This is a genomic window from Actinoplanes sp. NPDC051537, assembly GCF_055586105.1.
On record NZ_JBVJIU010000003.1, the window covers coordinates 167,126 to 279,742 of the forward strand.

The window sequence follows — 112,617 nt, forward strand, 5'->3', positions numbered from 1 at the left end:
TCGCGCGCGCCGGCGTCTCCGCGTGCGCTGGCGTCTTTCGGGTGCGTCGCTGTCACTCGCGTGCGCCGCCGTCTTTCGTCGCCGAGTTTGTGCGTGGCGGCCTGTTTCGCTCACCCGCTTGGTTCCGCCGGGCCCGCGAAGTTCGCCCGCTCGCCTGTCGCGCATCCGCCGCCTCGCGCTCGGCCTTCGATCGGCGTCCGCGTTCTCGCGCCGCGGTCTTCGCGCGCGACGAAAGGCAAGTCATGCGAACTAGGTTCCTAGGATGCCTTACGCGGCGCGGCGGTGGACACGGGCCTCGGCGGCGGGACGACCGGTGGGCGGCGCCGGGTGGGCCGCGCCGGGTGGGCCGCGCCGGGTGGGCCGCGCCGGGATGCGCCGTGACCGGACGGCCGGTGGGCGGCGACGGACCGCGCCGGAACGGCGGCGGCTGCGGAACGGCCTGGTGAGCGGTGGCGGGACGGCCGTTTGGGCACCGGCTGGACCCGCCGACTGGGCGGCGCCGGACCGGCGGTGGCGGGACGGCCGTGTGGGTGGCGTCCGGTGGGCGGCGGCGGAACGCGCCTGACCGGCGGCGGGACGGCCTGGTGAGTAGCGCCGGGACGAGTGCCGGTCGTGGTGGGCGGCGGCCGCGGAAGGGTCAGGCGGAGCGGAGCGTCAGCAGCGTGATCTCGCTGGGCGCGAAGATGCGGAACGGCGGCCCCCAGAATCCCGTGCCGCGGCTCGTGTACAGCTGGGTGCCGGGGCCGTGGGAAGAGAGGCCCTGCAAGACCGGCTGGTCGATGCGCACGAGGTAGTGGAACGGCCACATCTGGCCGCCGTGGGTGTGGCCGCTTATCTGCAAGTCGACGTTGTGGGCCACGGCCCCGGCTATCTGGGCGGGCTGGTGGGCCAGCAGCACCACCGGCAGCGACGGGTCGGCGCCCTCCAAGGCTGCCTCGTGGTCGGCGTGGTGGCCGGGGACGCCCGAGCCCGCGGCGGTGCGGTCGTCCACGCCGGCTATCACCAGCGAGGACTCGCCTTTGGTCACCACCAGGTGGCGGTTGTGCAGGGCCTCCCAGCCGAGTGATGCCATGTGCTCGACCCAGCGCTGGGCGCCGCTGAAGTACTCGTGGTTGCCGGTCACGTAGACGCGGGCCATGGTGGCCTCGACGTCGGCCAGGGGAGCGGCCTGGGGGCGGCGCTGGGCCACCTCGCCGTCGGCTATGTCGCCGGTGTGGGCCACCACGTCCGGGTTGAGCGAGTTGATGACCGACGTGACGCCTCGGGACCAGCGGGAACGCTCGATCGGACCGTAGTGGGTGTCGGTGATCAGCACCAGGCGCAGGCCGTCGAGGTCGGCGCCCAGGCGGGGGAGCCGGACATCCAGGCGCCGGACGCGGGGCACGCGCATCGCCTCGGCGTACCCCCAGAGGAGCAGGACCACGGCGATCAGGGTGACCACGACGGTGGCGATGCGGTAGCGAGCGGGGCCGCCCACACCGGCGAGCCACAGGACAAGAGTCAGCACCTGGCCGAGCAGGGACCAGACGAACAGGACCCAGACGACGCCGAGGGTGGTGTCGGCGATCTTGGCCGGTACGTCGTGGTGGTTGCGCCCGTGGCCGGCGAACATCAGGACCGGGAACGCGAGGAAGACGAGCGCGAAGACGATCGTGCCGGTCACGAAGACGGGTGCCGGCCAGTCGTTGCCCGCGGCGATCAGCGTCCACCAGGGCACGCCGAAGAGCAGGAGCAGCACCGCTACCAGGATCGACGTGAAGCGCACGGCACGGGAAGCGCGACGGCGGGGACGAGCCTCCACCGATGATTCACCCACTGACACGAGTGAAGCATGCCACCTAGGTGGGAGCGTTGCCGACGCCGCGGATCAGCGAGGCGGGTATGACCAGGTCGGCGCGGGAGCGGGTGGCGGCGATCACGGCGGCGTTGCGTTCGTCGGTGCCGGTGGCCCAGGCGACGGCGGCGGTCTCCTCCTTGCCGAAACGGACGTGCCGGGCGATCAGGCGGCCGAGGCGGGTGTCCTGGTCGAGGTCGGCGTACCAGACTTCGGAGAGTAATGACCGCACGGAGTTCCAGAGAAGCAGGTAGTTGCCCTCGGTGACGATCAGGCGGGCGTCGCGCTCGATCGGGATGGCGCCGGCGATGGGCTGCTCGATGACCCGTTCGAAGCCGGGGGCGTAGATGATCTCGTCCTCGTCGGCGAGCAGGCGGCGCAGCAGGGCCGCGTAGCCGAGCGCGTCGAACGTCTCGGGCGCGCCCTTGCGGTCGCGCAGGCCCAGCCGGGTGAGCTCGACGTCGGCCAGGTGGAAGCCGTCCATCGGGACGTGCCGGATCCACCTCTCGGCGACCAGTCCGGCCGGCGGCGCGGGGGCGAGGGCGGCGACCAGCTTCTCGGCGATCGTGGTCTTCCCGGCCGCGGGCGGCCCGGCGATGCCGAGGACGGCGCGGCCTCCGCCGGCCACCAGGGCCCGGGCGCGATCGGCGAGGGCCGGGAAGGTCAGCGTCATGGCCGGAGGCTACCCCTGGTGCGACAACCCCAGGCGGAGGCCGGCAACCCCGGCGGGCGAGAGCGGGCGGGAGGTGGCTCGGCTCAACTCATCCCGTACGCCGGCCGGCAGCTCCTCGGCGAGCGTCCGGAGCCGGGGATAGAGGTCGAGCACGTCCCGGTGGGTCAGGGCGCCGACGCCGATGAGCAGGCCGTTGATCGATCCGGCGTCCCGGTCGAGCTCGCGGCACAGCTCGAGGCGCCAGATCGGGTCGTGCACGTGGGTGGCGAACTCGCGGGCGATCCGGTTGCCCGAGGGCGAGGCCATCTCGAGGCGGGCGTGCCGGCCGGAGCGGGCGAGCACGGGCGCGAGCCGGCAGGCGATGCCGAGCATCCGGGCGAGCTCGGGCACGGTCAGCACCTCGAGGCCGAGCGAGCAGGTGGCGCACAGTCGCTGATAGGTGCGGGCGTGGACGACGGAGGCGGGCCGCGGGCAGTCGCCGAGCGGGCCGCAGAGCCGGTCCAGGATGATCTCGGCGAGCGTGCCCTCGTGGTCGAAGCGGCCGACGCCGAAGTACGCGGCGGGGCGGCTGCGGTAATGGGCGAGCGCCGTCCGGGCGCTGACGTAGCCGTCGGACTCGACGCCGATGCGGGGAACGCCGCTCTCGGTGTGCAGTTGGATCAGTCGGAACATCGTCGCTCCCCGGTGGTTGAAGCGCCAACATGTTGCCCGGGGATACGGGGCCGGCGGGAAGACGGTTCAGTCCTCACTGCGAGTGAAGGAAAAAATCCGCCGACGGTGCTGACCAGTAAGCCGGAAGCAGTCGAAGGTTACGGCGTGTAGCGCGTACACACCAGAGGTGAGCATGATCCAAACGGCCGCGAGCACTCCGGCGAGGGACGGGTCGAGCGCGTGCCAGGCCGCGGGGAGGATGGCCGACCCGAGCGTGACGCCGGCCGCGAGTCCCGCCTCGGCGAGCCGGTAAGGATCGATCGACATGGCGGTCAGCCTGCCGCTAGCCGCGACCCCGGCGCCTCTGCCCGCAGCCGGATCTGCGGCTATGACTTTCGGCCGAGGGACAAAACGGAAAATACCTGCTAGGCGCGGTGCCGGCCGGCCTGTGAGGTGGGCTGGTCGGCCCAGTCGACCCGGGGGACCGGCGCGAGGTCGCGCATCGGAACGTACACCCGGGCGTCCACCGCCTCGCCCAGCAGCAGCGCGGCGACCAGCGCGGTGGGCCGTTCGGCCGGGTCCTTGGCGAGGCAGCGCGAGCAGAGGTCGTCCACCTCGGGCGGCATCCCGTCGATCTCCGGCAGCGGGTCGGGGTCGAGGCCGCAGGCGGCCTCGACGAGCTGGGTCGGCGACGCGGCGACCCACGGCAGGCGGCCGGACAGGCACTGGTAGAGCAGGGTGCCGAGGGCGAACATGTCGGTCGCCGGGGTGGCCGGGCTGCCCGCGAACCGTTCCGGCGCCACGTACGCGGGGGTGCCCATCACCGGCCCCTCCGGGTCGGGGTCGGCCGAGCCGACGGCGGCCGCGATGCCGAAGTCGAGGACCTTGGCGCCGGACGGGGTGAGCATGATGTTGCCGGGCTTGATGTCGCGGTGCACCACCTTCTCGGCGTGCGCGGCGGACAGGCCGGCCGCGACCTCGGCGCAGATGCGCACCCCGATCCGCCAGTCGAGCGGGCCGGCGGCCAGGTGCTCGCCGAGGGTGCGGCCCTCGACCAGCTCCATCACGATGTAGGGCTGCTCGGCCGAGGTGCCGAAGTCGTGGACGCCGGCGACGTTGGGGTGCGCCAGGCGGGCCGCGGAACGGGCTTCCGCGCGTACGAGATCGATGGGAATCTCCTGGCCGGGCGCCATGACCTTGACCGCCACCGGCCGGTCGAGCACCTCGTCGTGGCCGCGCCACACCTCGGACATGCCGCCCCGGCCGATCCGCCGGACCAGCTGGTATCGGCCACCGAGGGTCCGCGTTGCCATGAGCCGCCGGTACCCGCCGGAGATCAGGCACAAACGCTGTACTCCAATACTGTATGGCGATACAGTCCGGTCGTGACGCGATACGGACCGATGTACGGCCCCGACTACACCTTCCTCGGCGTGCCCGCCTGCGACTGGCAGGAGCCTTCGACCTATGCGGACGCCGACGTCGTGATCGTCGGCGCGCCGTTCGACGGCGGCACCTCGCACCGGCCGGGCGCCCGGTTCGGCCCGCAGGTGATCCGGGGGACCGACTACCTGCCGCACGACGGCTCGCGGCCGCACATGTCCATGCGGGTCGACGCGCTCACGTCCGATTTGTCGGTTGTGGACGCCGGCGACCTTGAGGTCTTCTCCGGCGAGATCCAGCGGAGCTGCCAGACTATCGAGGACGCCATCGCCTTTATCTCGAAAAATGGGGCTATACCGGTGATTCTGGGTGGGGATCACACGGTGACCTGGCCCGATGTGACGGGGGTGTCGAGGCACCACGGAGCGGGCAAAGTCTCGGTGATCCATTTTGACGCGCACGCCGACACCGGCGACATCGAGTTCGGCTCGCTGTACGGCCACGGCCAGCCCATGCGCCGGCTGATCGAGTCGGGCGCGGTCCGCGGCGACCGGTTCCTCCAGGTCGGACTGCGCGGCTACTGGCCCGGGCCGGACGTGCTCGACTGGATGGCCGACCAGGGCATGAACTCGTTCCACATGAGCGAGATCGTCGACCGCGGCCTCGACGCCGTCCTCGACCGCGCGTTCGAGATCGCCCTCGACGGCTGCGAGGGCGTCTTCCTCAGCGTCGACATCGACGTCTGCGACCCCGGCCACGCCCCCGGCACCGGCACTCCCGAGCCCGGCGGCCTCACCGCCCGCCAGTTGCTCGACGCCGTCTCGCGCATCTGCCACGAGCTGCCCGTGGTCGGCATGGACATCGTCGAGGTGTCGCCGCCGTTCGACCACGCCGAGATCACCGCGATGCTCGGCAACCGGGTCGTGCTCGAGGCGCTCTCCGGCATGGCGCGGCGGCGCAAGGACGGCGACGGCCCGCGCTGGAACCGCGCGACCCCGCTACTGGAGGGGCGCGGCGCGAAGAAGGGCGAGCCGGCCTAGCGCGAGGGCGCGGCGCGAAGAAGGGCGAGCCGGCCTAGCGCGAGGGCGCGCCGCGAAGAAGGGCGAGCCGGCCTAGCGCGAGGGCGCGGCGCGAAGAAGGGCGAGCCGGCCTAGCGCGAGGGCACGCCGCGAAGAAGGACGAGCCGGCCCAGCGCGTCCGACACCAGCGACGGCGCGAACGAGGGATCGCCGAGCGCGGCCGGCAGGGCGAGCCCGTCGATCAGGGCGAGGGCCTGGCGGGCCACGTCCATCGGCGCGGCGTCGGTGCCGAAGCGGCCCGCCGCGACCCCGGCCGTGATGATCGAGGCGAGCAGCACGTGCCAGCGGGTGTAGTCGCCGAGCACCTCGGCCCGCAGCTCGGGATCGCGCAGCGCCCACCGCCACGACTCGACCCAGAGCCGCCACCCGGTGTCGCTGCCGACGGCGCCGGTCAGGTGGGTGGCGATGGCCACGATGCGGTCCCACGGGTCGGGGAGCTCGTCGAGTCGCGCGCCGACCGCGTCGAAGTCGGCCTGCGCCGCGTACCGGAAGACCGCGATGAGCATGTCCTCGCGGCTGCCGAAGTAGTACTGGAGGGTCGAGACCCCGACGCCGGTGGCGGCGGTCACGTCGGTGAAGCGGGTGGCGTCGGCGCCGCGTTCCGCGACGACCGCGCAGGCGGCGGCGAGCACGTCGGCGCGCTTGCGGGCCGCCCGACGCCCACCGGTGCGGGTCACCTCACTCACCGCGCATGTCTATCACGACGAGGGTGTACGACCATTGCCCCATGACGCCGTGGACTGATCGCCTGGCCGAGCTCGTCGCCATCCCCTCCACCGCCGACCGGCCGGCCGCGCTGCGCCGGGCCCTCGACCTGGTCGTCGACGCCGTGGGCGACGGGTTCGCGGTGCGCCGGTTCGAGTCGAACGGCAAGCCGAGCGCCCTGCTGCACGCGCCCGGCCGGACCGGCCCGTTCCCGATCGTCCTCAACGCGCATCTCGACGTGGTGCCCGCGCCGCCGGAGCAGTTCGTCCCGCGCCGGGAGGGAGATCGGCTCTACGGCCGGGGCACCCACGACATGAAGGCCGCGGCGCTGGTGATGGCCGACGTGTTCCGGTCGCGGGGGCCGGATCTGCCGATCGCGCTGCAGCTGGTCACCGACGAGGAGGTGGGCGGCGCCGACGGCACCGGGCACCAGCTCGCCGAGGGCGTCCGGGCCGGCTTCGTGGTGATCGGCGAGCAGAGCGGCCTGCGGGTGGTGACGGAGTCCAAGGGCCTCTGCCACGCCCGGCTGACCACGACCGGCCGGGCCGCGCACGCCGCCTATCCGTGGCTCGGCGACAACGCGCTGGTGACGCTCGTCGGGGCGGTCGGCCGGCTGCTCGCCCGCTACCCGGTGCCGGCCGCCGAGGCGTGGGAGACGACCGTGAACGTGGCCCGGGTCGAGACCCCGAACACCGCGTACAACCAGGTGCCGGCGTCGGCGACGGCCTGGCTCGACATCCGGTACCCGCCCGCGGACCGGGACTTCTCCGGGCGTACGACGTCGGAGATCGCCGCCCACCTGGGCGAGGTGACCGGGGTTTCCGCCGTGGTCGACGCGCTCGGCCCGCCGCACCACGCCGACCCCGGCAGCGCGGCCGTGACCGGCTTGCGGGAGGCGATCCGATCGGTCGGGTATCCCGGCGACCTGTTGCGCAAGCACGGCGCCGCGGACGGGCGGTACTACCACGCGCTCGGCATCGACGCCGTCATCTTCGGGCCCGGCGGCGACGGCCAGCACGGCCCCGACGAGTACGTCGACCTGACGACCCTGCGGCCGTACCACGATGCCCTGGTCGCGTTCCTCGACCGCCGGTGACCGGACGCCTCGGGAAAAATGGCGGAGTGCCGTCCTTGTGAGACGGACCCCGCCACCGACAGTGCGGCCGTTTACCGCGCACACCTTGCGTCGACCCCGACGCTAGGGCACCCGCCTGATGGCGATTTGCCCGCCCCCATGGATCGTGATCGCGCTCTCAAACGGCGCGTTCCTCAGACAGCGCGTTCTCAGACGGGCTCGGTCCGCAGGTTGTGGGCGCCGTCCGCGCGGGTGGCCTCGTAGTAGATGCGGTCCGCGCCGTCCGGCATCGTCACCAGGCTCAGGTAGCGCAGCCCGTACGGCGGGTGCGGGCTGCCGACCGGGTCGCCGCCCTCGGCGGTGAGCGCGCCGAACGTGCCGTCGGGCAGCCGCTTGCCGCGGGCCGTGCCGGTCCGCTCCTCCCAGTTCTCGCCGGCCGTGGCCCGCCCGTCGTACGCCACCGTGATCTCGTCCCCGTCGACCCGCACCGAGGACACCCGCACGCCGCGCGCGTCCCACTCGCCGGGGCGGCCGGCCAGCGCCGTGCCGCGCCAGGTCCAGTGCACGCCGTCGGGGCTGGTCGCGTACTCGGTGGTCATCCGGTCGGCGTCGTCCCAGCTCTCGAGCGGGTGCACGGACGCCCACAGGTGCCAGCCGGACGCGTCGTGGTGCAGCACCGGGTCCTTGACGCCGGCCGTGTCGTCGCCGGGCAGCACCGTGCGGGCCGGCGCGGTCGCGAGGCCCTCCGGCGTGGCCGCCTCGACCAGGTCGACCCGCCAGTGCTTGGTGCCGGGGGTGGCGACGCTCACGTACAGCCGCCACCGGCCGTCGGGCGTGCGCACCAGCGCCGGCCGTTCGAGGGACTCGGCGCCGAACGTCTCCTTGCTCACCTCGGCCACCGGCTCGAAGGTCACGCCGTCCCGGGAGCGGGCCACCACGTTCGCTATCCCGCGCCCCTCGCCGATCGGAAGGCGCAGCCGGTAGGCCAGGTAGACCCACCCGTCCGCGGCGATCGAGCTGGGCGCGCCGGCCCAGGCGCCCGGCTCGTCGCCCGGCGGCTCGACCACCACGACGGACTCGTCCCAGCGAGGCAGCGGCAGCGTGGTGATTCCGGTGGACAAGGCGGCTCCTTGAGTTGATGACTGAGGTGGCTAACGAAACTCAGACCGGCACGTGCCGGTCGACCGACAACCAATCGTCATAGCTCTCCCCGGTCACCTCCTGCAAGAGCGCGATGTCCGCGGCGAACAGCGGGAGCAGCGCCGCGCGCTCCGCGGGCGTGGTCACCGGCCGGTTCCCGCGCTTGCGGTGCAACACCGTGAGCAGCGGGCCGCGGGCGGCCAGCCGCAGCGGCGCCGGGAAGCGGTGACCGAAGCCGCCGCCGGCCCGCAGCAGCGCCCGCAGCAGCCGGTTGACCCCGTTGTCCTCGACCACGTGCCGGTTCACGTTCTCCTTCGGGATCGCGGTCAGCACCCCGGTGGCGACGCCGAGGAACGCGCAGACCCGGTCCAGCGTCGCGGCCGGGTCGTCCTTGAGCTCCCGGTAGCGCAGCAGCAGGACCTGCTCGCGCGGGAAGTGCCGGTAGAGGTGCTCGACCTGCCGGCCGTAGAGGCCGAGGCCGGTGTAATGCCAGAACTGCGCCCAGCCGGCGGCGACCCGGGCCGGCTCGGCCCGGCAGGCGGCCAGGAAGTCGGCCTCCGGCTCGAGACCCGCGTTCCACAGGTGCGTCCAGTTGGAGTGGGCGCGGTCGACCGGGTCGCGCAGCAGCACGACCAGCCGGGCCTGCGGAATCAGCGCCTTGATCCGGGCGTGCGCGTCCAGGTCGTGCAGGTAGAACGGCGTCGCCTCGCCGAGCACGGCGTTCGCCGGCGCGGCCGCGAACAGCGCCTCGTAGTCCTCGCGACGCCAGACGTGCTCCTGGTAGGTCTGCACGTCGCCGGGGCCGCCGTGCCGCGGCGGCGGCCCGTCGGAGAGGAAGAACTTGGGCTCCTTGACCGGCGACAGGTACAGGCCGGGATGGGGGAGGAGCGCGGCGTGCAGGGCCGTCGTCCCGGCCTTGGGCACGCCGGCGATCAGGAAGTCAGGAAGCGGCATGAGGGTCCCTCCTGTCATACACAGGAGAGTTAGCCTACAGGATTAGTAGGCTTTGGCGACCCGGCCCGTCAGGCCCTGGCGACCACCAGCCGGCGCCACCAGCTGGCGCGCCGGAAACGGGGGCAGGCCTCGGGCCCGCAGAGGGCACACTCGGTGCCGCGGCGGTGGTGCTCGTGCGCTCCGTGACCGTGGCCGCAGACGCAGGGTGTCTTCTCGTCGCTCATCGCTTCACCAACGGTAGGGATGGCGAAAAGGATACCCGCGGGGTGGGCGCGCTAACCGTCTCGCACCCCGGCGCTGACGCTGCGTGATGTCGGCATTCGCCACACCCCGCCGTCATAATTTTTCCGACATTTATTTTTTGTCGGACGTGCACCACAGAGACGCAGCGCGTCTGATTTGTCGGCCTATGCCCCGCCGCCGCCGTTTGACCCGCGCCATCCGTTACCGAACGTAACTCACGTGACGAGGGATGACGGCCGAGCCCCGAGCGAAGTCCGCAGGTGGCGCGCCCGAAGACTCCGAAGAGTCACTGGCGGTCGAAAGGCCGTTTGACGCTGCGTAATGGTCGACCTAACGTGGTCTCAGCAGCGAGCGACCGGCGGAACTCCCCCGAAATCCGCACACAAGGTCGCGTCGCCGAGCCCGGGAGGGACCGAACATGGAGCTTTCGCCCCACGCCTTCACCACGCAGCGTGACGCCCGTACGTCACCGACTGTTAGTGTTGTCATCCCGGCGCTCAACGAGGAGCGCAACCTCCCGCACGTGTTCGCCAAGCTGCCGGCGATGGTCACCGAGGTGATCCTGGTCGACGGCGGCTCGGTCGACCGCACCGTCGAGGTCGCCCGCGAACTCCGCCCCGACGTCGTCGTGGTGCAGCAGACCCGCAAGGGCAAGGGCAACGCCCTCGCCTGCGGCTTCGAGGCCTGCACCGGCGACATCATCGTCATGATCGACGCGGACGGCTCGACCGACCCGGCCGAGATCCCGCTCTTCGTGCAGCAGCTGCTCGACGGCGCCGACTTCGTCAAGGGCTCGCGCTTCTCGTCCGGCGGCGACAGCCACGACATCACCCCGCTGCGCAAGCTCGGCAACGACGGGCTCAACCTGGTGGTGAACGTGCTGTTCGGCACCCGCTTCACCGACCTCTGCTACGGCTACAACGCGTTCTGGCGCAGCGTCGTCCCGATGCTCGACCTGCCCGCCACGGCGCTCCCGCAGCCGGCCGGCGGCGGCAAGCTGTGGGGCGACGGCTTCGAGATCGAGACGCTGATCAACATCCGGGCGGCGGCCGACGGCCTCAAGGTCGGCGAGGTCGGCAGCGTCGAGCACGCCCGCATCCACGGCGAGAGCAACCTCAACACCTTCCGCGACGGCTTCCGGGTGCTGCGGACCATCTTCAGCGAGTACGGCCGGATGCGTACCCGCCGCGGGATCGGCCGCCCCGAGGGGGTCGCCGCCCACCGTCGCGTCTCGGCCGAGTCCCGGGGCTACGGCCGCCTGGCCAACCGTCCCGTCGTCCGCGAGTCGGTCGAGCAGGCGCCGGTCAACCGGGCGCGCCGGCAGAGCGCGACCGACCGCAAGCCGGTGCGTGTCGCCGTCGCCATCGAGGACTGAGAGTCAGCACGTGAATCAGACCCCCCTCCCCGCCGTCACGGTCGTCGTCGCGACCGGCCCCGGCGACCGCTGGAGCTCGCTGGTGCGGACCGTCGCGTCGGCCCGATCGCAGACCCACCGCCCGGTCGAGGTGCTCGTGGTCGTCGACCACGACACCGCGTACTACCGGCGGGTGCGGCGCGACCTCGCCGGCGTCACGGTGATGGAGAGCGACCACGCCCCGGGCCTGCCCGGCTGCCGGGACACCGGCGCGTTCCACGCGAGCACCTCGCTCATCGCGTTCCTCGGCGCCGACGTCGTCGCCGACCCCGAGTGGCTGGCCCGGCTGGTCCGGCCCTTCGACGACCCGGCGGTCGTCGGGGCGGGCGCCGGCATCAAGCCCGAGTGGCAGGAGCGGCGGCCCGGGTGGATGCCCGATGAGCTGCTCTGGACGACCGGTGGGGCGTACGACCGCCAGCGGGGAACCGCCGGCCTGATGGTCCGCCGCGCCACCTTCCGCGAGGTCGGCGGCTTCGGCCTGCGCGACGCCGAGCTGCGCACCCGGATGAGCGCCCTGGACGGCGGCCGCTGGCGGCTCGTGCCGGACGCGGTGATCCGCCACGAGGTGCCGGCCCGCGACGCCACCCTCGGCGCGTTCCTGCACCGCTGCTTCCAGGAGGGCCGCGCCGAGCGCGCCGTCCTGCGCTCGATGCCCGGCGCCGTGCTGCGCAACCTGCGCGCCGGCTACCCGCTGCGGGCGGTCGCGGTGCTGGCCGCGGCGGCCGCGGCCGGCTTCGGCGCCGTCGTCGCGTCCCGGCGCGCCGGCGAGGCCTACCCGGCCCGCCGCGCGCTCGAGTCCGTCCGATGAGCCGCCGCTTCCGCGTCCCGGTGCGGCGGCCCCCGATGCTCGCCGCGCCCGTGCTCGCCCCGAACGGCGGCGAGCTCCCGGCCGTCGTGCTCGACCTGGACCTCTCCGACCCGCTGCCCTCGGTCGCCGCGGTGCGGGCCGACGGCCGCCGGGTGCGTCGCGCCTGGGTGCTGGTGCGCCTGTTCACCGAGCCGCTCGGCGCCGCGCTGATCGACGTGCCCGACGCCGGCCTGCGCCCGGCCGAGCTCGGCGCCGCCCTCGACGCCGGCCTCGGCGGCCTGCCGCACCTGCGGCTGGGCGGCCTGCCGCTGCCGATCGACGGCTACACCCCGGCCACCGAGCCCGCCTACCTGGCCGGTCGCCGCGCCGTGCTCGCCGCCGCGCCGCCGATCACCGTGGTGGTCGGCACCCGGGAGCGCCCCGGCTCGCTCGCCCGCTGCCTCGACGCGCTGCTCGCCCAGCAGTATCCGAAGTTCCGCGTCCTGGTCGTCGACAACGCTCCGATCGGCGGCGCGACCGGCGAGGTGACCCGGGCCGCCGCCCGCCGCGGCCCGGTCGAGTACCTGCGCGAGCCGCGGGCCGGGCTGTCGTTCGCCCGCAACGCCGCGGTCCGGTCCGCGCCCGGCGAGATCCTCGCGTTCCTCGACGACGACGAGGTCCCCGACCCGCACTGGCTCGCCGAGATCGCCCGGGCCCTGGACGCCCACCCGTCGGCCGCCGTGGTGCGCGGCACCCGGATTCCCGCCTCGCTCGAGTCGGCGGCCGAGGTCGAGCGCGAACGGCCGGGCGACGCCCTCGTGGCCGGCGGCTCGCTGGCGTTCCGCCCCGGCGTGCTCGAGCGGATCGGGCTGTTCGACACCGCCCTCGGCGCCGGCATGCCGGCCCGCGGCGCGGCCGACCCCGCCGTCCTCACCCGGGTGCTGCTCGGCGGCGGCGAGATCGTGCACGCGCCGGGCGCGGTGACCCGCGGCTCGCGCGCCCGCGCCGACGGCCTCGCCGCGGCCCGGGTCAGCCTGCTGCTGGACGGCCCGGCGATGGCCTGGCGGCTGTTCCGGGCGCTGGGACCGGCCGGCTGGGGGAGGCCGGCCGGTCTCGGCTCGTACCTGAGAGGTCGCCGGATGGCCCGCGCCCAGGAGAAGGTGCTCGGCTAGCCGCTGCGCGGAACCACCACGACGGGGCGCCGGGCCCGGCGGATCAGCCGGGCCGAGACCCCGCCGAGCAGCACCCGGCGGGCCGGGCCATAGCCGCGCGAGCCGCAGAACAGCACGTCGACCTCGTCCAGCTCGGCGAGCGTGTCGACCACGTCGCCGGCGATGATCCGCCAGTCCGCGTCGCACTGCGGCACCGACGCGGCCGCCGCCTCCAGCGAGCGCTCGTACGTCTCCCGGGCCGTCTCCAGGAAGGCCCGCTCGGCGTCCTGCCCGATGAGGAACGGCAGCGACGAGTCGCCCTGCGCCACCACCGTGTAGAGCCGCAGGCGCGCCCCGGTGCGACCGGCCATCCGCGCCCCCTCGGCCAGCGCCGCCCGGCCGTCGGGCGTGTCCACGTACGCCACCCCGACGACGCCGAGCGCACCCGGCGGCGCGCCCAGCTCGGCCGGCGCCACCGCGACCGGGCAGACGCTGCCGGCCAGCAGCCGTTCGGCGGTGCTGCCCGGATAGAGCCGCTCACGCGGCGCGTCGTGGCCCGACCCGACCACGATCAGTGACGCGCCGGTCTCCTCGGCCAGGTCGTGCAGGCCGTGCGCGGCCGACGAGGACGCCACCGAGCGGTACTCGGCGTCCGCGCCCTCGAGGGCCTTGCGCGCCTCGTCGAGCACCCGCTCGGCGGCCCGGTGCCGGTCGGCCACCCATTCGGCGTCGACCCGCCCCGAGCCGAGCGCGGCCGGCGCCGGATGCACGACGGCGACGACCAGCCGCACGCCGAGCGTCTCGGCCGCCCACCGGCCCAGCGCGAGCGCGCCCGCGCCGGGCGCACCCGCGATCACCGGCCCGGCGACGGCGCCGGTCACGGCTCGTCGCCCTCGGACGGGCCGGGCTCCCGCGCCCAGCCGGGCTTGGCGGTCGCGTCGGTGCGCAACCGGGAGTTGCGGTAGCCGTAGAACGCGTAGATCAGCAGGCCGATCGCCAGCCAGACCACGAACCGCACCCAGGTCTCCCAGGGCAGGTCGGACATCAGGTAGACGGCGAACGCCACGCCGATCAGCGGCAGCACCGGCGACCACGGCACCCGGTACGGCCGCGGCATCTCCGGCCGGGTCCGGCGCAGGATGATCACACCGATGTTGACCAGCACGAACGCGAACAGCGTGCCGATGTTGACGAGCTCCACGATGGTGCCGAGCGGGACCAGCGCGGCGAGGATCGAGATCAGCACGCCGAGGCCGAGCGTGAGCATCGCCGGGGTGCCGTACCGCTGGTTGACCGTGGCCAGCTTCTGCGGCATCAGGCCGTCCCGGCACATGGCGAAGAAGATGCGGGTCTGGCCGTAGAAGATGACCAGCACCACGCTGGTGATGGCGACGACCGCGCCGAGCGCCAGGATGCCCGCCGCCCAGCTGATGCCGGCGCCCTGGTCGAGCGCGGCCGCCAGTGGGGCGTCGCTGTCCTTCATCTGGTCGGGGGAGGCGATGCCGAGCGCGCCGACGGCGGTGAGCACGTAGAACACGGTGCAGATCAGCAGCGAGCCGATGATCGCCCAGGGGAGGTCGTGCTCCGGCTTGCGCGCCTCCTCGCTGCCGGTGGAGACCGCGTCGAATCCGATGTACGCGAAGAAGATGATCGCCGCGGCGCTGGTCACCCCGTCCACGCCGGCCGGGGCGAACGGCTTGAAGTTGTGGGTGCTGAAGTTGGCGAACGCCACCACGATGAAGAACATCAGCACGACCAGCTTGATGCCGACCATGATCAGGTTGACCCGGGCGCTCTCGGAGACACCCCGGATCAGCAGGAACGCGATGGCCATCACGACGAAGACGGCGGGCAGGTTGAACACGCCGCCCTCGGACGGGGATTTGGAGATCGCGTCGGGCAGCGTGAAGCCGAACGCGGCGTCGAAGAACGCGTTGAGGTTGCCGCCCCAGCCGACCGCGATGCCGGCGACGGAAACCCCGTACTCGAGGATGAGGTCCCACCCGATGATCCACGCGACGATCTCGCCGAGCGTGGCGTACGTGTACGTGTACGCGCTGCCGGAGACCGGGATCGACGACGCCAGCTCCGCGTAGGACAGCGCCGAGAACACGCAGGCCACCGCCGCCAGCACGAACGAGAGGATGACTGCCGGACCGGCGATGCCGGCCCCCTTGCCGATAACCACGAAGATGCCGGTGCCGATGATGGCGCCCACGCCCATCGCGGTCAGCTGGGTTGCGCCGACCGCCTTCTTGAGCCCGTGCCCCTCTTCGGCCGTCTCACTGATCAGCGACCGCACATCGCGGATCGCGAAGACTCCCGGCCGGCCCGATGTCGTTGCCACAGCCCACCCACCCTTCGGTCGGATTGGTGACTACCGATCTCACCTTGTGCCTGATGTGTGACGGTCCGCAAGTCGAGAGTGGTACGCCTGCGCGGCTCGCGGCCCGCGTTGTACCGTTCAGCCATGGGCGAGGCGGTGATGACGACACGTCGGCAGGCCGACGGCGCCATCGTCGTGGACGTGCGCGGCAGCCTCGACACCGCCACCGTGGACGCGCTGCGCCAGTCCCTGCTCGGCACCCTCCAGCGGGAGCGCCCGGCACTGCTCACGGTCGACCTGACCTACGTCGTCTTCATGGACTCGATGGGCATCGGCGCCCTGGTCAGCGGCCACAACGCGGCCCGCGAGGTGGGGTGCCGGTTCGTGCTGCGCAACCCCAGCGAGTTCGTGCACCGGCAGCTGCGGGTGACCGGCCTGGCCGAGATGTTCGGGCTGCCGCCGTCGACCTCGCCGCAGACTTTCACGCCCTGAGCCGCACTGCTTTCACTCCCTGAGCCGCACTGCTTTCACTCCCTGAGCCGCACTGGGCGCTCCGGGCGGCTAATGTGCGGTCATGGAGCGGGTGGCGGCCGGCGGCGAGTGGCGTGACCTCCCGGTGGCCGCTCCCGACATGGCGGGGCGCATCTGGTCGCCGGCCGGGGCCGGCGAGCGGGCGATGGTGGTCCACGACGGTCCCGAGTACGTCCGCCGCGCCCACCTCCAGCGCTGGGTGGCGGAGGCGATCGGGGCCGGTGCGGTGCCACCGTTCCACCTCGTGCTGGTCGAGGCCGCGGACCGCAACGAGGCGTATTCGGCCTCCGCGGCGTACGCCCGGCATCTGACCGGAAAGCTCCTGCCCGCCCTCGGCCTCGCCACCCCGGTGATCGGCGCCGGCGCCAGCCTCGGCGCCCTCGCCATGCTGCACGCCCAGCGCCGCGCCCCGGAGCTGTTCGCCGGGCTGTTCCTGCAGTCCGGCAGCTTCTTCCAGCACCGCTACGACAAGCAGGAGTCCGGCTTCGCCCGCTACCGGCGGATCCTCCGCTTCGTCTCCCAGGTGCGGCGGTCGTCGCGGGGTCCCGCGGTGCCGGCCGCGGTCACCTGCGGGGCCGACGAGGAGAACCTCGCCAACAACCGCGACATGGCCAAGGCGCTCGGCGAGCAGGGGTACGAGGTGACGTTTGCCGAGGTCCCCGGCGGGCACGACTGGAACGCCTGGCACCACGCCTTCGATCCCCACCTCACCGCCCTGCTGCGGCGGATCTGGTCCTGACCCCTCACACCCCCTCGGAGGACGACGTGGCCGACGTCGAGCACACCATCGGACTGTTGCTGGGCACCGAGGACGACTGGCCGCGGGCCTACGAGTCGCTGCTGCGGCGGCTCGGCGTGGTCACCGGCGCCGACGGGCGGACACACCGGACCCAGTCGGTGCGGGTCACCATCGAGCCGTTCAACCTGCGCTCCAAGCCGAGGCACGACCTGGTCATCGACCGGCTCGCCTACTGGTACTACCACCCGCGCGAGTGGCTCAAGAAGATCGCGCTGATGGACGACGTGTACCTGCTGAACAGCCCGTTCACGTTCCAGTCGATGGAGAAGCACGCGGCCTACTGCGCGATGATGCGGCTCGGGCTCAAGGTGCCGGAGACGGTGCTGGTGCCGTACAAGAACCCCTTGGACAATTCGCGGTACGCGTACACCGCCGCCCGCTACAACCAGGCCTTCGACCTCGACAAGACCGCCGAGCAGGTCGGCTACCCGATGTTCATGAAGCCCTACGACGGCGGGGCCTGGGTCGGCGTCTCCAAGATCCGCAACCCCGACGAGCTGCACGCCGCCTACGACGCGTCCGGCGAGCGGCTCATGCACCTGCAGTCGGCGGTGGAGAACTACGACGTCTTCGCCCGCTCGCTGACCATCGGCCCCGAGACGATGGTGATGAAGTTCCGCCCCGAGCAGCCGATGCACTCCCGCTACGAGGTCGACCACGGGTTCCTGTCGGCCGACGTCGGCCAGGAGGTGGTCACGATCTCCCGGCTGGTCAACGCGTTCTTCCGGTGGGAGTTCAACTCCTGCGAGTCGCTCGTGCGCGGCACCGACGTGTACCCGATCGACTACGCCAACGCCTGCCCCGACGTGGCGATCACCTCGCTGCATTACTACTTCCCGTGGGCGATGGCCGCGCTGGTGCGCTGGACCGTCTACTGCGTGGTGACCGGGCGGCGCCCGCGCCTCGACACCGACACCTCCCGCTATTTCGCGATCGGGGACGACACCTCGCTCTCGTACGACGAGAAGCTCATCGAGTACCGCAGGCTCGCCGACGAGTACTTCGAGACCGACCGTTACCGCGACTTCTGCGACACCCACCTCTCGCACGTCAACGAGATCGTCTACGACTGGGTTGCCTCCGACGAGTTCCGCTCCCTGCTGCGCGAGACCGTCCGCGCCACGTACCCGGTCCACGAGCACGAGAAGTTCCTGGGCCACTTCGGCGGCCTGGTCGACGCCTGGGTCCGCGACAACGCCTAGGCGGGTTTCTGTCGTACCCGCGGCCTAGAGTCGGTCGGGTGCGGATGAGGATCGAGGGGCGGGAGCTGCCGGGTCGCGGGAGCGGCGCGGCAGCCGACGAGCTGCGCCTGCGGAACGTGCACGTGGGCATGCAGCGCAAGGCCGAGGTGGTCTCGCTCTTCTCCGCGGCGGCCGAGTCGGCGACCTGGGAGCTCGACGTGACCGTGCGCGAGGTCGACGGGCTGCTCGACGTCGGCGGCCCCTGGGTGCACGGCCGGCCGGGCGCCCGGTTCCTCTACCTGAGCTGGGGCAACGTCTCCCCGTCCGGGTTCGAGATGTTCCGGCGGGCCAAGCTTCTGTTCGGCGACATCCCGACCGCCGTGCTGCGGGCCGCGTTCGAGGGTGGCGGCGTGCTGGTCGGCGAGCTCGGGCTGACCGACGAGTTCGGCGACCCGAAATGCGCGCGGGTGCGGCCGCCCGACATCGTCTGGGCGCTGCGATGACCGATCTGGTTCTCGGCACCCGGGTGCTGCACGGGTTCGTCGGGCCGGCGGGGGAGCTGTGCCTGTGGGGCGAGTCCGCCGATCGGGCGGCGTTCGCGGTGCCGGCCCCGGCGCTGCCGGACGGGGACGCGTTCACCGCCTCGCTCGTGCTGCCCTCGACCGGCGCGGGCCCGCTGCCGTCGCCGCAGCTCGGGCTGCCGCCGCGGCGGGGACGGCCGCGGCCGCGGAGCTGGGCGGTGCCGGCCGTGGTGGTGCCGTTCGCCGACGACGACCTGGTCGAGGAGTTCGACGGGCGGGTCGGGCACACCGCGCGGTGGCTGGTCGAGCTGTGCGCGTTCGCCGCCGACCTCGTGCGGCGCGGGCGGGTCCTGCCGTCCGTGCTGCCGTCCGGTCCCGTCGCGCGGTGGCGGCCGGTGCTCACCGGGTTCGACGCGCTCGGCCACGACGATCTGCTGCGCCGCATGCCGGGCGCCTGCCGGGCCGCGACCGGCGCGCTGCCCGCCGTCGACGTGCTGGCCACCGCGCTCGGCCGGCTCGTCGACGGGCTGGTGCGCACCCGCCTCGCCGAGGCCGGCGTCGAGATCGGCGACGGGTGGCTGGCCGCGCTGACCGGGGAGCCGGGCGCCCCCGCCGACGGCCGGTGGCCGGGCGGGACGGCGCTGACCGGGACGTCCTCGAGCGGCCGGTGGCCGGGCAGCCGGTGGCCGGGCGGCCGGGCGTTCACGGCCGCGCCGGCGCTCGCCGACGAGCTGGCCGAGCGGCTCGACGGCTGGCACGCGAGCGCCGCCTCGGGTGCGGCCGTGCGGCTCTGCTTCCGGCTCGGCCACCTGCACGAGATCGGCCCCGAGCCGGATGCGACCGACCCCCGGGCCGACGGCGGCGACCGCGACGCGTGGCTGCTCGAGTTCCTGCTTCAGGCCGTCGACGAGCCGAGCGCGCTGGTCACCGCGGCCGACATCTGGCGCGACGAGTACGCGCCGCTGCGCCGCTGGACCCGGCACCCGCAGGAGCGGCTGCTCGGCGGCCTCGGCCGGGCCGCCCGGCTCTACCCCGAGCTCGACGCCGCGCTGCGGGTTCCCCGGCCGGTCGACATGGTGCTCGACACGGCCGAGGCGCACCGGTTCCTCACCCAGGCCGCCGTGCTCGAGGAGGCCGGCTACGGCGTGCTGCTGCCCCGCTGGTGGCGCGAGCGGCAGAGCCTCGGCCTCGCGCTGGAGCTGCGCGGCCGCGACCCGGTCACGCCCGTGCTCCGCGACCAGGCGGCCGACCTCGCCCACCTGGTCGACTACCAGTGGGGGCTGGCGCTGGGCGGGCGGTCGCTGACCGAGTCCGAGCTGACCGACCTGGCCCGCGCGCAGGTGCCGCTGGTCAAGATGCGCGGCCGCTGGGTCTCGCTCGACCCCGAGCACCTCGCGGCCGGCCTGCGGTTCCTCGAGCGTGGCGGCGGCTCGATGACCGCCGGGCACGCGCTGCGCATGATCAAGCTGCTGCCGCCCGAGGAGCTGCCGCTGCCGGTCACGTCGGTCGGCGGCAAGGGCTGGCTCGCCGACCTGCTCTCCGGCGAGCTGGAGCAGCGGCTCGAGCTGCTCGAACCGCCACCCGATCTGGCGGGGGAGCTCCGGCCGTACCAAATCCGTGGTTTCAGTTGGCTGGCTTTCATGGACGCCCTCGACCTGGGCGCCTGCCTGGCCGACGACATGGGCCTCGGGAAGACGGTGCAGCTCCTCGCGCTGCTGCTGCACCGGCGGGCGGGGCCGGCCCTGCTGATCTGCCCGCTCTCGATTCTGGGCAACTGGCAGCGGGAGGCGGCCCGGTTCGCGCCCTCGCTGACGGTCAAGGTGCTGCACGGCGCCGAGCGTCCGTCGGCCGCCTCGCTGACCGGCGCCGACATCGTGCTCACCACCTACGCCACCGCGACCCGCGACGTCGACGACCTCGCCGCGATCTCCTGGGATCGGGTGGTGCTCGACGAGGCGCAACACGTGAAGAACGCGGGCAGCGCGGTGGCCAAGGCCGTCCGGCGCCTCCCGGCCCGCATGCGGATTGCCCTGACCGGTACGCCGGTGGAGAACCGCCTCGCCGAGTTGTGGTCGATTCTGGACTTCCTCAACCCCGGCGTGCTCGCCTCGGCGCACACGTTCCGGGCCCGGTTCGCCGTGCCGATCGAGCGCTACGGCGACGAGGAGGCGGCCTCCCGGCTGCGGCACGCCACCCGGCCGTTCCTGCTGCGCCGGGTCAAGGCCGACCCGGCCGTCATCGACGACCTGCCCGACAAGCGCGGCCTGCGGCACCTGTGCGGGCTCACCACCGAGCAGGCCACGCTGTACCGGGCCGTGCTCGAGGAGATGACCAACCACCTGGCCGAGAGCAGCCACAAGTGGAACAAGGGCATCGTGCTCGCGGCCATGACCAAGCTCAAACAGGCCTGCGTGCATCCCGCGCTGCTGCTCGGCGACGGCTCGCCGCTGGCCGGCCGCTCGGGCAAGCTCGAGCGCCTCGAGGAGATCGTGGACGGCGCGCTGGCCGAGGGGGAGAGCGCGCTGGTGTTCACCCAGTTCGCCAAGTTCGGCGCGATGCTGACGCCGCACCTGGCCGCCCGGTTCGGGGCGCCGGTGCGCTACCTGCACGGCGGCACCTCGCGCGCCGACCGTGACTCGCTGGTCGCGCAGTTCCAGAGCGACGAGCGGCCCGGCATCTTCGTGCTCTCGCTCAAGGCCGGCGGGACGGGGCTCAACCTCACCGCGGCCAACCACGTCGTGCACGTCGACCGCTGGTGGAACCCGGCGACCGAGGCGCAGGCCACCGACCGCGCGTTCCGCATCGGACAGCGGCGCGACGTGCTGGTGCACACGCTGGTCTGCCTCGGCACCCTCGAGGAGCGGATCGACCGGCTGCTCGTCGACAAGGGCGTGCTGGCCGAACGGGTCGTGGGGAACGGCGAGGGCTGGCTGACCGCGCTGGACACGGACTCGTTGCGCGAGCTCGTCCGGCTGGCACCGGAGGCGATCGTTGACTGACTCACTCTCCCTGGAGTTCCTCGGCACGTTCGAGTCGCTGCGGATGGGACCGACCTTCGCCCGCGGCCGGCGCGACGAGCGGGCCGGGCACGTGCGGCAGCTGACCATCTCGGGCAGCCTCGTGGTGGCGCTGGTGCGCGGGCCGGACGACCCGGTGGCGTTCCGGGCGCGGATCGCGCTGCGGTCGTTCGGCGCGTCCGAGTGGGCGCGCGTCGAGCAGGACATGGTGGCCGAGGCACGGTACGCGGCGGACCTGCTCGCGGGCCGGATGCCGGCCGGGATCACGTCGCTGTTCGCCGCGGCCGGGCTGAGCCTGGTGCCGCTGTCGCTCGACGAGGTCGCGATGGACTGCAGCTGCGAGCGGTGGCCGATGCCGTGCGTGCACCTCGCGGCGGCCTGTTACGCGCTGGCCCGCTCGTTCACCGAGGACCCCTTCGGGGTGTTCACCTGGCGCGGACGACCTCGGGACGAGCTGCTCCTCCACCTGCGCGATCTGCGCGCGTCGCGGGTCCCGGAACCGATTCCCCCCGCGCCGGATGTTTCCGACTTGCCCGATCTGGATAAGGAATCCGAGGACCCCGCGGCCTTCTGGGGCGGTGATCCTGCCGTCCTGCCGTCCGCGGTTTCCCGCCCGGGCGCCGTGACCAGGCCGGACGCGCTGCTCGATCAGCTCGATCCGCCCCTGCTGTCCCACGAGGGCCGCCCGATTGTCGACGTGCTGCGTCCCGCGTACCTGGCCCTGCCGGAAAGCTAGGCGAGTCTGTTCTTCCACGATCGGAGTACACGGAGCGGAACCGTCTGGTAACAGTCCGTGCACATGTTCTCCTTGTCAAGGCATAACTTTTTGTCAAGAGAAGGTGTGACATGAACCGATTTACCCGGATTCTGATGATCACTGGCCTCGGGCTGGTGACGGGTGCCACGATCGGTGCCGGTCCGGCGCTCGCCGCGACGAGCGCCGACCAGGGAAAGGCGCAGACGTCGACAACCGCCACCGCGCAGCGGCCGGGTGACCGCGTCGTCGGTTCCTTCCCGAGCTGGCGCAGCTGCGACCGCGCGGGCGAGTGGGGTCAGGACCGCGGCTGGTGGGACGACTACGACTGCTACCGCCTCGGCTTCGGCCGCTACGCGCTGGTCGTCGACTACGACGACTGGAACGGGTGGCCGGGCGGCTGGGGTCACCACTCGGTCGGCCAGTGGTGGCCGGGCAACGGTGGCTTCCACGGCCACGGCGGCATCTTCGGCCACGGCCACGGCGGCATGGGCCACGACAACGGCGACCACGGCGACCACGGCGACCATGGCGACCACGGTGACCACGGTGACCACGGTGACCACGGTGACCACGGCGATCACGGCGATCACGGCGATCACGGTGACCACGGTGACCACGGTGACCACGGCGACCACGGCGACCACGGCGACCACGGCGACCACGGACACGACCACTGACGTCCGTCAATCGCGCGAGCCACATCCCATCCGGGGGTGTGGCTCGTTTCGTCGTATCACCAGTCGACCGGGGCGTAGTCCTTGAGGAAGCAGCCGTACACGTCCTCGCCCCGCTCGCCGCGGACGATCGGGTCGTAGACGCGGGCCGCTCCGTCGACCAGGTCGAGCGGCGCGTGGAAGCCCTCGTCGGCCAGCCGCATCTTGGTCGGGTGCGGCCGCTCGTCGGTGATCCATCCGGTGTCGACGCTGGTCATCAGGATGCCGTCGGCGAACATGTCGACCGCGCTGGTGCGGGTCAGCATGTTCAGCGAGGCCTTGGCCATGTTGGTGTGCGGGTGGCCGGCGCCCTTGTAGCCGCGGGCGAAGATGCCTTCCATGGCCGAGACGTTCACGACGTACCGGCGCGGGAACTTTGATTTCCTCATCGCCCCGCGCAACCGGCTGACCAGGACGAACGGCGCCGTCACGTTGCAGAGCTGCACCTCGAGCAGCTCGAGCGGGTCGACCTCGTGCACCCGGTCGCTCCAGCTGTTGGTCGGCGTCACGTCGGGAACCAGGCCGCCGGCGTCGATCTCGACCGAGCGTGCGGTCAGCGCCATCTCGGTGATCTGCTGCGGGGTGAGCGCCGGGCCGCCGGTCGTGAGCACGGCCGCGGGCGAGGCGCCGGCGGTGCCGAAGAACTCCAGCTCGGGCAGCGGGCCGTCGGGGAGCGGCTCCTTTTCGGCGGCGGCAATGGCGGAATAGGCTCCGGGCGTACGCCGTACCGTCTGCGCCGCGTTGTTGATCAAGATATCCAGCGGCCCGCGGGCCGCCACCGAGTCGGCGAGGCCGACCACCTGGGCCGGGTCGCGCAGGTCGAGCCCGACCACCCGCAGCCGGTGCAGCCAGTCCCCGCTGTCGGGCATCGCCGCGTACCGGCGGACCGCGTCGTGCGGGAAGCGCGTGGTGACGGTGAGGTCGGCGCCGTCCCGCAGCAGCCGCAGCGCGATGTACATGCCGATCTTCGCGCGCCCGCCGGTGAGCAGCGCGCGGCGGCCGGTCAGGTCGGTCCGGGCCTCGCGCTTGGCGTGGTTGAGCGCCGCGCAGCCGGGGCAGAGCTGGTGATAGAACGCGTCGACCAGGGTGTAGCGCTGCTTGCAGACGTAGCAGCCGCGGGCCTGGCGCAGCACGCCGGCCGTGCCCCCGACGATCGTCGTGCGCAGCGGGATGCCCGCCGTCTCGTCGTCGATGCGGCCCGGCGCGCCGGTGGCGGTGGCCTCGGTGACCTCGCGGTCGGCCGACAGGATCGCGTCCCGCCGCTCGCGGCGGCGCTGGAGCTTGACCGTCTTGAACAGGCCCGCGGTCGCGCGCCGGAGGGCGACCGCGTCGGGGTGCTCGGGCGGCAGCTTCTCGGCCTCGGCCAGCACGGACAGGCAGATCGCCAGCCGCTCGGGGTCGATCCCCATGGTGTCGGCGTCGCCCGCCATCTCCGCTTGTCTCCCTAGCTCGTCCCGCCGCTGTCCCGAAGAACTCTACTGAGCCCGTCAGATCGGCAGGTGAAGCCGGGTCCTTCGGATCAGCGGGCGGTGACCCGGGACACCGGGCGGGACATCACCCGGGTGCGGCTGTTGCGCCGGTTGTTCAGGCGCTTGGGCACGACCTCGATGCGGGGCTCGCGCTCGGGGTCGAGCTGGGCCGCCGAGGAGACGACGATGACGCCGGCGAGCCCGTCCTTGAGCATCTGCAGGGCGGCCGCCCAGTCGCCGCAGACCAGGCCGGCCACCTCGTACCGCCGGGCCGCGCAGTAGTCGAGGCAGCGGGCCGCGTTCGCCTCGAACTTGTCCTGCTGCACGAAAATGACAGCGTTCGTCACCGTGACCATCTCCCTCACCCCAGGCCGCCGCGTGGTCGCTAAGCGCGAGCGAGACTCACCTAATCGTGTCCATCGTCACTTGCACATCGGCCGATACGGACAAGTCATGTCCGCGAATCCCGTCCATCGACCCCCTTCAGTCGTATGCGGGCCACCCGACCGGATAATTCCGCCGTACTGTCGGCTATCCGGCTGTCACCCTCCGGTACGGCCGGGAGCCCCGTGACGTATTGACGAGCCTCGTTGTGGCGAGCAGTGTGAGGGCGTTCGCCCATCGTGGAGCTGCCCATGAAGGTCACGGTCGACACCGGTCTGTGCATCGGGTCGGGCACGTGCGCGATGACCGCGCCGGCCGTCTTCGGTCAGGACGAGGAGCAGGCGGTGGTGGTCGTGCTCGACCACGCCCCGCCCGAGACCGAGCGGGCGGCGGTCGAGCTCGCGGTGAAGAGCTGCCCCGCGGCCGTGATCCGGCTCATCGCCTGACGCGTCGCGCTCGGCGTCTCGTCCACACCCGACGCTTTCCATCTTCTCGAAAGAAAACTACAGTCGTCGATATGTTTGGGAGCGCTCCCAAATTCCCCCCATCCCCAGGGAGTACCTATGCGTCGACGCGTTGTCGGGTTCGGCGTCGCGGCCCTCGTGGCCGGCGCCGGCATGATCGTTGGACTGGCCGGCACCGCCACGGCGGCCGCGGCCTGTGCGGTGGACTACACCGCGAACTCGTGGGCCAGCGGCTTCACGGCCGATGTGAAGGTCACCAACTACGGCGCCGCCGTGAGCTCGTGGACGGTGGGGTGGGCGTACGCCGGCGATCAGAAGATCACGAATGCCTGGAACGCCACCGTCAGCCAGAGCGGCGCGGCCGTGCAGGCGAGCAACGTGGCCTGGAACGGCAGCCTCGCGAGCGGCGCGTCCACGTCGTTCGGGTTCCAGGGCACCTACTCGGGCACCAACGCGAAACCGGTGGCGTTCACGCTGAACGGGGTCGCCTGCGGGCCCGACGTCACGCCGACGACCTCGTCCCCGTCCACCCTCCCGACCACGCCGCCGACCACGCCGCCCACCAGCCCTTCGAACCCCCCGGCCCAGGGCTGCGTCGCCACCGCGATCTGTGACGGCTTCGAGAACCAGGCCGGCGCCACCCCGGGCGGGAACTGGGCCACCACGTACCCGGACTGCTCGGGCGCGGGCACCGCCGCGATCGACAAGACCATGGCCCACAGCGGTTCCACCTCGCTGCGGGTGAACGGGGCCGAGGGCTACTGCAACCACGTGTTCGTGCGCAACACCGCGATCCTCGGCACGACCAGCAGCGTCTGGTACGTGCGGTACTGGGTGCGGCACACCACCGCCCTGCCGGCCGCGCACGTGGCCGCCGTCGCGATGCAGGACGCCAACGACGGCAACAAGGACCTGCGGTTCGGCGGGCAGAACGGGGCGCTCCAGTTCAACCGGGCCTCCGACGACGCGACGCTGCCCGAGCAGAGCCCGGCCGGGGTCGCGCTCTCCGCGCCGCTGCCGGTGAACGCGTGGAACTGCGTCGAGTTCAAGGTCGACGGCGGCAACGGCACGATCGAGACCTGGCTGAACGGCACCAGCGTGCCCGGCCTGCTCGAGGACGGCACGCCGACGCACGACATCGACAGCCAGTGGCTCAACCGCACGTGGCGGCCCAAGCTCACCGACCTGCGGCTGGGCTGGGAGAGCTACGGCTCGGGCGCCGACACCCTCTGGTACGACGACGTGGCGGTGAGCGCGATGCGCAACGGCTGCTGAGTCCGGTTGCCCGCGGGGGCCCGGGAAACCACGATGGGGCTATGCGGATCGTGCATCTCGGGCTCGGGAACTTCTTCCGTGCGCACCAGGCCTGGTACACGGCGGCGACCCCGGACGCCGGGGAGTGGCCGATCGCGGCTTTCACCGGGCGGTCGGCGGGCGCGGCCGACACGCTGAACGCCCAGCACGGGCGGTACACGCTGCTCGTGCGCGGGCCCGAGCGGGACGATGCCGAGATCATCGGGGCGATCGACCACGCGTACCCGGCCGATGACCATCACGCGTGGCGGGAGCACCTGGCGTCACCGCGCACCGCCGTGCTGACGCTGACCGTGACCGAGGCGGCCTATCTGCGCGGCGCCGGTGGCGGCCTGGACGAGAGCCGGGCCGCCGCCGACGTCGCCGCCTGGCTGCGCGGCGATCCGGCGCGGACCGTGCCGGGGCGGATCATGGCGGGGCTGGCCGAGCGGCGCATCTCGGGCGGTGGTCCGATCGCGATCGTGCCCTGCGACAACCTGCCGTCGAACGGCGAGGCGGCGGCCCGGGTGGTCCTCGACTTCGCGTCGCTGGCCGAGCCCGCGCTGGTGCCGTGGATCCGGGACCACGTGTCGTTCGTGACGACGATGGTCGACCGGATCACGCCGCGCACCACGCCCGAGGACGTGCGCACGGCGGCCGGGCTGACCGGTTTCGACGATGCGATGCCGGTGGTGACCGAGCCCTACACGGAATGGGTTCTGAGCGGCGTCTTCCCGGCGGGCCGGCCGGGCTGGGAGGCCGGGGGAGCGCGGTTCGTCTCCGACGTCACCGCGCACGAGCACCGGAAACTATTGCTGCTCAACGGCGGGCACAGCCTTCTCGCGTACGCCGGAAGCCCCCGCGGCCATGAGACGGTGGCCGACGCCGTCGCCGACCCCGAGTGCCGCGCCTGGCTCGATCAATGGTGGGACGAGGCCGGCCGCTATGTGCCGCTGCCGGCGGCCGAGCTGGCCGAGTACCGCGAGGCGCTGGTCACCCGCTTCTCCAACGCGCGCATCCGGCACAAGCTCGCGCAGATCGCGGCGGACGGCTCGCAGAAGGTGCCGATCCGGGTGCTGCCGGTGCTCCGGGGCGAGGTCCGGGCGGGTCGCGTCCCGCCGGGGGCCGTGCGCATCGTGGCCGGGTGGATCGATCATCTGCGCGGCGCCGGCGTGCCGGTCGACGACGCGGGCGCTGGGCCATTTCAGGAGCGGGCTTCCGACGTACGGGATGTGCTTGCTCTTCTCGCTCCCGACCTGGCCGGTGATGACGCGCTGGTGGTGGCCGTGGAGAAGGCGACGCTCACCGGGTGAGGCGCACCCGCGTGAACGCTCGCAGCACGAAGGTCGGGCGATGCTCGGGAGTCTCGGCGAGCTGCAGGTCCGGCACGTCGAGCAGGGCGGACAGGGCGGCGTGCAGCTCGATGCGGGCCAGCGGGGCGCCGAGGCAGAAGTGCAGGCCGGCGCCGAAACCGAGGTGCGGGTTGGGATCGCGGGCCACGTCGAACGTGTCGGGGTCGGCGAAGACGGCCGGGTCGCGGTTCGCGGCGCCGAGCAGGGCCGCGATCTTGTCGCCGGCCGGCACGGTGACGCCGCCGATCTCGACCGGGGCGGCGGCGGTGCGCACGAACATGTGCAGGGGCGGGTCGTAGCGGACCATCTCCTCGGCCGCCGCCGGGATCAGGGAACGGTCGGCGCGCAGCCGGGCCAGCTCGGCCGGGTGGGTCAGCAGCGCGACCAGGCCGCCGCCGAGGGCGTTCACCGAGGCCTCGTGGCCGGCGTTGAGCAGCAGGATCGCGGACGCCACCAGCTCGTCGGCCGAGAGCCGGTCGCTGCCGTCACGAACCGCGACCAGGTGGCTGATCAGGTCGTCGCGCGGCTCGGCGGCCCGGCGCCCGGCGAGGTCGCGCAGGTAGCCGGCGAACTCGCGGCAGGCGGTCAGGGCGGCCGCCTCGGCCTCGGGGGTGCGGGTCACCTCGTACATCCGCACGATCGCGGCCGACCACGGCCGCAACCGATGCCGGTCGGCCTCGGGAACCCCCAGCAGTTCGGCGATCACGGTGACGGCCAGCGGCTCGGCCACGGCGGTGAGCAGGTCGAAGTCGTTCCCCGCCCGGGCCACCAGCCGGGCCGCCTCGGCGCCGACGGCGGGGCGCAGGCGTTCGACGTGGCCGCGTCCGAACGCCGTGGCCACCAGCGAGCGCAGCCGGGTGTGGTCGGGCGGCTCGTTCTCCATCATCTGGTTGCGGTGCAGCGTGTTGAACGGTTCCCAGACGGCGGCCGGCTCGCGGTCGGTCCAGAACCGGCCCAGCCGCCGGTCGCGCAGCACCGCGCCGGCGGCGGCGTGGCTCGCGGCCAGCCAGGTGCCGGTCGGTTCGTGCCAGGTGACGGGCGCGGTGTCGCGGAGCGCGGCGAGGGCCGGGTACGGATCGCGGAGGAACGCCGGGTCCCGAAAGTCGATCGGCGCCATGTCAGTGCGGGCCGGCGTTCGCGGGGGTGGAACCGTCGACGCAGGCCGTGGCCAGCATCTCGCCCAGCAGCGGGGCGAACTTCATCAGGTTCTCCCCGTACATGGCGATCACCGGGCCGCTGCGCGCGAACCGCAGGCCGTCGCCGAGGTCCGGGTTGTGCGTGCAGTACACCCGGCCGATCGGGCGAGGCTCGACGAACGGCAGGTGCTCGGCGACATAGCCGGTCACCGCTTCCAGCGACGCCCGTTCCGCGGCCGGCCGGCCACCCGCCCACGTCACCAGCGCCGGGTCGACGTCGCCGCCGACCGCCCAGGTTCCGGGCCCGGCCCGGTGCTGGTAGGTCCCCAGCACCCCGTCCGCCGGCGCGGTGATCCAGCACTGCCACGGGGCCGGCGCCGCCGGGCGGATCGGGAAGCTGACCCGCAGATGGTGCTCGAGTGCGGGCGGGGTGTCGATGCCGGCGCCGGCGGCCAGCGCGGAGGTGCCGGCGCCGGCGCAGATCACGACGGCGTCGAAGGTGCCGGAGTCGACCCGTACGCCCCGCGCCGTCTGTTCGACGGCATCGACGCGACCCCGCCGAAGCCGGTCGCCGACGGCGCCGAGCAGGAACGCGCGGATCCGGTCCACCCGGATGACGCCGCCGGCCGGGTCGATCAGCGCGGGACCGGCGAAGGCGCGGGCCGGGAGGCGCAACCGCGGGGATCCGGGCTCCACCATCTCGTGCGCCGCGCCGGCGGCGGCCATCGCGCTCGCCCACGTTCCGGCCTCGGCGCCGCTGACCACGGTGCCGACGTCGTCGACGAGGGTGGCGCCGGCCCGCTCAGCCCACGCGGCGAACAACGCCCGGGACTGCCCGGCCAGCGCGACCATGTCGGGATAGGCGTGCGCCAGCCGGAAGATCCGGGTGTCCCCGGCCGAGCGCTCGCCCATCGGTTCGCCGGCCTCGTAACACCGGACGTCGACATCCCGCCGGAGCAACGCGGCGGTCGTGGACAGGCCGACGACGCCGCCACCGACAACGGCCACCCTCATAGCGGCCGACGTTATCAGCGCGGGGTGGCCGTGACGGGGCCAGGACGGCCGCTGAGCTGGGTGGCAGACTCGGGTCGTGAGCGATCTCGGGGAGTTTCTGCGCAGCCGGCGGGGGCGGGTCGGGCCCGGGGACGTCGGGCTTCCCGGCGGGGGTGGGCGCCGGCAGACGCCGGGACTGCGCCGGGAGGAGCTGGCGGCGGTCGCGGGGGTCAGCGTCGACTACTACACGCGGCTCGAGCAGGGGCGCGACCGGAACCCGAGCCCCGGGGTGCTCGACGCGCTGGCCGACGCGCTGCGGCTGGGCGACGACGAGCGCGACCATCTGCACCTGCTCGCGTCGGGGCGGCGGGTCGTCCGGCGCGCTCCCGAGGTCGCGCGGCCGGGCCTGGAGCAGCTGCTGGAGACGGTTCGGCCGGCGCCGGCGTACGTGCTCAATCAGGGAAGCGACATCCTCGCGGCGAACCCGGAAGGTCTCGCCCTCCTGCCCGGTCTGGCCGACTGGCCGCCGCGGCGGCGGAATTTCGTGCGGTACATGTTCCGGAGCCCGGTCGCGCGCGACGTGCTCGCCGACTGGGAGCGGATGGCGCAGGACTGCGTCGCGCACCTGCGGACGATCCCCGGCGAACTGGCCGCCGAGCTGGTGGCCGAGCTGAGTGCCACCAGCGCCGACTTCGCGAAACTCTGGCGCGATTACGACGTACGCGTGAAGAGCGGCACCCACCGCACGTTCCGTCACCCGGAGGTCGGGCGTCTGGATCTGCGGTCGGAGGTGCTCAGCGTGGCCGACGGTCAGCGCCTCGTCGTGTTCCAGGCCGCGCCCGGCTCGAGCGACGCGGACGCGCTGACGCTACTCTGGCTGGCCGCCCACCCGTAGGCTCCGCACCATGCGGATCTCCATCTGGCCCGGGGCCGAGCAGACGTACGCCGAGGTGCTCTCCGTGTCGCAGCACGCCGCCGAGACGGGCTGGGACGGCGTGTGGCTCGCCGACCACTTCATGCCCGACGACGAGGACGACCTGGCCACCCCGATGCTCGAGTGCGGCTCGCTGATCGCGGCCCTCGGCGCGCTGGTGCCGCGGGTGCGGATCGGCACGCTGGTCTACGGCAACACGTACCGGCATCCGGCCGTGGTGGCGAACATGGCCGCCACCGTCGACCACATCAGCGGCGGACGATTCGTGCTCGGCGTCGGCGCCGGATGGCAGAAGACCGAGCATCGGGCGTACGGGATCCCGCTGCCCCCGACGAAGGAGCTGATCGACCGCTTCGAGGAGGCGGTTCGGGTCATGCTCGGCCTGCTGCGTTCACCGCGCACCACCGTGGACGGCGCCTACTACCAGGTCGTGGATGCGGTGTGCGAGCCCAAGCCTCTGCAGGATCCGTTGCCGTTGCTGATCGGCGCCAAGGGTGAGAAGCGCATGCTCGGAATTGTCGCGAAATATGCGGATGAGTGGAACGCCTGGGGCGTTCCCGCGACGATCGCCCACAAGTCCGCCGTGCTGGACGAGCATTGCGCCCGGCTCGGCCGTGACCCCAAGGCGGTCAAGCGCACCGCTCAGGCCCTGGTCGCCGTCGACGGCGGGCTGCCGGACGGCCCCGGTGGCCCGCCGATGATCGGCGGTTCCCGGGACGCGCTGGCCGCCACCGTCGACGAGTACCGCGCCGTCGGCCTCGACGAGCTGATCATCCCCGACGACCTGCTCGGCAAGGGCGCCGACCGCCTGGCCGCGATGGACACGATCCTGGAGATCGTCCGCCGCTGAGCCGCTGAGCCGCTGAGCTGCTGAGCCGCTGAGCCGGCGGCCATCTGCTGCGCCGGCGGTCGTCAGGCGCTCAGCCCGGCGATCGCCGCCATCTCCTCCTCGGTGAGCGGCCCCCGCTCCGCGGCGGTCACGCATTCGGCCAGCTCCTCGCGGTTCTTCACGCCGAGCACGACCGTCGCCACCCCCGGCACGCTCAGCGCATAACGGTGCGCGAGCGCCGCCGGGGTCTCACCCATCTCGGCCGCCAGCTTGCGGAACGGCTCGGCCCGCGCGAAGTCCACCGCCGTCGGATGCCCGTCCGGGAGCGGCCGGTCCACGGCCGACGTCAGCGAGCCCGCCGCCACCGCCCGGATCCCGACAACCGGAACCTCGTTCCGGTTAGCAGCGTCCATAATCGCGCCGGTCTCCGGCCGTACGCCGTCGAAGAACCAGATGTCCCCGTTCATGTCCATCGCGTTGACCACGACCTGGACCGCATCCGGCTTCGGCGCCTCCCGTAGCGCGTCCACCACGCTCTCCGGGTGCCCGACGCCGGTGATTCCCCAGCCCCGGATCAGCCCCTCCGAACGGAACCGCTCGAACTCCGCGATCACCTCGTCCCGGTAGACCTGCCACCCGAGCAGCCCCGCCTCGCCCGACGTCCCGGTCCGCGGCCGGAGCTGGGTGTGCAGCAGCACCAGGTCGACGTGATCGCGCCCGATGCGTGCCAGGCTGTCGGTCAAACTCTTGCGGGCCCGCGCCCGTACGTCCCCCTCGTCGTCGTCCGGCAGCGGAATCTTCGTCGTGATCATCAGGTCCGGCGCCGGCCGCGACCGCAGCGCCGCACCGGCCGCCCGCTCCGACTCGGAGTCCACCCCGTACCCCGGCGCGAGATCGAGCATCGTGATGCCCGCATCCGCCGCCGCGTGGATCGTCGCCACCGCCTCGGCCCGGTCCGTGCTGCCCCAGACGCCGCCGATCCCGCCGCCGCCGAGCGTGAGCGCGCTGATCCGGCCGAGCCGCCCGAATTCCCTCATCTCCATGCTGTCGACCCTAGAACCTGGAGCGCACTCCAGCTCAAGCCCGCGGGAGGGACGAATTGATATGCCCACCGTGCATCGATGATCTTCTCTGCATAGCTAGAGTCGTCGGCACCCCCTTCCCCCCGACCCCCCGGAGGCACCCATGCTTCTCCGTCGATGGGCGACCGCCCTGATCGCCGCCCTCGCGATCGCCGGCATCCAGCTCGCGGGCGCCACTCCCGCGGCCGCCGCGACCCGCATCCTCTACTACGACGCGAGCCAGGCCCAGGAGTTCGTCGCCGTCGTCAACCAGGGCGCGCAGATCTGGAACGCCCGCGTCACCAACGTCCAGCTCCGCGCCCTGACCGCCGGCCACACCGCGAACATCCGCGTCTACGCCGACAACGGCTGGCCCCGCACGTACACCACGTCACTCGGCAACGGCCGCTGGTACATGGGCCGCGAGGCGGTCAACGAGGGCTACTACCCACCTCGGATCGCGGCCCACGAGTTCGGCCACATCCTCGGCCTGCCCGACCGGCGCACGGGCCTCTGCGCCGACCTCATGTCGGGCAGCAGCGCGCCCGTCTCCTGCACCAACGCGAACCCCAACAGCCAGGAGGCAAGCACGGTGCAGAACAACTTCCGCTCGGCGGTGGCCAAGACCCCGCAGACGTACGTGTGGCAGGGCCTCGCCACCAAGACGGCCGCCTAGCGAGACGGGTGGCTTGGGCCGCTCCGGTTCGGGCCGCTCCGGTTCGGGCCGCTCCGGTTCGGGCCGCTCCGGTTCGGGCCGCTCCGGCTCGGGCCGCTCCGGCTCGGGCCGCTCCGGCTCCGGCCTCGGGTAATCCGGCCCCACCCGTGACTGGGTGGGGCCACGCTAGCGCCGCCGTACGACATTTTTCGCGCGCCGCCCACAGGGGGAGGCGCGCCCAGGCCCGGTAATCCGCCCCCACCCGTGACTGGGTGGGGCCACGCTAGCGCCGCCGTATGACAATTTCCGGGCGCCGTCCACAACGGTCGGCACCGGATCAGCCCGGGACGAGGGCCGAGACTCAGCCGGGCAGCGAATGGGCGACCGGATGCCGGGGCTGATACAGACCAAGCTCACCCCCGCCGGGCAACCTGATCCCGGTCAGCAACCCCCAGCCCCGGTCGTTCACCGGGCCGGTGAACTCGACCCCTCGCTCAGCCAGCGAAGCCATCGTGGCGGCCAAGTCGTCGCACATCAGGTAGAACTCCTGTGACGGGGGGCCGTCGGTCGGGTGGACGGCCAGCTCGCCGGGTGGGGACTTGAAGATCAGCCAGCCGCCGCCGGCGTCGACGTGGGGGTAGTCGAGCACGTCGCGGAAGAATGCTCGGTCGGCCTCGGCGTCGCGGCTGTAGAGGATTACGTGCGCACCGCTGATCACACGCCGATCGTAGACCGGGTCGTGGTCAGAATCCGAGACCGTCCAGGGTTCTCAGGATCGCGTTGCCGGTGTCGCGACGGGCCGGAGCGTCGGGCTCGGCGGTCGGGAGAAGGGCGGCGGTCGCGAGAAGGGCGACGGCCTCGTCGGCCTTCTCGGCCACGTCGAGCCGCCCGGCCTGCGTCGCCGCGTCTCGCAACTGCACGGCCAACGCCATGAGCCGGGATGCCGGGGACTCCTGCGCCATGGGTCCCAGGCTAGCTCAGGCAGTGGTGGACGGCTTGATGCCGGCCGCCGCGTCGAGCTCCTGGAGCAGGTCATGGGCGGCCAGCTCGATGTCCTTGTGGCGCCACTCCGACGCCCGGTAGACGCACGCGATCAGGCCGGTGCGGTGGATGCGCCGGAAGTCGCCGTAGACGAACGCGTACCGGGCCTTGGTCTCGTCGCCGGCGCCGCTCGTGAGGCCCAGGTGCCACGCGGCGTACTCGGGCCAGGAATGCCGCGCAAGGAAGCCGTTCTCGTCGTCGGCCCGGGGCTGGACGCTGCCCCAGTCGCTGTCCAGCACGTACTGCCGGGCCCGGAGGAGACTCTGCGCCCGCTCGACGGCCGCGGGATTGACGGAATAGGTCGCCATGTCTACCGGACTTACCCCGCCGAAGGCAGATCAAAAGAAGCGGGTGGCCCCGCGAGGACCAGGCCCGGCACGGCCTTCTCGGGCGACCCGCCCGCGGCCAGGCTGGACGCCATGGAAAACCTGAACGGGCAGCGTGTGGTCATTGTCGGCGGCGGATCGGGGATGGGGTACGCCCTGGCCGAGTTGCTTCTCGAGGAGGGCGCCCGGGTTCATCTCGCCGGGCGGTCGGAAGAGCGGCTGGCCGGCGCACGCCGGCGGCTCACGGACCGGGTCACCACGAGCCGGGTCGACATCGCCGACGAGGGCGCGGTGAAGGAGCTGCTCGCCGCGCCGCTCGACCATGTCGTGGTCACCGCGGCCGATGTGAACGGCGCGTACCACCCGATCGCCGAGTTTCCGGTCAAGGCGGCCTGGGACGTGCTCGGCACCAAGGTGGTCGGGCCGTGGCTGGTGGCCAAGCACGCGGCGCCGGTGATCGCGCGGAACGGGTCGATCACGTTCACCTCGGGGGTCGCGGCCTACCGGCCCAGCCCGGGGTCGTCGATGCTGGCCACGGCCAACGGCGCGCTCGAGGCGCTGGCCCGGACGCTCGCCGTCGAGCTCGCGCCGGTGCGGGTCAACGTGGTCTCGCCCGGCTGGGTGGACACGGCCATCTGGGACGACCTGGCTGGCCCGGCCAAACACGAGCGGCTCTCGGCGATGGCGGCGAAGCTGCCGGCGGGGCGGGTCGGGCAACCCCGGGACATCGCGGCGGCGTTCCGGGCGGTCATGGTCAACGAGTTCATGACGGGAACAACGCTGCACGTGGAAGGCGGCCACCGCCTGATTTGAAGAGAACGGGCGGAACCGTGTCACTCTTGGTGCATGTCTGATGCTGGCTTTGCGCGGCAGCGCGGTGAGACCTTCGAGTACGCGGGCGCGACCGTCGAGCTGGTCGAGGCGGCGACCCTGCTGGCGGCGGCCCGGGTGAACGCGATCGATCTACTGAAGCGGGCGATGTGGCCCGACCCGGTGCGGCGGGTCGACATGACCGTGGCGAGCGGGGATCGGCCGTCGGGACCGGTGCACGTGTTCTCGGCGGCGATCTCCACCGCCGACGAGCCGCTGTCGAAGGAGCGCATCCGCAAGCTGGTGCTGGGCAACGACCCGGTCGGCGTGCTGCTGGCGAAGCGGATCGAGCAGGGGGATCCGATCGCCACCCGGCTGGTGGACGGTGTCGGGGCCGCGGCTGCCGCGGCGTACAAGAAGCTCGGTCTTGATCGGACCGCCAAGCCGGCGGCGAGCCGCGAGCCCGCCACCCTCGCCGATGCCGTCGTCGGGCTCCAGGCCTCGGTGACCTACGACGAGACCGGGACCGTGGTGCGCCTGCACGCCGAGGTGCCGCGGGACGAGGTGACCCCGGCGCATCTGCAGGCGTTCGTGGGGCTCACCCTGCAGACGGTGCTCGAGCTGGCCGGGCCCGACTCGCTGCGCGGCCGCCGGTACGTGGTGAGCCGCGAGGCGATGCCGCGGACGCCGGCCACCACCCAGACCGTCACGCTCGACATGGTGGGCGGCCTCGCCGACGTGGTGGCCGAGCTGCGCCAGATCGCGGTGTCGTTCCGGCATCCGGAGGCGATGGCGCGGTGGGGCGCGCGGAGACCTCAGGGCCTGCTGATGTACGGGCCTCCCGGCACCGGCAAGACGATGCTGTCCCGCGCGCTGGCCAACGAGATCGGCGCCGACTTCCGGGAGATCCGCACCCCGGAGATCCTCGACAAGTGGCTCGGCGGCTCGGAGCGGAACATCAAGCAGATCTTCCGCGACGCGCGCCGCTACCGGGTGCCGACGCTGATGCTGTTCGACGAGTTCGACTCGATCGTCAGCTACGCGGGCACCGGCGGCGACGCGGCCAGCCAGGCCCTCAACGCGGTGGCCGGCATCTTCAAGCAGGAGATGAACGACCTGATCGAGGAGAACCCGAACGTGATCGTGGTGGCGACCACGAACTTCCCGCAGCGGGTCGACGAGTCGCTGATCCGTTCCGGACGGTTCGACGTGAAGATCAGCGTGCCGAAGCCGGACGAGCCGAGCCGGGCCGAGATCTTCCGCAAGATGATCCAAGGGCTCGTGACGGCGCACGAGCAGGCGGGCTTCCGGATGTTCGCCGACGAGATCGACCTGACCGCGCTCGCCCACGCGAGCCACGGCATGACCGGCGCGGACATCAAGGAGGTGCTGCGCCGGGTGCAGCTCTCGAAGGCGATGCAGGACGCCCGGACGGGCGGGATCGTCGAGCCGATCACGCAGGAAGAGCTGCTTGCTAGCGTACGGGAACTGCTTGCCGCTCGTTGATCTCGGTCGACGACCGCCAGGGCAGCAGGGCCGCGCTCGCGAGCACGATGACCCCGCAGACGAGCAGGGCCACGCGCACGCTCGTGAGGGCGGCCAGCGCGCCGCCGAGCAGGATGCCGATCGGCTGCGTGGTGCGCGAGCTGATGCTCCAGCAGGCGATCACGCGGGACAGGTAGGCATCGTCGGTTTCGGTCATCCGGTAGGTGGCGAAGGCCGGGTTGAAGACGCCCGCGGCGAACAGCGACACGAACTCGACGGCGATGACCACGACGACGCCGAGCGGGCCGGCCGGGGTCGCGGCGAGGAAGCATTGGAAGGCCGCGCGCAGGACGCCGGTGGCGAGCAGGACCCGGCGATCGCCGAAGCGGCTGTTGAGCGGCCGCAGCGCCAGCGAGCCGAGGACGCCGCCGACGCAGGGGATGCCCCAGGCCAGGCCGTATTGCCACGGGGGCAGGTTCAGTTGCTCGAGCATGAGCACGGCCAGGAGCGGGGACGTGGCCATCAGCGCGCTGCCGAAGACCTGCGAGTTGAGGAAGAGCGCGCGGAGACCGCGGTGCCGGGCGATGTACCGCCAACCGGCTGATATCTCGGACAACCGGCTTTTGCCGGTCTTGATCCGGGGTGGCGGTGGCGATTCCGGCGTCTTGATGCTGCGCACGCCGGCGGCGGAGAGGACGAAGCTGGTCGCGTCGGCGGCGAGGGTCCAGCCGACCCCGACCGCGGAGGTCAGCGCGCCGCCGATCGGTGGTCCCGCGGAGTAGGCCGTCCAGAACGTCGCCTCGAACCGGCCGTTGGCGGTGGCCCGGTCGGCGGGGGAGACCAGAGCCTTGAGGTGCGCGCCCGAGGCCGACTTGAAGACGATCACGCCGGCCGCCTGGACGACGGCGACGACGCAGAGCTGCGGGTAGGTGAGGACGCCGGCGGCGAGCGCGATCGGGATGCTGAACAGGGCCGCGGCCTGGGCGAGATCGGCGCCCATCATCACCGGCCGTTTCCGGCGGAACTCGATCCACGGCCCGGCCGGCAGGGCCAGCGCCGCCGCGACCAGGCCGCCGAGCGCCGCCAGCAGCGACACCTGGAACTCGGGCACGTGCAGGACCAGCACCGCGACCAGGGGCAGGGCGCCGAAGCTCAGGCCGGTGCCGGTCTCGCTGATCGCATATGCGGCCCAGAGCCGCCGGAAGTCGGAGCCGAGAGCCACCCGGGCACCCTACAGCGCGGTCACCGCTTCGCTGCGGAAGTCGGGCTCCGCCACGGGCCGCCCGAAGTGGTAGCCCTGCGCGAGCTGGTAGCCGAGCCGGTGCAGCTCGGCCGCCTGCTCGGCGGTCTCCACGCCCTCGGCCACCGCGGTCAGGCCGAGGCCGTTGCTGACCTGGATGAGCGCGGTCGCGATGACGGCGTGCCGGCCGGCCATGGTGAGGTTGTCGACGAACGACTTGTCCACCTTGAGCACGTCCACGGGCACCGTCTGCAACAGCCCCAGCGACGAGTGCCCGGTGCCGAAGTCGTCGAGCGCGATGCGTACGCCCAGGTCCTTGAGATCTTTGACCGCTTGCACCGCGACGCCGCCGCCGAAGACCGCCGTCTCGGTGACCTCGATGATCAGGCAGCCGGCCGGCATGCCGGTCTCCTTGAGCACCCCGGCCACCACCGCGACGAAGCCGGGCTCGTTGAGCTGCCGGGCCGACACGTTGACGCTGATCCGCTGGGGCGCGTGCGTGCCGTGCCGGTCGCGCCACTCGTTGAACCGGCTGCAGGCGGTGCGCAGGATCCACTCGCCGAGCTCGACGATCAGGCCGTTCTGCTCTGCGACCGGGATGAACTCGGCCGGGCTCACGAACCCGCGCTCGGGGTGCTGCCAGCGCACGAGCGACTCGACGTAGCGGGTGCGGCCGCCGGGCAGGGACACGATCGGCTGGTAGACCATGCGGAACTGGCCGGTGTCCATGCCCATCCGCATCTCCACGCCGAGCCGCGCGGCCTCGCCGGCCCGGTCGTCCATGCCGGCGCAGTAGCGGCGGTGCTGGCGGCTCCCGGCCTCCTTGGCCGCGTACATCGCCACGTCGGCGCGGCGCAGCACCTCGACGGCGTCGTGGTCGCCGGTCGCGTCGGCGGTGCCGATCGTCGCCGCCACCAGCAGGTGGTGGCCGCCGACCAGGACCGGCTCGCGCAGCGCGTCGATCAGCCGGCGCACGATCGCGTCGCCGTCGGCGGCGCCCGCGCCCGGCGCCAGCACCGCGAACTCGTCGCCGCCCATCCGGGCCACCATGTCGCCGTCGCGGACGGCCGCGGTGAGCCGCTGCGCGACGGCGGCGAGCAGCCGGTCGCCGATCTGCCGCCCGTACAGGTCGTTGACGACCTTGAAGGCGTTGAGGTCGAGCAGGCAGACCTGGGCCGCGCCGGCCGTGACCGCCTCGGTGAGGCGCTGCTCGAAGTGGCGGCGGTTGGCCAGGCCGGTCAGGTCGTCGCGCATGGCGAGGTGCTCGAGGCGGCCGGCCTGGTCGGCGACCTGGCCGACGAAGCCGGCCAGGCGGGCCAGCACGAGCAGGAACAGCGCGACCGCGCCGACGCCGACGGCGCCCCAGTTGATCTCGTCGTGCCGCAGACCCTGGATGAACAGCACGGCCGGCACGAGCAGGGTGCAGGCGGCGAGCAGGCCCAGGCGGCCCCGGCCGAACGCGATGCTCCGGGCGGCGCCGGCCGCGGGGCGTGGGTTGATCGACGGGTGCAGGGCGGCGGCGGCCCAGGACACGTACCCGAGCATGAAGCCCGCGTTGATCAGGCCGCCGGAGTAGCTGGCGAACGACTCGGTGAGGCTCCAGATGACGTCGCACGCGAACGTGAGGCCGCTGCCGAGGGCGAGCAGCAGGACGGTCGGGGTGCGGCCGCCGGGCCGGGTGAGCATCCGGGTCAGGACGGTGCACATCAGCACGTCGCAGGTCGGGTAGGCGACCGAGACGAGGCGCTGCAGCATCGGGGTCTCGAGGTCGCCGAGCGTGGGCTGGATGACGAAGACCCAGTACACGAGCCCGACGGCGACGGCGATCACGGCGGCGTCGATCACCCCGGCGAGATCACGGCGTACGCGCTGCCGGCCGCGGACCCGGAGCAGACCGGCCCAGAGCAGCGGGTACGCGAGGAGGTAGAGCACGTCGTCCCAGAACGGGTACGGGTGCGTGCCCAGGACCAGGCCGCTCACCTCGTACACGATGTCGGCCGCGACGAACGTGATGACCCCGGCCGCGAAGAGGTACCAGGCGAGCGGGTCGGGCGGCCGGTTGCGCCGCACCCCGATCACGATGGCGACGAACGAGAGAACGCCGATCCCGTTGTAGACGACGGTGGACTCGACGCTGCCCTCGGGCAGCAGCGGATAGCCGAGGCAGATGAACGCCCCGGTCAGAACCCACAGCCACCATGTCCGCACGACCAGCGAATCGTCCGCCCGGGGCCGGGCATGAGGTTCGCCGGGTTGCTAGGCGGGAGCGGCGCGTTCCACGATCGCGGCGGTGTCCACCGCGTCGGGCAGGGTGCCGAAGGCGTGACCCCAGTCGCCGCCCAGCCGGGTGGCACAGAACGCGTCGGCCACCTCGGCCGGCGCGTGCCGCACCAGCAGCGCCCCCTGCAACACCAGCGCCATCCGTTCGACCACGCGGCGGGCCTGGCCCTCCGAGGTCGCCGCCTGCTTCAGACCGGCCACCGCGGTGTCGAGGCGCCGGTCGGCGCCGGCCGCCGCGGTGGTCTCGGCCAGCAACGCCTCCAGATTGTCCGGGTCGCGGGCCAGGGTGCGCAGGACGTCGAGCGCCTGCACGTTGCCCGAGCCCTCCCAGATCGAGTTGAGCGGGGCGTCCCGGTAGAGGCGCGGAAGCCCGGAATCCTCGACGTAGCCGTTGCCGCCCAGGCACTCCAGCGCCTCGCCGACCACGACCGGCTGGCGCTTGCAGACCCAGTACTTGCCGACGGCGATGGCCAGCCGCTTGAACGCCTGCTCGTCACGGTCGACGGCGCCGGCCAGGCGCATCGCCAGGACGGTGGCGGCCTCCGACTCGAGGGCCAGGTCGGCCAGCACGTTGCGCATGGCGGGCTGGTCGGCGAGCAGCTTGCCGAAGGCGGAACGGTGCCGGGTGTGGTGGATGGCCTGGTTGAGGGCGGCCCGCATGCCCGACGCCGAGCCGGTGACGCAGTCGAGGCGGGTCATCGCGACCATCTCGATGATGGTGCGGACGCCGCGGCCCTCCTCGCCGACCAGCCAGGCCACGGTGTCGTCGAACTCGGGCTCGCTGCTGGCGTTGCTGCGGTTGCCGAGCTTGTCCTTGAGGCGCTGGATCCGGAACGTGTTGCGGGTGCCGTCGGGCAGGACTCTCGGCACCATGAAGCACGACAAACCAGAACCGGTCTGCGCCAGTACGAGGAACAGGTCGCACATGGGAGCGCTGGTGAACCACTTGTGGCCGCGCAGGCGCCAGGTGCCGTCGCCGGTCGGGGTGGCGGTGGTCGTGTTCGCGCGTACGTCGGAACCGCCCTGTTTCTCCGTCATGCCCATGCCGGCGAGCAGGCCGCTCTTGGTGGACGGCGTCCGGAGCCCCGGATCGTATTCGCGGCTGGCGAGCAGCGGCTCGTACATTACCGACAAGTCCGAATTGTTGCGCAAAGCCGGAATAACGGCGTAAGTCATGGAAATGGGGCAGGAGTGGCCCGCCTCGACCTGAGACCAGACGAAGAGGCCGGCCGCCCGTGCGACGTGCGCGCCCGGGCGATCGTCGGCCCAGGCGGCGCCGGCCAGGCCCGCGCCCACCGCGACGCCCATCAGCCGGTGCCACGCGGGGTGGAACTCGACCTCGTCGACGCGGTGGCCGTAGCGGTCGTGGGTGAGCAGGCGCGGCTCGTGGCGGTTGGCCTCGTCGGCCCACTTCTGCGGCTCGGCCGTCCCGGCCAGCTTGCCCAGCCGGTGGAGATCGCCGACGGCCCACGGCGCGCCCTCCCGTGCGACGCCCGCGAGCAGCGCGGCGTCGGCCGACACGTCGTAGTCGACCAGGGGCGGCGGCTGGTTGAAGACCTCGTGCGTCACCTCCCGCAATCTACTCGCCAGTAGGGTGCCGCGGGAGTGGGCCGGGGCTCCGCACGCACCTCGCGGGGTGCCGTGCCGCGAGGTACGTGCGGAGGGTCTTTGGTGACGGCACAACGGATGGTAGTGGCCGTACGGTCCCGCGCCTACCGGTCGAACGGGGATAACGTCGCACATCGATGACATTCCGGGGGTGTCGGAAATCCGTCCGGCCGGCAAGCCATCCGGAACGGGGATTGAACCGAATCCGCCATGCGCCCAAGCTGATCGTTCCCGGCGAAGCCGTCCCTCGAGGGCGGTGGTGCCGACCGTGGAGAATGGGTCCGGACCGGAGAGAAAGGGGCAGGACTGGTGGCGACGGTGACCTCCACGGGCGCGCGGGCCGGGCAGGCGGGCGGCGACATCGCCGCCGGGCTGGCCGACGCCCGGGCCCTCGCCGAGGCCGCCCACCGCACCGACCTGGTCGCCCGGCTCGACCTCGCCGCCGAGCGCCTGCGGTCCGAAGAGGCCACGGTCGCCGTCGTCGGCGAGTTCAAGCAGGGCAAGAGCACCCTGGTCAACGCCCTGCTGCGCACCGACATCTGCCCGGTCGACGCCGACATCGTCACCGCGGTGCCGACCATCCTGCGGTACGGCCGGCCACCCTCGGCGTTCCTGCAGGTGCAGGGCGAGGACGGGTCGATCGAGCCGGTGCCGATCGACTTCGACGAGCTGCGGCGGCACATCACCGAGGGCGGTGGCGACCCGGCGCCGCGCGGCGTGGAGGTGCGACTTGACCGGCGGCTGCTCGGGGCCGGACTGTCGATCATCGACACCCCGGGCGTGGGCGGGCTCGACTCGGCCCAGGGAAACCTGACGCTCGGCGCGCTGGCGCTGGCCGGCGCGGCCCTGTTCGTGACCGACGCGGCGCAGGAGCTCACCGCGCCCGAGGTCGACTTCCTGCGGCGGGCCCTCGAGCGGTGCCCGCGGGCGTTCTGCGTGATCACCAAGACCGACCTCTACGGCGAGTGGCGCCGGATCGTCGAGATCAACCAGGGGCACCTGGAGCGGGCCGGGCTGAACGTCCCGATCGTCGCGGTCTCCTCGTTCCTGCGGATGCGCGCGCAGGCCCGCGACTCCACCCAGCTCAACGAGGAGTCCGGCTTCCCGCGCCTGGTCGACGTGCTGCGCCGCGACGTGCTCGGCGCGGCCGCCGCCACCAAGGTCGAGGCCGCCCGGGCCGAGCTGGCGTTCGTCGTGTCCCAGCTGCGGGAGCGGGTCGAGGCCGAGCAGGTCGTGGCCGAGACGCCGGCGAAGAGCCCCGAGGTCGTCCGCCGCTACGCCGAGAAGACGCGGCGCAGCGCCTGGCTGGCCGGCGGCTCGTGGCAGACCGTGCTCGGCGATGGCATCCAGGACCTCAGCTCCGACATCGAGCACGACCTGCGCGAGCGGCTGCGCCTGATGGTCCGCCGCGGCGAGGACCTGATCGACGAGTCCGATCCGAAGGAGACGTGGCGCGACTTCCAGGCGTGGGCGGCACGGGAGGCCGCCGCGGCCGCGGTCGAAAACCTCATGCTCCTGGTCACCCGCACCGAGCAGCTCGCGCACGACGTCGCCGAGCGGTTCGGCCTCGAGTACGACAGCCTCGACGTCGACCTGCCCGCGCCCGAGCTGGCCCTGCGCAAGGTCGACGAGCTCGACGTGAGCTTCCAGAAGTCGGGCGTGCAGCAGTTCCTGGGCGCGTTCACCGCCGCCCGCGTGACGTACGGCGGCATCGCCATGGTCGGCGCGGTGGGCGCGTTCTTCAGCCTCGCCGTCGCGCCGCTCGGGCTGCTGGCGGGCATGACGCTCGGCCGGCGGATGATCAAGAGCGAACGGGAGCGGCAGGTGCAGCAGCGCCGGCTTCAGGCCAAGAGCGAGTTGCGGCGGTACGTGGACGACGTCGGCTTCCACGTCGGGCGGGATTGCCGGGAGGCGGTCCGCCGGACGCAGCGGTTCCTGCGGGACGAGTTCGCCACCCGCGCCCAGGCCCTCGAACGGTCGGCCGCCGCGACCGCCGCCGCGGTGCGGGAGATCGCCGAGCTGCCCCCGGAGCAGCGCGAGCGCCGGGCCGGTCAGCTCGCCGAGCAGCGCCGCCGTCTGGACCGGCTCGCGGCATGAGCCTCCTCGACCAGGTGCGGGTGCTGCTGGACCGGGCCATCGCCGAGACCCGCGACGGGCGGCTCGCGGAGGCCCGGCAGCGGATCGACGAGCCGCTGCGGGTGGCCATCGCCGGCAAGGTCAAGGCCGGCAAGTCGACGCTGCTCAACGCCCTGGTCGGCGAGGAGCTGGCGCCCACCGACGCGGGCGAGTGCACCCGGATCGTCACCTGGTACGCGGACGGGCGCACCTACTCGGTGACCGCCTTCCTCGCCGACGGGACGTCGGAGCCGCGGCCGTTCACCCGCCGCGACGGCGCCGTGCAGATCAACCTGGGCCGGCCGGCCGAGCAGGTCGACCACCTCGAGGTGCGGGTGCCGAGCAGCCGCCTGCGCCGGCACACGCTGATCGACACCCCCGGGATCGCCTCGCTCTCCACCGACGTCTCGCTGCGGACCATGGCGTTCCTCGATGCCGAGGGGGAGCGGGCGGCGCAGACCGACGCCGTCATCTACCTGCTGCGGCACATGCACGGCAGCGACGTCCGGTTCCTCGAGTCGTTCCACGGCGACGGGCTGTCCAGCGGGACGCCGGTCAACGCGGTCGGCGTGCTGTCCCGGGCCGACGAGATCGGCGGGTGCCGGCTCGACGCGATGAGCTCGGCCGCCCGGGTCGCGGCCCGCTACGCCACCGACGAGCGGCTGCGGCGGCTCTGCCCGGTGGTGGTGCCGGTGGCCGGGCTGCTCGGCGCGGCCGGGGCGACCCTGCGCGAGGAGGAGTACCGGGTGCTGGCCGCCGTCGCGGCCGAGCCGATGGCCGACGTGGTCGAGCTGCTGCTGACCGCCGACCGGTTCGCCGCCTCGAGCGAGGCGCGGGCCCGGGTGCTGGACCGGCTCGGGCTGTTCGGGGTGCGGCTGTCGGTGCGGCTGATCCGGGAGGGCACGGTCGCCGACTCCGGCGGGCTGGCCCGGGAGCTGACCGAGCACAGTGGCATCGACAAGCTGCGGGAGGTGTTCGCGGCGCAGTTCGTCGAGCGCAGCGAGGTGCTCAAGGCGCGGTCGGCGCTGGCGGTGCTCGACGAGTGCATCCCGCACGGGTCGGTGCTGGCCGGCGAGGCGGAGCGGATCCGGGCCAGTGCCCACGAGTTCGTCGAGCTGCGGCTGTTGCACCAGGTGCGCTCGGGCCGCCTGCCGGGCACCGACGACCAGCTGGCCGAGATGGACGCCCTGCTCGGCGGGGCGGGCGGGGCGCCGTACACGCGCATGGGTCTGCCCTCGGATGCCGCCCCCGAGCGCATAGCGGCGGCGGCGCGCGAGGCACTGACGCGCTGGCAGGGAATCGCCGAGCATCCGTTCTCGCCGCGCGAGCTCAAGATGGCCGCCCGCGCCGTGACCCGCAGCTGCGAGGCGGTCCTCGCCCGCGCCTAGAACCAGCAGGAATCCGCCTCGCGCGCGCCGTTCTTGGTGAGGACCTGCTCGTCGCTGCCGTCGGGGCGCGCGACGACGATCGTGGGGTGGCCGAAGTCCCCGCGGGTGAACGAGATCCACTTGCCGTCCGGCGACCAGGTCGGGTCGATCTCACGGGCCGGGTTGGTGGTGACCCGGTGCGCGTTCTTGCCGTCGGCGCCGATCATCCAGACGTCCGAGGTCGCGGTGCTGGTCTCGCGGATGAACAGGATCTGCTTGCCGTCGGGGGAGTAGGCGGGATCGTTGGCCGGTCCCAGGTCGGCGCCGGTGATCTGGTGGCCGGGCTCCTTCGGGTTGGCCACGTCGAGCTCGTAGACCTCCTTGGTGTCGTCGTGCCAGACCCAGTAGAGGATCTTCTTGCCGTCCGGGGACCACATCGGGTCCTCCTTGACGCCGGGCCCGAACGTGAGCCGCTTGACCTGCTTCGACGCGAGATCGAGCACCATGAGCTGGGGCGTGTCGCCGAGCACGCGGACGAACGCGATCTTCTGGTCGTCGGCCGACCAGGCGGCGCGGCCACCGCCGTTGTCGACGACCAGGTGGCGGTCCGACCCGTCCTTGTTCATGACGTAGATCGAGCTCTTGCCGTCCTCGGTGATGTGCGTGATCGCGATCTGGTCCCGCGTGTGCGACCACTTCGGCAGCAGGTCGCCGACCACGGTGTTCGGGAGCAGCGTGCGGGTGTCGCTGCCGGGCGTGAAGTAGTAGACGCGCGGGTACCGCAGCGGCCCCTTGTCGGCCGGCCCGGTGTCGACGCGGATCAGCATGGCGTCGGTCGGGAGGGCGGCCACCGGTTTCGCGGCCTGCGAGGTCGGCGCGTGGGCCGGCGGCGTGGCGCCGGTGGTGTCGTCCTTCTTGTTGAGGAGCACCAGGGCGGCGGTGGTTCCGCCCGCGAGCAGGGCGACGGCCAGCGCGGCGAACGCGACGATCCGGGCGACGTTGCGTTTCCCGCCGCCAGGAGGCGCCGGAAGCGGTGGTGGCGGCCAGGGGATGTTGGTTCCGCCATTTCCCGGTACGCCCGGAGCACCACCCGCGGGCGCCGACGCCGGCGTGGCGCCGGGGATCGACGCGGCCCCGCGCGAGAACGAGACCGGCGCGCCGCCGCCGGGCGCATTGCCGTAGGGCGCGCCGCTGCCGGGTGCGTTGCCATAGGGCGCGCCGCTGGCGGGGGCGTTGCCGTAGGGGCTTCCGCTTGCGGGTGCGTTGCCGCCGTATGCGGGCGCGCCGCTCGCGGGTGCGTTGCCGTAAGGGGTGCCGCTTGCGGGTGCGTTGCCGCCGTAGGCGGGTGCGCCGCTGGCCGGGGCGTTGCCGCCATAAGGCGGTGCGCTGTTGCCATACGGCGGTGCGCTGTTGACCGGGCCCGCGCCGCTGGTCGGGGCGTTGCCGCCATAGGCCGGGTCGCCGTATGCCGGGGTCGAAGGGTAGGCCGACGTGGTGGGCCCGCCCCCATTGACCACCTGGCCGGGTGCGCCTTCGGCGGCTGATCCGCCCGCGCCGGCGGCGAATCCGCCGGCCGCGCCCGCCACGCCCGCGCCCGCCGCGCCCGCCACGCCCGCGCCCGCCGCGCCCGCCACGCCCGCGCCCGCCGCGCCCGCCACGCCCGCGCCCGCCGCGCCCGCAGCGCCCGCGCCCGCCGCGCCCGTGCCCGCCGCGCCCGCGCCGGCCGGGGTCCCGCCGCGCTGGGGAGATGCGGTTCCCCCGCGCTGGGGAGATGCGGTCGCGCTGCCCTGCGGAGACGCGCCGGGGCGCTGCGGAGACGACACCGCCGAGTAGCCGCCGGTCGGTGGCGCGTCCACGAGCGTGCGATCCGGCCCGCGGGAGTCGCCCGCGCCCCGCGGCGGAGGCACCGCGCCCGAGAACGGGGAAGCGCCGCCCAGCCTGGCCGCCGTCGAGACCGCGGCGCCCATGGCGATGCTGTGCTCGGGGTGCGGGTCGCCGATCACCGGGCGCTGGAACTCCGTCGACAGGAGCTCGCTCACCAGCGGGATGCGGGACGAGCCGCCGGCCAGCAGGACGGCGCTCAGCTGCTCGGGGACCACGCCGGCGCCGCGCAGGGCGCGCTGGGTCGCGGTGATCGTCTCCTCGAGGGAGGGGGTGATCATCGCTTCCAGTTCGGAGCGGTTCAGACGCACGCGGGTGTGCAGGCCGGGCAACGCCACCGGGATCATCGTCTCGGTGTCGAAGGACAGGGCCTCCTTGGCGTCCACGCAGTCGCGGCGCAGGCGGGACAGGGCCGCCACCGCCTCGGGGTCGGCCGGGTCGATGCCGTCGGCCATGCTGCCGAGCACGCCCAGCACGTGACCGAAGACGGCCTCGTCGAAGTCGATGCCGCCCAGCGCCTCCACGCCCTCGGGCTCGCCGAGCAGGACGAAACCCTCGCCCTCGCGGCGCAGCACCGCCGCGTCGAACGTGCCGCCGCCCAGGTCGTAGACGGCCACGGTCTCGCCGGGAGCGATCCGGCGGGCGGTCGCGTGCTGGAGCGCCGCCGCCTCGGGCTCGGTGCGCAGCGTCACCGCGCCGGCGTCGGCCAGGCGGATGGCCTGCTCCAGCTGCTCCTTCTTGTACGGTCCCCAGTTCGCTGGATGGGTCACGGTGACGGCCGCCGGCGGGCCCTCCTGGTTCTGGGTGACCGTGTCGAGCACGTGCCTGAGCAGCTTGGCGGTCAGCGCGTGGGCCGAGAACGGCGAGCCCCCGACCAGGATCGGCACCGGGTCGCCCATCCGGCGCTTGAACTCGCGCGCCAGCCGGTTCGGCTCGGCCTGGCCGCGGCGCTCGGCGGCCTCACCGATCAGCAGGCCCCCGTCCGGCTTGACGAAGACCAGCGACGGGATCTCGGCCCGGCGGCTGCCGAGGCGCACGACCTCGACCCGGCCGTCCACCCGGACCGCGGCCGCGGTCTGCGTGGTGCCGAGATCGACACCCAAGCCGTACTGCATATATGACTCCTAGGAAGTGACCCTGCATTTCGGCGCGACCGCCCGCCATTGCGCACAGTAGGCCTCGGCCTGCTCCGGACCGGCGAAGCCGTCCTGCAACAGCACCCAGAAGCCGCCGTTCTCGTCCGACAGCACGTCCGAGGCGAGGCTGTCCACCAGCCGCACCGGCATCCCCTGCGCGGCGAGCTTGGCCTTCGCGTTCTCGGCGGCGGCCTTGCCCCCATCGGCGCCCTTATGCGGAAAAACATCGATCAGCGCGTACGGCCGCCCGACCGTCGCCGGCGTCACGGCGGCGGCCGGGGTGTCGGACTTGCGACCCAGCGAGAACAGCTTGTGCCGGCCGCCGCCGTTCAGCGCGATCCCGGCGGTGGCGCCGAGGGCCAGCAGCACCGCGAGCGCGCCGACGACCAGCGTCGGCACCAGCGGCTTGCGCGTTCCGTGGGCGACCTCGGTGAGATAGGGCTCCCGGTCCGAGTCGTAGGCGTCGGTGGCCTTCACGACGACCGCGAACGGCTTGGCCGAGCCGGTGAACGGGCGCGACGGCCGGGCCTTGACCGCGACGACGGCCGACATGCCCGGCTCGAGCAGCACCGCGTCCGGTTCCACCGTCACCGATCCCGACGGCGGGTCGAGCTGGGCGACGATCCGCAACGGCGCCGCCGTCCGGGTGTCGTTCGACAGCATCAGGTCGTACGCGTGCTTGGGCCCGGATTTCGCATGCAGTTGCCCGGTGACCGGGTTGGGCAGCGCCACCTTGAGCAAGGCCGTCGCGAACCCGGCCGGCTCGCCCGTCTCCGCCTCCTCGGCGTGCACCGAGAACGGGATCAGCGAGGAGCTGGGCGGCTGCTCGGGCGGGGTGCGCAGGACGACGGCGACCTCGGTGCTCTCGCCCGGCCCGAGGCTGATCGCCGACGGCTCGACCGAGGCCCACGCGGCCGCCCGCCCGCGCGCCAGGAAGATCCGCAGTTCGAGCGGCTGGGCGTACGGGTTACGCAGCCGCACGGGCACGCGGGTCGGCACGCCGGGCGCGAGCGCCACGGGCTCGTCGGGCAGGGTCAGCTCCACGTCCACGATCGTCGCATCAACCCCGTCAAGGAAGATCGTGGACGTCGGCTAGCTGACCGCCCGGTATCTGCTCGTTCGGGTCGAGGTAGCCGGGCTGCCCCCCGGCGCCCGGGACGGAGGCCTGTCCGAAAGCCGCCTGCTGTCCGAAAGCCGTCTGCTGGCCCAGCGGATTTTGACCCAACGGGTTCTGGCCGAGCGGATTTTGGCCCAGGGGATTCTGCTGGCCCAGCGGGTTCTGGCCCAGCGCGTTCTGGCCGGCGCCGTGCGGGTGCAGCAGCGGGTTGTCGTTGGGATCCAGCGCGTTCGAGCCCGAGTGGTACTCCAGCGCGTCGCTGAAGCCGTCCGAGTCGGAGTCGGCCAGCTGCGCGTTGAAGCCCAGCACCCGCTCGAGGTTGTCGTCGAGGCCATCGCGGTCGGAGTCGGTCTGCGCGATCGGGGTGAGCGCGCCGTCCATGTGCCCGTCGGCGTCCGAGTCGGGCGAGCGCGGGTCGAGGCCCTGGGCCAGCTCGAAGGCGTCGTTGAGCCCGTCGCCGTCGCTGTCCGCCTTGCGGGCGTCCGTCCCGTAGGTGACCAGCTCCTGCGCGTCGGTCAGGTTGTCGCCGTCGGTGTCGGCCCGCAGCGGATCGAGGCCGAAGCGCCGCTCGAGCGCGTCGCTGAGCCCGTCGTTGTCGCTGTCCGGGCCGCCGAGCTGCGGCGGCGGTGGCGGCGGCGCCACCGGCAGCGTCGCCTGCGGCACGAGCTGCGACAGCGGGGTCATCACCGGGTTGGCGATCGGGGTGGCGCTGCCGTCCGAGATGCCGGGGATGACGGCCGCGAAGTCGAACCGGTCGCCGGCGTTGGACTCGCGCACACCGACCCGGGGGTTGGCCGCCTCGACCACCTTGCCGTTGCCGAGGCTGATCGCCACGTGCGCGCCGGGGGCGCGGCCGTCGCCGGGACGCGGCTCACGGTCGAAGTGGAACAGCAGCGCGCCCGGCGTGTCCTTGGCCTTGGCCGGGTCGATCAGCATCCCTTTTTGCTTGAAGAACATGTATTGCGCGGTCGCGCCGTCGGGGATTTTCGCGCCGGCCTGGAACGCGGCCCATTGCGTGAATTCCGAGCAATCGAAAACTGACGGATTGGGGTCACTCAGCTTGACCTCGGCGCCGAAGACGTACCGGTCACCAATTTGCGCCTTGGCAACCTTCAGGAATGTGTCGAGCGAGGCGTTGCCACCGGGCGCGGCCACGGTGGCGGCCGTCGGGGCCGAGGCGAAGGCCAGCGGTGTGCCGGCGACGTCGTGCACCGGGGCCCCGGCCGGGTCGTCGCCCGCGGACGCGGAGACGTGATCGCCGTACCCCCTCGTGCCCGTCCACATGCCGCGGCCCGGTCCGTCGCCGTACGCCACGGCGGCCGACTCGGCGTCCTCTTTGAACCGCACGTAACGCGAGCTGAGACCGCCGTGCGTGGTCGTCCACGGTGACACGTCGTTGCCGCCGTGCGAGACCTCGAACGCGGCCTTGGCGTTGTCGACCGGGTCGTAGAGGTTGTACTTGGTCAGGAAGTTCGGGTGGGCCTTCGCGTTGATCTGCCACAGGCCGCGGCTGTCCTCGCCGTGCGGGTTGTGCGACTTGCTGTTGCCGCCCGACTCGGCCAGCGCGATGGCGGTCATGGTGGCCGACTCGTCCGGCGAGAAGCCTGCCCGGCGGGCGAAGCCGTAGATCTGTTCGGCGGAGTACCTCGGCATGTCACGAGGGTAGACACCGTATTCCACTCTGTATACGGGCCGACCGGGTTGCACGAAAGGGCAGCGAAAGGGGCAGCAGAGTTGGATCAACGACAGAGCCGATCGAGCTATTGTTTTGATCGACATTCGAGGGCCATCATGTCTTGGCAGTCGCCCGCGCACCGGGCGCTGACCAGGGGGAACGCATGATCTCAAACCGGCCACCGACCGTTTGGATCGACGACAGCCACGCCATTGTCCGGCGGGGCATGGCCGCATGCCTGCAACAGGCCGAGTTCGTCGTCCGCGGCGAGAGCTCGGCGCTGTCCCCCGAGCCGGCGATCGCCGATCTCGACGTGCTCGTCTTCGAGTACGCGGGACCCACCCTGCGCCGGGCCGTGCGCCTGGCCGACGGCCGCGGCATCCGCCTGGTCGCCACCGTCCGCGACCCCACCGAGCAGGCCGTTCGCGAGATGGTCGACGCCGGGGTCAGCGCGATCCTCCCGCACCGCACGCTCACCGCCGACTCGCTGGTCACCAGCCTGCGATCGGTCGTGGCCGGAAACGTCGCGCTCCCCGCCGACATGCTGTCCCGCCTGCTGCTGCACGTCACCCAGACCTCGCACCTCGGCCCGGCCGGGCTGAACACGCGGGAGCGCTCGGTGCTGCGGCTGCTGGCCGACGGCATGGACACCCGCGGCATCGCCGAGGACCTGTGCTTCTCCGAGCGCACCGTGAAGAACGTGGTCCACGACGTGCTGACCAAGCTGAACTGCCGCACCCGGGCGCAGGCGGTCGCCGTCGCCACCCGGGAAGGCGTGATCTGAGCCGCCCGTGGCCGACCAGTGGATCGTTCTCGCCGACGCGTTGCTCCAGCGCGAGGCCTTGATCTGCCGCCTCGCCGAGGGGCGGCCGCCGCGCGACTTCGCCGGGCTGTACGTGGCCGACGAGGAGGTCGAGCGGCTGCTCGCGACGTTGCCCGGGCTCGACGGTCCGGGGCCGGAGCGGGTCACCGCCGTGCGCGCCGGTGCGGCCGCGCCGGTCGCCGCCGCGCGGGCCGGGTTCGCCGGGGAGGGCCGGTTCCACGAGGTGGTGGCGGCGGCCGGCCTCGACCGCGACGAGGCCGAGGTGCTGGCGCTGCTGCTCGCCGTCGAGATGTCGCCGGCCCGGCAGCGGCTCGTGGCGTACATCCAGGATTCGGTGCAGTTGCCGCGGCTGACGCTGGCGACGCTCGGCCGCATCTTCACCGAGAAGGAGCACCGCGGCGTGCGGGCGCTCGCGCCGGGCGGCGGCCTGATCCGCGCCGCCCTGGCCAAGGTCACGGGGGAGGGCCCGTGGGCGACGCTGGTGGCCGAGCCGGCCGCCCGCCTGATCTGGCACCTGAGCGGCGACGACTCACCCGACCCCGACCTCCCGCCCGGCACATCACGCAGAACCGCGATAAATCCCGAAAAATCGGGCGGGAAGATGGGGCGCGGCGGCGAGGGTGGGCGCGGCGGCGACGGCGGGCGCGGCCGCGACGGCGGGCGCGGCGGCGACGGGCGTGGCGGGGGCTTGACGCTCGTTCACGGCGGTGACCGGGAAAGCCGCCTCCACGCGATCGCCCACGGCGGACTGCTGATCACCCCGCCACCGGAGTCGGATGCGGCCTGGCGGGCGGTGATCCGCGAGGCGACCATCGCCGAGCGGGCCGTGGTCATCGAGCTGGACCAGGCCCTCACCCCGGCCGGGCGGGACGTCATCGAGCGGACCACGCACCTCGACTGGGTGCTGAGCTCGGCCGGCGAGCAGCCCCTCGAGTCGATCCCGGAGCGGCCCTGGCAGGAGATCGCCGTGCACGACGGGGCGGCCGGCGCCGAGGACTGGCGGGCCCTGCTCGGGCGGGAGCCGGACCCCGCGTACCGGCTCAGTCGTGAGCAGTTGAAGTTGGTGGCCGCCGCCGCGAGGTCCGACAGTGGGCTGATCTCGCCGGCCGTGCGCCGGCTCGCCGGTGGGCACCTCGACGGGGTGGCCGTGCGGATCCGGCCGCGCCGCACCTGGGAAGACCTTATTCTGCCGCCCGAGGACGCGGTTCAGCTGCGCGAGCTCTCCGAGCGGCACCGCTGGCGCGACACCGTCTACGGCAAGTGGCACTTCCGGTCGGGGCCGAGCACGGGCGTGGTCGCGCTCTTCGCGGGACCGTCCGGCACCGGCAAGACGCTGGCGGCCGAGGTGGTGGCGGGCGAGCTCGGCCTCGATCTGTACAAGGTGGACCTCTCCGCGGTCGTCAGCAAGTACATCGGCGAGACCGAGAAGAACCTCGAGCGGATCTTCAACGCGGCCGCGGCCGGCGATCTCGTGCTGTTCTTCGACGAGGCGGACGCGCTGTTCGGCAAGCGGTCCGAGGTCAGCGACGCGCACGACCGCTATGCCAACATCGAGGTCGCGTACCTGTTGCAGCGGCTCGAGACGTACGACGGCCTGGTCGTTCTCGCCACCAACCTGCAACGCAACATCGACCCCGCGTTCCTGCGCCGCATCTCGGTGGCGATCGACTTCGTGCCGCCCGAGGAGCCCGAGCGCCGGCAGATCTGGAACCGCGCGTTCCCGCCGACCGCGCCCGTGGCCGACCTCGACATCGAGTTCCTCGCCCGGCAGTTCAAGATCACCGGTGGCGTGATCAGCAACGCCGCGGTGGGCGCCGCGTTCCTGGCCGCCGCCGAGGACACCCCGATCACCATGCGGCACGCCGTGCTGTCGGTGCGGCGCGAGTTCCAGAAGCTGGGCCGGTTGCGCACGGAGAAAGAGTTCGACCGCTACTTCGACCTAGTCACCGGGGATGCCGATGCTGCACCTGCTGGATGAGACGCTCGAGGCGTTCCTGCGCGACGTGGTGCCGCTGCCGGCCCGCGACGTCGACGTGGCGTTCGAGGCTCCCGACGGGGAATGGTCGGCGGCGCTGTCCTCGCGCCCCACGGTCGACCTCTATCTCTGGGACGTCCGGCCCAACCTGGCCGAGCGCGACTACGGCGAGATGATCGTCGAGGAGCCGGACGGGCGCCGGTTCCGGCGGGATCCGCTGCCCCGGATCGACTGCCGCTATCTGGTGACCGCGTGGACGAGCGAGGTGCGGGACGAGCACTCGCTGCTCGGCGACGTGCTGACCGCGCTGCTGCTGAACCCGGTGATCAAGACCGAGCATCTGCGCGGGGCGTTCGCGACCATCCGGCCGCTGCCCTCCCTGCGCCTGCGAAGCGGCGACGGCAGCGAGAACTCCGACTTCTGGTCGGCGCTCGGCGGGCAGCTCAAGCCCGGCCTCGACCTGGTCGTGACGATCACCGTCGAGGCGGCGCTGCGCGCGGCGGCCGGCCCGCCCACCGAGAAGATCGAGGTTCGCACGGGGCCGGTGCACGACTAGGGTTCGCGGTCACGATACGGCGATCCGGCTTGCGGTTGGTCCCGGCCGGGACGAGAATGGTGGCAGGTTGATGATCCAGCCGTTGCTCCGTGAGGAGATGGCTGGTGTCCGAAAAACCTTCCCCTGGCAAACCAACCAGTCTTGGCTGGTCGCGTCCGGGTGTCGATGGCGCCGACGTGATCCACCTGTCCGGCGAGCTCGATCTGGCGACGGAGGCGGAGCTGCGCCGGTGGCTGGTGAGTGCCGCTGAGTCGAGCGCCGCCACCACGATCGTGCTCGACCTGTCGGAGGTCGGCTTCATCGACGCCAGCTGCATCGGTGCCATCGTGGCCGCCTGGGAGGTGGCCCGCGGCCGGGGCCATCAGCTGTTCGTCGACGGGCTGCACGGCACGGCGGCGGTGGCGTTCGAGATACTGGGGCTGGAGCCGTTGCTGACGTTCCGGGGGAGGGGCGCGGGTGAACGAGGAAGAACCGCCGGCGCCCGGCGCCGAACTCTCGTCGGAGGAACGGATGCGGCGCGCTGATCTGTGGGAGGCCGGCGCGAACGAGCGCGAGCGTCTGGCCGACGAGCGGGAACGACTCGCCGACGAGCGGGAGACGCTGGCCGACGAGCGGGAACGGATGGCCGATCGGCAGGAGCGCGCGCAGGACGAGCGCGAGGCCGACCAGGCGGCCCGCGTCCTGGCGACGGGCGAGGCGGACGCGATCGCGGCGGAGGCGACCGCGACCGACGCGGCGGTGCGCCGGGCCGAGGCCGCGGTGCGGCGGGCCGAGGCCGAGCTGAACCGGACGCGGCGGGCCGCCGCCCGGCTCCGGGCGCGGGCCGTCCTGCGCGTCGCCGGGGGCGAGCGGACCGCGACCGCCCGCGAGGCGCAGCAGACCGTTGACCCCGAGGAGTCGGCGTGGCTGGCCGATCGGCGCGACTTCGTCGCCGCCGAGCGCGAGGAGATGGCCGCCGAACGCGACCATGTCGCCGACGAGCGTGACGAGACCGCCGGGGTCCGCGAGCGGGCCGCCGACGATCGCGAGCGAGGGTTGCTGGACCGGGAACGGAGCCTCGGCCGGCCGGGAGCGACCGGCCGCCGGGCGCGGGCGGCCGGGCTGCGCGCCGAGCGCGACCCGGCGACGGAGGCCGAGGCGCGCGCCGACGAGGAGCGCCGGCGGGAGCGGGCCACGGCCGGCCGCCGCGCCGCGGCCGACGAGCGGGCCCGGGCCGCGGCGGAGTGGGGAGCCCAGGCGTACGGGCCGATGCTGCTCGCCAGTTTCGCCCCGCTGGCCCGGCAGTTGTTCGTCAGCGACAGCGTGCGCGACGTGCTCGCCCAGGTGGTGAAGTTCACCGTCGGCGCGGTCGCCGGATGCGACTGCGCGAGCGTCACGCTCCACCAGCACGGACGCGTCGTCGACACGGTGTCCAGCGACCCGGTCGCCGCCGAGCTCGACGACATCCAGTTCGCGGCCGGCATCGGCCCCGCGCCGGAGGCGATGCGGAGCGAGGATCCGATCCGCGTGCCCGATCTGGCCGCCACGTCGCGCTGGCCGGTCCTGGCCGCCACCGCCGCCGAGGCGGGAGTCGCGGCCGTCCTCAGCTACGGCCTGTACGCGCACCGCCCGGCCCAGTGGTCGGCGCTCGGCGCGTTCAGCCTCTACGGCGCGACGGCCGACGCGTTCAGCGACGAGGACGAGGAGTTCGGTTCGATCGTCTCCGCGTACCTGGCGATCGCGGTGATCACCGCGACGCGCCACGACGAGATCGACCGCCGCGAGGCCGCGCTGCACCGGGCCCTGAGCACCCGCGACGTCATCGGCCAGGCCAAGGGCATCCTGATGGAACGCCGGCGCCTCTCCGCCGGCGACGCCTTCGACCAGCTGCGGCGGGCGTCGCAGCGGCTGAACCGCAAACTCGCCGATGTCGCGCAGGAGCTGACCGAGACCGGCGAGCTGCCCACCTGAGTCCGGGAGGTCAAGGCTGGGCGACCAACTGCTGGCCGCCGGCCGGCGCGGCGCCCGTCTGGTTGACGCTCCAGCCGTTTCCGGTCAGCAGCGGGATGCCGTTCGTGCCCGGGTACGCCTCCCGGTAGCAGAGCGTCGCCGTCGCGGTCTGGGGCATCCAGTTCTTGACGCGGTTGAGGTCCTCGGCGCACGGCGCGCACGGGTTCCAGTCGAACATGTCGATCGTCAGGCTCACCGCGCGGGCCAGCAGCTGGCGGTTCTCCTGCTTCATGGCCCACTGGACGAACTGCGGCTCGGCGTGGCTGCCGTTGCTCGTGACCCGCCAGTCGAGCTCGCCGGTGTTCCAGGTCAGCACCTGCACCGTGTCCGGTTCCGCGCTCTCGGGGGCGAACAACAAACCGCCCGAGGTGGTACGCGGGGTGCCGCCCTTGCCTTCGGTGGTGGTCGGCGGCAGCGGGGCGGGCAGGCCCTGCCACCCGGAGTCGGCGTTCCACTGCCGGCCGGGCTGCGGGGTCACGCCGGCCAGCGGATTGCCGGTGACCTTCAGGGTGGCGACCATCCGGACGGCCCGCCGGGGCGGCGCCAGCAGCACCAGCTCCTCGGGCGGGCTGGCCACCGCGATCACCGGAATGCCCTTCTCGGTCTGCTCGCCGAGGGTGAGGCTGACCAGGCCGCGGTTCGAGTACTCGGCCAGGATCTGGGCCAGGATCTCGTCCACGCCGTGCCGCTCGTGCGGCGACTTGAGCCGCTCGGCGACGCGTTTGCGAGCCGCGGCCTTGACCCGCGGCGGATCCCACGGGCCGCTCTCGTCCTCGGCCGGATCCTTGGCGCCGCCCAGGCCCAGGGCCGAGAGAGCCGCCTTGCCCAGGTCGACGGCCTTCTTGAACAGCCAGTCGAGGGCCTCGTCGACGAGCTTGCGCAGCCCGCCGATCAGCTCCACCAGCTGTTGCGGCACGTCGCCCAGCCCGACCTGGTTGGCCAGGAAGCCGATCGCCACCGGCACCGCCGAGGCCAGTCCCTTCTCGACCTTCTGCGCGCCGGCGGTCACGTTGCCGGCGGCGATCGCGGCCAGCGTGGTCACGTAGTCGTTGATGATCATGAGGATCTCGCGGACGTAGTCGATCACCGACTGGACCGCCTTGAAGAACGCGATCCCGCTGTTGACCACGGCCATGATGCCGGTCGGGTCGAGCATCGACAGCAGCTTGACGGTGGCCTTCTCGACGATCTCCTTGACGATCCAGTCCTTGACCATCCCGAGCAGCATGTCCCACAGGTTCCCGAGCTGGCCCTCGACGTGCTTCCAGATCGCCGCGACGCCGTTCTCCTCCACGTCCTTGACGAAGTCGAACGCGCCCTCGGCCATCGAGAGCCCCTTGCGGATCTTGTCGACGACGTCGTGGCCGATCTGGTCGCCCAGCTTCTTCCAGAGCTTGTCGGCGGTCACGTCGAGCACCTGGAGCACGAGCGTGAGGATCGAGCCGAAGGACAGATCGGGCGGTTTCTGGATGCCGAGCTTGCCGAGCCCGCGGAAGATCCAGTCGGCGAGCCCGTCGAGCAGGTAGCCGACCGCGCGGTCGATGAACCCGATGAAGCCCTGCTTGAGGGCCTCCAGCATGTTCATGAGGAACGACACCGGGTCGCGCTTGATGTCCTCGATCGCGGCCATCGCCTTGTCGATGATGCTGCCCAGCAGGTCGGGCGGGAAGTTCATGAGCCGCAGGATCAGCGTGATGACGACCTTCAGCACCTCGCCGGCGAACTCGACGATCCGCCCGAGCGGCTCGCCGAACTTGTCGAGGATGCGCACGAAGGCGCCGAGCGGATTGACCAGGTCTTCGAGCGACAGCGAGTCCCAGATTGCCCGAAATGTACCAACAATCATGTCGAGGCTGATCCCCAGCCGCGACATCGCTCCTTCGATCTTGGCCGCGGCTTCCGCGATCACCCCGGCCTCGGCGAGCTTCTGATACGTCGCCTCGCCGCCCGGCAACAACGCGATGAACCCGCCGATCAGGTTCTCCGCGGTCCGCGGCACGGCCTTGCCGGTCACCGGATCCTGGCCCAGGATCACGGTGAGAAGCCGGTACCCGCGCATCTTCGCGGCCTCGCTGCCCAGCCAGTCGAGCAGCGCGTCCTTGATCAGCTTGACGACCTGGGTGAGCACCTCGGAGGCGAACGCCCCGATCCGCGCGATCAGCCCCTTCGCCTGCGCGGCGAGTTTCTCCACATTGGAGGCGAGATCGGCGATGTTGGCCGGCTGGATCGCCTCCCACCCGGCCTGGAACAGCGCCGACAGCTCGCCGAGGATGCCGAGGAACTGGGCGATCCGCGCGTCCAGCCAGTCGGCCGTCTTCTGCAGCGTCCCGCGCTCGCGCATCTGGGCGAGCGCGTCCTGCTTGCCGATCAGCGTGAGGAAGTCGGCGATGATCTCCACTGTGGTCGCCTCGACCCGGGTGCCGCGCAGCGGATCCTGGTGCAGCACCTTCTTCGCGAGCTCCCACACCGGGGTGCCGACCAGGTACTTCTCCGCCAGCCCCACGGCCGCGTCCCGGATCAGCTGCACGATCGCGTCGATGATGCCGCGCACGAACGACAGCGCGTCCGCGTACAGGCCGCTCACGTGCCGCCGCACGATGGTCAGCGCGCCCTCGGGGTCGGTGAGGTCGATCTCCTTCCACGCGGCGTCGACCTCGCCCTGAATCCGTTGCAGGGTCAGGTTCCGCTCGCGCAGCCCGTCATCGATCATCCGGTACGCGCCCTGCACTACCCCGAGCTCGATCAGCTTGCCGGCCACCACGTTGCCGAACGGCACCAGCCCGAGCACGCCCCGGGTCAGCGTCTCCGGGGTGCGTTCGACGTTGCGGTTGGCGATCGGGTCGTAGCCGGCCACCACCGTCAGCATGTCGTAGCCGGGAACGGTGCGGACCAGGTCGGCGACCGCGCCGGAGAGGAAGCCGCCCGAGTCGCGGAACACGCCGATCTGCTGCTGCGCGACGTGCGTGGCCTCGTGCGCCATCAGCGGCAGGTCGGCGGCCGACTCGCCGGCGCCGAGGAAGATGTGCCCGCCCGAGGTGAACGCGCGGGCACCGAGCTGGGCGGCCGCGCGCTGGGCCGCCGGGTCGCCGTGGACGCGCACGCCGGCCATCGGGACGCCCAGGTACTGCTCGATGCGGGCGCGGACCTCGGGCGGGATCGGCGATCCGCCGCCGGGCGAGGCGATCAGCTGCTCCAGCCCGGGCGGGGTCTCCGGCGGCTCACCCGCGTCCGCGCCCGGGGCGGCCAGCCGCGAGATCGCGGGCGCCGACTCGAGGGGCTCGCTGGTGATGCCGTCGGCGACGGCGTCGGCCTGCCGCTCGTACACGTCGCCGGGTTTGCTCATGCGCAGCTTGGGCTGGGTGATCAGCCGGGCCATCGCGCGGCTGCCGCCGCCGGCGAGACCTTCGAGGCCGGCGTTGTGCCGGGGCGCGGAACCGGATGCCACTCGCTGCAGGGCGACATTGCCGGCTTTTGCGGATGTACGCGTTGGCGGGTCACCGATCGCGCTGGCGGGCCGATCCGGCTGCTCATCCGGGATGGGGCCCTCCCGTGCGGACAGCTTCACCGGCCCACCTCCTGCCTGCCAGCTTCGGCGGCGCGGCACCGTCGGCACAAGAACCCGGCGCCACGGCTGCACCTAAGGCTGCACCGCCGGACCTTATGACCACGCGCATACGCGAGGCAGGCTCATCCCGGTGGCGAATACCGCTTCGAGCGGGTGGCTTCTTCGAGCGGGTGGCTTCTTTCAGGCGGGTGGCTTCTTCGGGGGTGAGGCGATGACGCGGGTCCTCATGGGGGACTTCGAGGCCCTGCACCGCCTCGGGCTCGAGCAGATCCTGCGGGTCGACGGCATCGAGCTCGTCGACACCAACGGCGGCGACGTGCTCGCCAGCCTGTGCGAGGCCCTGCCGGACGTGATCGTGCTGGACCTCGACCTGCGCTCGACCGGCGACCTGGTGCACGTGATCGTGCACCGGTTCCCGCGGGTCAAGGTCGTGGCCTGCTCGTCGCAGCACCCGCTGATGCGCGTGTTCCCGCCATTGCACTACGGGGAGTTCTACGAATCCGACCTTGACCCCGCGCTGCTGACCAGCGCGGTGCAGGCCTGACAGGGGGAAGACTTCATGGCCGCGTCGTATGGTGCACCGGGCGTCTACATCGAGGAGCAACCAAGCGGTTCCATGCCCATCGAGGGGGTGGGCACCGCCGTCGCCGCGTTCGTGGGCTTCACCGAGCGCTACGACGTCGAGCAGGGCGATCCGACCGACCCCGCCGGCGTCAAACCACAGCTCGTCACGAGCTGGCCGCAGTACGAGCGGATCTACGGTGGGTTCGTGCGCGGCGCGATGCTGCCGCACGCCGTCCGCGGTTTCTTCGAGAACGGTGGCGGCAAGGCGTACGTCTGCCGCATCCCGACCACCGACGGCGACGACAGCACCGGCGGCCGGCCGACGCTGACGCTGCCCACCGCCGAGAAGCCCGACACCCCCAGCCTCCAGCTGTCCGCGGTCGACCCCGGGCGCAACCTCGAGGTCGAGGTCGTCCCGCCGCCGCCGGCCCCGCCGCAGGAGGGCGAGGGTGGCGGCGAGGCGCCGTCCAGCAACGGCTCGGGCGAGTACACGCTGCGCGTCTACGAGGGCGGCACCCTGCGCGAGGAGCTCGGCGGCCTGCAGTTCAGCGGCCGCAGCGCCCGCACGGTGGAGAAGACCGTCAACGACCGCTCCAAGTTCGTCCGCATCGAGGTGCAGCCGCTGCAGGGCGCGTCGCTCGCCGAGCGCACCCCGGCGCCCGGCCGCTACACGCTCGAGGCCCCGCCGGTCTCCAGCAAGTCGGTCACGCCGGCCGACCTGGTCGGCAACGAGAGCGACCGGACCGGATACCAGGGCCTCGCGATCGCCGAGAACGTCACGATGGTCGCGATTCCCGACCTGATCACGGTCGCCACCAAGGACGACGGCAGCATCGACGAGGAGATGTTCCTCGGCGCGCAGAAGCAGCTCATCGACTTCTGCGAGTCCAGCCACAACAAGATGGCCATCCTCGACACGCCGCCCGGGCTGAACGCGACCCGGGCCCTCGAGTGGCGCGCCCGCCTCGCCCGCGACTCGGCGTTCGGCACGCTCTACTACCCGAACGTCGTGATCAGCAACCCGCTGGCCCGGCCCGGCGCCACCAACGGCGAGCTGCAGCTGACCGTCCCCGCGTCCGGCCACGTCGCCGGCGTGTGGGCCCGCACCGACGCGGCCCGCGGCGTGTGGAAGGCGCCGGCCAACGAGGCGCTGCGCGGCATCGTCCGCCTCGAGTCCGACATCACCAGCGGCGAGCAGGACCTGCTGAACCCCGACGGGGTCAACTGCATCCGCTCGTTCGGCAGCTACGGCACCAAGATCTGGGGTGCCCGCACGCTGGCCAAGACCGACCCGAGCTGGCGCTACATCAACGTCCGCCGGCTGTTCAACTTCGTCGAGGAGTCGATCCAGCGCGGCACCCAGTGGGCGGTCTTCGAGCCCAACGACTACGACCTGTGGCAGCGGGTCAAGCGCACGATCACGTCGTTCCTGCGCGGCCTGTGGATGCAGGGGGCACTGGTCGGCGCGACCCCCGAGCAGGCGTTCTACGTGCTGTGCGACGCGAGCAACAACCCGGCGTCCTCGGTGGACGAGGGCAAGCTCATCGTCGAGATCGGTATCGCGCCGGTGAAGCCGGCCGAGTTCGTGATCTTCCGGATCAGTCAGTGGCAGGGCGGCGGAGCCGCAAGCGAGTAAGTCCGTCGTCTATCGGTTGAGGAGAGGCCGCAATGCCTGATTTGATGACCAGCTTCAACTTCGTCCTGGAGGTCGACGGAGTGGAGATGGCGAGCTTCCGCAAGTGCTCGGGTGTCGAGTCGGAGACCGAGACCATCGAGTACAAGGAGGCCACCAAGGAAGGAAAGATGATCATCCGCAAGGTGCCCGGGGCGATGAAGTGGAGCGACATCACCCTGGAACGGCGGATCGACGAGTCCAAGGCCCTGTGGGAGTGGCGCAAGCAGGTCGAGGACGGCGATGTCGACTCCGCCCGCCGGAACGGCTCGATCGTGATCAAGGACTCGATGAAGACCGAGGTCGCCCGCTGGGACTTCGACCGCGGCTGGGTCTCCAAGTGGACCGGCGCCGAGCTCGACGCCGGCAGCAACGAGATCGCGACGGAGAAGGTCACGATCACCCACGAGGGGCTGCGCCGGGCATGAGCGGGCTCCAGACCGAGTTCCCCTTCACGCTGCCGAAGGGCTTCGTGGACGACGACGGCACGCTCCACAAGACCGGCGTCATGCGACTGGCCTGCGCGCGCGACGAGATCGAGCCGCTGCGCGACGGCCGCGTGAAGGAGAACGAGGCGTACGCGACGGTGATCGTGCTGGCTCGGGTGGTCACCGAGCTCGGCACCGTCTCCCGGGTCACCACGAAGACGATCGAGTCCCTGTTCGTCTCCGACTTCTCGTACCTGCAAGACCTGTACCGCATCATCAACTTCCAGGATCCGAGCATTCTCGAGGCCCTGGAGCCGGGCGCCCCTTTCCCGCCGGCGTCAGTGGAGGTGGGTTAGGGCACTACGCGCACGACGAGCTCTGGCAGGAGATCGCCTTCCTGGCGTACCACCTGCACTGGGACTTCGACCGGCTGCTCGACCTGGAACACGGTGACCGCATCCGCCTCCTGCGTGAGGTGGGCGGCCTGAACGAACGCGCATGGCAAGGAGTGACGGGTGGCTGAGGCGCACACGATCGACCCGCCTTTCGTCGGCAAGTTCATCTTCAAGATCGGCACGCTGCAGATCGGGGCCTTCACCGAGGTGACCGGCCTGGCGGTGTCGATCGACGTGGAGGAGCTGACCGAGGGCGGGCAGAACGCGTACACGCACAAGCTGCTCGGCCGCATGCGCTGGCCGAACATCGTGCTCAAGCGCGGGCTGACCGACTCGGACGCGTTGTTTACCTGGCTGCTGAAGTTCTCCGGCGCCGGCCTGAACGGCGAAGGCAACAAGGTGGTCCCGGAGACGGGGTCGATCAGCGTGCTCAACGCGGCCGGAAAGCCGTTCCGCACCTGGTCGCTGACGGATGTGAAGCCGGTGAAGTGGTCGGGCCCGCGCCTGGCCGCCTCCTCCCGGGACCTGGCGATCGAGGAACTGGAGGTGTGCCACAGTGGCTTCCAGGCCGCGACGTGAGGGTTTCCGCCGCTTTGTCGCCCGACTGTTGCCCCGGTCTCTGAGGCCGGGGCTCACCGGTTCCACGGTGGGCGCCACGGGCGTCCCGCCGGTGGGCGCGGGCCTGGCCGACGGGCTGCGCGTGCGGGCGCCGTGGTCGCTGATGCGCTGGTACCGCGCGCTCCGCGCCGCGCGCTCGGTGTCGCCCGCCGGCGGCGACGGGCCGACGCCGGGACGCCGCGATGGCCACGGGCCGGGTTCGGTCGGGCGCCAGACGCTCGCGTCGCTGTCGAGCCGTCGCGGCGCGCCCACCGGCCGCCGGGCGGACGGCAGCGGGGCCGGCGGTCGCGGCGCCGACGATGGCGGGCCGGGCAATCGCGGCGCGGCCCGGCCCGGGCCGGGCGGTCGCGGGGCGCACGGCGGGCCGGGTGGTCTCGGCGCGGACGGTCGTGGCGCGGACGGGCGCGGGCCGGGTGGTCGGCTCGCGCTTCTTCCGGGCGGGATTGCGGCGGGCCGCGACCCGGCCGGTGCGATCGGCGGGCGGCCGGGGGAGTTCGGACTCACCGGGCGGTCCCTGATCGGCGGTGCGCGCGGTTCGCTGATCGGCGCGCCCCCGGACGGCCCCGATGTGCGGCCCGGCAACGAGCTCTCGATGGGCCCCGGGCCGGGCGGTCTGCTGGCGGGCTCGGCACGCACCGCATCGGCGCCCGGCGCCGGGTCGCGGATGGCGCCGGGCCGCGGGCCGTCCTCGGCCGTTTCGCCGCCGGGCGGCGGATCGGCGGGGATGACGGACGGCGGGACGTCGCGCGGCGAGACGCGCACAAGCGGAACCTCCCGGATCGAAGCGCTCGGCACCGGAGCGGCCGGCGCCGGCTTGCCCGGAATGGGTGGGATCGGTGCGGGCACGCGGGGCGCCGGGTCGCTGGGTGCGGGCTCACTGGGTGCGGGCTCGCCGGGTGCCGGATCGCTGGGTGCGGGTTCGCCGGGTGCCGGATCGCTCGGCGCGGGCACGCCGAATGCCGGTGGGTCGCTGCCAGGGGCCGGCGCCGACGCGTCACCGCCCGTCGGCGCGGGGCTTGCCGATCAGTTGCGGGTGCGTGGCTGGCACACGGTGACGACCGGCTCGACCGGCCACCCACAGGCACCGAGCGGGCCGATCCCGAGCGGGCACGGCACCTCTCACCGGGCGCACGGCCCGGGCGAGCTCGTGCTGGGCGACCCGGCACGGACCACGCCGGGCGGCCGGCCGGCCCGGGCCGGATCTCCCGGCGACCAGATCGAAGCGCTTCCCGGCGCCGGGCGGCAGCCACTGCTCGCGCGACCCGTCAGCGGGCCGACCGTGAGCGACCCGGACGGGGCCGGCCGGTATCGGGTTCTCGGGTCGGCGTCGCTTCCGCCCGGCAACGTGCCCGACCCGACCGGCGCCGTCACCGTCGAGCCGCAGCGGGCCGCGCCGCCGAGCCCGCGGGAACGGTGGGACGCGGCCATCGCGTCGCGGCCGCTCGAGGCTCCGCGGGCGCTGCCGTCCGCGTTTCACGCGATGGCCTCGGCGATCACCGGGCGGGCGCGGCCGCCGCTGTTCACGACCGGTCCCAACACGCGGCGCGCCCTCGCCGCCGCCGGGGCGCTCGGCGCGACCACCGGGACCGTCGTGCACCTTCCGTCGGCGCCGTCCGGGCCGGCCGTGTCGGCCGTGCTCGCGCACGAGCTGACCCACGCCCGCAGCCCGGTCCGGCGGCCGCGCTTCCTGCTCGACGGCGCCTCCGCGCTGCTCGACGACGACGAACGGCAGGCCCTCGCGGCCGGCAAGAGCATGGGCGCCGGCATCGTCGACTCGCTGCCGGTCGGCGGCGGGGGACTGGGCGGGGTGACCGAGGTCGCCACCCGGGCGGCGCGGCAGGCCGTGATCGAGGCGGCCGGCAGCCCGATGGGCGGCGCGTTCTCCGGTCTGCGGAGCGCGGCCGGCGGCGCGCTCGACGGCCTGCAAGGGGCGGCAAGCGGGGCGATGTCGAGCGCGCAGGGCGCGCTGAGCGGGGCGATGTCGAGCGCGCAGGGTGCGCTGGGCGGCGTGGTGTCCGATGTGGAGAACGCGGCCGGCGGCGCGATGTCGGCGGCGAGCGAGGCGGTGGGCGGCGTGGCCAATGCGGCCCAGGGCGCGGTCCAGGGTGTCGCGGGGGCGGTGTCGGGTGCGGCCAAGGCGCTCGACCCGGATCAGGTGGTGGAGATCGTGGAACGCCGGCTGCTGCGGGAGATCGAGCGGCGCGGCGGCCGATGGGCGGGGGTGTTCTGATGGCGGGTGTGCCGAGCGCGCCGGCGAAGGCCGAGTTGCGGACCGAGAACAACGGAGTGATTCCGTTGCTGTTCAACCCGTCCGAGCTGACGATCACCAAGTCGGCGTCGTGGAACGCGGCCGAGAGCAAGGGCAACAACTCGCCGCTGCTGAAGTTCTCGGCGGGGCAGCCGGGCACGCTCGCGCTGAGCATCACGCTCGACACCACCGACAAGGGGACCAGCGTCACCGCGTACACCGACAAGCTGCTCGCGCTGGTGACCGTCGACCCCAAGCTGCCGGGCTCGGACAAGAGCCGCAACAAGGCGCGGCCGCCGTGGGTGACGTTCCACTGGGGACCGCTCACCTCGTTCAAGGCCGTCGTCGAGCGCCTCACGCTGAAGTTCACCTACTTCGCCGCCAACGGCATGCCGTTGCGGGCCAAGGCCGACCTCTCCCTCAAGCAGTACGAGGACGAGGCCATCAAGCCGCTGCAGAACCCGACCTCGCACACCCCGTCGCTGCAGACCGTGCACCGGCTCGGCCACGGCGAGACCCTCGACCGGCTCGCCGCCCGGCACTACGCCGACGCCACCCGCTGGCGGCTGATCGCCGAGGCCAACAACGTGGTCGACCCGCTTGCGCTCGAGCCGGGCGCGTTGCTGATCATTCCCGAGCTGCCGGTGCGGCGCCGTGGCTGAGGAGAAGCGCCGGCTCGACGGTGTCGTGATCACCGTGGACGGCCGGCCGCTCGCCCCGGAGATCTACCCGCAGGTCGCGCTCGTGCGGGTGGAGGAGTCGGTGCTGCTGCCGGACTACTTCGCCATCCACTTCGACGACGCGCACTTCGAGCTGTTCGACAAGGGCCAGTTCACCATCGGCACCCGCATCGAGATCGCGTTCCGGGCCGAGGGCGACCCGATGGTGGTCACCACCGGCGAGGTCACCGCGATCAGCGTCGAGCCGGGCATCTCCGGCCGGCACGAGCTGATCGTCACCGGCTTCGACCTCACCCACCGGCTGGCCCGGGTGCCGAAGTCGCGCAGCTTCCAGCGGATCACCGACGCCGACATCGCGTCCCGGATCGCCGGCGAGTACGGCCTCGACGCCGAGGTGGACGCGACCGGCGCCACCCACGAGTACGTTCTGCAGGCGGGCGAGACCGACTACGCCTTCCTGCGCCGCCGGGCCGCCCGGATCGGCTTCGACGTCTGGGTCAGCGACAAGAAGTTCTACTTCAAGAAGACCCCGCGCTCGACCGCCACCCCGCCCAAGCTGGTCTACGGCAAGAACCTGTCCCGGTTCAGCACCCGCTTCTCGGCCGCCGAGCGCAGCGACGAGGTGGAGATCCGCGGCTGGGACCAGCTCGGCAAGGAGGCGATCACCGGCCGCTCGGACACCACCGACCCGGGCACCGACGCCCCGGCCGCGCAGGAGATGGCGGACGCGGCCCGCCGCGCGTTCGGCCGGGTCAAGCGCAACGCCGGGCAGTTCCCGGTCACCGACCAGGCCGAGGCCGACGCGCTGGCCGGATCGCTGCTGCTGCGCGTCTCCGGCGAGGAGGTGGTGCTGCGCGGCGAGGCGGCCGGCGACCCGCTGATCGGAGCCGGCGCCAAGGTGCACGTCGAGGGTGTCGGTTCGAGGATGACGGGGGACTACCGGGTCACCGGGGTGGAGCATTCCTACGGTGCTACCCGCCCGTACCTCACCCGTTTCGTCTGTGGTGGAAAGGAACCGGCCGGTCTGGCCGACCTCACCGGCGGGGCGGCGAGCGAGGAACGCCGAGGCTGGTCGGGGCTGGTCGTCGGGATCGTCACCAACAACGACGACCCGGAGAAGCTGGGCCGGGTGCGGGTGAAGTTCCCGACGCTCTCGCAGGACGACGAGAGCGCCTGGGCGCGGATCGCCACGCCGGGCGGCGGCAAGGAGCGCGGCCTGCAATGGATCCCCGAGGTCGACGACGAGGTGCTGGTCGGCTTCGAGCTGGACGACACCACCCGCCCGGTGATCCTCGGTGGCCTGTGGAACCGGCGGGACGCGCCGCCCGATCCCGGCTCGATCGCCGGGGGCGTGGTCAAGAAGCGGATGCTGGTCTCCCGCAAGGACTCCCGGCTGATCCTCGACGACGACAAGCCGCAGATCGAGCTGCTGCTCGGCGGCTCGCCCTGCCTGCTCCGGCTGGAGAAGTCCGAGTCGTCGGTCATCGGCGACCAGAAGCTCGTCCTGACCGCCACCAACATCGAGATCAAGGCGACGTCGAAGCTCGCGCTCTCCGGCGCCCAGGTCGAGATCACCGCGTCCGGCCCGCTCACCGCGTCCGGCAAACCGATCAAGCTGAATTGAGGGGAGGGGCGACCATGCCGCAGCCGGCCGCACGCCAGAACGACCCGGTCACCGGGACCGACATCCACATTCTCATGGTGCCTTCGCCGGGCGGTCCGGTGCCGACTCCCACCCCGTTGCCGTACGCCGGCCAGCTCGCCCTGTCGTTGTCGGCCGATGTGCTGATCAACGGCCGTCCGGCCGCCACCCAGGGCAGCAAATCGCAGCAGACGCCGCACATCCCGCCGTTCCCGTTCCAGCGGCCACCCACCAACCAGGGCACCGTGATCATCGGCTCGCCGACCGTGCTGGTCAACGGCAAGCCACTGGCCCGGATGGGCGACCAGGTCGCGACCTGCAACGACCCGGTCGACGCCCCGACCAGCGTGATCAGCGCCGGGTCGCCCGACGTGCTGGTCGCGTGAGGACGACGGCCATGGCGAGCGACGACTTCATCGGCAACGGCTGGGCGTTCCCGGCCGCGATCAACCGCAACGGCAGCGTCCGCCTGGTGACCGGCACCGAGGAGGTGGACGCGGCGATCCGCATGATCCTGTCCACCGTGCCGGGCGAGCGGGTCATGCGCCCCGACTTCGGCTGCTCGATGTGGGAGCAGCTGTTCGCCCCGCTCACGGCCGGCACCCTGGGCCTGATCGAGCGGGCCGTCCGCGAGGCCCTGGAACGGTGGGAGCCGCGGATCGAGCTCGAGTCGGTCACCTCGATGCCCGAGCAGGAGACGGGGACGGTGCACATCACGGTCGCCTACCGGGTGCGCGCCACCAACGACGTACGCAATCTGGTCTATCCGTTCTACACGATTCCGACCGAGGAGCCGGCGCCATGAGTCTCCCCGCACCCGATCTCGACGATCGCCGGTTCCAGGACATCGTCGACGAGGCGAAACGGCGGATCAACCGGCTCTGCCCCGACTGGACCGACCACAACGTCTCCGACCCCGGCGTCGCGCTCGTCGAGCTGTTCGCCTGGATGACCGAGATGACGCTGTACCGGCTCAACCAGGTCCCCGACCGGCTCTACATCAAGTTCCTCGAGCTGGTCGGCGTCGAGCTGTTCTCGGCCGTGCCCGCCCGCGCCGACCTGCTGTTCCGGCTCACCGCGCCGCGGGACGACGTGGTCCGCGTCCCGGCCGGCACCCAGGTCAGCACCGAGCGCCGCGACGACGAGGCGCCGATCGTCTTCCTGACCGACTCCGAGCTCCAGGTCACCCCGCCGAAGCTGGTCGCCTGCCTCACCCACGCCGGCGACCGGTACGCCGACCACTGGGAGGAGCTGCGCCGCGAGGCCGCGACCGTCCAGCTGTTCCCGACCCTCCAGGTGGACGAGGCCGTCTACTTCGGACTCCAGGACTCGGCCGGCGGCAACCTGCTGCGGCTCGACGTGACGACCGGGCCCGAGGGCGCCGGCGTCGACCCGCGGCGGCCGCCCCGCGTCTGGGAGGCCTGGGACGGGCAGACCTGGAAGGACGTGCGGATCCTCGAGGACACCAGCGCCGGCTTCAACAGCACCGGCGAGGTGACCCTGCTGCTGCCGATGCGGCACGAGGCGCTGGCGATCGGCTCCCGCCGCGCGTACTGGCTGCGCTGCCGGCTGGTGCAGGCGGTCGAGGGCCAGCCCGAGTACACCAACCCGCCGATCCTCGAGCAGCTCTCGGCGGTCGCGCTCGGCGGCGCGGTGCCGGCCCACCACGCCGAGCCGGCCCCGGCCGAGCTGCTCGGCGCCAGCAACGGCCGGCCCGGCCAGGTGTTCCAGGTGCGCCGGGTGCCGGTGCTGCCGCGGCGCTTCGACGAGACCGTCCGCGTCGTGCTGCCCCGCCACGAGCGCATCGGCGAGCCCGAGGAGCAGGAGTGGACCGAGGTCGCCGACCTGGCCGACGCCGAGGACGACGACCAGGTCTACACCTGGTCGGGCGCCACCGGCGAGATCCGGTTCGGGCCGCGCGTGCTCGACCGGGAGGGCCGGGTCTGGCAGCACGGCGCGATCCCGCCGATCGACTCCCAGATCTACGTGACCGGGTACCGCTTCGGCGGCGGCCGGCGCGGCAACGTCCCGTCCGACCGGCTCACCATCCTGCACACCTCGATCCCGTTCGTGGCCGGGGTGACCAACCTCGACCCGTCGACCGGCGGGGTCGACGCCGAGACGGTGGAGAACGCGAAGGTGCGCGGGCCGATGCTGCTGCGCGGCGGCCGGCGCGCGGTGACGGCCGAGGACGTCGAGCGGCTCACCCTGGACGCGGCGCCGAGCGTGGCCCGGGCCCGCTGCCTGCCGCCGGACAACCCGGCCGAGCCGGCCCGGCTGCTGGTGGTGCCCCGGGTCGACGTGGCGCCCGAGAACCTCACGCTGGACGATCTCGCGCTCTCCGAGGAGCTGGAGGAGCAGATCAAGGCCTACCTCGAGCCCCGCCGGCTGCTCACCATGCGCCTGCGCATCGACGCGCCGCGGTACCAGGGGGTCAAGGTGGTCGCCGAGGTGCGGGCGGCCCCGGGCGTACGCACCGAGACCGTGCGCGAACGCGCCGAGCGCGCCCTCTACGAATATCTCAACCCGCTGACCGGCGGGCCGAGCGGGCAGGGCTGGCCGTTCGACACCGATCTGCGGCTGGGTGACGTCTACGGCGTGCTGCACGGCTCGTTCGGCGTGCAGGGCGTCGAGGCGGTGCACTTCTTCTCGGCCGACCTGCGCCGCAAGCGCACGCTCGACCAGGTGGAGCAGCGGTTGCGCCTGCTGCCGGAGGCGCTCTTCATGTCGTACGAGCACCGGGTGGTGGTCCAGCAATGACCGGTCGCGCCGGCTGGCTCGTCGAGCAGCTGCCCCGGGTGATGGGAACCGACCCGGTGCTGCGCGACTTCGTCGCGGCTTTCGAGCAGGTGCACGACACCGTACGCGAACGGATCGACGCCATCGAGCACCAGGTGGACACCGGTCTGGCCAGTCCGGAGATGCTGGCTTACCTGGGCTCCTGGCTCGGCGTGATGCTGGAGCCGACGGACCCCGCCGACTACCGCCGCAGCCTCGTCCGCGAGGTCGGCAAGCTGCTCGGCTGGCGCGGCACCCGCTACGGGGTCGAGGCCCTGCTCCAGGCCGCCACCGGCGCCCGGGTGACGGTCATCGACGCCGGCGGCGTCTACGGCAGCAACGACAAGGTTCCGCCGCCCGACCCGGTTGTGGTAGTCCAGATGGACCACACCGGACACCTCACCGAGCGGCAGGTGATGGCGTTCCTGCAGAGCGAGGTCCCGCTCGGCGCGCGGATCCAGCTGGACGTCCGCTTCCAGCCCCAGCCCGCGCGCGGCCGCGCCCGCCCACCCGGCAGCGTTAACGGAGACGACAATGCCTGAGACGTACGGCTCGGTCCGCCAGATGCCCTGCCCCGACTGCGGCAACCCGGTCCAGCCCGACCGCGACCAGCTGTGCCCGAACTGCGGCTACCCGCTCATGTTCCTGCGCCGCGGCGGCGGCGACAACGACGCGCAGGCCCAGTCGATCCCGCGCAGCCCCAACGCCGGCGACGACGCCACCAACCTGCGCGTGATGCCCCAGCCGGTCCCGCAGCCGCGCACCGACACCCGCCAGTTCCAGGCCGGCAACTACGGCGCCCCGCGCGGCCAGCAGCAGTTGCAGTGCCGCAACTGCGGCTACCCGAACGACATCGCCCGCGTCCGCTGCGAACGCTGCGGCTTCGAGATGCGCCCGGCCCGCCCGTCGCAGCGCCAGCTCGGCCCGGCGATGTACCAGCAGGCGCAGGAGCGCGGCTCCGGCTTCAACTGGCTGCTGCTCCTGCTGATCCTCGCGGTCGTCGCCCTCCTGCTCATCGCCGGCACGCTGATCTGGCTCTACCTGTCCTGATCTCAGCTCGACGGCACGTGCACCGCGCCGCTCAGGATGCGGAACCGCTCCTTCTCGATCGCCGCGACGTACGGCCGGACCTTCGCGTTCGAGGTGGCGTAGCCGACGCCGTCCACCTTGAGGTCGTACCGCTTGGTGCCGCCCACCCGGTCGCCCTTGACGTAGGCCTGGATCTCCTGGAAGACGCCGTTGTCGACGCGCTTGAGCATGGAGGTCAGGATGCGGGGCCGGACCGCGGCGGCGGCGCCGAGGTACTGGTCGGAGTCGACCCCGATGGCCCAGGCGCCGGTGCGCGCGGCCACCGCCTCGAAGACGCCCGAGCCCGACCCGCCGGCCGCCGCGTAGACCACGTCGTCGCCGTCGCTGAGCATCGTGGTGGCGGCCGCCTTGCCCTTGTCCGGGGCGCTGAAGCCGCCGAAGTCCGGCGGCCGGGTCAGGTACTTCACGTCGACCCGGATGCCGGGGTCGACGCTGTGCACGCCGGCGGCGTACCCGGCCCGGAACTTGTGGATCAGCGCCACGTCGACGCCGCCGACGAAGCCCACCCGCCCGGTCTTGGTGGCCCGCGCCGCCGCGACACCGACCAGATACGAGCCCTGCTCCTCGGCGAACAACATGGACACCACGTTGTCCGCCTTGACCGAGTCGTCGTCGATGATCACGAACAGCGTGCCGGGGTTCTCCTTGGCGACGGTGCCGATCGCGCCGGCGTAGAGGAAGCCCACCGCGATGACCGGGTTCGCGCCGGCGGCCACCAGTTTGCGCAGGCTCGCGGCGCGCCCCTGGTCGGTCTCGCCCTCCGCGGTGACCTCGGTCGCCTGGATGAGCAGCTCCTTCTTCGCCCGGTCCAGGCCGGCGCCGGCGGCGTCGTTGAAGCTCTTGTCGCCCCGGCCCGCCGAGTCGTAGGCGATGCCCACGTGGATGGTCTCCCGGCCGAGGGACGCCACGTCCGTCTCGGTCAGGGCGAGCGGCGCGGCCGAGCACGCCGGCACCGCCGCGAGGACGGCGGCCAGCAGCGCGGCCAGGATCGGGGTACGCATCGTCCTCCTCAGTAGCGGAACTGCCCGACGGCGTCGCGCAGGGTGGCGGACATGCCGCTCAGGTCGGCGGCGGCGGCGCGGATCCGGGTGACGTCGTCGGAGGTCGCCGACGCGCTGGACGCCACCGCCCGGATGTTGTCGGCGATGCCGGCCGTTCCCGAGGAGGCGGCGACCGCGCCCCGGCTCATCTCGCCGGTGGTCGCCGTCTGCTCTTCGACCGCGCCCGCGATGCCGGTCTGGTAGGTGGAGATCCGGCCGATCACCGCGCCGATGTGCTCGATCGCGGTCACCGCGGCGTCGGCGTCGCTCTGGATGGCCCGGACGAGCTCGTCGATCCGCTCCGCCGCCTGCGCGCTCTCCTGGGCCAGGTCCTTGACCTCGCCGGCGACCACGGCGAAGCCCTTGCCGGTCTCGCCGGCCCGCGCCGCCTCGATCGTGGCGTTGAGAGCCAGCAGGTTGGTCTGCCCGGCGATCGTCGAGATGAGCCGGACGGCGTCGCCGATCGCCGTCGACGAGGCGCCGAGGCTGGTGACGGTCCGGTTCGTGTCCTCCACCGCGGCGACCGCCTCGGCCGCGACCGCGGCGGCGTCGGTGGCGTTGCGCGCGATCTCGGCGATGGACGCGCCCATCTCGTGCGAGCCCGCGGCCATCGCGTTGACGTTCTGGCTGACCTCGTCGGCGGCGCTGGTGACCAGTCCCGCCTGCGCCGACGTGTCGGCCGCCGCCCGGGCGAAGGCCCCGGACACCGTGTCGAGCTCGGCCGACGTGCGGCCGAGCGCGTCGGCCTGCCGGCCCACGTCGGAGACGATCGCCCGGATCCCGCCCACGGCCTGGCCGAGCGCCGCCGCCATGTCGGCCACCTCGTCGCGGCCGGCGACGGCCGGCGTCACGGTGAGGTCGCCGTCCGCGACCCGGCGCAGCGCGTCCCGGGCGGCGCCGACCGGCCGCACGATGCTGCGGGTGACCAGGACCGCGGAGATCGCGCCGAGCAGGAACGCGAGGGCGGTGGCGATGCCGATCACCCACTGGGCCCGGGTCGCCTCGGTGGCCGAGGCCCGCACCGCCGCGACGCTGCGCCCGTCGACGGACTGGGCCAGCCCCTGCGCCGACACCATGATCCGGTAGTAGCTGTCCCAGCTCTCGTACATGGCGATCTGGTCGGCGTTCCACAGTGCCTGCACGGTCCCCGGCCGGTAGGCGGCCACCAGCCGGTCGTTCACCGTGGCGTAGTTCGCCAGCTCGGCGGTCACCCGCTCGAGCAGCGCCCGCTCGGTGGTGGTGAGGGCGGCGGCGTCGATCTGCCCGAGGAACTGCTGGAACCGCTCGCGCTCCTGCTGCCAGGCCTTGAACGCGACCGACTCACCGCCGAGGGCACGGGCGGCGCCGAGCCGGTAGATGTCGTTGATGTAGCCCGACTGCCAGCCACCGAGCGTGGTGGCGTGCGTCTTGATCTCCTCGGACTGCCGGGTGAGCACCTCGAGACGCCGCACGTCGGCGGCCGAGCTCCGCTGCTGCACGATGGTGGCCAGCCCGATCGCCGCGATGCCCAGCAGCAGCACCAGGACGGCGGCGAAGGCGAGCGACAACCGCGTCCCGATGGTCAGACGCCGCACCAGGGACCCCCTCACGGGCCGGCTCGGGCCACGCGCGCACGTCACCCGATATCTGATCGGCCGCCGGCGGAGGGAGTTGAGGGTTTCCGGGGTGCGTCAGTACTTCAGGTACTGCCGGGTCAGCTTGGCGACCTTCTGCACGAGCGCGACGCCGCTGTCCATCGACTGGTTGTCGTGGGAGAGGACGGCCACCGAGACGTTGACGTCGCCGTCGTCGGAGAGGACGCGGCCGATCGTGTTGATGGCCCACAGGCCGCCGTCGGCCGAGCGGGTGTCCCAGCCGTTCTTGACGGTGGTGGTCTCGCCGGATTTGGCGATCGACGGGATGCCCCAGTCCTGGGCCGGATTGACGGTGCTCATCAGGCCGAAGGCGGTCTTGCGGGAGTCGGGGTCGAGCGGGCCCTTGGTGTCGACCAGCTCGGAGAGCAGCTTGATCTGGTCGTCGGCGGTGGTGCGGGTCAGGCCCCACGAGCTGTTGACGACGGTCTGGCTCAGACCCAGCCGCTTGTTGCACTTGGTGACCCCGCTGCGGGCGCCGACGTGCTGGAAGAGCGACGTCGCGGCGTTGTTGTCGCTCAGCCGGATCATCGGCTTGGCCAGCGTCAGCTCACCCGACGTGGGGTCGTGGCCGGCGTCCTGGTCGTGCAGGAGCATGCAGGCCAGGATCTGCGCCTTGACGATGCTGGCGGTGTCGTACTTCTCGGTGCCGCGGTAGGCGTACGTCTGCCCGGTCTTCTTGTCGAGAACGGCGACCGAGAACTCGGGCGAGCTCGCGTCCAGCTTCTTCAGCGCCGCGTCCAGCTGCTTGACGCGCTTGGCCCGCTCGGCCTTCGCCAGCTCCTCGGCGCTCGGCCCGGTCGGCGCCGGTTTCGTCGCCGGGGTGGTGGCCGAGCTGCTGCCGCCGCCGCCCTGGATGACCGCGCTGGGGGACAGGCCCGAGGTGCCGTCCTTGCCGCCGAGGCCCTTCACGATGAGGCCTCCGCCGCCCAGAACCACCACCGCCGCCACAGCAAATATCGCGATCCGGTTGCGCAACACCCGTGCATACTGCCGTCTTCGGGGCTGGTTATCAAACTACGCCGCGGCGCATCACGACCCGCCTGGCCGACGGGCGGGCGGTCACCTCGAAGCCGCAGGCCGCGAACAGGCCCTCGGTCCCCAGGTAGCGGTCGTCCCGGTGCGGGCCGGGACCGGCCAGCGGAAAGCCCTCGATCGCGGTGGCGCCGTGCTCGCGCGCCATCCCGACGGCCGCCTCGAGCAGGTCCCGGGTCAGGCCGCCGCGCCGCGCGCCCGGCCGCACGAAGAAGCAGGGCACGAACCAGACGTCGTCGTTCTCGGCGTCGTCGTGGCCCTTCATGAGCGGCGAGCGCAGCACCTTGCCGTAGCGGGAACGCGGCCCGGCGGCGCACCAGCCGACCGGTTGCCCGCCGTCGTCGTAGGCGAGGACGCCCGCGGGCTCCGGCGCCTCGGTGACGAAGCGCGCGAAGCGCACCCTGTTCTCCCCGCTCCAGCCGGTGTCCATCTCCTTGCTGGTGAGCAGGAACCACATGCACTGGCAGCCGCGCGTGATCGAGCTGCTCTCGAACAGCGCGGCGACGTCGGGCACCGCCGTCGCATCGACCGGCCGGGTTTCCACGCCCGGTCAGTCCCGAGCCTGCCGGACGGTCTCCGCCTCGACGACACCGCCGCCCGCACGGGAACACGCCTCGTCGAGCAGATCGACCGCCGCCGCCGGGAGCACCCCGTTCGCCAGCTCGGCGGCGGCCCGCAGCGCGGCATCGCTGATCTCGGCGCCGTGATGCTCGGCCAGCCCCGGCCGCAGCGCCTCCAGCATCGCCACCGTCTCCTCGACGGTCGCCGCCGCGACCTCCACCGCCTGGAACAACTCCGAAATCTCGGGAGGAAGCGCGGCGCCGGTGGTGATCATCTGCAGGTCGCCGCGGGCGAGGGCCGACCGCACGAACGCGGCCACGATCGGATCGCCGCCGAACGGCGCGAGATCCGCGGTCACGGCGATGATGTCGCCACGGGCGTGGATCTCGGCGAGCAGCATGGTCACCCGCCGCTCGGTCTCGGCGCGGCCCTCGACCCCGGCCGGGACCAGCGAGAAGTCGACGGCGTAGAGCGTCTTGCCGTGCAGCGGGCGCGGCGCCGTGCCGTCCGCGATCAGCCGGGCCACCGCCGACGCGATCGCCATCCGCCCCGAGCCCGCCGGACCGATGAGCGCCACGTTGCTGCGGCTCTGCCGGCTCAGGATCTGCACGACGCGCGCGATCTCGGCGTCCCGCCCGGCGACCGGGCGCTGGGCGGCGGCGTCGAGGCCGCGGCCGAACCGGTCGAGCGCCGGCACGGCCGGGGCGAACCCGCGCAGCGGCCGGGAGAACGGGAACGACGCGAGGCTCGAGGCGGGGTCGGGCGGGGTGGCGGACAGCGCCGCGATGACGCGGTGGCGGAGCTCGTCGGGATCGGCGCCGAGCTTGCCGACGATCTGGACCGCGGTGCCGTCGGGCTGCCGGAGCAGGCCCAGCAGCAGGTGCTCGGCGTCGATGACGGTGTGGTCGAGCCGCAGCGCCTCGCGCATCGCCTGCTCGATCGACTTCTTGAGGGTGGGGGTGAAGGGGATGTGACCGCTGGCCGGCGCGGTCCCCGCGCCGATCGTCGCCGCGATCTCCTGGCGGGCGGCCTCGGCCGTGATGCCGGCATCGGTGAGAACCCGGGCCGCGACGCCGCCCGAGGCGATCACCCCCAGCAGCAGGTGCTCGGTGCCGATGTAGTCGTGGGCGAGGAGCCGGGCCTCTTCCTGGGACAGGACGACGACGCGCCGGGCGCGGTCGGTGAACTTCTCGAACATCGGCGGCCTCCGCCGCAACATGACGCCGGATAGAACAGCGGGCACATAAGACGGTACGGCAAGGCGTGACCCTTCCGTCGTACCCCATCGATCGATATCTTTCCTTTTCGTGAAGCGAATGAAGTTCATGTCTGCCGCCGGCGCGCTGGCGCTGGCCGCCGCGCTGATCGCGATCCCGGCCGCCGCCGACGCGGCCGACTCCTCCTACCGCACGCTCGGCGGCGCGACCAACCCCGACTGGATGCGCGGGCTCGCCGACGGCCGGAGCCTGGCCGCCCTGTCGATTCCCGGCACCCACGAGACCATGGCGATCCACGGCGGCGCCTGGACCCAGACCCAGGAGGACTTCGGCGACAGCGGCGGGACCCTCGCGGCTCAGCTGAACGCCGGCATCCGCATGGTCGACATCCGGGCCCGGGTGAACGCCGGCAACACCTTCACCATCCACCACGGCGCCACCTACCAGAACGCGAACTTCGACGATGTGCTCGGCCGGCTCCGCGACTTTCTGGCGGCACATCGGGGCGAGACCGTGCTGATGCGTCTCAAGCAGGAATGCACCGGCGAGCTCGGTTCCTGCACCGATGCCGCCGATCAAGCCACATTCCCAGAAATATTCGGTTGGTACGCGGCGCGGTACCCCTCGTTGTTCTGGACCCCAAGCGTGACCGGGGACGCGAGCACGCCCACCCTCGGCGAGGCGCGGGGCAAGGTGGTCCTGGCCGTCATGAACGGCGCGCACGGCGGCCGGTTCGCCGGTCACGGCCTCGCCCAGTTCGCCGGCTGGAACGACGGCAGCTCCACCTACGTGCAGGACAACTACAACGTGCCGAACGTCGGGGCGATCGCCACCAAGCGCGACCAGGTGCGCCGCTTCCTGGACGCGACCAGCGCCGGCGACCCCGCGAAGATCTACGTGAACTTCGCCGGCGGCGCCGGCATCTTCGCCCAGCCGCAGCAGGTGGCCGGCGGTGCGCTCGGCGTCCAGGGCGTCGACCCGTTCCTGCTGATCTATCTGAACGAGGGCCCCGAGGTGCACACGCCGGTGGTCCGCACGGGCGCGCTGATGCTCGACTTCCCCGGCGGCGGCCTCATCAACAAGATCATCGCTGTCAACTGAGAGCGCGTTTTCGCTGCAAGGCCGGCCGCCCGCTGCCGATAGGCGCGTCGGGAGGGGCCGATGAGCGAGATCGCGCAAGAGGCGGCAAGGTGGCTCGAACGGGCACAGAGCGGGCAGGCACGCCCGGCGCTGGAGCACGCCGAGTCCGTCCTCGCCGTGGGCACCGGCGACATCGCCGACGGGCCGGCCTGCATGCATTTCGTGCGGGCCATCGCCCTGGCCAACCTCGGCGACCCCGACGCGCCGCTGCCCGCCTTCGACCTGATGATCCGGGCCGCCGAACGGGAGGGCAGCGCCGGCTGGCGCGCCTGCGCCCTCGCCAGCAAGGCCTCCCACCTGATGCGGATCGGCGACACCGACCACGACCTCGACGACGTGCTGCACGATCTGGTCACCGCCGAGATCCTGGTGGTGGACGAGACCGAGCCGATCGCGGCCGTCAACGCCCGGGTCGCGGTCGCCATCGGCTACTTCGAGCTGCGCCTCTACGAGCTGGTCGGCCCGCAGTACGACGCCGCCCACGACATGAGCCCGCCCGGCAGCGGAAACCGCGCGATGTGGCTGTTCAACCAGGCCGAGCTGCACCTGTTCTGGGCGCTCGAGCTCTATCAGGTCGCTCAGGTCGCGGCCGCGGAGGAACACACGACCGAGGCGGAGAGGTACGCGTTGCAGGCCGCGGCCGAGGCCGACGGACCCGACGCCGATGCCTGGCGCGACCACGCCATGCTCGCCGCGGCGTGCGCGAAGGCCGACCGCTACGACCCGTGGGGCGCCGTCACCGAGATCGAGCGGCTGCTCGTGGTGCTGGCGGAGCGCGGGATGAGCCCGGCCGCGCTCGCGTTCAGCCGCCCGTTCCACGCCGTGGCGCTGCGCCGGTCGGGCCGGTCCGAGGCCGCCCTCGAGGTGATGCGCCGGGCCGTCGCCGACCTGCCCGCCGACGCCGGCTGGCTGATCGTCTCGGCCACCCAGCGCACCCACGCCGTGCTGCTGGCCGCGCACGGCTCGCAGGACGTGGCGGTCGGGCTCGCCTACGGCGACACGCTGGCCGGGGCACTCTGGCGGCAGCGCCTGCGCACGCTCCAGACGGTCGCGGCGATGAAGTCGCTCGAGCTGCTGCGTCTCCAGCACGAGCAGGCGGCCCGCGCCGCCGCGCTGGACGCGCTCACCGGCATCGCCAATCGCGGCGCGTTCGACCGGGCCGTGCGGCAGGCGCAGGCGCGGCCCGCCGACCTGGTCACGGTGCTGCTCATCGACACCGACAAGTTCAAACAGATCAACGACACGCGCGGGCACGCGGCCGGCGACGACGCGCTGCGGGCGATCGCCGGCGCGCTGGGCGACCAGCTGCGTGACGGCGAGCTGCTCGCGCGGCTGGGCGGGGACGAGTTCGCGGCGCTGCTGCCGGGTGTCGGCGCCGGGCCGGCCCGGACGATCGCCGCGCGGATGGTGGAGGCGGTCCGCGACATCCCGGACTGCCCGGCGACGGTGTCGATCGGGGTGGCGGCCGCCTACGCCGCCGACCTTCCGGACGCGCTGCGCCGCGCCGACCAGGCCATGTACCGGGTGAAGCGCCGCGGCGGCGACGGCGTCGAGGACTCGGCGGGGGAGTCCGCGCGCGCGGCGTGATGTGACTCCGGTCACCCGGGATCACGTTCGCCGGCGTCACCACCATCTGGTGGGCATGAACGACATCGTGATTCTCGGCGCGGGATACGCCGGCATGGCGGCGGCGATCCAGCTGGCCGCGCGCACCAGGCGCGACGACGACATCCGGGTGACGCTGGTCGACGCGAACGACCGGTTCACCGAACGACTCCGGCTGCCGATGACCCTTACCGGTCAGCGGACCGCCTCACTCTCCATCCCGGCGATGCTCGAGGGCACCGGCGCGCGCTTCGTGTGCGGCCGGGTCACCGCCGTCGATCTGTGCGCGCGCACGGTGTCCGTCGGCCCGGAACAGATCAAGTTCGACCTTCTCGTGTACGCCCTGGGCAGTGTCGCCAATGCCGCCTCCGTGGCCGGGGCGGCCGGGCACGCGTACACGCTGAACGGATTTTCCGAAGCCTCCCGGCTGGCCGGTCGCCTGGCGTCGGCGCGCGACGTCGTGGTCGGCGGGACCGGGCTGAGCGGGATCGAGTCGGCGGCCGAGATCGCCTCCCGGTATCCGTCGCTGCGCGTGACGCTCGTCGGGCGTACGGCGCCGGGATCGTCCTTGGGTTCGAAGGCCGGCGCCCATCTGCGGGGGGCGCTCGAGCGGCTGGGGGTGTCGGTGCGGCTCGGCGAGATCGAGAAGGTGCTCGCGGACGGCGTGGTCGTCGACGGGGAGACGCTGCCGGCCGACGTGTTCCTGTGGGCGGGCGGGACGCGGGTGCCGGTCCTGGCCGAGGGGATCACCACCGACGATCGTGGACGGATCGTGACCGACGCGGGGCTGCGCTCGGTGTCGCACCCGTTCGTCTACGCCGTCGGCGACGCGGCGGCGATCACGCAGCCGTACGGGATCATGCATGGCACCTGCCAGAGCGGCATGCCGACGGGCGTGCACGCGGCGCTCTCGATCCTCCGCGCGCTGCGGGGCCGCGAGCCCAGGCCGTTCCGGTTCGGCTACTACCACACCCCGATCAGCCTCGGCCGCGACGACGCGGTCGTGCAGTTCACACACGGTGACGACACGCCGCGCCGTTTCTACCTGACCGGGCGGCTCGCGGCGCGCTACAAAGAAACGGTGACCGCGTCGCCTTGGCCCACTTATCGCCGCATGAAGCGCCTGCCGGCGTCGGGCGCGTTCTGGCCCAAGGGCAAGCGGTGAGCGTCCCTCGCGCCCGGTCTCGGAGCTCCCGGTGAGCCGGCCCTCCTCGCCCTCCTCGCCCTCCTCGCCCTCCTCGCCCTCCTCGCCCTCCTCGTCCTCCTCGCCCTCCTCGTCCTCCTCGCCCTCCTCGTCCTCCTCGCCCTCCTCGTCCTCCTCGCCCTCCTCGTCCTCCTCGCCCTCCTTCGCCTTCGAGGAGCATCGGGACCTGCTCTTTGCGGTGGCCTATCGCATCCTGGGCAGCGCGGCCGAGGCCGAGGATGCGGTGCAGGAGGCGTGGATCCGCTGGTCGGCCGTCTCCCACCGCGGCGACATTTCGGATATGAGGGCATATCTCTGCCGCATCGTTGCCAACGAAGCCCTTGCCCGGCTGCGGGAGGCCCGGCGCCGGCGGGAGGTCTATGTCGGGCCCTGGCTGCCGGAGCCGATCGTGACCGACCACCCGGCCGACCCCGACTCGGTGTCGATGGCGATGCTCGTCGTCCTCGAGGCGCTCAGCCCCCTGGAGCGCGCCGTCTTCGTGCTGCGGGAGGTGTTCGATTTCAGTCACGCGGAGATCGCCTCGGCGGTGGGGCGCTCGGAGGAGTCGGTGCGGCAGGCCGCGCATCGGGCGCGGGAGAACGTGGCGGCGCGCCGGCCGCGGTTCGCGTCCTCGTCCGGCGCTCCGGCCGATGAGCGATCCCGGCTTCGCTCGGTGACCGAGCGTTTCCTCGCGGCCGCTACCGGCGGTGACGTCAATTCGCTGATGGAGCTGCTGTCGCCGGACGTCACGCTCTGGACCGACGGCGGCGGCAAGGTGCGGCAGGCGTTGCGGCCGATCGCGGGGGCGGGGACGGTCGCCGGGTGGTTCGCCGCGATCGGGACGGTCACCTATCAGGGAGTCGCGCCGGGGGAGATGCGGGCGATCGTGGCCGAGATCAACGGCGGGCCTGGGGTGATCTTCCGGGGGCCGGACCGGGTGATCGCCACGGTGACGTTCGACCTCGATGCTGCGGGTCGGATCAGCACGATCCACAACGTCGCCAATCCCGACAAACTGGGCGCGGTGGCGTCCGGTGAAACCTACAAGTTGTAGGACACGCTCGATCGTGGGTATAGCTACGGGCATGCGTTACACCCGGCCGACCGTCGCCGCCGCCGTCTCCGTCCTGCTGCTCATCCCGTTCGCGTTGCTCGCGGTCCTCGTGGTCGGCAACGTCGGGTGGCTGCACTCGCTCGATCTGCGGGTGACCGACGCGCTGCACGGGTTCGCGGTCGGGCATCCGGCGTGGGTGTGGTTCGAGAACTGGTGGAGTCTGGTCTTCCACCCGAACACGTGGCGACTCGCGGCGGCCGGCCTCGCGGTGTGGCTCGTGCGGCGGGGCGACCGGGCGCTCGCCTGGTGGGTCGCCGTCACGATGACGGCCGGCGGCCTGTTGGGCGTACTGCTGAAATTGCTCGTCGGCCGGCACCGGCCCGACCTGCTCGACCCCGTGGCCCGCGCGGCGGGCTATTCGTTCCCGTCCGGCCATGCGCTGACGAACGCGCTCGGCGCCGCGGTGTTCCTGATCGTCCTGATCCCGCACACCCGACGGAAGGGCACCCGGATGGCGTTGTGGGCCGTCGCGATCGTCGTCCCCGTGATCACCGCGATCTGCCGGGTGGCGCTGGGCGTTCATTGGACCAGTGACGTGATCGCGGGGCTGCTGCTCGGCGTGGCCGTTCCGGCCGTGACCGCCTTCGCTTTCCTGGCATTTTCGTCCCGGCGGTCGATGCGACGCATGGAACCCGATCGAATCGGGTAGTGCGCGTCGCATGCTGGATAACCGAGTCGAGTTCCGTCGCTATCTGGACGCCCCGCACCTGGCCGCCGTCGGCAAGCGGATCCTGGTTCCGGTTGCCGTGCTGCTGCTCGGGATGATCGGCCTCGGCCTCCTGGTGACCAAGGTGCTCGACGACGTCTGGCCGTTCACCGTCGAGGACGGCGTGAACCGGTACTTCGCGGCGCACCGCACCGACCCGCTCAACATGATCACGTGGTTCTGGAGCTTCGTCGGCAGCACACCGGTGATCATCGGGGTCACCGCGATAACCGCCTTCATCCTGCTGCGCAAGCTGCACAGCTGGCGCGAGCCGCTGTTCCTGTGCGCGGCCGTGAGCGCCCAGGCGATCGTCTTCTTCTTCACCACCCTGATGATCGACCGCGAGCGTCCGAACGTGCACCGCCTCGACAACTCCCCGCCGACGTCGAGCTTCCCGTCCGGCCACACCTCGGCGGCGTTCGCGCTGTACGCCGGTCTGGCCCTGGTGCTGGCGACGCTGGTGCACCGCACCTGGGTGAAGTGGACGTGCTGGCTGCTCGTGCTGGTGCCGGTGTGCGTGGCGCTGTCCCGCCTCTACCGGGGCATGCACCACCCGAGCGACGTGACCGCGTCCTTCATCAACGGCGCCCTGTGCATCACCATCATGGCGTTCGCCATCCTGGACCGGCGCGTCCCTTGGTCGCGGCTCGGTTCCAGCCGCTGAGCCGCCGGCGCGCCGCTCGGCAGGCGCGCCGCGCAGCTCGCTTCGCGCCGCGTCGCCCAGCTCGCTTCGCGCCGCGTTGCCCAGCCGAGCCCGCGTTGCCCAGCCGAGCCCGCGTCGCCCAGCCGAGCCAACGTCGCCCAGCCCAGCCAGCGTCGCCCAGCCGAGCCAACGTCACCCAGCCCAGCCAGCATCGCCCAGCTCAGCCCGCGTCGCTCAACCCAGCGGCGCGAACTTCAACGCCGTAATCGCCACCGGCGCCTGCGCACCGCCCGCGGCCGCCACCGCCGGACTTATCAGCACATAGTCCACCCCGCCGTGCTGCGCGGCCAGGTCCGGCGGCACCGTCAGCGTCGGCGCCGGCGAATTCGAGAGGTCCGCGAAATGGACCTCCATCGTCAGCGTGTTCGGCGTCAGCGGCACGACCTGCACGGCGCCCGCCGCCCCATTCGGCAAAAAGTCCAGCATGAGCGGAACCGAGTGACATTTCGTAGGATCGTCCGGCGCGCTCGACGTCAGGAACCGCTGCCCGGTCCCGGCATCGGTCACCACCGCGGCGCTCCGCGCGTTCTCGCACCCGGCCACCGAGATCGTCCCCGGATCGGCGCTCACCAGGAACCCATCGTTCCGGAACACGTCGCTCGCGACCACGCCGTCCGGCGGCTTCGTCAGATCAACCTGACGCGCCGCATTCCCCGCGTTGGTAGTGGCCGCATTGGACGGCGCCGTGGTCGCCGCCCCGGTCGTCGGCGGGGGAGCCCCCGTCTGGCCGCCCGCCGAAGCCGGCGCCGAGGCCGGCGGCGGAGGCGCGCTCTGTTGTTGCTGCTGCTGAGCGGCCGTGGTCGCCCCGCCGGTGGGCGCGGCCGTCTGGGCCCCGGCCGTCGGCGTCTGCTTGTCGTTCCCACCCTTGGCGATCAACGCCGGCACCGCGATCGCCGCCGCCAGCACGATCACGCCCGCGGCGATCCCGGCGATCTTGGCGAATTTCGACGCTATCCGTGGCTCCTGGATGAACGTCGCCGTACCGGTAACCGGATTTGCCCCCGGCACCTGCGGGTTCGCCGCGATCGTAAGTTGCCGCTGCTTCTCCTTGTTCCACGGCGGTGGCGCCGCGACCGACAGCAGCGCCCGCCCGGCCGCGCTCGGCGGCAGGTCGAGATAGGCCGGCTGGAAGACCGTGCTGACCCGCCGCTCGGGATCGGTCGCCGTCAGGAACAGGCGCACCGGCGCGTTGCCGCCGTTCGACAGCTCCACCGTGTACTGCCCCGTGCGCCCGCCGGTCACCACCTCGGGCGTCGTGCGCAGCGTGATCTGCTCGACGCTGGCCAGCTGGATCGGCACCTCGACACAGCGCGAGACATCATGCCGGTACGGCGATCGCACCAGCGCACCGACCACGTAGGTGCCCGCCGGGGGAGGCGGCTGCACCGGAAGCGTGACCTTCACGGTCAGGGTCGCACTTTCGGCCGGCCGCAGCTTGGCCACCTCGGGCTCGGCGCGCACGGTCGCCCCCTCGGGCAGCCCGAGCATCTCGACGCCGTAGTGCTCCACGATGTCGCTCGCGTTGCGCACGGTGACGTCGAATTGGAGGTTGTCGCCGGGCGAGGCCTCGGCCCGCTCCGGCGCGACATTGACACGCAGCGGCAGGGTCACCGGCTCATGCTTTCACCCCGGCACAAGCAGGGGCTATGCAATACCCGACACGAGATCTTCGAGTGTCGCTCGCGCTCCCTTCCGGTGCAGGCCGGCGAGCACTGACCGGTACGCCGAGACGAACCGCTCGTTGTCCACCAGGTCGCCGAAGACATCCCGGTCCGACACGAACGCGAGTGGATCGGTGCGCTGCCGCCGGGCGTTGGCCATCAGCTTGTCCTTGAGCTGGTCGACGACCTCGATCGGCTCGCCCTGCTCGTCGACGCCCTCGTCGTACCGCGCCCAGGACGCCACGATCGCCGTGGACAGCAGGATGTCGCCGCCGGTCTCGAGGTTCCGGCGGATCACCGGCAGCAGCCACTTGGGGATCCGATCGGAGCTCTCGGCACACAAGCGAGCGACGGTGTCGCGTACCTGGGCATTGGAAAACCGATCGATCAGCTGATGCTGATATTCCCGAAGATCGACCCCCGGGACCGGTTCCAGCGTCGGGGTGGCTTCCCTTTCCATGTACGCGAGCAGGAAGCGCGCGAAGAGATCGTCCTGTGCCACCTCGTGGACCAGCCGATATCCGGCGAGCCACCCGAAGTAGCAGAGCCCCTGGTGCGAGGCGTTCAAAAGGCGCAACTTCATCAGCTCGTACGGTTCGACGTCGCTCACGACCTGAACGCCGGCATCCTCGAACGGCGGCCGTCCGGTGCCTTCGCCGAAGCTGTCCTCGAGGGCCCACTGGGTGAACGGCTCGCACACCACCGGCCAGCCGTCGTCCACGCCGAAGCTCTTGCGTACCTGCTCCCGGTCGTCATCGGTGGTCACCGGCGTGATCCGGTCCACCATGCTGTTCGGGAACCGCACATTCTCGGCGACGTAGGACGCCAGCCCCGGGTCCCGCAGCCGCGCGTAGGAAACGAAGCTCCGCCGAGCGGCCTCCCCGTTCCCCTGAATGTTGTCGCAACTCATGATCGTGAACGGCGGAACCCCCCGCTCCCGCCGCCGCTCGATAGCGGCAGTGATCAGCCCGAACGACGTGCGAGGCCGCGCACCTGGTTGCAGATCGTGCTGGACGTCCGGATTGTCGGCCATGAACTCCCCGGTCACGGCGTTAAAGTTGTACCCACCTTCGGTAACGGTGAGCGACACGATCCGAATAGCCGGCGACGCCATCTTCTCGATAACCGCCTCCGGATCATCCGGCGCGTACAGATAGTCCACGATCGACCCGATCACGCGCGCCTCGAGCCCCCCGTCCGGAGACTTGACCACCAGCGTGTAGAGCCCGTCCTGAGCCCGGAGCACATCACGCATCCGCTGGTCGGCCGGCATCACCCCCACCCCGCAGATAGCCCAGTCGAGGGCCTTCCCGTCACTCATCAGCCGATCGAGATACATCGCCTCATGAGCACGGTGAAAGCCACCAACCCCAAAATGCACGATCCCGGCCGCAAGCTCCGACCGGTCATACCCAGGGACGGCAACATCGTCGAGCGACGACAGCGTGGCATTGCTGAGGGGCAACATCTTCGGTGACCTCCCGGCGGCGTTTCGGGGATAACCCACAGCATCCCACTGTTACCACTAGGTCACCGCCGACCGACTCGGATGATCTTCTGCCCGCCCTCGGTCACGCCCCTCCCCGCCCAGCCTCTCCTTGCGCCGCTCTGGCCGCCGCCCTCGCGCCTGCCGCCCTCGCGCCGGCCGCCCTCGCGCCGGCCGCCCTCGCGCCGGCCGCCCTCGCGCCGGCCGCCCTCGCGCCCGCCGGCCGCTCTCGCGTCCGCGCCCACGCGCTTGTCGGCCTTGTGCCTGCCGGCCTTGCGCCCGTGCGCCTCGCGTCTGCCAGCTTTGCGCCCGTGCGCCTCGCGCCTGCCGGCCTGGCGCCTGCCGGTCTCGCGCCTGCCGGCCTGGCGCCTGGCTGGCCTGCGCCCGCGCGCCTCACGCCCCGGGCCTCCGCGCCCTCGCTCGCCGCGCCCACCCGGCGCCCGGATGGTTCCTCCCGCTATCGAGGCATCATTCGCGCGGTCGGCGTGATACGACCGGTCTCGTAGGCCCACATGGCCAACTCGACGCGATTCCGCGCACCGAGCTTGCCCATCAGGCTCGCAAGATGGGACTTCACCGTGCTGAGACTGACCCGCAGCGCATCGGCGATCTCGGCGTTCGAAAGCCCGCGCGCGACGGCGAGCAACACCTCCTCCTCTCGTGACGAAAGCGGCTCGATCGGCTGGACCGCAGGCCGCCGCCCGACGGGCACATTCGCGAAGGCCTGCAGCAGCCGCACCGTGACACTCGGCGCGATGAGCGCCTCCCCATCCGCCGCTGCCCGCACCGCCTGAACGAGCAACTCGGGCCCGGCGTCCTTGAGCAGAAACCCTCGCGCCCCATCCCGCAGCGCCCCATAGACATACTCGTCCAGATCGAACGTGGTGATCACCACGACCACCATCGGGTCCTTCACGCCCGGCCCCGCCAGTTCCCGGGTGGCCCCGAGCCCGTCCAGCTCCGGCATCCGAATGTCGAACAGGCAAACATCCGGCCGCAACTCCCGCGCGAGCCGCACCGCCTCCCGCCCGTCGCCAGCCTCCCCGACCACCTCGATGCCCGGATCGGTCCCCAACATGATCCGAAGCCCGGCCCGGATGACCGCTTGGTCGTCAGCGAGAAGCACGCGGATCGTCATGACCCTCCTCCTCGCCGTAGCTGTCGCCGTAGCTGTCGCCGTCGCCGTCGCCATGGCTGTCGCCGTGGTCGTCGCCGTTGCCGCGACCGTTGCCGCGACCGTGACCGTTGCCGTTGCCGTTGCCGTCGGCGTGGCCGTGGCCGTGGCCGTGGTCGTGGCCGTCGGCGTCGCCGTGCCGCCGCTGCCCCGCCGGCACCCGCGCCACCTCGTCGAGAGGCAGCTCCGCCTCGACCAGCCACCCACCGCCGACCCCGGGTCCGGCCCGCAGCTTCCCGCCCAACAGGGCCGCCCGTTCACTCAGTCCGGTCAACCCATATCCGCGGCGCACGGCCTCGCGGCCTGGATCGCCTCCCGTGACCGCAGCGAGCTCGACCCGTTCACCCGCAGGCTGGCCGTTGTCCCGCACCCTCACCCGCACCCGGCTCTCCACAACGCCGACCTCTACCCGAATGACGGTCGCCCCGGTCGCGTGCCGGGTCGCATTGGTGATCGACTCCTGCACGATGCGGAAGACAGCCGCATCGATGGGAGTCGGAATCCGGTCGACCGTCTCCTGGACGTGCAGTTCCACGGGTACGCCGACACCGCGTCCGGCGGTCAATCGGTGCAGGTCGGCGATGCCCGGAACGGAGGCGAGCTCGGAAGGGCCGGTGGCGACGGTGTCGTCTCGCAACGCGGTCACCATCGCGCGCATCGCCTCCAAGGTGCGCGCGCCCTCTTCCTCGACGCCCGCGAGTGTCTCGACCGCGCTGCTCGGGTCGGCGCCGGCAAGCACTCGACCCGCTTGCGCCCGTACGACGATCGCCGACACGTGGTGGGCAACGGTGTCGTGCAACTCGCGGGCAAGACTCGTGCGTTCGCGGGCCCGCATCGTCTCGATCTCGCGCCGCCGGGATGTCGCTCGGAGCCGCACCATCGCCCCGAGCGCCCCGGGAAAGGTCAGGAACGACAGCCCGCCGATGACGTCGCTCGCAGGGCCGCGGTCCAGCCAGGTCGACAGGACGAACGAAGCGACGATCACGACCGCGCCGACGACGATGTCTTGCCCGGAGCCCCACCTCGTCAGCGCGTAGACCAGGACGAGAACGACCATGCCGGTGTAGAGACCGATCGGCTTCGCATGCCCCGTGGCGAGGTCGAGCAGCGTGAGGACGATGCCGCCGCCGAAGGCGAGCACGACCATCGTCAGCGGCCGAGTGCGCCGCCACAACGTCGCGACGCAGAGCCCGACCGTCACCAGCACGGACAACGGTCGCCATGTGACGTCGGCCCGGAGAGACCCCTCTATCGCAGCCGCGAGCAGACCGGCGGCGAGCAGCAGCCAGTCTCGCCACACCCGCACCGGCGGATCCGGTGCGCGTGGCTCTGTCCACAGCGCTCGCAGCTCGTCTCGCAACACGCGATTCAGCCTAGGCAGCGGGCGCTGCGGCGCATCGGCCGAAAGAACGACCGTTTTCACCGGCCGCGAGAACGAGAATGTCCTTGCCACCCGCCCGATGCCGCAGCTCGCCCGACCCGGAAGGCTCGTGGCATGCCTGCATCGAAGTCATACGCACGCCTCGTGGGCGTCCTGTTCATCCTGGCCTCGGCCACCGCGATTGCCGGCGGCTCACTGCTACTTCCGATCGAAGAACCGGGCTTCCTGAGCACCCGTGGCGCGCGAGCCCAACTGGTCACGGGCGCCCTGCTGGAGGTGACCCTAGCGGTCTGCGTCGCCGCGATAGCGGCACTGCTGGCGCCGGTCCTGCGGCGGACGGCGGAGGGCGCGGCCGTGCTGTACGTAGCGATTCGCACCTTCGAGGGAACGCTGATCCTCGTCGGGGCCGTCAGCGCCCTGGTGATGACGTCACTGGCCGGGTCCGGCGCGACTCCCGCGCTGGGCGCCGTGGTGTTGCACACCCGCGAATGGGCCTATCACCTCGGCACGGTGCTGGTGTTCGCCGCGAGCGCGATAGTGCTCAACGCGTTCCTGCTCAAGGGCCGCCAGATACCGCCGTGGCTGGCTTGGTGGGGGCTGATCGGTGGCGTGCTCCTGCTCGTACGTGGCGGGCTCGAGCTTTACGAGTTCCCGCTGCCCGGCGTCGTCCAGGTGATCTGCGCGGCGCCGATCGGCATTCAGGAGATGGTCTTCGCGGCGTGGCTCATCGTGAAGGGCCTCGCTCCCTCGGGAGCGTCACCGGCTCACGCATCGGTCGACCGTTAGCGCGATCGACTCGCGCGACGCCCGGCTGTTTGCGCAACGGAAGTGCGAGACGGGGTCACGTGACGGGGTCACGTGACGGGCTTGAGGTCGTGTTGGTAGAGGAGGCTGCGATGGGTTGGCCGATAGCCGAGGGACTCGTTGATCCGGCGCATCGGAGTGTTGCTGTCGGCGGTGTCGGCCAGCAGGCCGGAGAGGTGGGGGAAGCGGGTTCGGGTTCGGGCGATCTGGTCGGCCTTCATCCAGCGGGCCAGGCCTTGTCCCCGGTGCTCGGGGAGGACTCCGGTGCCGTAGTGCTGGGCGTCGCCGGTGCCGTCGGCGGGGACTACCAGCTCGGTGAAGGCGGCCATCTCGCCATCGGGGGTCAGGACGGCCGTCACGCAGAGGGTTTCGCCGCGGTGGATGACGGCGTCGGCCACGTACCGGAGGCGGGCCACGTCCCAGAGCTCCGGGAGGTAGGTGGCGTCGTCCATCGGCATGTCGTCCATCGCGCGGCGGGAGCGGGCGAAGGTCTCCGCCAGATCGTCGGGGACGTGGCCTTCCCAGTGGACGAGCCGGTAGCCGGGCACGGCCTCGACCGTTGCCGGGGTGACGAGTTCGAGAGAGAGGCGGGTGTAGGTCAGGCGTAGAACTTTGCGGAGGCCGAGGGCGGCGCAGAAGTGGTCGCCGGGGGAGCCCTCCTCGACGGGCTGGGTGAGGATGCCGACCACGGTCGGCTCGGCGGCTGCGGCCTCGGTTGTCGCGTGGAGCAGTTGGGTGCCGACGCCGGCTCGGCGTTCGGCGGGATGCACGTGGAGCTCCAGGTCGGCGACGCCGCCGGCGACGGGGATCCAGAGGTACGCCGCGGCCAGGGGGCGGCCGTCCGGGGCTTTGGCCAGCCAGGCCAGACGGCGGCTCGTGGTGCTGTCGGACGGATCGACCAGGGCCGTGATCTGTGCGGTCATGGCCGACATTCTGGCGGATCGCCGGGCGGCGGCTGCCGGCAACCGCGGCGGGGCAACTGCGTCGAACCCGAGCGCGGCGGCCTCATGACGGCGGGCGGCGGCGCGAGCGGAGCAGGGGTGGGAGCGCAGAGAGGGTGGGCGGCGGCGCAGGCGGGGCGTGGCGGCGGCGCAGAGCGGGGTGGGGCGGAGCGACGCCGAGCACGGCGCGGCCGGGACAGGCGGAGAGGGGTCGAAGAACGGCGCGGGCCAGTGCCGGGACCGCGCCGTTCTTCGGTCGTCCGCTCAGGCCGCGACAGTAGCCTGGTCGGTCGTTGTGGCCGGCGAGGCGGAGCCGGCGCCGCCGGACATGTGGCGTAGGTAGGCGGGGAGGGTCAGGAACTCGGGGCAGGTGCGCTCGGTCAGCAGGACCGTGAGCAGGGTTCGGGCCTGGCCGAAGAGGCGCGCGGCGTCCTCGTCCAGGGCGCCCGTTTCGCTGAGGACGTCCAGCTCCTCGCGCAGCATGCGGGTGACCAGGGCGGCCGAGACGGGGACGCCGTAGTCGGTGGGGGTGCCGTTGTGGATCCACTGCCACAGCTGGGCGCGGCAGATCTCGGCGGTGGCGGCGTCCTCCATGAGGCCGCCCAGGGAGACGGCGCCCCGGCCGGCCAGCCAGGCGGCGATGTAGCGGAGTGCGACGCTGACGTTGTTGCGCAGCGCCACCTCGCTGACCTGGACGCCGATCGCCTTGACGTCCAGCAGGTCCGCGGCGGTGACGCGGACGTCCTCGCGCTTGCGGACGATCTGGTTGGGCTCGTCGCCCAGCCACTGGTCGAAGACGTCGCGGCAGGTTTCCACCAAGCCGGGGTGTGCGACCCAGGAACCGTCGAAGCCGTCGCCGACCTCGCGTCGCTTGTCCTGGCGGACCTGGTTCAGGGCGCGCTTCGCGGCGACCGGGTCGCGGCTCGGCACGACCGCGGCCATGCCGCCGATCGCGTGGGCGCCGCGCCGGTGGCAGGTGCGGACCAGCAGCTCGGTGTACGCCCGCATGAACGGCGCCGTCATCGTGACCTGGGAGCGCTCGGGGAGGACCACGTCGGGGCGGTTCTTGATCATGCTGAACAGGTAGTCCCAGCGGCCCGCGTTCAGGCCCGCGGAGTGCTCGCGCAGCTCGTACAGGATCTCGTCCATCTCGAACGCCGCCGTGATGGTCTCGATCAGCACCGTGGCCCGGATCGTGCCGCGCGGGATGCCGAGCTGCTCCTGGGCGAAGACGAAGACGTCGTTCCAGAGGCGGGCCTCCAGGTGCGACTCCAGCTTCGGCAGGTAGAAGTACGGGCCGGAGCCCCGGTCCAGCTGACGCTGCGCGCAGTGGAACAGGTAGAGCCCGAAGTCGAACAGCGACGCCGAGACCGCCCGGCCGCCGATCCGCAGGTGGCACTCCGGCAGGTGCCAGCCCCGCGGCCGCACCATGATCGTCGGCAGGGACGAGCCGACCTTGTACTCGCGGCCGTCGGGCGCGGTGAACTGCAGCGTGCCGTCCAGGGCGTCCCGCAGGTTGAGCTGGCCGAGGACCACGTTCTCCCAGGTGGGGGACGTGGCGTCCTCGAAGTCGGCCATCCAGACCTTGGCGCCCGAGTTGAGCGCGTTGATGGTCATCTTGCGGTCGGGCGGGCCGGTGATCTCCACGCGGCGGTCGGTCAGGTCGGGCGCGGCCGGCGCGACCTGCCAGGAGGCGTCCTCCCGCACCGCGAGGGTCGACGGCAGGAAGTCGAGCTCGTCGGTCCGGGTGGTCCGCCGGCGACGACGCCGCTCGAGCAGCTGGACGCGGCGCGCGCCGAACTCCCGGTCGAGCGCCACGACGAAGGCGACCGCCTCCGGCGTCAGAACCTCGGCGTAACGGCCGGAAGTCGTACCGGTGATGGTGATCTCTTCGGAGAATGAGGTGAACGAGCTGGAAGAAGAAGTCATCAGAACTGCTCCGCCTCGGTCGAACCGGCAAGGGCCGTGGTCGAGCTTTCCGGGTTGAGGGCCGTGGACACCGCGTCGAAGTAGCCGGTGCCGACCTCGGCCTGGTGCTTGGTCGCGGTGTAGCCGTCCGCCTCGGCCGCGAACTCGGCCTCCTGCAGCTTCACGTACGCCGTCATGCCGCTCTCGGCGTAACCGCGGGCCAGCTCGAACATCGAGTGGTTCAGCGCGTGGAAGCCGGCCAGCGTCACGAACTGGAACTTGTAGCCCATCGCGCCCAGCTCCTTCTGGAAGCGGGCGATGTCGGCGTCGTCCAGGTTCTTCTTCCAGTTGAACGAGGGCGAGCAGTTGTAGGCGAGCATCTTGCCGGGGTGCTCCTTGTGCACCGCCTCGGCGAACTCCCGCGCGAACTCCAGGTCCGGCTTTCCGGTCTCGACCCAGAGAAGATCGGCATAATCGGCGTACGCGACACCGCGCGCGATGGCCGAGTCGGCTCCCGGGCGAACGCGGAAGAAGCCCTCGGCGGTCCGCTCGCCGGTGATGAACGGCTTGTCGCGCTCGTCCACGTCGGTGGTCAGCAGGTCGGCGGCCAGGGCGTCGGTGCGGGCGATGACCAGCGACGGCACGCCGAGCACGTCGGCGGCGAGGCGCGCGGCGTTGAGCGTGCGAAGGTGCTGCTGGGTCGGGATGAGCACCTTCCCGCCGAGGTGGCCGCACTTCTTCTCGCTCGCCAGCTGGTCTTCCCAGTGCACGCCCGCGGCACCGGCCGTGATCATGGCCTTCATCAGCTCGAACGCGTTGAGCGGTCCGCCGAAGCCGGCCTCCGCGTCGGCGACGATCGGCGCGAACCAGTCGCGCTCGTGGCGGCCGGCCGCGGTGTCGATCTGGTCGGCGCGCATCAGCGCGTTGTTGATCCGGCGGACGACCGCCGGCACCGAGTTCGCGGGGTAGAGCGACTGGTCCGGGTACGTGTTGCCGGAGAGGTTGGCATCGGCCGCGACCTGCCAGCCGGAGAGGTAGATGGCCTTGAGGCCGGCCCGCACCTGCTGCACGGCCTGGCCACCGGTGAGCGCGCCGAGCGCGTTGATGTAGTCCTCGCTGTTCAGCAGCTCCCAGAGCCGCTGCGCGCCGCGCTCGGCGAGGGTGTGCCGCTCCTGAACGGTGCCACGGAGCTTGACCACGTCCTGCGCGGTGTAGCTGCGCTTGATGCCGAGCCACCGGGGATCGCCGGCCCACGCCCGAGTGAGGTCCGATGCGGTACCGCCAAGGACTTCGGTCAGCTGATCAGTCATCAGATATCCCTTTCCTACCCTGTCGCGCTCGCTTCCGGAGAAGCGGTGGAAGAATTCGACTGTCGCGCAGGGCGCAAGGGGGCAGGGAGGCGTTTGTGACGAGAAGAAATGAAGAATTTCTGCTAGCGTAAAAACCCGTGACGGCTTCACTTTCTTCAGAGTCTGTTGATTTGGTGACCCTGGGCCAGCGGCTCCGGCACCTCCGGAAATCCAAGAACATGACGCTGGAGCAGCTGAGCGAGGCGGTCGGCCGGGCGCCGTCGCAGCTCTCGATGATCGAGAACGGGAAACGCGAGCCCAAACTCTCGGTGCTGCAGGCCATCGCCGCCGCCCTCGGTGTGCCCATGGCCGACCTGCTGCGTTCCGAGGCGCCGACCCGGCGGGCCAAGCTCGAGATCGATCTCACGCATTTCCAGCAGGATCAGGCGTACGCGCAATTGGGGTTGCCGGTGGTTCGTGGTGGCCGCCGGTTGCCGGCGGATGCGCTCGAAGCGCTCGTGGGTCTGCATCGGGAGCTCGGCCGGGTGCTCGCCGAGCAGAGCGCCACGCCGGAGGTCGCCCGGAAGGCCAACGCGCAGTTGCGGGTCAACATGCGCGAGCGCAACAACTACTTCCCGGAGATCGAGGACGCCGCGGCGAAGGTGCTGCGGTCGGTGCGGTACACGACCGGGCCGCTCTCGCAGCGCGGCATCCTCGACATCGCCGCGTCACTGGGGTTCTCGTTGCACTACGTGAACGACCTGCCTGGCTCGACACGGTCGGTGACCGACCTCAAGAACCACCGGATCTATCTGCCGCAGGTGGCCAGCGGCAAGGGGCACGACCCGCGCGCCGTCGTGCTGCAGACGCTGGGGCACTTCGTGCTCGGGCACAACGACCCGGCCGACTACGGCGACTTCCTGCGGCAGCGGGTCGAGGCGAACTACTTCGCCGCCGCGCTGCTCATGCCGGAGAAGTTCGCGGTCGAGTTCCTGCGCGAGGCCAAGCAGGACCGGGCGCTGGCCATCGACGACTTCCGGGACGCGTTCGGCGTCTCCTACGAGACCGCGGCGCACCGCTTCACCAATCTCGCGACGCAGCACTTCGGCATCCCGGTGCACTTCACCCGGGTGCACGAGAACGGGATCGTCTACAAGGCGTACGAGAACGACGGGGTGCGCTTCCCGTCCGACGTGACCGGCGCGATCGAGGGCCAGCCGATCTGCCGCAAGTGGGCGTCCCGCACGATCTTCCACGCCGACGACCCGTACTCGTCGTTCTACCAGTTCACCGACACCTCGGCCGGGACGTACTGGTGCACCGTCCACATCGAGTCGACGCGCTCCGGAGAATTCTCGGTCACCGTCGGCACGCCGTACGAGCACGCGCGCTGGTTCCGCGGCGGCGACACGACCCGGCGTACGGTGTCGCGCTGCCCCGATCCCGACTGCTGCCGCCGCCCGCCCGCCGACCTCGTGCGGCGCTGGGCCGGCAGCGCCTGGCCCAGCGCCCGAGTGCACTCCCACCTGCTGGCGGCGCTCCCGCCCGGCACCTTCCCCGGCGTCGACAACCAGGATGTGTACGACTTCCTGGAGCGCCGCGCCTAGACCAGTACTCTTTTCGACCCGCCCGGGCGGATCTCGTAGACGCCCTCGCCGACCGGCACCGACGCCCGCTCGATGGTCTCCCGCCACCGCGACGGCCAGCGGGTCGCGTCCGTCCAGCGGATGCCGTCCAGCGCCGCCCCGGACAGGTCGACCTGCTCGAGGTCGGCGCCCGAGAAGTCGTCGACGCCGCGCCGCAGCCGATCCACGTCGGCGTCGGTGACCTCGTCCAGCCGGGTGATCTGCCCGAGTCCGAGCGTGCCGGCGAGGTCGGTCGCCGCCGCCCGCGCCTTCTTGGCCGTGATGGTCAGCCGCAGGAGCCGTTCCAGCGCCTCGGTGATCGTGCCGGCCCGCTGCCAGGCCAGCCCGAGCGTGTCCTCCAACGTGAAGACGTCCGGCGACGGGTCGGCGGCGGCCGCCTCGATCTGCTCGTCGGCCGCCTCGTTGGCCAGGCGCAGCGTCCGCCGCAGCTCGTGCGCCTCCTGGATGAGCGTGGTGACCTCGTGGGTCTGCCCGACGTCGGCGGTGCGCCGGACCGACGCGAACCGGTCGTGCTGAAGGCGAACACCCTCGAGGGCGACGCGCAGCGCTTCCCCGGTGGCGGACCGCCCGGCCCGCGCGACCAGGTCGGCGATGGCGAGCTGACTGCCCAGGATGACGGCCGCCGCGTCCGCCGCGGCCTCGGTGTCGGCGCGCACCTCGGCCAGCTTGTCGGCGAAGGCGTGCATCGCCGCCCGCGTCCTCAGCCGGATCGCCGGCTCGATGCCGGCCGGGACGGCGGCCAACTCGTGCACGCTGACGCGCGGCCCGGCCGGCGTCACGCCGAAGCCCGGCCCGCCCGGCCCGGGCCGCCCGCCTGGCTCGCCCGGCCCGCCCGGCGTCAGGCCGACGCCCGGCCCGCCTGGCTCGCCCGGCCCGCCTGGCTCGCCCGGCTCGCTCGGCCCGCCCGGTACGGCCCGCTCGCCTGGCTCGCCCGGCGCGGGCGAGACCGGCAGGATCGCCGCCAGGCCCTGCTCGAGGTCCAGCGACTCGGCCAGCGAGCCGACGAGCTCCCGGTGCCGCCCCGGCAGCGTCGCCTCCCGCAGCCCGGCCGCGAGGTCGAGGCTCTCGGCCAGGTCGCCGACCAGCTCCCGGTGACGCGCCGCGAGCCAGGCATCGGGGTCAGTCATCGTCATTCCCGAGGTGCGTGGCGACCGCGCGCCGTGCCTTGTAGAGGTTGGCGCGCACGGTTTCCGGCGACAGCTGGAGCTCCTCGGCGATCTCGGCGGGGGAGTGGCCGTCGAGGGTCCACGCCAGCACCTGCCGCTGGCGGGACGGCAGCCGGTCGAGAATGCGCAGGATGTCGTGCCGCTGCTCCCACTCCGCGACGTCGCCGATCGTCACCAGCGAGAGTTCGGGCGCCGGGGCGGCCTCGACGCTGGCCAGCCGGCGGCCCCACATCCGGGACGCGACCCGCTTCACCCAGGCCTGCGGCGTCACGATCGTCGCCCACTGGGCGAACGCGGCGGTCATCGCCTCCTGCGCGAGGTCGGCCGCGTCGGGCAGCGGCGCGCCCTGATAGCGCAGGAACGCCACCAGCCGTGGCATGAAATCCCGGTAGAAGGCGGCGAACTCGGCCGCGCCCTCGACGGCGCCGGCGGACGCCCGGCCGGGGGGCGCCGCCCGGGCCGACGGCTCATCCATGCTCGCCTCGCGTCACCGACAACCTGGTCCGCCCGTCCTCGAACTCGCCTCCGCCGCCGCGTGCGAGCGTCGCCGCGAGGTCGACCAGCAGCCGGGCGCGCACGCGTTCCCGGTGCAGTCGCCAGCGTAGGCGAAGACACAAACCGGCGACCGCGAGCGCGTGCGCGAGGAAGTAGGCCCACATGCCTACCTAGTGGGCGGGAGGGGCCGCCGCGTGAACCCGGGCGGGGAAAAGTGTGAACCCCGGGCGGCCTATCGGACGGCGGAGAGCTCCGCCGAGCGGACCGGCGCGATCCACCCCAGCAGCGAGCGCGCGGCCTCCAGCACCAGCCCGCGGTCGTGCGTCAGCGCGAACTCGAACCGCCGGTCGCGGTCCGGGCCGTCGTCGCCGAGGTCGTGCGCGACCAGGGCGGCGGCCCGGTGCGGGCCGACGACCAGCACGTTCCACTCGCCGCGCAGGGCGTCTTCGTCGTCCAGGCAGGCGCCGCGCACGCCGGGGGCCGGTTCGTCGTCGAGGCCCGCGCCGAGCGCCGCGACCAGCGGGCCGCGGGCGGCGATGCGGGCGAACCGGCGGGCGGTGCCGGGGGTGAAGTGGCGCGCCTCCTGGAAGCAGGCCAGCAGCACGCACGGCTCCCGGCCGTCGGCCGCCACCGCCTCCAGGTGCCGGCTCATCGGCATGAGCTGGCCCTTCGTGGCCTGCTGGACCGGGCGGCGGGCGGAGACGATCCCGTACGGGGTGCTGGCGGCCGACTGCGGCGGCGGCAGGAACGGCAGGCGGGCACCGGCCCGTACGCCGGCCGGCAGCGGCCCGGGCCGGCCGAAGTGCCAGCCCTGGCCGACCGTCGCGCCCATCGCCCGGGCCACGGCCAGGTGCTCGGCCGTCTCGATGCCCTCGGCCAGCACCACGGCGCCGCTCGCCTCGGCGTGCGCGGCCACCGCCGTCACCACCCGGGCGGTGTGCGGGTCGCCGGGCGCGCGCAGCAGACCCATGTCCAGCTTCACCACGTCGGGCTGCACGAACGGCATCAGCGCCAGCGACATCGGGACGGCGCCGACGTCGTCGAGGGCCACGCCCCACCCCGACGACCGGCACGAGGCGGTCGCGGCGAGCAGGCCGGACGGATCGTCGGCGATGGCCCGCTCGGTCATCTCGGTGACCACGCGCAGCCGGGCCTCGGCCTCGGCCACGGCCGGCGCGAGATCGGGCGGGCACGACGCCCGCCACGCCGTCGGCTCCATGTTGACGAACCAGGTCAGGTCGGGATCGGCGTCGGCGGCGAGCACGGCCCGGTAGGCCTGGGCACGGCAGATCCAGTCGAGCTCGTGCTCCCGGCCGGCCGCGCGGGCCGCCGCGAACAGCATGGCCGGCGACTCCCACGGCGTGCCGGCCGGGCCCCGGCTGAGCGCCTCGTAGCCCAGCACGCGACCGGCCGCGATCTCGACGATCGGCTGGAAGACCGGCGTCACGGCGCGTCGGTCGAGCACGTCGCGGATGTCCTGCACGATCCTTGTCTTCGGCAGCCGGGCGAATAATCTGAGTCATAGGCAACGGCTATGACCCCGGCAGGCGGTTGGGCGGTACCGGCGCCCCCCGCGCGGCCGGACGCTGGGCAGGTGCCCTTCCTGATCCTCGCCGTCGGCCTCGCGGCCCTCGGTCTCGGCGCGCTCGTCCCCGCGCTGGGCGCGCCGCTGTTCGCCGTCGCCGGCGGAATGATCTTCAGCTCGATCGCCAAAAAAGACGATAAATCGGTCAGGGTGGCCAAGGGGCCTGTTCTCCAGCTCGCGATCGTGCTCCTCGGCGCCCAACTCAGCCTGCGCGAAGTGATAAGTACCGGGACGAGCTCCCTGCCGGTCATGCTCGGGACGCTGGCGGTCTGCCTCGGCCTGGCCTGGCTGGTCGGGGGAAAACTCGGGATCCCGCGCGATCTGCGCACGCTCATCGGAGTCGGCACCGGCATCTGCGGCGCCTCGGCGATCGCCGCGGTCACGCCCGCCATCAAGGCGAAGAGCAGCGATGTCTCGTACGCGATCTCGACCATCTTTCTGTTCAACGTGGCCGCGGTGGTGGCCTTTCCGCCGATCGGGCACCTGCTCGGGCTGAGCCAGCAGGCGTTCGGGCTGTTCGCCGGCACCGCCGTGAACGACACCAGCGCGGTGGTGGCCACCGCCTCCGCCTACGGCCCGATCGCCGCCCAGCACGCCGTCGTGGTCAAGCTCGTGCGCACCCTGATGATCATCCCGGTCGTGCACTTCCTCTCCCGGGACGCGGACGCGCCCAAGCCGTGGTTCCTGGTCGCCTTCGTGATCGCGGCCGCGTTGCCCGTACCGGATGAGGTGGTGAAGGTGCTGCACCTGCTCGCGCTGATCGGCATCGCCCTCGCGCTCGCCGCCGTCGGTCTCTCGACCGACGTCGCGGCGCTGCGCCGCGCCGGACCCCGGCCCCTGCTGCTCGGGCTGATCCTCTGGGTCGCGGTCGGCGCGACCAGCCTTGGCCTGCAACAACTTCCGTACGTGTGACAGACTGCGCGACGATGCCCCTGCCGCCCTGGATCAGCGACCTCCCCGCGCTCGACCTGCTCCTGTCGGTCGCCGAGACCGGCAGCGTCGGCCGCGCCGCGCAGGCCCACGGCATCAGCCAGCCCAGCGCCAGCGCCCGGATCGCCCGCCTCGAACGCCGGCTCGGCGTCCCGCTGCTGGTCCGCTCCCGGCGCGGCAGCCTGCTCACCCCGGCCGGCCAGGCGGTCGCCGTGTGGACGCAACAGGTCGTGACGGCCGCGCACACCCTGGCCGACGGCGTGCTGACGCTGCGCGCCGACCGGCAGGCCCGGCTGCGGGTGGCGGCCAGCCTCACCGTCGCCGAGTACATCCTGCCCACCTGGCTGCTCCGGCTGCGCCGCACCCAGCCCGGCGCCGAGATCTCGGTCGAGGTCTCGAACAGCCACGGCGTCTGCGAGATGGTCCGGGACGGCGCCGCCGACCTCGGCTTCGTCGAGTCGCCGGACATCCCCGGCGATCTGAGCCGCCGCCGGGTCGGCGAGGACCGCGTGGCGCTGGTCGTCGCCACCGGCTACCCGCTGGCCGCGAAGGCCGGGGCCGACCTGCCGATCGCCGATCTGCTGGAGCAGCCGCTGCTGCTGCGGGAGCCGGGCTCGGGCACCCGCGACACCTTCCTGGCCGCCCTGGCCAAGGTCTCGCCGCGGCAGCCGCACGTGACGAGCCTCGGCTCGACCACCACGATCCTGGCCACCGCCCGGGCCGGCGGCGGCATCGGGGTGGTCAGCGCCCGGGCCACGGCCGGGCCGGTCGCGGCGGGGGAGCTGGTCGAGCTGCGGGTGCGCGACCTGGTGCTGACCCGGCCGCTGCACGCCGTCTGGCTGGGCCGCGAACCGTCGGCGCTGGCCGAGGAACTGCTAGCCGGCTAGCACCCGCTTCACGAAGCCGTCGAGGTTCGTCATCGCGCGGTCGATCCGCTCGTCGAGGGTGAGCGACTCCTCCTGGCGCACCAGGCGGCCGCGGGGCTGGCGCTTGCCGCGCAGGTAGAGCGAGCAGGCCAGGTCGGAGCAGATGTACTCGCCGACGGTGTTGCCCAGGCGGCCGGAGGCGCCGGCCAGCGGCGCGACGAAGAGCGTCACGCCGTCCGAGCTGTGGCCGGTGTAGCAGATGCGGCACATGCTCGAGCGCACCGCGCTGGTGCGGCGCGAGTCCGGCTTGCGCAGCACGATGCCCTTCGCGTCCGGCATCACGAGCACGGCCCGCTGCGGGGCGCCCGGGTCACTCCAGCCGAGGAAATCGAGGTCGCGCCAGGCCACGGCGGCGAGATCCGGCACCTTGATCCGGCCCGCCTCGCCCTTGGAACAGTTGGCGAGACCGGCGCGGATCTGCTGCTCGGTGAGGGGTTCCATCGGGCGAACGTAACGGATCGCCCGGTCCGCGGCAGCCGATTAACGAGGCATCGAAAAACTTCGTTAAGTCTATTTACTGTTAACACTCCTTAACTTATGTTGGGCTCACGAGCGGGTTGCTTCGACCCCCATCGAGGCAGTCCGTCGATTCCCCCATGAAGAGACGGAGTACTTCATGAGACGCAGATTTCTCCTACCCGCACTGACCGTCGCCGCGACCGCCGCCTCGCTCCTGGTGGCCGTCGCCCCCGCATCCGCACACGGATACATCTCGTCGCCGCCCAGCCGGCAGGCCAACTGCGCCAGCGGCGCGGTCGCCAACTGCGGCGACATCATCTACGAGCCGCAGAGCGTCGAGGCCCCCAAGGGCTCGAAGCTGTGCAACGGCGGTGGCAGCCGCTTCGCCGTGCTCAACGACAACAGCAAGGCGTGGCCGGTCGCCGGGGTCGGCAAGACGGTCACCTTCAACTGGATCCTCACCGCCCGGCACTCCACCGCCACCTGGGAGTACTTCATCGGCAACACGCTGCTGGCGTCCTTCAACGACGGCGGCGCGCAGCCCGGCGCCACCAAGCAGCACACCGTGAGCATGGGCAGCTTCTCCGGGCGCCAGACGATCCTGGCCCGGTGGAACATCGCCGACACGGTGAACGCGTTCTACTCCTGTGTGGACGTGAACATCGGCGGCGGCTCCACCACGCCCACCACGCCGCCGACCACCGCCCCCACGACGGCCCCGACCACGGCGCCGCCGACCACCGCGCCGCCGACCTCGAACCCGAGCGGCACGTGGAAGGCGGGCACCGCGTACAAGGTGGGCGACGTGGTCACGTACAACGGCGTCTCCTACCGCTGCCGCCAGGCGCACACCGCCCTGACCGGCTGGGAACCGCCGAACGCGCCGGCCCTGTGGCTCGCCATCTAGCACGGCTCGCGCTGATCCTGGCGCTGGTCGCCGGCTGCTCCCACGAGCGGCCGGCGGCCACCGCCGATCCCTGGAACGCCACCGACGTGATGTTCCTGCAGATGGGCCTGGAGCAGATCACCGAGGGCGACCGGGTGGCGTCCCTGGCCGAGCAGCGCGCCGCCGACCCCCGTGTCCGCGCGATCGCCACCGAGCTGCGCACCCAGTGGGGCGACGAGTCGGGCACGATGCAGCGCTGGTTGTTGGGCTGGCAGCAGCCGCTGGCGGCCGATCCGTCGGCGGGCGCGCACGCGAGACACGGCGCGCTGCATGCCCTGCGGGCGGCCGACATCGAGGAGTTGCGGTCGGCGCGGGGCGGCGATTTCGACCGTACGGCGGTGAGCCTGCTCCTGGGCCACCTGGCGAACTGCGTCGAGACGTCCCGCATGGAGCAGTCCGGCGGCGCGTACCCACCCGCGCGTTCCCTGGCCGCGACCGTCACCGACCGCCGCCAGAGCCAGGTGCGGCGGCTGCTCACGATCGCGGCGGCGGGCGGCTAGTTTGTGGGCATGCCTGAGCTGATCGCACCCACCACCCGTCTGCACCGAGCCTGGATCGAGTCCCGCGACGAGTGGGGGATCGGGGTTCATCAGGACGGCGCCGGGATGCGGCCGACCGACGAGATCGAGACCGCCGAGGGGTTCGCGGCGTGGGTGCGGCGGCTCCACCACGAGGAGGACCCGGACCAGCCGCCGGCGCCGGACTGGGTCCACTGCACGTACCGGTGGATGGTCGAAGGCGAACGCATCCTGGGAACGATCTCGCTGCGGCACTCGCTCAACGCGTTTCTGTTCGACTGCGGGGGCCACATCGGGTACGCGGTGCGGCCGTCGGAGCGGCGCCGCGGGCTCGCGAGCTGGGCCCTCGGGCTGATGCTCGACGACGCGCGGAAGCTCGGGCTCGACCGGGTGCTGATCACCTGCCGGCCGTCCAACACGGCGTCGGCGCGCACGATCGAGAGGGCGGGGGGCGTCTTCGAGGACGTGCGGGGGACCGGGGATCACGAGGTCCGGCGTTACTGGATCTCTCTGGGCTGACGGCGGTCCGTGCGCTGGGGCGGGGGCTGGGCGGTGGCGCGCGAGCCCGAGTTGGCCGGCGGGAAGGCCCGGCTGTTGCGCGGCTGGCGATCGCGGGGCGGGCCGGTCTCGTCCTCGGGCGGCGCGTCGCCGGCCGGCGTCCCGGGCGCGGTGCCCGGAGGGGACCCGGGCGGCGGAGGAGAACCGGGCTTCGGAGAACCGGGCGCGGTGCCCGACGGAGAGCCGGGCGGGGTGCCCGACGGAGAGCCGGGCGGGGTGCCCGAAGGGGTGCCGGCCGGTGCTTCGGGTGACGGACTACCGGGGGAGCGAGCCGCGCGGCGCTGCAAAGGCAGGGACAGCAGGCGGATCGGGCGGCGCGGCCACAGCCGTACCTCTACGTGCGATCGAGGGTGGGTGCGAAACCAGACCCAGAGCAGGGGCGTGCCGATCACGCTGATCGCCACGGCGGCGAGCAGGGTCGGCAGCCAGTACTCGCGGCCGCCCGTGATGGCCAGCAAGGCGAGCGCCACGAGGGACACTGCGACCGTCCACAGGCGGCGGCGCCCGGCGGCGGTGAGGCCGGCGGGTATCGCGAAGATGATGTGGATTCCGAGGAGGGACGCGAGCAGCGCCCGCGTCGGCAGCACATCGCCGGCGCCGACCACGACGAGCAGGACCACGAAGGCCGCCGTCCAGTAGCGCAGGTTTCCGGCCGCCGGCAGCAGCAGGAAGGCGATGATCACCCAGATCGAGATGACCACTGTGGTGGTCGTGCCCAGTCCGGCCATATCTCCGAGCGTAATTGCTATGCGTACCGAGCGCATTCGCTGAGAAGTGTCTTAGTGTGCCGATCTGCCCGCTTGATCGTGACGATCTGCTATTCCGAGGTGACAATCGGTCATTTCAATTCGGAATGGCGTGCCGGTCAGCTGACCAGGCGACGCTCCCAGGCCCAGGCCGCGATCTCGACCCGGCCGCGCGCGTTCAGCTTGGTCTGAACGCTGCCGAGGTGCGTTTTGACCGTGCCGATCGAGATGAACAATTTCTCCGCGATCTCCGCATTCGTCAGACCCCGCGCCACCAGCTTCACGACGTCGAGTTCGCGCGGTGAGAGACCACCGTCGTCACTCGCGGGAGCGGGCAACGACAAATGCTCCAGCAGCCGTACGGTGATGGAGGGGCTGATCAGGGCATCACCGGACACCGCCGCGCGCACCGCCTCCACCAGCAGCGCCGGGCCCGAGTCCTTGAGCAGGAATCCGGCCGCGCCGTTGCGCAGCGCCTGATGCACGTACTCGTCGAGGTCGAAGGTCGTCACCACGACCACCTTGATCGGGTCGGCCACGCCCGGGCCCGCCAGCAGGCGCAGCGCCTCGAGCCCGTCCATCTTGGGCATCCGGATGTCGAGCAGCACCACGTCCGGCCGTTCCTTGCGGGCCAGCGCCACCGCCTCGACGCCGTCGGCGGCCTCGCCGACCACCTCCATGTCCGGCTGGGCCCCGATGATCATGCCGAAGCCGGTGCGGACCATCGCCTGGTCGTCGGCGATCAACACCTTGATCACTGCTGCGTCACCTTCGTGTTCAGCGGGAACGCGACGTCGACCACCCAGCCGCCCTCGATGCCGGGCCCGGCCGTGAGGCGGCCGTCGACCGCGCGGACCCGTTCGGTGAGGCCCACGAGACCGTACCCCGACCGCTCGCGCGGCCCGGACGGACGGGCCGATCCGTCGTTGGCGATCCGCACCAGCAGCCACTCCGGGGTGCGCCGGACCCACACGTCCACCGCCCGGGCGCCGACCGCGTGCTGACGCACGTTGGTGAGCGCCTCCATCACCACCCGGTAGGCCGAGGTCGACACCTCCACCGGCAGCCCGTCGAGCGTGCCGTCCAGGTGCAGCCGCCCGGACGGGCCGCCCGCCGAGGTGAACTGCTCGAGCAGCGGGCCCAGCTCGCCCACCCCGGCGACCGGCGCGAGCGGCGCGTCCGGCTTCGACAGCGGGTCGCGCAGCACGCCCACCATCCGGCGCATCGAGGCCATCGTCTCGGCGCCGGCCTGCTCGATCTGCTCGAGGGCCAGCAGCACCCGCTTCGGGTCCTGCTCGGCGATGAACCGGGCGCCCTGGGCCTGCACCACGATGCCGGTGACGTGGTGGGCGATGAAGTCATGCAGGTCCCGGGCGAACTCCGCGCGCTGCTCCGCGCGTACGGCGTCCACCGCTCTTTCCCTCGAACTCTCCAGGATGCGCAGGTAGATGCCGACGCCCAGCGCCGCGGCGGCGGCGAGCGCCTGGATCAGGCCGAAGATGACGTACTCGGCGCTCTGCCCGCCGCGCAGCGGCAGGAAGCTGACCGCCGCGCCCACGCTGACCACCGCCGCGACCGCCCAGCCCGGGCTGGCCCGCCGCGCCACCACGAACATCACGCCGAGCAGGGCCAGCGACTCGGCCAGCCCCCAGCTCACGCCGAAGTCCGGCCCGGCCACCGCCGTCGCGAACGTGACCAGCAGCGACGCCAGGCTCACCCAGACCGCGGCCTTGGGCAGCCGGGTCGAGTTCTGCTGGTGCGAGGGCAGCCAGACCGCCGCCACCGCGATGGCGAGCAGGATCCGCAGCAGCCCGAGCAGCTCGGGTGTGGTGCGCAGGATGCCCTGCGCGGTGTCGAAGAGGCCGAGCACGGCCAGGACGATCAGGGCGCCTACCTGGCCGAAGCGCAGCAGGATCATCCGGTTCGGGTTGGGTTGCATCGTGTACCCAGCGTAATGCCAGGTCATGGCGGTCCCATCGGCCGAAAGACAGATACGGCGCCCGCGGCGATCCCCGCCGGCGACGGATGTGCCGGGCCGCCCGCTACCCCGAGACTTCTCGCCGACAAAGATCGAACGTGCGAGTGGAGTGCTCATGCAGACCCAGTTCCCGGCCGCCACCCAGGACTCGCTGGCCGCGGTGGCCGCGGTCGACCTGGTGAAGGTCTACGGCAGCGGCGACACGGCGGTACGCGCGCTGGACGGGGTGACGGTCGGCTTCACCCGCGCCCAGTTCACCGCGATCATGGGGCCGTCCGGCTCCGGCAAGTCCACGCTCATGCACTGCCTGGCCGGCCTCGACACGGCCACCTCGGGCCAGGCGCTGCTGGGCGGCACCGACCTGACCCGCCAGTCCGACAAGGTGCTCACCAAGGTGCGCCGGGAGCGGATCGGCTTCATCTTCCAGTCGTTCAACCTGCTGCCGCAGCTCACCGCCGAGCAGAACATCCTGCTGCCGCTCGAGCTGGCCGGCCGCAAGCCCGACCGGGGGCTGTTCGGCCACCTCACCGAGTCGCTGGGCATCACCGGGCGGCTCAACCACCGGCCGAGCGAGCTCTCCGGCGGCCAGCAGCAGCGGGTCGCCGTCGCCCGGGCGCTGGTGGCCCGGCCCGAGGTCGTCTTCGCCGACGAGCCCACCGGCAACCTGGACTCCCGCTCCGGCGCCGAGGTGCTGCTGTTCCTGCGCAACTCCGTACGCGAGCTCGGTCAGACGGTCGTCATGGTGACCCACGACCCGGGCGCCGCCGCGTACGCCGACCGGGTCGTGCTCCTCGCCGACGGCAACGTGGCCGGCGAGATCGAGCACCCCGACTCCGCCTCGGTCACCGAGGCCCTGCAGTCGCTGGCGGCGCGCCGATGAGCGCCGTCCTGCGCACCCAGCTCCGCGGCCTCGCCCGGCGCCCGGCCCGGCTGCTGCTCACCGGCCTCGCCGTGCTGGTCGTGTCGTTCGTCGTCTACGCCACCGTGCTGGCCCAGCAGATCACCGAGCGCAGCGTGCTCGACGGCCTCAGCGGCACGCCCGCCGCCGTCGACCTGGTGGTCCGCAACGGCACGGTGAACACCGACGAGCTCGCCGCCATCGGCCGGATCCCGGGGGTGGCCGAGACCGCGGGCCGGGTCGAGGCCGGCGGGCCGCTCGGCGCCGACTACCTCCAGATCACCGGCGACTCCTTCGGCGGGCCGCTGGCCGTCACCCACCTCACCTCGGGCCGCCTGCCGAAGGGGCCGGCCGAGATCGTGGTGACCCCGCGCACGGTCGAGCGGCTCGGCCTCAAGGTCGGTTCGACGGCCAAGGTGGTCCTGCGCTACGACTCCGACGGCAAACCCGAGGCGCCGACGACCCTCACGGTGGTCGGCCTGGTCACCGGCCGCGACGATTACGGCTTCCAGGCGTACGCCTCGCAGGCCGCCGTCACCGCGATGATCGGCGCCAAGGATCTCACCCAGATCGACCTCCGGCTGGCCCCCGGCGCCGACGCGAGCGCCGTCCGCACGCAGGTCGAGAGCATCACCGCGGCGGGCGCGGCCAAGGTGAAGGACAGTCAGAAGCCACGGGTCGAGACCGGCGACGACGTGCGCCACGAGGAGGCCCGGCAGAAGGCCGCCGACGTCGACAGCGTCTTCGAGGTGATCGGCCTGTTCGTGGCGATCGCCGTGGTCGCCGCCGGCCTGGTCGCCGCCTCCACCTTCCGCATCGTGTTCGCCCAGCGGATGCGCCAGCTCGCCCTGCTGCGGGCGGTCGGCGCCGGCCGTGGCGGGATCAGCTGGTCGCTGGCCGCCGAGGGGGCGCTCACCGGCCTGGTCACCGGCCTGGTCGGGGTGCTGCTCGCGCTCGGCGCCGGCCAGCTCGCGCCGCGCCTGGTCCGCGCGTTCGGCCCGCACGTGGCCGGGCCCGGCTTCCCGCTGGCGCCGGCGCTGCTGACCGTGCTGCTCGCGGTCTTCCTCACGACCGTGGCCGTGGTCGCGCCCGCCTTCACCGCGGGCAAGGTGTCGCCGCTCGAAGCGCTGCGCGGCGCCGGCGTCACCGGCAGCCGCCGCGACATCGGCAAGCTGCGCTGGGCCGCCGGCCTGCTGCTGGTCGTCGGGGCCGGCCTGCTCGCCGCCTTCGTGATCACCAACCTGCCGGGCCGCGACCCGAAGGACTACCAGCCGTCGACGAACCTGCTCGCCATCGTGGCGTCCGGCGGCCTCGCCTTCCTGGCCCTGATCGCGCTCGGCCCGGCGCTGGTGCGGCCGGTGCTGGCCGTGCTCGGCGCGCCGATCCGACGTTCCGGCCCGGTCGGCCGGCTCGCGGCCGGCGGCGTGGGCGGCGCTCCCCGGCGGGCGGCCGCGGTCTCGGTGGTGGTCGCGCTCGGCGTCACCCTGATCGCCGGCACCCTGGTCGGCGGCGCGTCGATCCGGATCCTGGCCGAGCGGGACACGATCTCCTCGGCCCCCGCCGACTACGAGATGACCACCAACGACACCGCGATCGGCGCGGCCACGGTCGACCAGCTGCGCAAGCGGTCGGAGCTGAAGAACGTCACCCCGTACCGGCGCCTGTCGGTGTCGGCGACGTCGCGGGTGAGCGAGCTGGACGCGGTCGACCTCGACATCGACGACGTGCCGCGGCTCGGCAAGCTCGACGTCATCGCCGGCACGCTGGCGAACCTGAAGCCCGGCCAGCTGATCATCTCGGGGTTCACGGCCGACGTGACCGGCTGGAAGGTCGGCGACAAGGTCAAGGTGAGCCACGCGAAGAACGCGGCGACCCTGACCGTGGTGGCCAAGCTGCCGGCCTCGGCGCCGCTCGGCGCGGCCATGGTGCTCGACCCGGCCGACCTGACCGCGCTCGGCGCCGCCACCGGCTACAACGGCCTGCTCGCCGACGCCGCCAAATCCGGGGAGACGGGCCGGGCCGACGGCCGGCGGGTGCTCAGCGACGCGGCCGCCGCGGCCGGCAGCACGTGGGCCGTCAACGTGCTCGCCGACCAGCGGGACGAGATCGACAGCGAGCTCACGGTGCTGCTCGCGATCGCGCTCGGCCTGATCGGGCTGACCGTCATGATCGCGGTGGTCGGCGTCGGCACCACCACGGCGCTGTCGGTGGTGGAGCGGGTGCGCGAATCGGGGCTGCTGCGCGCGGTCGGCCTCTCCCGGGGCGCGCTGCGGACGATGCTCACCACCGAATCGGCGCTGTACGGGGTCATCGGGGCCGCTCTCGGGCTGGCGCTCGGCGTCCCGTACGCCTGGCTCGCGGTCAAGGCCCTCGGCGTGAACGCGCCGTTCGCCGTCCCGATCGGACAGCTCGCGCTGGTCTTCCTGATCCTGGTGCTGATGACCGCGGCCGCGGGAGTGCTGCCCGCCCGCCGCGCCGCCAAGGTCAGCCCGGTCGCCGCGCTCGGCACCGAGTGAACTCCGATCGCCGGCCGCCCAAAAACAAGCCCCCGGGCGGCCGGCGATCGGTTATACAGCGTTCTATGAATTCCGACTGGCCCCTGTTCGACCTCCGGCTGCGGTATCGGGACCTCCTGCTGCGGCCGGTGCGCGAGTCCGACCTGCCCCACCTCTGCGCGGTGCTGCCGCCGGACGTGGGGCACGACCCGCGCCTGACCCTGTTCGAGCACCAGACGCTGCTGGAGAACGAGCGGCGGCTGCTGTGCATGGGCTACTGGAAGTCGCTCGGCACCTGGGATCCGGCGTCGTGGGAGCTGCACCTCGCGGTCGTCCACGAGGACGCGGTGGTCGGCGTGCAGACCCTCGAGGGCGAGAACTTCCCGGCACTCCGGACGGTGGACTCGGCGTCCTGGCTGATCCCGGAGGTCCGGGGCCGCGGCGTGGGCGTGCGGATGCGTACGGCCGCCCTGGGTTTCGCCTTCGGCCACCTCGGCGCGACGGCCGCGATCAGCTCGGCCACGCTCGGCAACCAGGCGTCCCTGGGCGTGTCCCGGCGGATCGGCTATCTCGACAACGGCCGCAGCCGCATCGTCGACACCGGCGGCGACGTGGCCGAGCTGCAGAACCTGCGGCTCACCGCGGACCGCTGGCCGGGCGCCGAGGTGACCGTCGAGAACTTCGATGCCTGCCGGCCCTGGTTCGGGTTGGCCTAGCCGTTCCGCCGAGCCTGGCCGCGGCGTTCCGCGGCCGGACCCGTAGGCCCCGGCGGCAACGTGAACCAGAACGTCGCGCCGTTGCCATCCTCGCCGTCGGCCCAGATCTCGCCGCCGTGCCGCTCGACCGCCCGGTGCACGGTGGTGAGGCCGATGCCGTGCCCGGGGAACTCGTCGGCCTTGTGCAGCCGCGCGAACGGGCGGAACAGCTCGCCCGCCTTGCCGGCCGGGAAGCCGGCGCCGTTGTCGCGCACGAAGAGCTTCTCGCCGGTGCGGCCGATCTCGATGACCGGCTTCTCCACCTTGCCGGTGAACTTGACCGCGTTGTTGATCAGGTTCTCCAGGATGACCCGGACCAGGCCCTCGTCGGCGTCCGCGGACAGTCCCTCCTGGACCCGGAACTCGACCTTGCGGTCGGCGTAGCGGGCCTCCACGTCGCCGACCACCGACCACGCCGTCGCGGTCAGGTCGAACTCGGCCCGGCGCAGGTCGCCGCGGCTCGCCTGGGCCAGGATCAGCAGCGACTCGACGAGGTCGGCCATCCGCAGCGCGGCGGCCTGGATGCGGCCCAGCCGGCGGCGCGCCTCGTCGCTGAGCGGGTCGTCCTCGTCGTCGAGCATGTGCTCGGCGAAGCTGCTGATCACCTGCAGCGGCCCGCGCAGGTCGTGCGAGACCGAGCCGGAGAACGCCTCCAGCTCGCGGTTGCGCCACTCCAGCTCCTCGACCAGCGCGGCGCGGGTCTCGGCCAGCTGCCGGGCGGCGCGCTCCTCGGCCGCGTCCAGCTCGCGGCGCATCAGCTCCTCGCGGATCCGCCGGCTCTCGTCGTGCGACTGCTTGCGGCGGATCTGCGTACGGACGTGCGCCCGCAACGCCTCGGCGCCGGCGCCCGAGCGCACGTAGTCGTCCGCCCCCGCGGCCAGGCAGGCCAGCATGTCGTCGTCGTTCTCGCCGGTCATCACCACCGGCGTCTCGCCGATCACCGGCACGTCCTTGATCCGGCGGCAGGCGTCGCGGCCCAGGTCGCCCTCGAGGCCGAGCCCGAGCACGATGCAGTCGACGGGCTGCGCGGCGAGCAGGTCGAGCGCGTCGTCGGTGACGGCGACCGGGACGACGTCGTACCCGTCGTCGCGCAGCGACTCGGCCAGCTCGGCGAGGCCCGGCCGGTCCGGGGTCAGCGCCAGCACCTTGCTCGGCCCGTGCAGGCTGCCGGTGACCTCGATCGGCAGCTGCTCGGCGCTCTGCCGCAGCACCGCGTTGAGCTTGGCCGGCACGATCGCCAGGTTCTGCTGCTTGCGGACGAACGCGTCGGCGCCGGCGTCCAGCATCTGCAGCTCGGTGGCGTAGTCGTCGGAGGCGGTCATCAGGATGC

General features: G+C 72.4%; 102 protein-coding genes and 1 pseudogene (1 of these 103 running past the window's edge). 57 read left to right on the top strand and 46 right to left on the bottom strand.

Annotation, left to right across the window (positions count from 1 at the left end; translation table 11 throughout):
- Window positions 1–637: 637 nt before the first annotated feature.
- The 5 genes from ACZ6TB_RS07690 to ACZ6TB_RS07710 form a co-directional block, all read right to left on the bottom strand.
- Entirely contained in the window at window positions 638–1,801 is a 1,164-nt protein-coding gene (locus ACZ6TB_RS07690; protein ID WP_465551760.1) for a metallophosphoesterase, read from the bottom strand.
- Between the two features lie 37 nt (window positions 1,802–1,838).
- The gene (locus ACZ6TB_RS07695; RefSeq protein WP_465551762.1) at window positions 1,839–2,507 is read right to left on the bottom strand and encodes a nucleoside/nucleotide kinase family protein; all 669 of its coding nucleotides are present in this window, start codon (window positions 2,505–2,507) and stop codon (window positions 1,839–1,841) included.
- A gap of 9 nt (window positions 2,508–2,516) precedes the next feature.
- A complete protein-coding gene (locus ACZ6TB_RS07700) occupies window positions 2,517–3,179 on the bottom strand; it encodes a hypothetical protein (protein ID WP_465551764.1) in 663 nt (220 codons plus the stop codon).
- A gap of 66 nt (window positions 3,180–3,245) precedes the next feature.
- Window positions 3,246–3,485 carry a hypothetical protein gene (locus tag ACZ6TB_RS07705; RefSeq protein ID WP_465551766.1) on the bottom strand — a complete coding sequence of 80 codons (240 nt, stop codon included), beginning with the start codon at window positions 3,483–3,485 and terminating at the stop codon, window positions 3,246–3,248.
- A gap of 98 nt (window positions 3,486–3,583) precedes the next feature.
- The gene (locus ACZ6TB_RS07710) at window positions 3,584–4,471 is read right to left on the bottom strand and encodes a serine/threonine-protein kinase (RefSeq protein ID WP_465551768.1); all 888 of its coding nucleotides are present in this window, start codon (window positions 4,469–4,471) and stop codon (window positions 3,584–3,586) included.
- Between the two features lie 72 nt (window positions 4,472–4,543).
- Here ACZ6TB_RS07710 and speB point away from each other — a divergent pair, with 72 nt between their 5' ends.
- Window positions 4,544–5,581, top strand: coding sequence for an agmatinase (gene speB / locus ACZ6TB_RS07715; RefSeq protein ID WP_465551770.1), 1,038 nt, complete (start codon window positions 4,544–4,546; stop codon window positions 5,579–5,581).
- A 110-nt stretch (window positions 5,582–5,691) separates the two neighbouring features.
- Here the strand turns inward: speB and ACZ6TB_RS07720 are convergent, their stop codons facing one another.
- The gene (locus tag ACZ6TB_RS07720) at window positions 5,692–6,306 is read right to left on the bottom strand and encodes a TetR/AcrR family transcriptional regulator (RefSeq protein WP_465551772.1); all 615 of its coding nucleotides are present in this window, start codon (window positions 6,304–6,306) and stop codon (window positions 5,692–5,694) included.
- 41 nt (window positions 6,307–6,347) lie between these two features.
- Here ACZ6TB_RS07720 and ACZ6TB_RS07725 point away from each other — a divergent pair, with 41 nt between their 5' ends.
- The gene (locus ACZ6TB_RS07725; RefSeq protein ID WP_465551774.1) at window positions 6,348–7,421 is read left to right on the top strand and encodes a M20 family metallopeptidase; all 1,074 of its coding nucleotides are present in this window, start codon (window positions 6,348–6,350) and stop codon (window positions 7,419–7,421) included.
- A gap of 188 nt (window positions 7,422–7,609) precedes the next feature.
- Here the strand turns inward: ACZ6TB_RS07725 and ACZ6TB_RS07730 are convergent, their stop codons facing one another.
- Together ACZ6TB_RS07730 and ACZ6TB_RS07735 are read right to left on the bottom strand one after the other, a co-directional pair.
- A complete protein-coding gene (locus ACZ6TB_RS07730) occupies window positions 7,610–8,521 on the bottom strand; it encodes a glycoside hydrolase family protein (RefSeq protein WP_465551776.1) in 912 nt (303 codons plus the stop codon).
- A gap of 40 nt (window positions 8,522–8,561) precedes the next feature.
- Entirely contained in the window at window positions 8,562–9,494 is a 933-nt protein-coding gene (locus tag ACZ6TB_RS07735; protein ID WP_465551778.1) for a sulfotransferase family protein, read from the bottom strand.
- 661 nt (window positions 9,495–10,155) lie between these two features.
- Here ACZ6TB_RS07735 and ACZ6TB_RS07740 point away from each other — a divergent pair.
- The 3 genes from ACZ6TB_RS07740 to ACZ6TB_RS07750 are packed head-to-tail and all read left to right on the top strand — an operon-like array spanning window position 10,156 to window position 13,110.
- Window positions 10,156–11,112 carry a glycosyltransferase family 2 protein gene (locus ACZ6TB_RS07740; protein WP_465551780.1) on the top strand — a complete coding sequence of 319 codons (957 nt, stop codon included), beginning with the start codon at window positions 10,156–10,158 and terminating at the stop codon, window positions 11,110–11,112.
- A gap of 10 nt (window positions 11,113–11,122) precedes the next feature.
- Window positions 11,123–11,959 carry a glycosyltransferase family 2 protein gene (locus tag ACZ6TB_RS07745; RefSeq protein ID WP_465551782.1) on the top strand — a complete coding sequence of 279 codons (837 nt, stop codon included), beginning with the start codon at window positions 11,123–11,125 and terminating at the stop codon, window positions 11,957–11,959.
- A complete protein-coding gene (locus tag ACZ6TB_RS07750) occupies window positions 11,956–13,110 on the top strand; it encodes a glycosyltransferase family 2 protein (protein ID WP_465551784.1) in 1,155 nt (384 codons plus the stop codon). Before ACZ6TB_RS07745 ends, ACZ6TB_RS07750 begins: the two co-directional genes overlap by 4 nt.
- Here the strand turns inward: ACZ6TB_RS07750 and ACZ6TB_RS07755 are convergent.
- Window positions 13,107–13,970, bottom strand: coding sequence for a universal stress protein (locus ACZ6TB_RS07755; protein WP_465551786.1), 864 nt, complete (start codon window positions 13,968–13,970; stop codon window positions 13,107–13,109). The genes ACZ6TB_RS07750 and ACZ6TB_RS07755 overlap by 4 nt on opposite strands.
- Window positions 13,967–15,436 carry an amino acid permease gene (locus ACZ6TB_RS07760; protein WP_465551788.1) on the bottom strand — a complete coding sequence of 490 codons (1,470 nt, stop codon included), beginning with the start codon at window positions 15,434–15,436 and terminating at the stop codon, window positions 13,967–13,969. The genes ACZ6TB_RS07755 and ACZ6TB_RS07760 overlap by 4 nt, the downstream gene beginning before the upstream one ends.
- Window positions 15,437–15,559: 123 nt before the next feature.
- Between ACZ6TB_RS07760 and ACZ6TB_RS07765 the strand changes: the two genes are divergently transcribed.
- The 7 genes from ACZ6TB_RS07765 to ACZ6TB_RS07795 all read left to right on the top strand — a co-directional run bounded on the left by ACZ6TB_RS07765 (window position 15,560) and on the right by ACZ6TB_RS07795 (window position 22,898).
- Window positions 15,560–15,907 carry an STAS domain-containing protein gene (locus ACZ6TB_RS07765; protein ID WP_465551790.1) on the top strand — a complete coding sequence of 116 codons (348 nt, stop codon included), beginning with the start codon at window positions 15,560–15,562 and terminating at the stop codon, window positions 15,905–15,907.
- Between the two features lie 82 nt (window positions 15,908–15,989).
- A complete protein-coding gene (locus ACZ6TB_RS07770) occupies window positions 15,990–16,685 on the top strand; it encodes an alpha/beta hydrolase (protein WP_465551792.1) in 696 nt (231 codons plus the stop codon).
- 26 nt (window positions 16,686–16,711) lie between these two features.
- Window positions 16,712–17,947 (top strand): ATP-grasp domain-containing protein, encoded by a 1,236-nt coding sequence (locus ACZ6TB_RS07775; RefSeq protein ID WP_465551794.1) that lies wholly within the window; start codon window positions 16,712–16,714, stop codon window positions 17,945–17,947.
- Window positions 17,948–17,991: 44 nt separating this feature from the next.
- Window positions 17,992–18,429, top strand: a complete 438-nt coding sequence (locus ACZ6TB_RS07780; protein WP_465552525.1) for a DUF5990 family protein — start codon at window positions 17,992–17,994, stop codon at window positions 18,427–18,429.
- Window positions 18,426–21,446 (top strand): DEAD/DEAH box helicase, encoded by a 3,021-nt coding sequence (locus ACZ6TB_RS07785; RefSeq protein ID WP_465551796.1) that lies wholly within the window; start codon window positions 18,426–18,428, stop codon window positions 21,444–21,446. The genes ACZ6TB_RS07780 and ACZ6TB_RS07785 overlap by 4 nt, the downstream gene beginning before the upstream one ends.
- Window positions 21,439–22,200, top strand: coding sequence for an SWIM zinc finger family protein (locus ACZ6TB_RS07790; RefSeq protein WP_465551798.1), 762 nt, complete (start codon window positions 21,439–21,441; stop codon window positions 22,198–22,200). The genes ACZ6TB_RS07785 and ACZ6TB_RS07790 overlap by 8 nt, the downstream gene beginning before the upstream one ends.
- Before the next feature lie 110 nt (window positions 22,201–22,310).
- Window positions 22,311–22,898 carry a hypothetical protein gene (locus tag ACZ6TB_RS07795; protein ID WP_465551800.1) on the top strand — a complete coding sequence of 196 codons (588 nt, stop codon included), beginning with the start codon at window positions 22,311–22,313 and terminating at the stop codon, window positions 22,896–22,898.
- A 56-nt stretch (window positions 22,899–22,954) separates the two neighbouring features.
- On the opposite strand, the gene ACZ6TB_RS07800 is transcribed toward ACZ6TB_RS07795, so the two are convergent.
- Together ACZ6TB_RS07800 and ACZ6TB_RS07805 are read right to left on the bottom strand one after the other, a co-directional pair.
- On the bottom strand, window positions 22,955–24,364 hold the full coding sequence (locus ACZ6TB_RS07800; protein ID WP_465551802.1) for an SDR family NAD(P)-dependent oxidoreductase: 1,410 nt from the start codon (window positions 24,362–24,364) through the stop codon (window positions 22,955–22,957).
- A gap of 89 nt (window positions 24,365–24,453) precedes the next feature.
- Window positions 24,454–24,750, bottom strand: a complete 297-nt coding sequence (locus ACZ6TB_RS07805; protein WP_465551804.1) for a hypothetical protein — start codon at window positions 24,748–24,750, stop codon at window positions 24,454–24,456.
- Between the two features lie 288 nt (window positions 24,751–25,038).
- Between ACZ6TB_RS07805 and ACZ6TB_RS07810 the strand changes: the two genes are divergently transcribed.
- The 3 genes from ACZ6TB_RS07810 (at window position 25,039) to ACZ6TB_RS07820 (ending at window position 27,857) form a co-directional block, all read left to right on the top strand.
- The gene (locus tag ACZ6TB_RS07810; RefSeq protein WP_465551806.1) at window positions 25,039–25,233 is read left to right on the top strand and encodes a ferredoxin; all 195 of its coding nucleotides are present in this window, start codon (window positions 25,039–25,041) and stop codon (window positions 25,231–25,233) included.
- 117 nt (window positions 25,234–25,350) lie between these two features.
- Entirely contained in the window at window positions 25,351–26,526 is a 1,176-nt protein-coding gene (locus tag ACZ6TB_RS07815; RefSeq protein ID WP_465551808.1) for a cellulose-binding domain-containing protein, read from the top strand.
- 41 nt (window positions 26,527–26,567) lie between these two features.
- Window positions 26,568–27,857, top strand: a complete 1,290-nt coding sequence (locus tag ACZ6TB_RS07820; protein WP_465551810.1) for a mannitol dehydrogenase family protein — start codon at window positions 26,568–26,570, stop codon at window positions 27,855–27,857.
- Here the strand turns inward: ACZ6TB_RS07820 and ACZ6TB_RS07825 are convergent.
- Entirely contained in the window at window positions 27,847–29,013 is a 1,167-nt protein-coding gene (locus ACZ6TB_RS07825; RefSeq protein WP_465551812.1) for a cytochrome P450, read from the bottom strand. The two genes, ACZ6TB_RS07820 and ACZ6TB_RS07825, sit on opposite strands and share 11 nt — an antisense overlap.
- Before the next feature lies 1 nt (window position 29,014).
- Entirely contained in the window at window positions 29,015–30,046 is a 1,032-nt protein-coding gene (locus tag ACZ6TB_RS07830) for an FAD-dependent oxidoreductase (RefSeq protein ID WP_465551814.1), read from the bottom strand.
- Between the two features lie 76 nt (window positions 30,047–30,122).
- On the opposite strand from ACZ6TB_RS07830, the gene ACZ6TB_RS07835 reads away from it, so the two are divergent.
- Together ACZ6TB_RS07835 and ACZ6TB_RS07840 are read left to right on the top strand one after the other, a co-directional pair.
- The gene (locus ACZ6TB_RS07835; protein WP_465551816.1) at window positions 30,123–30,920 is read left to right on the top strand and encodes a helix-turn-helix transcriptional regulator; all 798 of its coding nucleotides are present in this window, start codon (window positions 30,123–30,125) and stop codon (window positions 30,918–30,920) included.
- Between the two features lie 10 nt (window positions 30,921–30,930).
- The gene (locus ACZ6TB_RS07840) at window positions 30,931–31,809 is read left to right on the top strand and encodes a TIGR03560 family F420-dependent LLM class oxidoreductase (RefSeq protein WP_465551818.1); all 879 of its coding nucleotides are present in this window, start codon (window positions 30,931–30,933) and stop codon (window positions 31,807–31,809) included.
- Between the two features lie 62 nt (window positions 31,810–31,871).
- Here ACZ6TB_RS07840 and ACZ6TB_RS07845 read toward each other — a convergent pair whose 3' ends face one another.
- Entirely contained in the window at window positions 31,872–32,831 is a 960-nt protein-coding gene (locus tag ACZ6TB_RS07845; RefSeq protein WP_465551820.1) for an aldo/keto reductase, read from the bottom strand.
- Between the two features lie 142 nt (window positions 32,832–32,973).
- Between ACZ6TB_RS07845 and ACZ6TB_RS07850 the strand changes: the two genes are divergently transcribed.
- Window positions 32,974–33,525 carry a snapalysin family zinc-dependent metalloprotease gene (locus ACZ6TB_RS07850; RefSeq protein WP_465551822.1) on the top strand — a complete coding sequence of 184 codons (552 nt, stop codon included), beginning with the start codon at window positions 32,974–32,976 and terminating at the stop codon, window positions 33,523–33,525.
- A 340-nt stretch (window positions 33,526–33,865) separates the two neighbouring features.
- On the opposite strand, the gene ACZ6TB_RS07855 is transcribed toward ACZ6TB_RS07850, so the two are convergent.
- From ACZ6TB_RS07855 to ACZ6TB_RS07865, 3 genes are read right to left on the bottom strand one after another with little or no spacing between them, the layout of a single operon-like run.
- Window positions 33,866–34,222 (bottom strand): VOC family protein, encoded by a 357-nt coding sequence (locus tag ACZ6TB_RS07855; protein ID WP_465551824.1) that lies wholly within the window; start codon window positions 34,220–34,222, stop codon window positions 33,866–33,868.
- A gap of 25 nt (window positions 34,223–34,247) precedes the next feature.
- A complete protein-coding gene (locus ACZ6TB_RS07860; RefSeq protein ID WP_465551826.1) occupies window positions 34,248–34,466 on the bottom strand; it encodes a hypothetical protein in 219 nt (72 codons plus the stop codon).
- Between the two features lie 15 nt (window positions 34,467–34,481).
- Entirely contained in the window at window positions 34,482–34,853 is a 372-nt protein-coding gene (locus ACZ6TB_RS07865) for a hypothetical protein (RefSeq protein ID WP_465551828.1), read from the bottom strand.
- 111 nt (window positions 34,854–34,964) lie between these two features.
- Here ACZ6TB_RS07865 and ACZ6TB_RS07870 point away from each other — a divergent pair, with 111 nt between their 5' ends.
- Window positions 34,965–35,684: an SDR family oxidoreductase gene (locus ACZ6TB_RS07870; RefSeq protein ID WP_465551830.1), complete on the top strand. Its 720-nt coding sequence runs from the start codon at window positions 34,965–34,967 to the stop codon at window positions 35,682–35,684.
- Between the two features lie 33 nt (window positions 35,685–35,717).
- Window positions 35,718–37,187 carry an ATP-binding protein gene (locus tag ACZ6TB_RS07875; protein ID WP_465551832.1) on the top strand — a complete coding sequence of 490 codons (1,470 nt, stop codon included), beginning with the start codon at window positions 35,718–35,720 and terminating at the stop codon, window positions 37,185–37,187.
- Here ACZ6TB_RS07875 and ACZ6TB_RS07880 read toward each other — a convergent pair.
- The 3 genes from ACZ6TB_RS07880 to ACZ6TB_RS07890 are packed head-to-tail and all read right to left on the bottom strand — an operon-like array spanning window position 37,156 to window position 42,255.
- A complete protein-coding gene (locus tag ACZ6TB_RS07880) occupies window positions 37,156–38,388 on the bottom strand; it encodes an MFS transporter (protein WP_465551834.1) in 1,233 nt (410 codons plus the stop codon). The two genes, ACZ6TB_RS07875 and ACZ6TB_RS07880, sit on opposite strands and share 32 nt — an antisense overlap.
- Window positions 38,389–38,397: 9 nt before the next feature.
- The gene (locus ACZ6TB_RS07885) at window positions 38,398–40,614 is read right to left on the bottom strand and encodes a putative bifunctional diguanylate cyclase/phosphodiesterase (protein ID WP_465551836.1); all 2,217 of its coding nucleotides are present in this window, start codon (window positions 40,612–40,614) and stop codon (window positions 38,398–38,400) included.
- A gap of 48 nt (window positions 40,615–40,662) precedes the next feature.
- Complete coding sequence (locus ACZ6TB_RS07890; protein ID WP_465551838.1) at window positions 40,663–42,255, bottom strand: acyl-CoA dehydrogenase family protein; 1,593 nt, start codon at window positions 42,253–42,255, stop codon at window positions 40,663–40,665.
- A gap of 348 nt (window positions 42,256–42,603) precedes the next feature.
- Here ACZ6TB_RS07890 and ACZ6TB_RS07895 point away from each other — a divergent pair, with 348 nt between their 5' ends.
- Window positions 42,604–44,391, top strand: a complete 1,788-nt coding sequence (locus tag ACZ6TB_RS07895) for a dynamin family protein (protein ID WP_465551840.1) — start codon at window positions 42,604–42,606, stop codon at window positions 44,389–44,391.
- A complete protein-coding gene (locus ACZ6TB_RS07900; protein ID WP_465551842.1) occupies window positions 44,388–45,797 on the top strand; it encodes a dynamin family protein in 1,410 nt (469 codons plus the stop codon). Before ACZ6TB_RS07895 ends, ACZ6TB_RS07900 begins: the two co-directional genes overlap by 4 nt.
- Here ACZ6TB_RS07900 and ACZ6TB_RS07905 read toward each other — a convergent pair.
- From ACZ6TB_RS07905 to ACZ6TB_RS07915, 3 genes are read right to left on the bottom strand one after another with little or no spacing between them, the layout of a single operon-like run.
- Window positions 45,794–48,772, bottom strand: a complete 2,979-nt coding sequence (locus ACZ6TB_RS07905; RefSeq protein ID WP_465551844.1) for an Hsp70 family protein — start codon at window positions 48,770–48,772, stop codon at window positions 45,794–45,796. The genes ACZ6TB_RS07900 and ACZ6TB_RS07905 overlap by 4 nt on opposite strands.
- 9 nt (window positions 48,773–48,781) lie before the next feature.
- The gene (locus tag ACZ6TB_RS07910; RefSeq protein ID WP_465551846.1) at window positions 48,782–49,837 is read right to left on the bottom strand and encodes a COG1470 family protein; all 1,056 of its coding nucleotides are present in this window, start codon (window positions 49,835–49,837) and stop codon (window positions 48,782–48,784) included.
- Window positions 49,838–49,862: 25 nt separating this feature from the next.
- Window positions 49,863–51,563, bottom strand: coding sequence for a transglycosylase SLT domain-containing protein (locus ACZ6TB_RS07915; protein WP_465551848.1), 1,701 nt, complete (start codon window positions 51,561–51,563; stop codon window positions 49,863–49,865).
- A gap of 185 nt (window positions 51,564–51,748) precedes the next feature.
- Here ACZ6TB_RS07915 and ACZ6TB_RS07920 point away from each other — a divergent pair, with 185 nt between their 5' ends.
- The 5 genes from ACZ6TB_RS07920 (at window position 51,749) to ACZ6TB_RS07940 (ending at window position 56,889) form a co-directional block, all read left to right on the top strand.
- Window positions 51,749–52,369 carry a response regulator transcription factor gene (locus ACZ6TB_RS07920; protein WP_465551850.1) on the top strand — a complete coding sequence of 207 codons (621 nt, stop codon included), beginning with the start codon at window positions 51,749–51,751 and terminating at the stop codon, window positions 52,367–52,369.
- 7 nt (window positions 52,370–52,376) lie between these two features.
- Window positions 52,377–54,386, top strand: a complete 2,010-nt coding sequence (locus ACZ6TB_RS07925) for an ATP-binding protein (protein ID WP_465551852.1) — start codon at window positions 52,377–52,379, stop codon at window positions 54,384–54,386.
- On the top strand, window positions 54,361–54,939 hold the full coding sequence (locus ACZ6TB_RS07930) for a Pvc16 family protein (RefSeq protein ID WP_465551854.1): 579 nt from the start codon (window positions 54,361–54,363) through the stop codon (window positions 54,937–54,939). The genes ACZ6TB_RS07925 and ACZ6TB_RS07930 overlap by 26 nt, the downstream gene beginning before the upstream one ends.
- Window positions 54,940–55,043: 104 nt before the next feature.
- Window positions 55,044–55,463 (top strand): STAS domain-containing protein, encoded by a 420-nt coding sequence (locus ACZ6TB_RS07935; RefSeq protein ID WP_465551856.1) that lies wholly within the window; start codon window positions 55,044–55,046, stop codon window positions 55,461–55,463.
- Window positions 55,450–56,889 carry an ANTAR domain-containing protein gene (locus tag ACZ6TB_RS07940; RefSeq protein ID WP_465551858.1) on the top strand — a complete coding sequence of 480 codons (1,440 nt, stop codon included), beginning with the start codon at window positions 55,450–55,452 and terminating at the stop codon, window positions 56,887–56,889. Before ACZ6TB_RS07935 ends, ACZ6TB_RS07940 begins: the two co-directional genes overlap by 14 nt.
- 10 nt (window positions 56,890–56,899) lie before the next feature.
- Here ACZ6TB_RS07940 and ACZ6TB_RS07945 read toward each other — a convergent pair whose 3' ends face one another.
- Entirely contained in the window at window positions 56,900–60,373 is a 3,474-nt protein-coding gene (locus tag ACZ6TB_RS07945; protein WP_465551860.1) for an eCIS core domain-containing protein, read from the bottom strand.
- A gap of 331 nt (window positions 60,374–60,704) precedes the next feature.
- Between ACZ6TB_RS07945 and ACZ6TB_RS07950 the strand changes: the two genes are divergently transcribed.
- The 14 genes and pseudogenes from ACZ6TB_RS07950 to ACZ6TB_RS08015 all read left to right on the top strand — a co-directional run bounded on the left by ACZ6TB_RS07950 (window position 60,705) and on the right by ACZ6TB_RS08015 (window position 72,568).
- Entirely contained in the window at window positions 60,705–61,037 is a 333-nt protein-coding gene (locus ACZ6TB_RS07950; RefSeq protein WP_465551862.1) for a response regulator, read from the top strand.
- A 15-nt stretch (window positions 61,038–61,052) separates the two neighbouring features.
- Window positions 61,053–62,693 carry a phage tail sheath family protein gene (locus ACZ6TB_RS07955; protein WP_465551864.1) on the top strand — a complete coding sequence of 547 codons (1,641 nt, stop codon included), beginning with the start codon at window positions 61,053–61,055 and terminating at the stop codon, window positions 62,691–62,693.
- Between the two features lie 32 nt (window positions 62,694–62,725).
- A complete protein-coding gene (locus ACZ6TB_RS07960; RefSeq protein WP_465551866.1) occupies window positions 62,726–63,157 on the top strand; it encodes a phage tail protein in 432 nt (143 codons plus the stop codon).
- A complete protein-coding gene (locus ACZ6TB_RS07965) occupies window positions 63,154–63,513 on the top strand; it encodes a hypothetical protein (protein ID WP_465551868.1) in 360 nt (119 codons plus the stop codon). Before ACZ6TB_RS07960 ends, ACZ6TB_RS07965 begins: the two co-directional genes overlap by 4 nt.
- Window positions 63,514–63,530: 17 nt before the next feature.
- Window positions 63,531–63,680, top strand: a pseudogene (locus ACZ6TB_RS07970) (DUF6760 family protein); the annotation flags it as partial.
- On the top strand, window positions 63,673–64,131 hold the full coding sequence (locus ACZ6TB_RS07975; protein ID WP_465551870.1) for a phage tail protein: 459 nt from the start codon (window positions 63,673–63,675) through the stop codon (window positions 64,129–64,131). The pseudogene ACZ6TB_RS07970 and the gene ACZ6TB_RS07975, both read left to right, overlap by 8 nt.
- 67 nt (window positions 64,132–64,198) lie before the next feature.
- Window positions 64,199–66,400 (top strand): eCIS core domain-containing protein, encoded by a 2,202-nt coding sequence (locus tag ACZ6TB_RS07980; protein WP_465551872.1) that lies wholly within the window; start codon window positions 64,199–64,201, stop codon window positions 66,398–66,400.
- Entirely contained in the window at window positions 66,400–67,080 is a 681-nt protein-coding gene (locus ACZ6TB_RS07985; RefSeq protein ID WP_465551874.1) for a CIS tube protein, read from the top strand. Before ACZ6TB_RS07980 ends, ACZ6TB_RS07985 begins: the two co-directional genes overlap by 1 nt.
- Window positions 67,073–68,722, top strand: a complete 1,650-nt coding sequence (locus tag ACZ6TB_RS07990; protein WP_465551876.1) for a VgrG-related protein — start codon at window positions 67,073–67,075, stop codon at window positions 68,720–68,722. The genes ACZ6TB_RS07985 and ACZ6TB_RS07990 overlap by 8 nt, the downstream gene beginning before the upstream one ends.
- Window positions 68,723–68,736: 14 nt before the next feature.
- Window positions 68,737–69,126: a PAAR domain-containing protein gene (locus ACZ6TB_RS07995; protein WP_465551878.1), complete on the top strand. Its 390-nt coding sequence runs from the start codon at window positions 68,737–68,739 to the stop codon at window positions 69,124–69,126.
- A gap of 11 nt (window positions 69,127–69,137) precedes the next feature.
- A complete protein-coding gene (locus ACZ6TB_RS08000; RefSeq protein ID WP_465551880.1) occupies window positions 69,138–69,545 on the top strand; it encodes a GPW/gp25 family protein in 408 nt (135 codons plus the stop codon).
- Window positions 69,542–71,500: a putative baseplate assembly protein gene (locus ACZ6TB_RS08005; protein WP_465551882.1), complete on the top strand. Its 1,959-nt coding sequence runs from the start codon at window positions 69,542–69,544 to the stop codon at window positions 71,498–71,500. Before ACZ6TB_RS08000 ends, ACZ6TB_RS08005 begins: the two co-directional genes overlap by 4 nt.
- Complete coding sequence (locus ACZ6TB_RS08010) at window positions 71,497–72,060, top strand: phage tail protein (protein WP_465551884.1); 564 nt, start codon at window positions 71,497–71,499, stop codon at window positions 72,058–72,060. Before ACZ6TB_RS08005 ends, ACZ6TB_RS08010 begins: the two co-directional genes overlap by 4 nt.
- Window positions 72,053–72,568, top strand: a complete 516-nt coding sequence (locus ACZ6TB_RS08015; protein WP_465551886.1) for a zinc ribbon domain-containing protein — start codon at window positions 72,053–72,055, stop codon at window positions 72,566–72,568. The genes ACZ6TB_RS08010 and ACZ6TB_RS08015 overlap by 8 nt, the downstream gene beginning before the upstream one ends.
- A gap of 2 nt (window positions 72,569–72,570) precedes the next feature.
- Here the strand turns inward: ACZ6TB_RS08015 and ACZ6TB_RS08020 are convergent, their stop codons facing one another.
- The 5 genes from ACZ6TB_RS08020 to ACZ6TB_RS08040 form a co-directional block, all read right to left on the bottom strand.
- Window positions 72,571–73,608: a BMP family lipoprotein gene (locus tag ACZ6TB_RS08020; RefSeq protein WP_465551888.1), complete on the bottom strand. Its 1,038-nt coding sequence runs from the start codon at window positions 73,606–73,608 to the stop codon at window positions 72,571–72,573.
- A gap of 8 nt (window positions 73,609–73,616) precedes the next feature.
- On the bottom strand, window positions 73,617–75,221 hold the full coding sequence (locus ACZ6TB_RS08025; RefSeq protein WP_465551890.1) for a methyl-accepting chemotaxis protein: 1,605 nt from the start codon (window positions 75,219–75,221) through the stop codon (window positions 73,617–73,619).
- Window positions 75,222–75,317: 96 nt separating this feature from the next.
- Entirely contained in the window at window positions 75,318–76,259 is a 942-nt protein-coding gene (locus ACZ6TB_RS08030) for a serine hydrolase (RefSeq protein ID WP_465551892.1), read from the bottom strand.
- Window positions 76,260–76,290: 31 nt separating this feature from the next.
- Window positions 76,291–76,857, bottom strand: a complete 567-nt coding sequence (locus tag ACZ6TB_RS08035) for a GNAT family N-acetyltransferase (RefSeq protein WP_465551894.1) — start codon at window positions 76,855–76,857, stop codon at window positions 76,291–76,293.
- Between the two features lie 6 nt (window positions 76,858–76,863).
- On the bottom strand, window positions 76,864–78,072 hold the full coding sequence (locus ACZ6TB_RS08040; RefSeq protein WP_465551896.1) for a Clp protease N-terminal domain-containing protein: 1,209 nt from the start codon (window positions 78,070–78,072) through the stop codon (window positions 76,864–76,866).
- Window positions 78,073–78,190: 118 nt separating this feature from the next.
- Here ACZ6TB_RS08040 and ACZ6TB_RS08045 point away from each other — a divergent pair, with 118 nt between their 5' ends.
- From ACZ6TB_RS08045 to ACZ6TB_RS08070, 6 genes are read left to right on the top strand one after another with little or no spacing between them, the layout of a single operon-like run.
- Window positions 78,191–79,192: a phosphatidylinositol-specific phospholipase C gene (locus ACZ6TB_RS08045; RefSeq protein ID WP_465551898.1), complete on the top strand. Its 1,002-nt coding sequence runs from the start codon at window positions 78,191–78,193 to the stop codon at window positions 79,190–79,192.
- A gap of 60 nt (window positions 79,193–79,252) precedes the next feature.
- Window positions 79,253–80,818, top strand: a complete 1,566-nt coding sequence (locus tag ACZ6TB_RS08050; protein ID WP_465551900.1) for a GGDEF domain-containing protein — start codon at window positions 79,253–79,255, stop codon at window positions 80,816–80,818.
- Between the two features lie 55 nt (window positions 80,819–80,873).
- Window positions 80,874–82,001: an NAD(P)/FAD-dependent oxidoreductase gene (locus ACZ6TB_RS08055; RefSeq protein ID WP_465551902.1), complete on the top strand. Its 1,128-nt coding sequence runs from the start codon at window positions 80,874–80,876 to the stop codon at window positions 81,999–82,001.
- Window positions 82,002–82,032: 31 nt separating this feature from the next.
- Window positions 82,033–83,073 carry an RNA polymerase sigma factor SigJ gene (gene sigJ, locus ACZ6TB_RS08060; protein WP_465551904.1) on the top strand — a complete coding sequence of 347 codons (1,041 nt, stop codon included), beginning with the start codon at window positions 82,033–82,035 and terminating at the stop codon, window positions 83,071–83,073.
- Between the two features lie 31 nt (window positions 83,074–83,104).
- Window positions 83,105–83,782: a phosphatase PAP2 family protein gene (locus tag ACZ6TB_RS08065; protein WP_465551906.1), complete on the top strand. Its 678-nt coding sequence runs from the start codon at window positions 83,105–83,107 to the stop codon at window positions 83,780–83,782.
- Between the two features lie 10 nt (window positions 83,783–83,792).
- Entirely contained in the window at window positions 83,793–84,503 is a 711-nt protein-coding gene (locus ACZ6TB_RS08070; RefSeq protein WP_465551908.1) for a phosphatase PAP2 family protein, read from the top strand.
- Window positions 84,504–84,716: 213 nt separating this feature from the next.
- Here the strand turns inward: ACZ6TB_RS08070 and ACZ6TB_RS08075 are convergent, their stop codons facing one another.
- The 4 genes from ACZ6TB_RS08075 to ACZ6TB_RS08090 all read right to left on the bottom strand — a co-directional run bounded on the left by ACZ6TB_RS08075 (window position 84,717) and on the right by ACZ6TB_RS08090 (window position 90,316).
- The gene (locus ACZ6TB_RS08075) at window positions 84,717–86,153 is read right to left on the bottom strand and encodes a COG1470 family protein (protein WP_465551910.1); all 1,437 of its coding nucleotides are present in this window, start codon (window positions 86,151–86,153) and stop codon (window positions 84,717–84,719) included.
- Between the two features lie 33 nt (window positions 86,154–86,186).
- Window positions 86,187–87,671 carry a mannitol dehydrogenase family protein gene (locus ACZ6TB_RS08080; RefSeq protein ID WP_465551912.1) on the bottom strand — a complete coding sequence of 495 codons (1,485 nt, stop codon included), beginning with the start codon at window positions 87,669–87,671 and terminating at the stop codon, window positions 86,187–86,189.
- A 475-nt stretch (window positions 87,672–88,146) separates the two neighbouring features.
- Entirely contained in the window at window positions 88,147–88,827 is a 681-nt protein-coding gene (locus ACZ6TB_RS08085) for a response regulator (protein ID WP_465551913.1), read from the bottom strand.
- The gene (locus ACZ6TB_RS08090) at window positions 88,802–90,316 is read right to left on the bottom strand and encodes a sensor histidine kinase (RefSeq protein WP_465551915.1); all 1,515 of its coding nucleotides are present in this window, start codon (window positions 90,314–90,316) and stop codon (window positions 88,802–88,804) included. Before ACZ6TB_RS08090 ends, ACZ6TB_RS08085 begins: the two co-directional genes overlap by 26 nt.
- A 72-nt stretch (window positions 90,317–90,388) precedes the next feature.
- Between ACZ6TB_RS08090 and ACZ6TB_RS08095 the strand changes: the two genes are divergently transcribed.
- Entirely contained in the window at window positions 90,389–91,030 is a 642-nt protein-coding gene (locus tag ACZ6TB_RS08095) for a DUF4386 domain-containing protein (RefSeq protein WP_465551917.1), read from the top strand.
- A 68-nt stretch (window positions 91,031–91,098) separates the two neighbouring features.
- Here the strand turns inward: ACZ6TB_RS08095 and ACZ6TB_RS08100 are convergent, their stop codons facing one another.
- The 3 genes from ACZ6TB_RS08100 to aceA all read right to left on the bottom strand — a co-directional run bounded on the left by ACZ6TB_RS08100 (window position 91,099) and on the right by aceA (window position 95,207).
- Window positions 91,099–91,971, bottom strand: coding sequence for a GNAT family N-acetyltransferase (locus ACZ6TB_RS08100; protein ID WP_465551919.1), 873 nt, complete (start codon window positions 91,969–91,971; stop codon window positions 91,099–91,101).
- Window positions 91,972–92,253: 282 nt separating this feature from the next.
- A complete protein-coding gene (aceB, locus tag ACZ6TB_RS08105) occupies window positions 92,254–93,918 on the bottom strand; it encodes a malate synthase A (protein ID WP_465551921.1) in 1,665 nt (554 codons plus the stop codon).
- Complete coding sequence (gene aceA, locus ACZ6TB_RS08110) at window positions 93,918–95,207, bottom strand: isocitrate lyase (RefSeq protein ID WP_465551922.1); 1,290 nt, start codon at window positions 95,205–95,207, stop codon at window positions 93,918–93,920. The genes aceB and aceA overlap by 1 nt, the downstream gene beginning before the upstream one ends.
- A 173-nt stretch (window positions 95,208–95,380) precedes the next feature.
- Between aceA and ACZ6TB_RS08115 the strand changes: the two genes are divergently transcribed.
- Entirely contained in the window at window positions 95,381–96,793 is a 1,413-nt protein-coding gene (locus ACZ6TB_RS08115) for a helix-turn-helix domain-containing protein (protein WP_465551924.1), read from the top strand.
- Here the strand turns inward: ACZ6TB_RS08115 and ACZ6TB_RS08120 are convergent.
- The 4 genes from ACZ6TB_RS08120 to ACZ6TB_RS08135 all read right to left on the bottom strand — a co-directional run bounded on the left by ACZ6TB_RS08120 (window position 96,790) and on the right by ACZ6TB_RS08135 (window position 99,976).
- The gene (locus tag ACZ6TB_RS08120; RefSeq protein WP_465551926.1) at window positions 96,790–97,959 is read right to left on the bottom strand and encodes a hypothetical protein; all 1,170 of its coding nucleotides are present in this window, start codon (window positions 97,957–97,959) and stop codon (window positions 96,790–96,792) included. The two genes, ACZ6TB_RS08115 and ACZ6TB_RS08120, sit on opposite strands and share 4 nt — an antisense overlap.
- The gene (locus tag ACZ6TB_RS08125) at window positions 97,952–98,473 is read right to left on the bottom strand and encodes an RNA polymerase sigma factor (protein WP_465551928.1); all 522 of its coding nucleotides are present in this window, start codon (window positions 98,471–98,473) and stop codon (window positions 97,952–97,954) included. Before ACZ6TB_RS08125 ends, ACZ6TB_RS08120 begins: the two co-directional genes overlap by 8 nt.
- On the bottom strand, window positions 98,466–98,657 hold the full coding sequence (locus tag ACZ6TB_RS08130) for a hypothetical protein (protein WP_465551930.1): 192 nt from the start codon (window positions 98,655–98,657) through the stop codon (window positions 98,466–98,468). The genes ACZ6TB_RS08125 and ACZ6TB_RS08130 overlap by 8 nt, the downstream gene beginning before the upstream one ends.
- Window positions 98,658–98,725: 68 nt before the next feature.
- Window positions 98,726–99,976 carry a sensor domain-containing phosphodiesterase gene (locus ACZ6TB_RS08135; RefSeq protein ID WP_465551932.1) on the bottom strand — a complete coding sequence of 417 codons (1,251 nt, stop codon included), beginning with the start codon at window positions 99,974–99,976 and terminating at the stop codon, window positions 98,726–98,728.
- Between the two features lie 111 nt (window positions 99,977–100,087).
- Between ACZ6TB_RS08135 and ACZ6TB_RS08140 the strand changes: the two genes are divergently transcribed.
- Both ACZ6TB_RS08140 and ACZ6TB_RS08145 read left to right on the top strand, forming a co-directional pair.
- The gene (locus ACZ6TB_RS08140; protein WP_465551934.1) at window positions 100,088–100,990 is read left to right on the top strand and encodes a YeiH family protein; all 903 of its coding nucleotides are present in this window, start codon (window positions 100,088–100,090) and stop codon (window positions 100,988–100,990) included.
- Window positions 100,991–101,004: 14 nt separating this feature from the next.
- The gene (locus ACZ6TB_RS08145; protein WP_465551936.1) at window positions 101,005–101,895 is read left to right on the top strand and encodes a LysR family transcriptional regulator; all 891 of its coding nucleotides are present in this window, start codon (window positions 101,005–101,007) and stop codon (window positions 101,893–101,895) included.
- Here ACZ6TB_RS08145 and ACZ6TB_RS08150 read toward each other — a convergent pair.
- Complete coding sequence (locus tag ACZ6TB_RS08150) at window positions 101,884–102,375, bottom strand: FBP domain-containing protein (RefSeq protein ID WP_465551938.1); 492 nt, start codon at window positions 102,373–102,375, stop codon at window positions 101,884–101,886. The two genes, ACZ6TB_RS08145 and ACZ6TB_RS08150, sit on opposite strands and share 12 nt — an antisense overlap.
- A gap of 175 nt (window positions 102,376–102,550) precedes the next feature.
- Here ACZ6TB_RS08150 and ACZ6TB_RS08155 point away from each other — a divergent pair, with 175 nt between their 5' ends.
- From ACZ6TB_RS08155 to ACZ6TB_RS08165, 3 genes are read left to right on the top strand one after another with little or no spacing between them, the layout of a single operon-like run.
- Window positions 102,551–103,300, top strand: a complete 750-nt coding sequence (locus tag ACZ6TB_RS08155; protein ID WP_465551939.1) for a lytic polysaccharide monooxygenase — start codon at window positions 102,551–102,553, stop codon at window positions 103,298–103,300.
- Window positions 103,285–103,839 carry a DUF305 domain-containing protein gene (locus ACZ6TB_RS08160; protein WP_465551941.1) on the top strand — a complete coding sequence of 185 codons (555 nt, stop codon included), beginning with the start codon at window positions 103,285–103,287 and terminating at the stop codon, window positions 103,837–103,839. The genes ACZ6TB_RS08155 and ACZ6TB_RS08160 overlap by 16 nt, the downstream gene beginning before the upstream one ends.
- Window positions 103,840–103,848: 9 nt before the next feature.
- The gene (locus tag ACZ6TB_RS08165) at window positions 103,849–104,376 is read left to right on the top strand and encodes a GNAT family N-acetyltransferase (RefSeq protein WP_465551943.1); all 528 of its coding nucleotides are present in this window, start codon (window positions 103,849–103,851) and stop codon (window positions 104,374–104,376) included.
- On the opposite strand, the gene ACZ6TB_RS08170 is transcribed toward ACZ6TB_RS08165, so the two are convergent.
- From ACZ6TB_RS08170 to ACZ6TB_RS08180, 3 genes are all read right to left on the bottom strand, one after another.
- Window positions 104,355–105,143 (bottom strand): hypothetical protein, encoded by a 789-nt coding sequence (locus ACZ6TB_RS08170; protein WP_465551945.1) that lies wholly within the window; start codon window positions 105,141–105,143, stop codon window positions 104,355–104,357. The genes ACZ6TB_RS08165 and ACZ6TB_RS08170 overlap by 22 nt on opposite strands.
- A 137-nt stretch (window positions 105,144–105,280) precedes the next feature.
- Window positions 105,281–105,919: a response regulator gene (locus ACZ6TB_RS08175; RefSeq protein WP_465551947.1), complete on the bottom strand. Its 639-nt coding sequence runs from the start codon at window positions 105,917–105,919 to the stop codon at window positions 105,281–105,283.
- Window positions 105,916–107,127, bottom strand: a complete 1,212-nt coding sequence (locus tag ACZ6TB_RS08180) for a sensor histidine kinase (RefSeq protein ID WP_465551949.1) — start codon at window positions 107,125–107,127, stop codon at window positions 105,916–105,918. The genes ACZ6TB_RS08175 and ACZ6TB_RS08180 overlap by 4 nt, the downstream gene beginning before the upstream one ends.
- A gap of 127 nt (window positions 107,128–107,254) precedes the next feature.
- Here ACZ6TB_RS08180 and ACZ6TB_RS08185 point away from each other — a divergent pair, with 127 nt between their 5' ends.
- The 3 genes from ACZ6TB_RS08185 (at window position 107,255) to ACZ6TB_RS08195 (ending at window position 111,248) form a co-directional block, all read left to right on the top strand.
- Window positions 107,255–108,019 carry an ABC transporter ATP-binding protein gene (locus tag ACZ6TB_RS08185; RefSeq protein ID WP_465551951.1) on the top strand — a complete coding sequence of 255 codons (765 nt, stop codon included), beginning with the start codon at window positions 107,255–107,257 and terminating at the stop codon, window positions 108,017–108,019.
- Complete coding sequence (locus ACZ6TB_RS08190; RefSeq protein WP_465551953.1) at window positions 108,016–110,553, top strand: FtsX-like permease family protein; 2,538 nt, start codon at window positions 108,016–108,018, stop codon at window positions 110,551–110,553. Before ACZ6TB_RS08185 ends, ACZ6TB_RS08190 begins: the two co-directional genes overlap by 4 nt.
- Before the next feature lie 65 nt (window positions 110,554–110,618).
- Complete coding sequence (locus tag ACZ6TB_RS08195; RefSeq protein ID WP_465551955.1) at window positions 110,619–111,248, top strand: GNAT family N-acetyltransferase; 630 nt, start codon at window positions 110,619–110,621, stop codon at window positions 111,246–111,248.
- Here ACZ6TB_RS08195 and ACZ6TB_RS08200 read toward each other — a convergent pair.
- Window positions 111,245–112,617 carry the 3' portion of a response regulator gene (locus ACZ6TB_RS08200; RefSeq protein ID WP_465551957.1) on the bottom strand. The gene runs 616 nt beyond the window's last position, so the window shows 1,373 of its 1,989 coding nt (coding positions 617–1,989); the start codon falls outside the window, past its right edge — the gene reads right to left on this strand; the stop codon is at window positions 111,245–111,247. The two genes, ACZ6TB_RS08195 and ACZ6TB_RS08200, sit on opposite strands and share 4 nt — an antisense overlap.

Excerpts from the sequence above, each read along its gene's own strand:
- ACZ6TB_RS07695 (WP_465551762.1), bottom strand. The coding sequence starts at position 2,507 with ATGACGCTGACCTTCCCGGCCCTCGCCGATCGCGCCCGGGCCCTGGTG.
- ACZ6TB_RS07700 (WP_465551764.1), bottom strand. The coding sequence starts at position 3,179 with ATGTTCCGACTGATCCAACTGCACACCGAGAGCGGCGTTCCCCGCATC.
- ACZ6TB_RS07705 (WP_465551766.1), bottom strand. The coding sequence starts at position 3,485 with ATGTCGATCGATCCTTACCGGCTCGCCGAGGCGGGACTCGCGGCCGGC.
- ACZ6TB_RS07710 (WP_465551768.1), bottom strand. The coding sequence starts at position 4,471 with ATGGCAACGCGGACCCTCGGTGGCCGATACCAGCTGGTCCGGCGGATC.
- ACZ6TB_RS07725 (WP_465551774.1), top strand. The coding sequence starts at position 6,348 with ATGACGCCGTGGACTGATCGCCTGGCCGAGCTCGTCGCCATCCCCTCC.
- ACZ6TB_RS07735 (WP_465551778.1), bottom strand. The coding sequence starts at position 9,494 with ATGCCGCTTCCTGACTTCCTGATCGCCGGCGTGCCCAAGGCCGGGACG.
- ACZ6TB_RS07740 (WP_465551780.1), top strand. The coding sequence starts at position 10,156 with ATGGAGCTTTCGCCCCACGCCTTCACCACGCAGCGTGACGCCCGTACG.
- ACZ6TB_RS07750 (WP_465551784.1), top strand. The coding sequence starts at position 11,956 with ATGAGCCGCCGCTTCCGCGTCCCGGTGCGGCGGCCCCCGATGCTCGCC.
- ACZ6TB_RS07765 (WP_465551790.1), top strand. The coding sequence starts at position 15,560 with ATGGGCGAGGCGGTGATGACGACACGTCGGCAGGCCGACGGCGCCATC.
- ACZ6TB_RS07770 (WP_465551792.1), top strand. The coding sequence starts at position 15,990 with ATGGAGCGGGTGGCGGCCGGCGGCGAGTGGCGTGACCTCCCGGTGGCC.
- ACZ6TB_RS07780 (WP_465552525.1), top strand. The coding sequence starts at position 17,992 with ATGAGGATCGAGGGGCGGGAGCTGCCGGGTCGCGGGAGCGGCGCGGCA.
- ACZ6TB_RS07785 (WP_465551796.1), top strand. The coding sequence starts at position 18,426 with ATGACCGATCTGGTTCTCGGCACCCGGGTGCTGCACGGGTTCGTCGGG.
- ACZ6TB_RS07795 (WP_465551800.1), top strand. The coding sequence starts at position 22,311 with ATGAACCGATTTACCCGGATTCTGATGATCACTGGCCTCGGGCTGGTG.
- ACZ6TB_RS07800 (WP_465551802.1), bottom strand. The coding sequence starts at position 24,364 with ATGGCGGGCGACGCCGACACCATGGGGATCGACCCCGAGCGGCTGGCG.
- ACZ6TB_RS07810 (WP_465551806.1), top strand. The coding sequence starts at position 25,039 with ATGAAGGTCACGGTCGACACCGGTCTGTGCATCGGGTCGGGCACGTGC.
- ACZ6TB_RS07815 (WP_465551808.1), top strand. The coding sequence starts at position 25,351 with ATGCGTCGACGCGTTGTCGGGTTCGGCGTCGCGGCCCTCGTGGCCGGC.
- ACZ6TB_RS07820 (WP_465551810.1), top strand. The coding sequence starts at position 26,568 with ATGCGGATCGTGCATCTCGGGCTCGGGAACTTCTTCCGTGCGCACCAG.
- ACZ6TB_RS07825 (WP_465551812.1), bottom strand. The coding sequence starts at position 29,013 with ATGGCGCCGATCGACTTTCGGGACCCGGCGTTCCTCCGCGATCCGTAC.
- ACZ6TB_RS07830 (WP_465551814.1), bottom strand. The coding sequence starts at position 30,046 with ATGAGGGTGGCCGTTGTCGGTGGCGGCGTCGTCGGCCTGTCCACGACC.
- ACZ6TB_RS07840 (WP_465551818.1), top strand. The coding sequence starts at position 30,931 with ATGCGGATCTCCATCTGGCCCGGGGCCGAGCAGACGTACGCCGAGGTG.
- ACZ6TB_RS07845 (WP_465551820.1), bottom strand. The coding sequence starts at position 32,831 with ATGGAGATGAGGGAATTCGGGCGGCTCGGCCGGATCAGCGCGCTCACG.
- ACZ6TB_RS07850 (WP_465551822.1), top strand. The coding sequence starts at position 32,974 with ATGCTTCTCCGTCGATGGGCGACCGCCCTGATCGCCGCCCTCGCGATC.
- ACZ6TB_RS07860 (WP_465551826.1), bottom strand. The coding sequence starts at position 34,466 with ATGGCGCAGGAGTCCCCGGCATCCCGGCTCATGGCGTTGGCCGTGCAG.
- ACZ6TB_RS07865 (WP_465551828.1), bottom strand. The coding sequence starts at position 34,853 with ATGGCGACCTATTCCGTCAATCCCGCGGCCGTCGAGCGGGCGCAGAGT.
- ACZ6TB_RS07870 (WP_465551830.1), top strand. The coding sequence starts at position 34,965 with ATGGAAAACCTGAACGGGCAGCGTGTGGTCATTGTCGGCGGCGGATCG.
- ACZ6TB_RS07875 (WP_465551832.1), top strand. The coding sequence starts at position 35,718 with ATGTCTGATGCTGGCTTTGCGCGGCAGCGCGGTGAGACCTTCGAGTAC.
- ACZ6TB_RS07900 (WP_465551842.1), top strand. The coding sequence starts at position 44,388 with ATGAGCCTCCTCGACCAGGTGCGGGTGCTGCTGGACCGGGCCATCGCC.
- ACZ6TB_RS07905 (WP_465551844.1), bottom strand. The coding sequence starts at position 48,772 with ATGCAGTACGGCTTGGGTGTCGATCTCGGCACCACGCAGACCGCGGCC.
- ACZ6TB_RS07915 (WP_465551848.1), bottom strand. The coding sequence starts at position 51,563 with ATGCCGAGGTACTCCGCCGAACAGATCTACGGCTTCGCCCGCCGGGCA.
- ACZ6TB_RS07920 (WP_465551850.1), top strand. The coding sequence starts at position 51,749 with ATGATCTCAAACCGGCCACCGACCGTTTGGATCGACGACAGCCACGCC.
- ACZ6TB_RS07930 (WP_465551854.1), top strand. The coding sequence starts at position 54,361 with ATGCCGATGCTGCACCTGCTGGATGAGACGCTCGAGGCGTTCCTGCGC.
- ACZ6TB_RS07940 (WP_465551858.1), top strand. The coding sequence starts at position 55,450 with ATGCGGCGCGCTGATCTGTGGGAGGCCGGCGCGAACGAGCGCGAGCGT.
- ACZ6TB_RS07950 (WP_465551862.1), top strand. The coding sequence starts at position 60,705 with ATGACGCGGGTCCTCATGGGGGACTTCGAGGCCCTGCACCGCCTCGGG.
- ACZ6TB_RS07955 (WP_465551864.1), top strand. The coding sequence starts at position 61,053 with ATGGCCGCGTCGTATGGTGCACCGGGCGTCTACATCGAGGAGCAACCA.
- ACZ6TB_RS07960 (WP_465551866.1), top strand. The coding sequence starts at position 62,726 with ATGCCTGATTTGATGACCAGCTTCAACTTCGTCCTGGAGGTCGACGGA.
- ACZ6TB_RS07965 (WP_465551868.1), top strand. The coding sequence starts at position 63,154 with ATGAGCGGGCTCCAGACCGAGTTCCCCTTCACGCTGCCGAAGGGCTTC.
- ACZ6TB_RS07985 (WP_465551874.1), top strand. The coding sequence starts at position 66,400 with ATGGCGGGTGTGCCGAGCGCGCCGGCGAAGGCCGAGTTGCGGACCGAG.
- ACZ6TB_RS07995 (WP_465551878.1), top strand. The coding sequence starts at position 68,737 with ATGCCGCAGCCGGCCGCACGCCAGAACGACCCGGTCACCGGGACCGAC.
- ACZ6TB_RS08000 (WP_465551880.1), top strand. The coding sequence starts at position 69,138 with ATGGCGAGCGACGACTTCATCGGCAACGGCTGGGCGTTCCCGGCCGCG.
- ACZ6TB_RS08005 (WP_465551882.1), top strand. The coding sequence starts at position 69,542 with ATGAGTCTCCCCGCACCCGATCTCGACGATCGCCGGTTCCAGGACATC.
- ACZ6TB_RS08010 (WP_465551884.1), top strand. The coding sequence starts at position 71,497 with ATGACCGGTCGCGCCGGCTGGCTCGTCGAGCAGCTGCCCCGGGTGATG.
- ACZ6TB_RS08015 (WP_465551886.1), top strand. The coding sequence starts at position 72,053 with ATGCCTGAGACGTACGGCTCGGTCCGCCAGATGCCCTGCCCCGACTGC.
- ACZ6TB_RS08020 (WP_465551888.1), bottom strand. The coding sequence starts at position 73,608 with ATGCGTACCCCGATCCTGGCCGCGCTGCTGGCCGCCGTCCTCGCGGCG.
- ACZ6TB_RS08040 (WP_465551896.1), bottom strand. The coding sequence starts at position 78,072 with ATGTTCGAGAAGTTCACCGACCGCGCCCGGCGCGTCGTCGTCCTGTCC.
- ACZ6TB_RS08045 (WP_465551898.1), top strand. The coding sequence starts at position 78,191 with ATGAAGTTCATGTCTGCCGCCGGCGCGCTGGCGCTGGCCGCCGCGCTG.
- ACZ6TB_RS08050 (WP_465551900.1), top strand. The coding sequence starts at position 79,253 with ATGAGCGAGATCGCGCAAGAGGCGGCAAGGTGGCTCGAACGGGCACAG.
- ACZ6TB_RS08055 (WP_465551902.1), top strand. The coding sequence starts at position 80,874 with ATGAACGACATCGTGATTCTCGGCGCGGGATACGCCGGCATGGCGGCG.
- ACZ6TB_RS08065 (WP_465551906.1), top strand. The coding sequence starts at position 83,105 with ATGCGTTACACCCGGCCGACCGTCGCCGCCGCCGTCTCCGTCCTGCTG.
- ACZ6TB_RS08070 (WP_465551908.1), top strand. The coding sequence starts at position 83,793 with ATGCTGGATAACCGAGTCGAGTTCCGTCGCTATCTGGACGCCCCGCAC.
- ACZ6TB_RS08080 (WP_465551912.1), bottom strand. The coding sequence starts at position 87,671 with ATGTTGCCCCTCAGCAATGCCACGCTGTCGTCGCTCGACGATGTTGCC.
- ACZ6TB_RS08085 (WP_465551913.1), bottom strand. The coding sequence starts at position 88,827 with ATGACGATCCGCGTGCTTCTCGCTGACGACCAAGCGGTCATCCGGGCC.
- ACZ6TB_RS08100 (WP_465551919.1), bottom strand. The coding sequence starts at position 91,971 with ATGACCGCACAGATCACGGCCCTGGTCGATCCGTCCGACAGCACCACG.
- aceB (WP_465551921.1), bottom strand. The coding sequence starts at position 93,918 with ATGACTTCTTCTTCCAGCTCGTTCACCTCATTCTCCGAAGAGATCACC.
- aceA (WP_465551922.1), bottom strand. The coding sequence starts at position 95,207 with ATGACTGATCAGCTGACCGAAGTCCTTGGCGGTACCGCATCGGACCTC.
- ACZ6TB_RS08120 (WP_465551926.1), bottom strand. The coding sequence starts at position 97,959 with ATGACTGACCCCGATGCCTGGCTCGCGGCGCGTCACCGGGAGCTGGTC.
- ACZ6TB_RS08125 (WP_465551928.1), bottom strand. The coding sequence starts at position 98,473 with ATGGATGAGCCGTCGGCCCGGGCGGCGCCCCCCGGCCGGGCGTCCGCC.
- ACZ6TB_RS08130 (WP_465551930.1), bottom strand. The coding sequence starts at position 98,657 with ATGTGGGCCTACTTCCTCGCGCACGCGCTCGCGGTCGCCGGTTTGTGT.
- ACZ6TB_RS08145 (WP_465551936.1), top strand. The coding sequence starts at position 101,005 with ATGCCCCTGCCGCCCTGGATCAGCGACCTCCCCGCGCTCGACCTGCTC.
- ACZ6TB_RS08150 (WP_465551938.1), bottom strand. The coding sequence starts at position 102,375 with ATGGAACCCCTCACCGAGCAGCAGATCCGCGCCGGTCTCGCCAACTGT.
- ACZ6TB_RS08155 (WP_465551939.1), top strand. The coding sequence starts at position 102,551 with ATGAGACGCAGATTTCTCCTACCCGCACTGACCGTCGCCGCGACCGCC.
- ACZ6TB_RS08165 (WP_465551943.1), top strand. The coding sequence starts at position 103,849 with ATGCCTGAGCTGATCGCACCCACCACCCGTCTGCACCGAGCCTGGATC.
- ACZ6TB_RS08170 (WP_465551945.1), bottom strand. The coding sequence starts at position 105,143 with ATGGCCGGACTGGGCACGACCACCACAGTGGTCATCTCGATCTGGGTG.
- ACZ6TB_RS08180 (WP_465551949.1), bottom strand. The coding sequence starts at position 107,127 with ATGACCTGGCATTACGCTGGGTACACGATGCAACCCAACCCGAACCGG.
- ACZ6TB_RS08185 (WP_465551951.1), top strand. The coding sequence starts at position 107,255 with ATGCAGACCCAGTTCCCGGCCGCCACCCAGGACTCGCTGGCCGCGGTG.
- ACZ6TB_RS08190 (WP_465551953.1), top strand. The coding sequence starts at position 108,016 with ATGAGCGCCGTCCTGCGCACCCAGCTCCGCGGCCTCGCCCGGCGCCCG.
- ACZ6TB_RS08195 (WP_465551955.1), top strand. The coding sequence starts at position 110,619 with ATGAATTCCGACTGGCCCCTGTTCGACCTCCGGCTGCGGTATCGGGAC.